This window comes from Streptomyces sp. NPDC094448 (assembly GCF_044763775.1).
Lineage (GTDB): Bacteria > Actinomycetota > Actinomycetes > Streptomycetales > Streptomycetaceae > Streptomyces.
Genome location: NZ_JBIWGU010000002.1, coordinates 57672 through 173014, shown reverse-complemented (window position 1 = coordinate 173014; position 115343 = coordinate 57672). Strand labels below are relative to the sequence as shown.

Genomic DNA, 115343 nt, shown 5'->3' with positions numbered 1-115343 from the left:
CGGCCTTGGCGCGGGTCTCCTCGAAGAGCGCGTCCGCCTCCTCGCGCTTGGACTGGGCGTCCTTCTGCGCGTCGGTACGGAGCTGGGTGGCATCGCCCTTCGCCTTCTCGACGATCCGGATGCCCTCCTCCTCCGCCTTCTCCTTGCGGTCGGCGGCGAACGACTCGGCGTCGTTGCGGACCTGCTGGGCGGCGGACTCGGCCAGCTCACGGTGCTGCTCGGCGGCGCGGCGCGCCTCCTCGCGCAGGTCCTTCGCCTCCTCCTCGGCGAGCCGGAGGATCTTCTCGACGCGTGCGCCGAGGCCGGCGTACGACGGCTCGGCGTCGCTGACCTGGGCCTGGGCGTTCTGCGTTTCGAGATGCAGCTCCTCGATGCGCTTTTCCAGAGAGGTGATCCGGGTCAGAGCACTATCACGGTCGGCGACGAGCTTGGTAATGCGGTCGTCCACCTGACCGCGGTCGTAACCACGCCGCACGAGCTCGAAGCCGAAGGGTGAGGATGTGTCGCTCATGGGGTTCCTGTCGAATGAGACCGGTGAGGTGATAGAGGGAATCCTAGGGGCCGAAGCGGTGTGTCATCGAGCGGATGCGGGTTTGATATAGAGAATGTGCAGTCTTTTGAGTGGCTAAGATCGTGAAGGCTTGCCACTCGAACGGGTAACACCCGCCGATGCGCCGGTCCTGACGGCCCCTCCGGAACCGCCGCTCCGCGGATCGCCCGAACCGCCGCCCGGCTTCGGGACCTTGTCCCCGGCGGCCGGCGCCTCGAACGTCTCCAGCGCCTCCAGGACATTCTGCACCCGGGAGATCTCCGCCTGGATGTCCTCGCGCCGACGCTGGATCACATCCAGATCCCGCTTGCCGTCCCCGATCAGCTTCCGCGCCTCCGACTCCGCTTCGGCCTTGACGGCCTCGCCTTCGCGGATCAGGGCCGCCTTCTTCTGCTCGGCCTCCTTGAGGAGACCCTCCGCCTTCTTCACGGCGGCGATCCGGACCCGGCTCGCCTCGGACGTCGCCTCCGACAGCAGCTCCTCCGCCTTCTGCGCCGATTCGTTGCGCTGCTCGGTGGCCGCCTTCACCAGATGGTCCACGCGCTCGCCGGCCACCTTCATCTGCTCGGCCGTCTCCCGGCGGGCCCGCTCGTGCAGCTCCTCGACCTCGGACTCGGCCCGGATCCGCAGCTCCTCCGCCCGGTCCCTTATGGCCGTCGAGTCCCGGCGGGCGCCCACCAGCAGCTCGTCCGCGTCCGCCCGAGCCCGCTCCACCAGCGAATTGCCCTCGACGGTCGCCTCGGTGACCAGCCGTTCGGCTTCCTTGCGGGCCGCGCCGACCATCGTGTCGGCCTGCTTCTCGGCCTCCAGAGCGGCGCGCAGCGCCTCCTCCTGGGCCTTGTTGACGAGCTGGTCGGCCTGTTCGGCCGCGTCCCGGCGGCGTTTGGCCGCCGCTTCGCGCGCCTCGTCGACCGTACGGTCCGCGGCCGCCCTGGCCTCGGACCGCCGCCGTTCCGCCGCCGCCTCCGCGTCCGATGTGACCTGCTGGGCCTCGGACCGGATCCGTTCGGCGGCCTGCTGTGCCGAGTTCACGGTCTCCGCGGCCTCGGCCCGCAGCCGCTCCGCGTCCCCGCGCGCCTCCGACAGCAGCTGGTCCGCCTGTGCCGCCGCGTCCGCACGCCGCTTGTCGGCCGTACGGCGGGCGTCGTCGAGAACCCCCTGCGCCTCGGCGCGGATCCGGTCGCCCTCCTCGGCGGCCTCGCCGACCAGCCGGTCGGCCTGCGCCGCCGCCTCCGAGCGGATCCGGTTCGCGTCGTCACGGGCGTCCGCACGGGTCCTCGCCGCGTCCTGCTCGGCCGCCGCCACCGTGTCCGACGCCTCGGTACGCATCCGCTGTGCGTACTCCGCGGAGTCCGTGCGCACCTTGTCCGATTCGGCGATCGCCTCGTTGACGGTCCGCTCGGCCAGCGCGTTCGCCGCCTCGGTCTCGGTCCGCGCCCGGTCCCGCAGCTGGGCCGCGTCCTCGGTGGCGCGCTCCAGCGCGGAGTGCGCGTCCGCCCGCAGCCGGTCGGACTCCTCCTGCGCCTCGGCCCGGGTCCGGCCCGCCGCGTGCTCGGCCGCCGACCGCAGTCCCGCGATCTCCTCCTCGGCCTGCTCGTGCAGCCCCGAGACCGATTCCCGTACCTGCTTGGCGGTCTGCTCGGCCGCGGCCACCGCCTCCGTGGCCCGCCGGTCGGCGTCCTCCGTCAGCGCCTGCGCCTCGGACTGTGCCTCCTCGACCCGCTTCCGGGCCGCCGCCAGCAGCTCCTCGCTCTGCTCCCGGGCCCGGTCCCGCTCCCGGTCCGCCTCGGCCCGCGCCGACTCCAGCGCCTCCTCGGCCGCCCGGCGGCGCCGTCCGGCCTCCTCCTGCGCGGCCGCCAGCTCCTCCTGGGCCTCGGCGCCCACCCGCTCGGCGGCGGCCGCCGCCTCGGCCCGCAGCCGGTCCGAGGTCTCCTGCGCCTCGGTCTTCAGCCGCTCCGCCTCGGCCGCCGCGTCCCCGCGCAGCCGTACCGCGATGTTCTCCGCCTCGGCCCGGGACGCCGAAGCGTCCACGGCGGCCTCGGTGCGCAGCCGGTCGGCCTCCGCCTCGGCCTGCTCCCGGAGGGTCCGGATCCGCTCCGCGGTCTCGGTACGGAGCCGGTCGGACTCCTCACCCGCCTCGCGCCGCAGCCGCTCGCCCTCGGTCCTGGCGTCCGCCAGCGCGGTCTCCGCGGCCCCGACCCGGGCCTCCGCCTCGGCCTGGAGCCGGGCCAGGGATTCGGCGGCCTCCTCCTGACGGGCCGCCATGGTCCGCTCGGCCTCTTCGCGGAGCGCGTCCGCGGCCTGCTCGGCCGCCGCGCGCGCCGCGTCCGCCTGCTCCTCGGTCTCCACCCGGAGGCGCTCCGCCTCGGTACGGGTGCGCTCCAGGGTCTCCTCGGCCTGCCGGCGCAGTGTCGTCGCCCGCTCGACGGCTTCGGTACGGACCCGGTCGCTCTCGGCGCCCGCACTCGTCCGCAGCTCGTCGGCGTCCGACCGGGCCTTCGTCAGCAGCTCCTCGGCGGTCGACGCCGCCTCTTCGATCTGCTGTACGGCCTCGCGGCGGGCCTCGCCCCTGATCCGCTCGCCCTCGGCGACGGCCTCCGAGCGGAGCTGCTCCGCCTCGCCGCGCAGCCGCCGGGCCTCCTCCTGCAGCTCGACCGTCCGGGCCCGGTACTCCTTGGTGTCGTCCTTGGCGGCGCCCTTGATGTGATCGGCCTGGTCGGCGGCCTCGCCGCGCAGCCGGTCCGCCTCGGTCTCGGCCTCGCGGCGGATCCGCTCGGCCTCCTCGGCCGCCTTGCGGGTGGTCTCCCGGGCATCCTCCGACGCCTTGGTGAGCACCTCGTCCGCGTCCCGGGCCGCCTTGGCGATGGCCGCCGCGGAATCCTCGGCGGCGATCGTCTTGGCCTTCTCCGCGGCCTCCGCGAGCTGCTTCTCGGCCGCCGAGCGGGCATCGGCGAGGACCTGCTCGGCCTCCGCCTTGACCGTCTCGGCCTCGCCGGTCGCCTCCGCGACCAGCCGGGCGATCTCCGCCTTCGCGGTACGGGTGCGCTGCTCGTTGACCGAATCCGCGGTGGTCTGCTGCCGGGCCGCCGCCTCCGACGCCTGGGCGACCAGCCGCTCCGCCTCGGCCCGTGCTTCGCGGAGCCGCTCGTCGGCCTCCTGGAGCTTCTGCTCCGACACCCGGGTCAGCTCCGCCGACTGCTGGCGGGCCAGCTCCGATTCGGCGGTGGCCCCGGAGCGCAGCCGCTCGGCGTGGCCGGTGGCCTCCTGTGCCTGGGTGGAGGCCGCGTTCAGCATCCGCTCGGCGTCCCGGCGGGCCCGGTGCAGCAGGGCCTCCGCCTCGCCGCGGGCCGACTCCGCCTCCGCGCCGACCCGGGAGCGGGCCTCGTCGGTGACGCGTTTCGCCTCGGCCCTGGCCTGCCCGACGGCCTGCTCGGCCTCGGCGCGCGACTCGTCGAGGAGCCGCCGCGCCTGGGACTCCGTACGGGCCCGGAGCTGCTCGGCCCAGGCCACGTTCTCGTTGACGTGCGCCTCGACGGTCTGCCGGCGCTCGGCCAGCTCCTGGTCCAGCCGCTGGCGCCGCTGATTGGCCTCGGCGTGCAGTTCGGCCTGGAGCCGGGCCTGCTGTTCGGCGTGCTCCTGGAGCAGCCGCTGGGCCTGGGCCCGGATGTCCCGCAGTTCGCGCTCGGCGTCGGAGCGCAACTGGTCGGCCTGCGCCTGGGCGTTCCGCAGCATCTGCTCGGCCTGGTAGCCGAGGTCGCCGTTGTCGTAGGCCGGACGGGTCGCGAGGGCTCGGCGCGCCTCATGGAGCTTGGCGCGCAACACCTCGACCTGGTAACCGAGGTCCTCGGCGTGCTGGACGGCCTTCTCCCGCTCGGTCTTCAGCCGCTCCATCTCGGCTTCGAACCGAGAGAGGAGGTCGTCGTCAGCTCGGTGGCTCTCCTGGCGTTCGTAGCCCCGCACTACGCGGTCCCATCCGTCCCCTGGTCGCAACTGATCCCGCACAAGCACCGCTCGCCCTGCGAACGGCCCCCCGGGGAATGGTGACAGAACAATATGAGAGGACGCGTGGCGGCCCCGACCCGGCCCCGGCCCGGAACCGCCCACTCTACCGGGCCGGGAATCCCGAAGGTCAGTGCTCCGAGGCAGAGGTGACGAGTTCGGTCAGAACGCCGTGGCAGTCCTTGGGGTGCAGGAAGGTGATCCGCGAGTCCATCGAACCGCGCCGCGGCTCGTCGTAGAGCACCCGTACCCCCTTCTCCCGGATCGCCGCCGAGTCCCCGTCGACATCGGCGGTGCCGAAGGCGATGTGGTGCACCCCCGGACCGTTCTTGGCCAGCCACTTCCCGACCGGGGAGTCCTCCCGGATCGGCTGGAGGAGCTGGAGGTAGGAGGCGCCGCCGTCGGAGGTCTCGTTGATCTTGAGCATGGCCTCGCGTACCCCCTGCTCCTCGTTGACCTCGGAGTGGAAGACCTCGAAGCCGTACGTGGACCGGTAGAACTCGACGGTCGCGTCCAGGTCGGTACAGGCGATCCCGATGTGGTCGATGCGCGTCAGCATGGGACCAGTGGAGCGTCCGGACCCCGGTTACGCAAGGTGCCCGCTGTCACACCGAGTGCACCGTGACCCGGGGGCGTACCGATCAGTACATTGAAGTAAACCCTCGTTCACTCCTCAGCGTCCGAGCTGGAAGGGGATCGTCACCCATGTCGTCTCTCGCTTCAGGAACGGCCCGCAGTAACGGAAACACCACGGTGATCGTCGCGGGCGCACGGACGCCCATGGGGCGGCTCCTCGGCTCGCTGAAGTCCTTCTCCGGGGCCGACCTCGGCGGTTTCGCGATCAAGGCCGCCCTCGACCGGGCGGGCATCGGCCCCGACCAGGTGCAGTACGTGATCATGGGCCAGGTGCTGGGGGCGGGGGCCGGGCAGATCCCCGCGCGCCAGGCCGCGGTCAAGGCGGGCATCCCGATGAACGTACCCGCGCTCACGGTCAACAAGGTCTGCCTCTCCGGTCTCGACGCCATCGCCCTCGCGGACCAGCTGATCCGCGCCGGGGAGTTCGACATCGTCGTCGCGGGCGGCCAGGAGTCCATGACCAACGCCCCCCATCTGCTGCCCAAGAGCCGCGAGGGCTTCAAATACGGCGCGGTCGGAATGCTGGACTCCATGGCCCACGACGGCCTCACCGACGCCTTCGAGAACATCGCCATGGGCGAGTCCACCGAGAAGCACAACACCCGGCTCGGTATCGGCCGCGCCGAGCAGGACGCCTTCGCCGCCGCCTCCCACCAGCGGGCCGCCGCGGCGCAGAAGAACGGCCTCTTCGACGCGGAGATCACCCCGGTCGAGATCCCGCAGCGCAAGGGCGACCCGGTCGTCTTCGCCGCGGACGAGGGCATCAGGGCCGAGACCACGGCGGAGAACCTCGCCCGGCTGCGGCCCGCGTTCGCCGCCGACGGCACCATCACCGCGGGCACCTCGTCGCAGATCTCCGACGGTGCCGCGGCCGTCGTCGTCATGAGCCGCGCCAAGGCCGAGGAGCTGGGCCTGGAGTGGCTCGCGGAGATCGGCGCGCACGGCAATGTCGCGGGACCCGACAACTCACTCCAGTCCCAGCCGTCCAACGCGATCGCCCACGCGGTCGCCAAGGAGGGCATCTCCGTCGCCGACCTGGACCTCATCGAGATCAACGAGGCCTTCGCCGCGGTCGCCGTGCAGTCCATGAAGGACCTCGGCGTGTCCCCGGAAAGGGTGAACGTCAACGGCGGCGCGATCGCGCTGGGCCACCCCATCGGCATGTCCGGCGCCCGGATCGCGCTCCACCTTGCGCTGGAGCTGCGCCGGCGCGGCGGCGGTACGGGCGCGGCCGCGCTCTGCGGCGGCGGCGGACAGGGCGACGCGCTGATCCTCCGTGTGCCGGGGAACGGGCCGGGGAACGGGTCCGGGAAGTAGTCCCCGGCACCCCCGGGCCGGGCCCGGGGGCGCCTCCGTCCCGGGCCGTCCGGACCGGGCCGCGGCGGCGCAACAGGCGGAAGCGGCACGGGCCGCGTGTGCGGTGAGGAGCAGAGGCATGGTGGACGTCCCCGAACTGGTCACCCGGGCACGGGAGGGGCAGCCGCGCGCCGTCGCGCGGCTGATCTCCCTGGTGGAGGGGGCGTCGCCGCAGCTCAGGGAGGTGATGGCGGCCCTGGCACCGCTCACCGGCCGGGCCTATGTGGTCGGACTGACCGGCTCGCCCGGCGTGGGGAAGTCCACCACCACGTCCGCCCTGGTCGGCGCCTACCGCCGGGCGGGGAGAAGGGTCGGGGTGCTCGCCGTCGACCCCTCGTCGCCGTTCTCCGGCGGTGCGCTCCTCGGCGACCGGGTAAGGATGTCGGACCATGCCTCCGACCCCGGGGTCTATATCCGCTCCATGGCCACCCGCGGCCATCTCGGCGGCCTGGCGTGGGCCGCGCCGCAGGCGGTACGCGTCCTCGACGCGGCGGGCTGCGACGTGATCCTGGTCGAGACGGTCGGCGTCGGCCAGTCCGAGGTCGAGATCGCCGCCCAGGCCGATACCTCGGTGGTTCTGCTGGCGCCCGGGATGGGCGACGGCATCCAGGCCGCGAAGGCGGGAATCCTGGAGATCGGCGATGTGTACGTGGTCAACAAGGCCGACCGCGAGGGTGCGGACGCCACCGCGCGCGAACTCAACCATATGCTCGGCCTCGGCGAGGCCAGGGCCCCCGGCGACTGGCGCCCGCCGATCGTGAAGACCGTGGCCGCCCGGGGCGAGGGCATCGACGAGATGGTCGAGGCGCTGGAGAAACACCGCGCCTGGACGGAGGAGCACGGCATCCTCGCGGAACGCCGGCTGCGGCGGGCGGCGGGAGAGGTGGAGACCATCGCCCTCACCGCCCTCCGCGAACGCATCGCGGGCCTCCACGGCGACCGTCTGGTCGGCACTCTGGCGGCCCGGGTGGTGGCGGGGGAGCTGGATGTGTACACGGCGGCGGACGAACTCCGCGCGAGCCTGACGGCACGGGATTAGGGGGGCGGTCACCCGCCCCCCTGAGAGCCCCGGTCAGTCGTTCCGGCCGGTGGTGGCCTCGGCCGTGGTGGCGTCGACGTCGACGTCGTACCACTTGCCGTCGTTGCCCTTGATGTCGATCTCCCAGCGGGCGTCGTCGAACTCGACGTCCGTGACCGTGCCCGGGTGCAGCTTCAGCGCCGCGGCCTGCGCCTGGGCGGACGTGGTCTTCGCGGCGGCGGCCGCCGCGGCGTCGTCCCGGTCGTCCTGCTTGTCGCGGTCGTCCCGGTCGCCGCGGTCGTCGCGGTCGTCGTCCTGCTCGTTCCGGTCGTCACCGGAGTCGTCGCGGTCGTCCCGGTCGTCGCCGGTCTCCACCCGCACGGATCCGTTCTGCGCATCGACCCGGACCTCGCGCTCCGTGCCGTCCGAGGTGCGGATGTCGATCTCCCAGTCGCCCTTCCCGTCGTCGTCGCGGTCGGCGGACTCCACCGTGCCCGGCACCTTCGCCAGCGCGGCGTCGCTCGCCTCGGTCAGGGTGACCTTCGCGGCGGGCGGGGTGCGGTCGTCGGAGGAACCGGTCGCGGCGAACGCGGTCAGGGTGCCGCCGGCCATCAGGGCGGCGACGGCGGTGGCGATGACGATCTTGCGCTTCATGAGTGGGGATTCCCGTCGTTGGGTCGTTAACCGGACGACCACCAATCTGGCCGGGTGACCCTGAACGCCGCCTGAAGCCACCTGAAGGCTTCTTCAGGTCGGGTTTGCGACCCTGAGGGCATGCGTCTGCTGATCGTGGAGGACGAGAAGCGCCTCGCGCTCTCCCTCGCCAAGGGACTGACCGCCGAGGGCTATGCCGTGGACGTGGTCCACGACGGTCTCGAAGGGCTCCACCGTGCCGCCGAGGGCGACTACGACCTGCTGCTCCTCGACATCATGCTGCCCGGGATGAACGGCTACCGGATCTGCGCCGCGCTGCGTGCCGCCGGGAACGACGTACCGATCCTGATGCTGACCGCGAAGGACGGCGAGTACGACGAGGCCGAGGGCCTCGACACCGGCGCCGACGACTATCTGACCAAGCCGTTCTCGTACGTTGTGCTGATCGCCCGGATCAAGGCGCTGCTGCGCCGCCGGGGCCGTGGTGCCGGGGCGTCCCCCACGCTCACCGTCGGCGATCTGCGGGTGGAGACCGCGGCCCGCCGGGTCTTCCGGGCGGAGCGGGAGGTCACCCTCACGGCGAAGGAGTTCGCCGTCCTGGAGCAGCTCGCGGTCCGCGCCGGTGAGGTCGTCAGCAAGGCGCAGATCCTGGAGCACGTCTGGGACTTCGCCTACGACGGCGACCCCAACATCATCGAGGTCTACATCAGCGCGCTCCGCCGGAAACTGGGCGCCGAGTGCATTCAGACCGTGCGCGGCGCGGGCTACCGTCTGGTGGCCGGGCGATGAGATCCGTACGGGCCAAGGCCGCGCTGGGTGCCACCGCCGTCGTCGCCGTCGCCTTGGTGGTCGCCGGGTTCTCGGTGCTGCTGGTGCTGCGGGCGTACCTGACCGACCAGGCCGAACTCCAGGCCGAGGTCACCGCCCGCGAGGTCGCCTCGCAGATCGCCCGGGAGGCCGGGGACGGGCCGATTTCGGTCACTTCCCCGGAGGACCGTCCGGTCCAGGTCGTCGACGAGGACGGGAAGACCGTCGCCGTCAGCAAGGACCTGGAGAAGATCTCCGGTACCGGCAGTACGGGGGTGAAGCCCGAGCCGCTGCCCACCGGCGAGGACGAGCCGGACGCGGACCGGGAGGACGACGATCCCGAGCGGGGCCAGGTGTCGGGGAAGGAGCCGCGGTTCAGCCGGGGCGAGGCGACCGTCGACGGAGAGACGGCCGAGTACCGCTTCGCGGCCGTGGAGGCGACCACCGGCGGCGGTCTGACCGTGACCGTCTACGCGGGTGCCCCGCTCGCCGTGGAGCAGCATGCCGTGGAGTCGGTACGGGAGGCGATGCTCGCCGGGCTGCCGGTGCTGATGGTGGTGGTCGGCGGGGTGACCTGGCTGGTGACCCGGCGGGCACTGAAGCCGGTCGAGGACATCCGGGCCGAGATGGCCGAGATCACCGCCTCCGAGGATCTGTCCCGGCGGGTGCCGGAGCCCGGCACCCGGGACGAGGTGGCCCGGCTGGCCCGGACCACCAACGAGACCCTCGCGGCGCTGGAGACGTCGGTGGAGCGGCAGCGCCGGTTCGTCGCGGACGCCTCGCACGAGCTGCGCAGCCCGATCGCCTCCCTGCGGACCCAGCTCGAAGTGGGTGAGGCCCATCCCGAGCTGCTGGACGTGCCGGGCGCGGTGGCCGACACCGTACGGCTCCAGCAGCTCGCGGCCGATCTGCTGCTGCTGGCCCGGCTGGACGCGGGGGAGCGGCCCGGCCGGGCGGTGGTGGATCTGTCGGCGCTGGTGCGCGAGCAGGTCTCGCAGCGGGGCGGCGCCGGGCGGGTGCCGGTCGCGGTGACCGCGGCGGACGGGGTGGAGGTGCTCGGCTCGGCCGGGCAGCTCGACCGGGTGCTGGGCAATCTGCTGGACAACGCGGAGCGGCACGCGGCGGGCGAGGTGACCGTGTCCGTGACACGGGAGGGCGGGGCCGCGGTGCTCGCGGTCGGCGACGACGGATCCGGGGTGCCGGACGCCGAACGGGAGCGGATCTTCGAGCGGTTCGTCCGGCTCGACGACGCCCGCACCCGGGACGAGGGCGGCGCCGGGCTGGGACTGGCCATCGCCCGGGATGTGGCGGAGCGGCACGGCGGGACGCTGACGGTGGGGGAGTCGCGGGCGGGCGGTGCGCTCTTCGTGCTGAGGCTGCCCGCGCAGTGAAGTGATACGGCTGTGCCGGGTGCCGGGTGCCGGGTGCCGGTGCGGTGGCCGCCGGGGGCGGAGTCAGGCCTTGCCGCGCCGGCCGCGCAGATGCTCGGCCACCGGGGTCAGGGACTCCCGCAGTCCGGCCAGGGCGTCCGGGGCCATCAGGTCGATGAAGTGCCGGCGCACGGACGCCACGTGGTGCGGTGCGACCCGCTGCATCGTCTCCATACCCGCGTCGGTGAGGACCGCGTACAGCCCGCGCCGGTCCGATTCGCAGTTCTCCCGGCGGACCAGTCCCGCGGTCTCCATCCGGGTGATCTGGTGGGAGAGCCGGCTCTTGGACTGCAGGGTCGCGGCGGCCAGGTCGCTCATCCGCATCCGCAGCTCCGGCGATTCGGAGAGATTGACCAGGATCTCGTAGTCGTTGTTCGTCAGCCCGAACGGCTGGAGGTCCTTCTCCAGCTGGTGCATCAGCAGCCGGCTGACGTCGAGATGCGTACGCCAGGTGAGCTGTTCGTCCTCGGTGAGCCAGCGGGTGGCCGTCTCAGTGTCGGTCTCCATACAGGGATTCTACCTAAAAAAGTTGAAAAGCGGACTATTTTGGGGATGTGTTCACGGAACCGCAGCGAACGCGCGATACACCCCTCACCGGGGCGCCCCCGCCGTATCCCGGCCGTACCGCACCGCCACGGTGACCACCCGTACGACTGCGCAGTGTACGCAGCACGAGAGGGGCGCGGACGTCCCGCGACGTACGCGCCCTTCCTGGCCGGGGCCGCTCAGAGGCCGAAACGGCGCTGGAGATCACCCAGCTGACCGGGCAGCCGGGGGGTCGAGCCGTGCTGCCCCTGGCCCCCGCCGGGCCCGCCCGGCACCCCCGCCTGCGCCGGAGGCGCCCCCGTCGCCGATTCCGGCAGCAGCGTCTCCGTCGACTGGAGCAGTACCGTCCCGGCACCCACGAACTCGAACTGGTGCTCCTCGCCCGACGCCCCGCCGATCCCGGTGAGCGCCCGCAGCCCGCCCATCACCCCCGTCATATAGCCGTGGTCGTAGTGGTGACAGGGCGACGGACAGTCGGCCCAGCCCACCAGCGCCTGGGGGTCGACCCGCAGCGGCGGCTCCATGAAGACCACCGGGCCGTTGGAGGCGGCCACGAACTTCCCCGTACCGATCAGGGTGAGGAAGCCCGGCACGATCGACTGCTTCAGTGCCAGCGACGGCTGGTACGCCAGCAGGTTCCCGGCCCGGATGGTCAGATTGCCGTCGTCCAGATCGAAGGAGTTGACGTCGAAGGCCCGGTCGGCCAGCAGCATCTTGCCGCTGCCCTCCGCCACCACCCAGTCCGCGGCGTGCAGCGGCGAGTGGAAGGAGGTCCGCAGCAGCCGGTCGAGCCGCCCGTGTCCGATGCCGTTGAAATCGATCCGCCCGTAATAGGCGATCATCTTCCCCTTCTGCAGGAACCACTGGCTCCCCTTCAGCTCCACACAGAAGGTGTACGGATTGACGTTGTCGTCGGCGGGGAGGGTGGTGGGGTCGTGCACCACGGGGCGGTCGCCGGAAACGGTCACAGCTTCTCCTCCGATGCCTGGACGAGCACCGCGCCCCGCCCGCTCAGCTCCAGCTGGAACGCCTCACCCGAACCGCGCCCCACCATGTCGCGCCAGCCCAGCGCGGTGGAGAGCTTGTTCTGAACATCGCCGTGGTGGGCCACATACGCCTGGGGGTCGACATGGACCGGGCGGCCCGGCACGATCGGCAGTTCGATCACCCCGCCGTGGGCCATCACCGCGACCGAGCCGTGGCCGCGGAGCGTGGTGGTGAACAGCCCCTGGCCGGTCACCTGGCCGCGGACCATGCCCATGACGCCGCCCTGGGCGCCGAGGAACACCGTGCCCTGCTCCAGGGTCCCGTCGAAGGCGAGCAGCCGGTCCGCCTCGACATAGAGGGTGTCGCCGGTCAGCTCCACCACCTGGATGTGGTGGCCGCCGTGCCCGAACATCACCGTCCCGCTGCCCTCGACCTTCATCAGCGGGGTGGCCTCGCCCGCCACCCGGCGGCCGATCATGCCGCCGATACCACCGCTGCCGCCGGTCGTGCTCGGGGTGAAGCCCACATCGCCGCGGTACGCGATCATGGCGCCGCGCTGGCTGTAGAGCCGCTGCCCGGGGACGACGGTCGCCTCGACCATCTTGGAGTTGATCTCGCGGAAAGCCACTACACGTCACCACCGATCGTGTTCCGCTCGCTGGGCTGCACATAGACCAGACCGTCGCCCTCGAAGCGGATCTGGAAGGCCTCGCCGCCGCCCTCGCCGACGAGGGTGCGGAAAGTGACGCCCGACTGGAAGTTCTGGCGCAGATCGCCCTGGTGGGCGACGTAGGCGCCGGGGTCGACGGAGAGGGGGTACTGCGGGGTGACCCGGAGGACCACCGCCGTGCCGTCCGACATGATCGCGGCCCGGCCGGTGCCCTCGACCGTGGTGGTGAAGAGCCCGTTGCCGCTCGCCCCGCCGCGCAGCCCGGTGAAACTGGTGCCGGTGCGCAGCCCGCCGTCCGCCGCGAGGAGGTTGCTCGACTCGACGTACAGCTTCTCGCCGTTCAGGGCGACCAGGCTTATCTCCGACGCCCGGTCGGCGAAGAAGCAGGTGCCCTCGCCCTTCACCTCCATCAGCGTCATCTGCTCGCCGGTGAGTCTGCGGGTCACCATGCCGCGGATGCCCTCACCGCCCCCGGACAGCTTCTTGAAGGCCATCCGGCCGTCGTACGCGACCATCGACCCGTTCTTCACTTTGACGGCGTCGCCGGCCAGATCGACCGCGAGCACTTTGCTCCCCTGGAGCCGGAAGGTTGCCACCAGGCGACGGTAACCGGCGCCGCCGGGCGGGCGACAGGCCCCTGGGAACGATGTCCGCCGCACCGACCCCTGCCCCGACCCCCACCCCGGACAAAGGCTTGGCAAAAGCGGCTGTCAGAATGGGGCCTGCGCTTGTGAGCGCGTTCACAAGATCGTCTCCCCGCAAAGGTGCACCCGTCGTGGACATCAAGACCGCCTCCGCCCTCCACCGCCTCCGGCTGATCTCGGCGCCCGAGGGCGCCTCCTTCGTCCTGCTGATCATCGCGTCGGTGCTCAAGCGCACGACGGACTTCAACGCGGTGCCCGCGCTCGGCATGATCCACGGCATTCTGTTCATCATCTACGTGCTGTTCTGGGCCGATGCCTGGAACCGGACCCGCTGGGACTTCAAGACCGCGGCGCTCTACTTCGTCCTGGCCGTCGTCCCGCTGGGCGGATTCGTCGCCGAGCGCAAGCTGAAGCGGTCGGCGGAGGACGCGGTGATCGCCTCCCGCGCCCGCCGCGAAGGAGTGGTCGACACCGTCTGAGACGGGCCGGTCCGGGCCGTCCGCCGCGTTCCGTACGCGGAGGGCGGCCCTTCCGCGCTTCCGGGCCCGGCCGTCCGGGGCCGCCGTTCGAAGGGCGAGACGGGACGGACGCGGCCCTGACCAGTCGGTAGGGTCGGGGCCGTGTCCAAGCCGCTCAGTCTCTCCTTCGACCCCATCGCCCGCGCCGACGAGCTGTGGCGGCAGCGCTGGGGCCCGGTGCCGTCCATGGCGGCGATCACGTCGATCATGCGGGCGCACCAGATCCTGCTCGCCGGGGTGGACGCCGTGGTCAAACCGTACGGACTGACCTTCGCCCGCTACGAGGCGCTGGTGCTGCTCACCTTCTCCAAGGCGGGCGAGCTGCCGATGTCCAAGATCGGCGAGCGGCTGATGGTCCACCCCACCTCCGTGACCAACACCGTGGACCGCCTGGTCGGATCCGGGCTGGTGGCCAAGCGCCCCAATCCGAACGACGGGCGCGGCACCCTCGCCTCCATCACCCCCAAGGGCCGGGAAGTCGTCGAGGCGGCGACCCGGGACCTGATGGCGATGGACTTCGGGCTCGGCGCGTACGACGCCGAGGAGTGCGCCGAGATCTTCGCGATGCTGCGCCCGCTGCGGGTGGCGGCCGAGGATTTCGACGAGGAGTGACGAGGGGTGGCGGCCGCGCGGTGGCCGGGGCTGGACACCCCGCCCGCAGGGTGGTATCCGCGCCCGGATAGGCTCGGCGCCATGAAACAAACCGTGCTGACCCGCTACCGGGTGATGGCGTACATCACCGCCGTCTGGCTGCTGGTGTTCACCGGCGCCATCGTGCTGAAGTACGGCTTCAGCACCGGCGACACCATGGTGATCTCGCAGATCCACGGCATTCTCTTCATCGTGTACGTGATCTTCGCCTTCGATCTGGGCTCCAAGGCGAAGTGGGGCTTCGGCAAGCTGCTCTGGGTCCTGGTGGTGGGCTGCATTCCGGTGGCGTCCTTCTTCGTCGAACCGAAGATCACCAGGGAGACCCGGGCGCTGATCGACGGCACGGCCCCGCAGCCCGTCGAGGCCTGAGGCCTCCGCCGCTTCCGCGGGGGCCGGATCACCCGGACGCCGCACGTTCCCTCCGTGCGGCGTCGCCTCATCGACATTTACTAGGACGTCCTAGTAAATTGGTGAGCATGGACGCTCACGCGATCGAGGAGGGCCGCCGGCGCTGGCAGGCCCGCTACGACAAGGCCCGCAAGCGCGACGCGGACTTCACCACGCTCTCCGGGGATCCGGTCGAGCCGGTCTACGGGCCCCGGCCCGGCGACGCCTACGAGGGTTTCGAGCGGATCGGCTGGCCCGGTGAGTACCCCTTCACCCGGGGGCTCCACCCGACCGGCTACCGCGGCCGGACCTGGACCATCCGCCAGTTCGCGGGCTTCGGCAACGCCGAGCAGACCAACGAGCGCTACCAGATGATCCTGGCGGCGGGCGGCGGCGGGCTCTCCGTGGCGTTCGACATGCCCACCCTGATGGGCCGGGACTCCGACGATCCGCGCTCCCTCGGCGAGGTCGGCCACTGCGGGGTCGCGATCGACTCGGCCGCCGATATGGAGGTCCTCTTCAAGGACATCCCGCTCGGTGAGGTGACGACGTCGATGACGATCAGCGGGCCCGCGGTCCCCGTCTTCTGCATGTACCTGGTCGCCGCAGAGCGTCAGGGCGTCGATCCCGCCGTACTGAACGGCACCCTCCAGACCGATATCTTCAAGGAGTACATCGCCCAGAAGGAGTGGCTCTTCCAGCCCGAGCCGCATCTGCGGCTGATCGGCGATCTGATGGAGCACTGCGCGGCGGGCATCCCCGCGTACAAGCCGCTCTCGGTCTCCGGCTACCACATCCGCGAGGCCGGGGCGACGGCCGCGCAGGAGCTGGCGTACACCCTCGCCGACGGCTTCGGCTATGTCGAGCTGGGGCTCAGCCGCGGCCTCGACGTGGACACGTTCGCACCCGGGCTCTCCTTCTTCTTCGACGCCCACCTCGACTTCTTCGAGGAGATCGCCAAATTCCGGGCGGCCCGGCGGATCTGGGCGCGCTGGCTGCGCGAGGTCTACGGTGCCCGGAGCGACAAGGCGCAGTGGCTGCGCTTCCACACCCAGACCGCGGGTGTCTCGCTGACCGCGCAGCAGCCGTACAACAACGTCGTACGGACCGCGGTCGAGGCGCTGTCGGCGGTCCTCGGCGGCACCCAGTCCCTGCACACCAACGCCCTCGACGAGACCCTCGCGCTGCCCAGCGCGCAGGCGGCGGAGATCGCCCTGCGCACCCAGCAGGTGCTGATGGAGGAGACCGGGGTCGCCAATGTCGCGGACCCGCTCGGCGGCTCCTGGTATGTGGAGCAGCTCACCGACCGTATCGAGGCCGACGCGGAGAAGATCTTCGAGCAGATCAGGGAGCGGGGCCGCCGGGCCCACCCCGAGGGGCGGCATCCGATCGGGCCGATGACCTCGGGCATCCTGCGGGGCATCGAGGACGGCTGGTTCACCGGGGAGATCGCGGAATCCGCCTTCCGCTACCAGCGGGCGCTGGAGAAGGGCGAGAAGCGGGTCGTCGGCGTCAATGTGCACCACGGTTCGGTCACCGGTGATCTGGAGATCCTGCGGGTCGGCCACGAGGTGGAGCGGGAGCAGGTACGGATCCTGGCCGACCGGCGGGCCGGGCGGGACGACGCCCGGGTGCGGTCCGCGATCGGGGCGATGCTGACCGCGGCCCGCGACGGATCGAACATGATCGGCCCGATGCTGGACGCGGTACGGGCGGAGGCGACGCTCGGCGAGATCTGCGACGCCCTGCGGGACGAATGGGGTACGTACACGGAGCCGCCGGGCTTCTGAGAGGCAGTACGGGCCCGGCCCCGGCCCCGTACCCGCAGTCGCAGGGCCGTACGGTACGGCCGCCCCGGGTCCGCTCCGGGCGGCCGCGGGCGCCCCCGACGGTCCGCGCACCGTGCATTTCGGGCCGTGCTTTTCACTTGCGCGGGCCGAGGGGGGAGGATGTACCCATGCAGCCTAGGAACATGTCCATGAGCGGTGTCGTCGACCTCGCCGCAGTGAAGGCGGCCGGTGAGGCCAAGGCCAAGGCGGAGCAGGCCCGTGCCGAGGCCGCACGTCAGGGCGGCGGCGGGGCCGTCGCCCCCTCCAGTCTGGTGATCGACGTCGACGAGGCGGGCTTCGAGCAGGAAGTCCTCCAGCGGTCGGCCGAGGTTCCGGTCGTCCTCGACTTCTGGGCCGAGTGGTGCCAGCCCTGCAAGCAGCTCGGCCCCCTCCTGGAGAAGCTGGCCCGGGAGTACAACGGCCGGTTCGTGCTCGCCAAGATCGACGTCGACGCCAACCAGCTGCTGATGCAGCAGTTCGGTATCCAGGGCATCCCGGCGGTCTTCGCCGTGGTCGCGGGCCAGGCGCTGCCGCTCTTCCAGGGCGCCGCCCCCGAACAGCAGATCCGGGCCACCCTGGACCAGCTGATCGAGGTGGCCGAGCAGCGCTTCGGTCTGACCGGTATCGCCGTCGACGCGGACCCCGAAGGTGCCCCCGCCGAGGAGCAGACCGCGCCGCCCGGCCCGTACGACGCCCTGCTGTCGGCGGCCGTCGACGCACTGGACGCGGGCGACTTCGCGGGCGCGGTGCAGGCCTACCGGAACGTCCTCTCGGACGACCCCGGCAATACGGAGGCCAAGCTCGGGCTCGCCCAGGCGGATCTGCTGGCCCGGGTGAAGGACCTCAACCCGCAGCGGGTGCGCGAGGAGGCCGCGGCCCGGCCCGAGGACGTCGCCGCCCAGGTCGCGGCGGCCGATCTGGACCTCGTCGGCGGCCATGTCGAGGACGCCTTCGGCCGGCTGGTCGAGACGGTCCGGCGGACCCGCGCCGAGGAGCGGGACGCGGCCCGGCTGCGGCTGCTGGAGCTGTTCGAAGTGGTCGGCACGGACGACCCCCGGGTCACGGCGGCGCGTTCGGCACTGGCGCGCGTGCTCTTCTGACGTACCGTCATAGTCCGTTGCGGGCCTGGGTGAACGGCGGCGGTGCGCGATCACGTACCGTCGCCGTTTTGGCAGCGCGGTGACAAAACGGCGCCCCGCTTTACTAAAACTTGGCAAAGGTGGCTCCTGTTACTCGCAGTAAAGCGGCTCTCGCCCTCCGCCCGGTTTTCTCCTTCTTTCGCCCGGTCCGGCGCCCGGGGCCGCCCCACCCTGTGTCGTCGCACAGCACGCTGAGGTGTCGTTGTGGCCATCGGTTCGTTACCAGTCGGTAACGACCCCCCTTGTGCCAAGGCGTGGAATGCACCACGATCGGCCACGCTCGGTCCACTACCGCACCGTGCCTCCGTGCCCGCGGTAGCTGGGTCCCCACCGGGCCGGCCGGCGGCGCGCCGGACGCGGACAGGGGGGTTCCCGTCGTACGGCGGGGCCTGTCCGACCCGAGGCCGCGCCCGATCCGTCGGACGCGGCAGCGGTTGTCGCTCGGGAGTGATCGCCGGTGGCCCGGACGCGGTACGCGTCCGGCGGCGCGGGCGCTCTCCTTCCCGAGGACGCAGCACTTCTCCCATCTCCGGACGGGCGTTCGGCGTCCGTGCCGGAGGTGGTACGTCCGAGAAGGAGGAACAGTCATGGAGTCTGTGGCTCGTGGCGGAACCAGATGGAAGCGGTTCGCCATAGTCATGGTGCCGAGTGTGGCCGCGACGGCCGCGATCGGTGTCGGCCTGGCACAGGGGGCGCTCGCGGCGTCCTTCGCGGTGTCGGGCCAGGAGTTCAAGGTCAGCGCAGGTTCCCTCGACGGTCAGGGGTTCGCCCAGTACGGCGGAGTCGTCGAAGGGTATGTGGAGCTGGAGGGGGACCGGAAGGTCAAGCGTCCGGTGATGATCTCCACCTTCAAGTCCGCGACCATCGAGGACATGTGCCAGTCGGTGGTGCTGGACCTCCCGGTGCTGGGGGCGTTCACCCTCCGGCTGGACGCGGGAGGCCCCGGCTCGTCGGTCACGGCCGCGAATCTCTATCTGGACGTGTCCGAGCTCAGGGCCGAGGTCGCCAAGTTCGGCAATATCGACATCGGTATCGCGGCCCGGCACACGGACGAGGGCGAGCCGGGGGGGAAGGGTCCTGCCGTCAAGGACAGCATCAGCCCCAACGGGTTCGCCCAGCAGGCCGATGAGGCGTATCTGACCAAGGTCAAGCAGAGGACGTGGTCCACCACGGCCGGCACCTTCACGCTCGGCGGTCTGAGCATGAATCTGAAGAAGGGATCCGGCAACGGCAACGAGTGCTTCACGGACTAGGGCGTCTCTTCCGGGTCGGGGCGGACCGGCACGATCCGGAAGAGAGGGCCCGGCGTCCGGGCGGGTGGTGACACCGGTGCGGCTGTGACCGCCCGCCGAACTCTCCACTCAGCAACACCAGTTCCAGGGAGCTGTTTTCCATGAGCGCCGACTCCATGGCCACCGGGCAGAACGAACACGTCCTCCGCATCCTCCTGCGGCGGTTCCGTAACTGGCGGTGGCAGCGGCCGTTCTGGGCGGGGCTGTTCACCATGCTCGGCGGCGTTCCGATCGCCTACTTCCCCTATGCGACCCTGAGCCTGGGGAACGTCACGCTCTCCATGTCGACCACGGCGGGGGCCGGATCCCTGATCATCGGCGTACTGCTGGTCACCCTGGGCTTCACCATGTGGTTCCACCACATCGTCAGGGTGTTCGCCGGAATCGCCGCGATCCTGCTGGCGCTGATCTCCATCCCCGTCGCCAACCTCGGCGGCTTCGGCATGGGTTTCCTGCTCGCGCTGGTGGGCGGCGCGCTCTCGGTCGCCTGGGCACCGGGCGAGCCCGTCCTCCCGGCGGCCGTCCCACCCCACGCCGCGGGGGAGGTTCCAGCACCCCCCGCCGTCTCCGTACCACCGCAGGCAGGCCCCCCGGTGCCGCCCGCGGGTCCGGCCGTCCCGGCCGAGCGGCCCGAGACCTCCCGGGAGGCCGTCGCCACCGAACCGGACGGCGGGAGGAACAGTGCAGGGTGATGCCGTACCGCCGGATCCGGCCGCGGCGGGCGGGGGACGCGGCAGGAGGGGCCCGCGGCACGCCGCTCCCCGCACATCACTGCTGAGCAAGCTCCAGCGGCCCGCCGGAAAGGCGATAGCCCTGGCCGCGATGCCGACCGCCGTGATCGTGGGCATGGGACTCACCCCGCGCCTCGCTCTCGCGGAGGGGAAGGACATACCGTTCGCCCCCGGCCCGTGCGTGACCCGCTCCGACGAGGCTCCGGCCGGGGAACCGCCTGCTCCTCAGCCGTCGGGGACCGCGAAACCCCCGGAGCGGACGGAGCCGGCCGACCCGCCTCCGTCCTCCCGGCCCCCGGCCCCGCGGCCCGATGAGACCGGTGAGTCCCGGGAGCCCGGACAGTCCGGGGAAGCCGGGGAAGCCGGGGAGAGCGACGACGCCCCGGAGCGGGAGACCTCGGAGGAGCACGGGGAGCCGGGCGAACTGCCGTCCGCACAGGAGGCGCAGGAGGCGCAGGAGGCGCACGAGGGGCGGCGGCCCAAGGCGCGTGAGCCCGCTGCCCCGGCGGCGGCACCGGGGACCGTGGGAGCGAGCCCCGCCGCGAGCCGCGGCCCCTGGGATCCGCTGGGCCTCGGCGACGCCCTCAAGGACCTCTTCGGCCTTCCGGGCGGGAAGAAGCCGCCTGCGACCGCACCGCCCGGCAAACCACCGGCCGGACGGCCGGGCACCACCCCGTCCGTACCTCCCTCGACGGCCGAACCGCCGGGGAAGCCGGGTACGTCGGAGAAGCCCGGCAAGCCGGGTGAGCCGGGGAACGGGCCGGGGGAGACCCCGCCGTCCACCGGTTCGGGAAAGCAGCCCGCGGCCCGGCCGGACGACGGCGCCGCGGACCGTACGAAGAAGGCGGTTGCGGACGCGGCCGCCCGGGCCGGGGCAGAGGTGACGGAGCTGGACGAGAGCGCCCAAGGCCTCGAACCCCGGAGGGACCAGGACATCCCCGAAGGCGCCAGACCGCGTATTCCGTGCGCCACCCCCGATCCGGAGGCGCTCGCCGCCGCGGAGGAGGAGCCGGGCATACCGGCGGTCCCCGACGATCCGTGGATCCTGAGGAGTTCGGTGCTCACCCTCAAGGGCCTCAAGTACCACGGCATCGTCGAGGTCCGCACCGGCGGCGGAGAGCTGAAGCCCGCCCTGAAGTTCACGGCGAAGGCCGTGGACATCGGGGACCTCCACCAGCTCGCGGTCGGCCCGCTGGGGCAGACCATGCACGTCAAGGCGCGCAGGGGGTCCGTCTCCACCATCACCGACGGCACGGTGACCATGTACACGGAGGAGCTGAAGGGCAACCTCTTCGGCATCTTCCCGGTGACCTTCAGCCCCCGGACGCCCCCGCCGCTGGATGTGCCGTACGCCGTCTTCACCGATGTGACGGTGAAACAGGCCGGGCAGTTCGGCGGCAGACTGACCGTTCCCGGTCTGCACAACTACCTCACGGACGGCCAGGCGTCCTGGTAGGCGGGGGAGATTCCGGCTCCCGGCTCCCGGTTTCCGGGGGAGCGGCCCGGAGCCGGATGCACCACGGGCAGGCCGTGGGCCGTTTCAGGTGCGGTCCACGGTCTGCCCGGTTCGGTGCGGGTGCGGCTCTTCTCAGGCCTTGGAGCCCAGGTGGTGCACCCGGACCATGTTCGTGGTGCCCGGGACACCGGGCGGCGAACCGGCCGTGATGATCATGATGTCGCCGGAGTTGTGGCGCTGGAGCTTCAGCAGCTCGGCGTCGACCAGATCGACCATCGCGTCGGTGTTGTCGACATGCGGCACCACGAACGACTCGATGCCCCAGCTCAGGGTGAGCTGGTTACGGGTCGACTCCTCGGTGGTGAAGGCGAGGATCGGCTGGCAGACCCGGTAGCGCGAGAGCCGGCGGGCGGTGTCGCCGGACTGGGTGAAGGCGACCAGGGCCTTGCCGTCCAGGAAGTCCGCGATCTCGCAGGCCGCGCGGGCGACGGAACCGCCCTGGGTACGGGGCTTCTTGCCGGGGACCAGCGGCTGGAGGCCCTTGGAGAGCAGTTCCTCCTCCGCCGCGACCACGATGCGGGACATCGTCTTCACGGTCTCCAGCGGATAGGCGCCCACCGAGGACTCCGCCGAGAGCATGACCGCGTCCGCGCCGTCGAGGATCGCGTTGGCGACGTCGGAGGCCTCCGCGCGGGTCGGACGGGAGTTGGTGATCATCGACTCCATCATCTGGGTCGCGACGATCACCGGCTTGGCGTTGCGGCGGCAGAGTTCGATCAGCCGCTTCTGGACCATCGGGACCTTTTCGAGCGGGTACTCGACGGCCAGGTCGCCGCGGGCCACCATCACACCGTCGAACGCCATCACGACGGCTTCCATGTTCTCGACGGCCTGCGGCTTCTCCACCTTGGCGATGACGGGGACCCGGCGGCCCACCTCGTCCATCACCTTGTGGACGTCCTTGACGTCCTCGGCGTCCCGGACGAAGGAGAGGGCGACCAGATCGCAGCCCATCCGCAGGGCGAAGCGCAGATCCTCGACGTCCTTCTCGGACAGGGCGGGGACGTTCACCGCGGCACCGGGGAGGTTGATGCCCTTGTGGTCGGAGATGACGCCGCCCTCGACGACGATCGTCTTCACCCGCTGCCCGTCGACCTCGACGACCCGCAGCTCGACGTTGCCGTCGTTGATGAGGACCTGGTCGCCCTTGGAGACGTCCCCGGGCAGGCCCTTGTAGGTGGTGCCGCAGATGGTCTTGTCACCGGGCACGTCCTCGGTGGTGATGGTGAACTCGTCACCGCGCACCAGCTCGACGGGACCGTCGGCGAAGGTCTCCAGACGGATCTTGGGGCCCTGCAGGTCGGCCAGTACGCCGATCGCCCGGCCCGTGTCCTCCTGCGCCTTGCGCAGCCGGTGGTACCGGCCCTCGTGATCGGCGTGGGACCCGTGGCTCATATTGAAGCGGGCCACGTTCATACCGGCCTCGATGAGCGCTTTCAACTGCTCGTACGAGTCGACGGCGGGGCCCAGTGTGCAGACGATTTTGGAACGGCGCATAAGGCGGATCCTATCGGTTTGTTTCGACTCGGAATATTCCGTCTGGTGGAAGATACAAATGGGCGGGTATTCGCTCAGTCGAGTGAATCCTCGGATACCAGCGCGAAGGCCTGCCGGGCGATCTCCAGCTCCTCGTCGGTCGGTACCACGGCCACCGCGACCCGGGCGTACGGCGGCGAGACGATCCGTGCATGCGGGGACCGCTCCTCGTTCAGCCCCGAGTCCAGCGCGAGCCCCAGCTCCTCCAGGCCCGCGACCGCGGCCGCCCGTACGGGAGCGGCGTTCTCGCCGACCCCCGCCGTGAACACCACGGCGTCCACCCGGCCGAGTACCGCGTAATACGCTCCGATGTACTTCTTCAGCCGGTGGATGTAGATGTCGAAGGCGAGCCGCGCCTGCTCGTCGCCCTCGCCGATCCGGCGGCGGATCTCCCGCATGTCGTTGTCGCCGCAGAGCCCCACCAGACCGCTCTTCTTGTTCAGCAGGGTGTCGATCTCGTCCGTGGACATGCCCGCCACCCGCCGCAGATGGAAGGTGACCGCCGGATCGATGTCGCCGGAGCGGGTGCCCATCACCAGGCCCTCCAGCGGGGTCAGGCCCATGGACGTGTCCACACAGCGGCCGCCCGCCACCGCCGAGGCCGAGGCGCCGTTGCCCAGGTGCAGCACGATGACATTGACGTCCTCGGGCGCCTTCCCCAGCAGCTTCGCCGTCTCGCGCGAGACGTACGCGTGGGAGGTGCCGTGGAAGCCGTAGCGGCGGATCCGGTGGGCGTCCGCCGTCTCCACGTCGATCGCGTACCGGGCCGCCGACTCCGGCATCGTGGTGTGGAAGGCGGTGTCGAAGACCGCGACCTGCGGCAGATCCGGGCGCAGGGCCTGCGCGGTCCGGATCCCGGTGATGTTCGCCGGGTTGTGCAGCGGCGCCACCGGCACCAGCCGTTCGATCTCCGCGAGCACCTCGTCGTCGACCACGGTCGGCTCGGAGAACCGCAGCCCGCCGTGGACCACCCGGTGCCCGATCGCGGCCAGCTCCGGCGAGTCCAGGCCGAGCCCGTCGGCCGCCAGCTCCTCCGCCACGGCCTGCAGCGCCGCCTCGTGGTCCGCGATCGGCCCGGTCCGCTCCCGCAGCCCGGCCCCGCCGTCCACCAGCGGGGTGTGTACCAGCCGGGACGTCCGCTCCCCGATCCGCTCCACCAGTCCGACCGCGAGCCGGGCGGCGTTCCGCATGTCGAGGAGCTGGTACTTCAGCGACGACGAGCCGGAGTTGAGGACGAGGATCCGGGTGGGGGCCGGGGGAGGGGACGTGGTCACGGTCGGTGCTTTCTGGTCGGGGAAGGGGTGGTGCGGGGATCAGGCGGGAGTGGCGGCGCTGTCGGCCGCCGGACGTACGGGACGGTCCGGCGCGGGCGCCGGCTGGGCCTGGATCGCGGTGATCGCCACCGTGTTCACGATGTCGCCGACCAGTGCGCCGCGGGACAGGTCGTTCACCGGCTTCCGCAGACCCTGGAGGACCGGGCCCACGGCCACCGCGCCCGCCGAGCGCTGGACGGCCTTGTAGGTGTTGTTGCCGGTGTTCAGATCCGGGAAGATCAGTACGGTGGCCCGGCCCGCGACCTCGGACTCCGGCAGCTTGGTCGCGGCGACGGACGGCTCCACGGCCGCGTCGTACTGGATCGGGCCTTCGATCCTCAGGTCCGGCCGGGACCGGCGGACCAGCTCGGTGGCCTCCCGTACCTTGTCGACGTCGGCGCCCGAACCCGAGGTGCCGGTCGAGTACGAGAGCATCGCGATCCGAGGTTCGACACCGAACCGGGCGGCGGTCGCCGCCGACTGGACGGCGATGTCCGCGAGCTGTTCGGCGTTCGGGTCCGGATTGACCGCGCAGTCGCCGTACACCAGCACCTTGTCGGCCAGGCACATGAAGAAGACCGAGGAGACGATCGCCGCGCCGCCCCCGGCGTCCGTCGGCCGGCGGGTCTTGATGATCTCGAAGGCGGGGCGGATGGTGGCGGCCGTGGAGTGCACCGAACCCGACACCATGCCGTCGGCCAGCCCCTCCTCGACCATCAGGGTGCCGAAGTAGTTGACGTCGGCGACGACGTCGTACGCCAGCTCCACCGAGACGCCCTTGTGGGCGCGCAGCTCCGCGTACCGCTCGGCGAAGGGCTGCCGCAGCTCGGAGGTGTTCGGGTCGATCAGCTGGACCGAGGAGAGGTCGATGCCCAGGTCGGCGGCCTTCTTCCGGATGACGTCCGGATCGCCGAGGAGGGTCAGATCGCAGACGTCGCGGCGGACCAGGACGTCGGCGGCGCGGAGCACCCGCTCCTCGGTGCCCTCCGGGAGCACCACCCGGCGGCGGTCCGCCCTGGCCTGCTCCAGCAGCTCGTGCTCGAACATCATCGGCGTCACCCGGCCGCTGCGGGCCACCGCGAGCCGGTCCAGCAGTCCGGCGCTGTCGACATGGCGTTCGAAGAGGCCGAGGGCGGTCTCCGCCTTGCGCGGGGTGGCGCCGCTGAGCTTGCCCTCCAGCTTGAACAGCTCGGCCGCGGTGGGGAAGCTGGTGGCGGCGACGGAGACCACGGGGGTGCCGGGGGCCAGCTTGGCCGCCAGGGTGAGGACCTCGTCGGTGGGCCGCTCGTCGAGGGTGAGCAGGACGCCCGCGATGGGCGGGGTGCCCGCGGAGTGCGCGGCCAGCGCGCCGACCACCAGATCGGCCCGGTCGCCGGGGGTGACCACCATGCAGCCGGGGGTCAGGGCGGTGAGGAAGTTCGGCAGGGTGGCGCCGCCGAAGACGAAGTCGAGGGCGTCGCGCGCGAGCCCGGAGTCGTCGCCCAGCAGCACCGTGCCGCGGAGGGCATGGGTGATCTGGGCGACCGTGGGCGCGGCGAGCGCGGGCTCGTCCGGGAGGACGTAGCAGGGGACGGGGAGGCGGGCCGCGAGCCGCTCGGCTATGGACTCGCGGTCGGCGGGCGCCACCCGGTTCACCGTCAGGGCGAGGATGTCGCAGCCCAGGGCCTCGTAGGCGCGGAAGGCGTTGCGGGCCTCGGCCCGTACCGATTCCGCGGTCTGGCCGCGGCCGCCGACGACGGGGATCACGGAGGCACCGAACTCGTTGGCGAGCCGGGCGTTCAGCGCCAGCTCGTCGGGGAGCTGGGTGGCGGCGAAGTCGGTGCCCAGCACCAGGACGACCTCGTACTCCCGGGCCACCCGGTGAAAGCGGTCGACGAGCCGGGAGACCAGCTCGTCGGTGCCCTGCTCGGCCTGGAGCGCGGAGGCCTCGTGGTAGTCGAGGCCGTAGACCGTCCCCGGGTCCTGGGTCAGCCGGTACCGGGCCCGGAGCAGTTCGAAGAGCCGGTCGGGGCCGTCGTGCACCAGCGGCCGGAAGACGCCCACCCGGTCCACCTGGCGGGTGAGGAGTTCCATGACCCCCAGCTCGACGACCTGCCGGCCGTCCCCGCGGTCGATTCCGGTCACGTACACGCTGCGCGTCACGTGTGCTCTCCTGTTCGCTTCGCTCTTCTTGAAGGCTCGGTTCGCCTGTACCTGCGTCGTACGACCCGTATCGCACGGCGTTCTGATCTTTTCTGCGCGGCCGCGGTACGACCGCACAGAAAAGCCGCCGAAGAGCGGCCTTTCCCTCTTGACGATACCTCTGTCGGTGCGCTAAGTGCCTGGCGGGTCGGGAGGGAGGGGAGGGCAGGGGGGTACGTGCCGCCGGCCCGGTGTGCGGCGGCCGTTCCCGGGCGGCCGAGCCCCCGGCCCACCCCCGACCCATGCCGGACTCCAGAAGCGGCAGCGGCGGTCTCCGCCGCGTGGAACAATTGATTTCCGGCTCAAACGTCCCATTGACGAGCAGGAGACACAGCGCGATGCGTATCGGAGTGCTCACCGCCGGAGGCGACTGCCCCGGACTGAACGCGGTCATCCGGTCGGTCGTGCACCGGGCCATCACCGGGCACGGCGACGAGGTCATCGGTTTCGAGGACGGCTTCAAGGGCCTGCTGGACGGGCACTACCGTCCCCTCGACCTCAACGCCGTCAGCGGCATCCTGGCCCGCGGCGGCACCATCCTCGGCTCGGCCCGGCTGGAGCGGGCCCGGCTGCGCGAGGCCGCCGAGAACTGCGGCGAGATCCAGCGGCGCTACGGGATCGACGTCCTCATCCCCATCGGCGGCGAGGGCACCCTCACCGCCTCCCGGATGCTCGCCGACGCCGGTATGCCCGTGGTGGGCGTCCCGAAGACCATCGACAACGACATCTCCGCCACCGACCGGACCTTCGGCTTCGACACCGCGGTGACCGTCGCCACCGAGGCCATCGACCGGCTGAAGACCACCGCCGAATCGCATCAGCGGGTGATGGTCGTCGAGGTCATGGGCCGGCACGCGGGCTGGATCGCCCTGGAGTCCGGGATGGCGGGCGGCGCCCACGGCATCTGCCTTCCGGAGCGGGCCTTCCAGGTCGAGGACCTGGTCAAGATGGTCGAGGAGCGGTTCGACCGGGGCAAGAAGTTCGCGGTCATCTGTGTGGCCGAGGGCGCGCATCCCGCCGAGGGCTCCATGGACTACCGCAAGGGCGAGATCGACCAGTTCGGCCATGAGCGTTTCCAGGGCATCGGCAACCGGCTGGCGGCCGAGCTGGAGCACCGGCTCGGCAAGGAGGCCAAGCCGGTGATCCTCGGACATGTCCAGCGCGGCGGTGTGCCGACGGCGTACGACCGGGTGCTCGCCACCCGCTTCGGCTGGCACGCCGTCGAGGCGGCGCACCGCGGCGACTTCGGCCGGATGACCTCGCTGCGCGGGACGGACATCGTCATGGCGCCGCTGGCGGACGCGGTGACGCAGCTCAAGAAGGTCCCGACGGGCCGGATGAACGAGGCGGAGTCCGTCTTCTGACCGTCCCCGCCCGAGCGCACCCCCCGACCGGGGCCCCTCACCCCTGAGGGCGCAGCCTCCCGGAGGGGGACACGAGTGGCCTTGGCCGATCCCCGTGCTTCGGCCCGGGCCACTCGTGTGCTCCCCCGTTCTTCCCCCGTGTTTCCCCCGATACGGTCCGCACCCACGGGCAGTGCCCTGCCCCGGGGAGCGGCCGGTGCCCCTGCTCTTCCGCGGCTCGTGCGGCCCCGGCAGGGGAGCGCACCGTCCGGGAGGTGTGCCGCCCTGTCCCACCGCTGTCCCGACGGGCCGGGGGGCCGGCCGGTTCTTCCCCGGGAGTGGGACTGCTTCCTCGCCGGCGCCCCGGGCACGGCCCGCGACGGCGATATCGTCGGCGCCTACGCCGCGCTGCTGAACCACCCGGACACCCCCGTCCGCGAGCGGGCGGCGTTCGACTGGTGCGACTGGGAGGACGCCGTCGTCTCCGGGGAGCCCGCCGCGCGGACCAGCCCCCGGCCGTACGGCGACCGGCCGTCGGCCGCCCGGCTCGCGCTGGTCCGCATCTGCGCGCACTACTTCAGCCACGGCGCCTGGCTGGAGGAGGGCGTCCTGCTGCGCGAGGCCCACCGGCTGGCCGGGATCCCGGGCGCGCTCACCCACGGGCGGCTCGACCTCAGCACCCCCCTCGACACCGCCTGGCAGCTCTCCCTGGCCTGGCCGGGCGCCGAGCTGACCGTCGTCGACGACGCGGGACATCTCGGCGGGGACACCACCCGCACCCAGCTGCTCCGCTCCCTCGACCGCTTCGCGGACGGCGGGGGGCTCAGCGCCCGCTGACCCAGCGGTACTGGAGTTCGGGGCGGCCGATCTGGCCGTACTGCGGGCTGCGGACCGCACGGTCCTGGGTGACGAGGTGTTCCAGATAGCGGCGGGCGGTGATCCGCGAGATACCGACCGCCGCACCCGCCTCCGCCGCCGTCAGACCCCCGGGACAGCCGCGCAGGGTCCGGGTCACCGCCTCCAGCGTCGGCCCGCTCAGCCCCTTCGGCAGGGCCCCGCCCTCCGGGGCGCGCAGGGTCGCCAGAGCCCGGTCGACCTCCTCCTGACCGCTGGCCTCGCCCACCGCCGCGCGGAACTCCGCGTACCGGCCCAGCCGGTCCCGCAGCGTCGCGAACGTGAACGGTTTGAGTACGTACTGCACCACCCCCAGCGATACGCCCTCCCGGACGATCGCCAGATCCCGCGCCGAGGTCACCGCGATCACGTCCGCGCCGTGCCCGGCGGCCCGCAGCGACCGGACCAGACCGAGGCCGTGCCCGTCGGGGAGGTAGAGGTCCAGCAGCAGCAGATCGACCCGGGTGCGCTCCAGCACCCGTACCGCCTCCGAACGGGAGTGGGCCACGCCCGCGACGGAGAAACCGGCGATCCGGCCCACGTACAGGGCGTGCGCGTCGGCGGCGACCGGGTCGTCCTCGACGACCAGGACGCCGATCGTCCGAGCGGTTCCGTCCGCGGTCATGGCTGCTGCACCTCCCCGGTGCCGTGGGGCAGCGGCGATCGTACGTCACGAACCCGCGCGGGCCCCCGGTACGGTCTCACGCGGGCACCGCCGCCGTCAGCGGCAGGCAGACGGTGAACTGCGCGCCGCCGTCCGGACCGGTGCCCAGTTCGATCGTGCCGCCCGCCCGGTGCACGGCCTGCCGGACCAGGGCGAGGCCGAGCCCGCGGCCCGAACCGCGGGTGGACCAGCCCCGGTGGAAGACGTCGGCCGCCCGGTCCGGATCGACCCCGGTGCCCGTGTCGTGGACCCGGATCAGCAGCTCGCCCCCACCGCCGGGCGGATCCTCCGCGCGGGCGGTGACCGTCACCCGGGCCCGGCCGGGCCGGGCCCCGGAGACCGCCGCCTCCGAGGCCGCCTCGACCGCGTTGTCGACGAGATTGCCGATGATCGTGACCAGATCGCGGGCCGGGAGCGACGGCGGCAGCACCCCGTCGTCGATCCGGCTGTCCTCGGCCAGCACCAGCTCCACCCCCCGCTCGTTGGCCTGGGACGCCTTGCCCAGCAGCAGCGCCGCGAGGACCGGCTCCCCGACCGCCCCCACCACCCGGTCGGTCAGCACCTGCGCCAGCTCCAGTTCGGCGGTGGCGAAGTCGACGGCCTCGTCGACCCGGCCCAGTTCGATCAGCGAGACCACGGTGTGCAGCCGGTTCGCCGCCTCGTGGGCCTGGGAGCGCAGGGCGTGGCTGAAGCCGCGCTCGGAGTCCAGCTCGCCGGAGAGCGCCTGGAGCTCGGTGTGGTCCCGCAGGGTCACCACCGTGCCCCGGCGCTCCCCGCCGACCACCGGCCGGGTGTTCACCACCACGACCCGGTCCGCGGTCAGATGCACCTCGTCGACCCGGGGCTCGGCGGCCAGCAGCGCGCCGGTCAGCGCGGGCGGCAGCCCCAGCTCGGCGACCGGCCGCCCCACGGAGTCGTCCCCGAGCCCGAGCAGCTCCCGGGCCCCGTCGTTGACCAGCGCGATCCGGCGCCGGCCGTCGAGCATCAGCAGCCCCTCGCGCACCGCGTGCAGCACCGCCTGGTGGTAGTCGTGCATCCGGCTCAGCTCGCCCGCGTTCATCCCGTGGGTGTGGCGGCGCAGCCGGGCGTTGATCACATAGGTGCCGAGGCCGCCGAGCGCCAGGGCGCCGCTCGCGGCCAGCAGCAGTCCCATGACCTGCTCCCGTACCTGCTCGCTGATCCGTTCGATGGTGATCCCCGCGCTGACCAGCGCGATCACCTTCCGCTCCGGGACGGACCCCGCCGGATCGCCGGGGGCGGCCGGATCGGCGGGGGCGAACACCGGGACGACGGTCCGGATGGACGAGCCGAGCACCCCCACGGTCGTCTCGCTGTGGACCTCGCCCCGCAGCGCCTGCGCCGTCTCGCCGAGGTAGCGGCGGCCGATCTCCCCGGGCTGGGGATGGGTCCAGCGGGTGCCGTCCGGCGCCATGATCGTGACAAAGGCGACACCCGCGTCGCGGCGGACCCGTTCCGCGTACGGCTGGAGGACCGCGGTCGGATCGGCGGAACGCGCGGCGGCGGCGACCGACGGCGAGTCCGCGACGGCCGCCGCGGTCGCGGTGGACTGGCGCCGGGCGGTCTCCTCGGCCTGGGAGCGGTCGATCACATAGGCGAAGAGGGCACCGCTCGCGACGATCACCGCGACCAGGACCACCTGCATCGCGAAGAGCTGGCCCGCCAGGCTGCGGGGGCGGGGTATGCGCATGGCACCAGTGTGCCTTCCGTTTCGCGGTGTTTAAGGGCCGGTGAACGATTCGGTCGTGAACGAAATGCACGTAACGGTGACCCGGGTCACAGCGTGATGGATATTCGCCGAAATCCATACGGGACATGGACCTGGCAATTTTTCTCCGAGGAGGACCCCGTGGCTGCGACAGCAGGCAGAAGGGACCGTACGCACTACCTGTACATCGCCGTGATCGTCGCGGTGGTGGCGGGTATCGCCGTGGGCTTCGCAGCCCCCGGGGTCGCGGTCGAACTCAAGCCCATCGGTACGGGCTTCGTGAACCTGATCAAAATGATGATCGCCCCGGTCATCTTCTGCACCATCGTGCTCGGCATCGGCTCGGTCCGGCAGGCCGCGAAGGTCGGCGCGGTCGGCGGGCTGGCGCTCGGCTACTTCGTGGTGATGTCCACGGTCGCGCTCGCCATCGGCCTGCTGGTCGGCAACTTCCTGGAGCCGGGCGCCGGCCTCTCCATCACCGAGGAGGCCAAGGCCGCGGGCGGCAAGGCGGCCGAGGGCGCGGGCGGCGAGTCGACCGTGGACTTCCTGCTCGGGATCATCCCCAAGACCCTGGTCTCCGCCTTCACCGAGGGCGAGGTCCTCCAGGCGCTCCTGGTGGCCCTGCTGGCCGGATTCGCGCTCCAGGCGATGGGCAGGGCGGGCGAGCCGGTGCTCCGCGGTATCGGCCATATCCAGCGGCTGGTCTTCCGCATCCTGGCGATGATCATGTGGGTGGCCCCGATCGGCGCCTTCGGCGCGATCGCCGCGGTCGTCGGCGAGACCGGGATGGACGCTCTGAAGTCCCTCGCGGTCATCATGATCGGCTTCTATGTCACCTGCGCTCTCTTCGTCTTCGTGATCCTCGGTGCGCTGCTGAAGCTGGTGTCCGGGATCAGCCTCTGGTCGCTGATGAAGTACCTGGGCCGGGAGTTCCTGCTGATCGTCTCCACCTCCTCCTCCGAGTCGGCGCTGCCGCGGCTGATCGCGAAGCTGGAGCACATGGGCGTCAGCAAGCCCGTGGTCGGCATCACCGTGCCCACCGGCTACTCCTTCAACCTCGACGGCACCGCCATCTATCTGACGATGGCCTCCCTGTTCATCGCCAACGCGATGGGCGACCCGCTGAGCGCCTCCGAGCAGATCTCCCTGCTGATCTTCATGATCATTGCCTCGAAGGGTGCCGCGGGCGTCACCGGCGCCGGGCTGGCGACCCTGGCGGGCGGCCTCCAGTCGCACAAGCCCGAGCTGGTGGACGGCGTCGGCCTGATCGTCGGCATCGACCGCTTTATGAGCGAGGCGCGGGCCCTGACCAACTTCGCGGGCAACGCGGTCGCGACGATCCTGGTCGGCACCTGGACCAAGGAGATCGACAAGGAGCGGGCGGCGGAGGTGCTCGCGGGCCGGATCCCGTTCGACGAGTCGACGCTGCTCGACGACGGCCACGGCGCGCCGCCCGGCGACGACGACGCTGCCGCCGTGCCGGAGGCCCGGCCGGAGAAGAACGTACCCGTGAAGGTCTGAGCCCCCTGTGACGGCCGGACCGCCGTGAGGGCGGTCCGGCCCCGGTGAGGTTCTGTCCTCCGTCCGCTCCGCAGCCCCGCGGCCCGTGCGTACTTCCCCGGCGCACGGGCCGCCCGGCATTTCCGGCGGGCTGTGGAACTTACCTTCAGGTGGGGTAACCCCACTTCAAAGTGCGTACTTGTGGCCCTTTCCGGCATGGAAAACGATGGTCGTATGCCAACCGGAACCACTGTTTCTTCAGCCGTTTCTTCCTCAGCTACGCCCACCGCCGTGTCCGTGTCCGTGATCGGCCTCGGCGCCATGGGCAGCGCCCTCGCCGGTGCCCTACTCGACGCCGGGCACTCCGTCACCGTCTGGAACCGCACCCCCGGAAAAGGCGGTGCGCTCGCCGCCCGCGGCGCCGTGGCCGCCGCGACCGCGGAGGAGGCCGTGACCGCGAGCGAACTGATCGTCGTCTGCCTCGTCGACTACGACGCCTCCGAGGCGGTCCTGACCCCGCTGGCGAAGGCCCTCTCCGGGCGGACGCTGGTCAATGTGACCGCCGATCTCCCCGAACGGGCCAGGGCCGCGGCCGCCTGGGCCGCGGAGCACGGCATCGCCTATCTGGACGGGGCCGTGATGGTGCCGACCGCGGTCGTCGGAACCCCCGCCGGACTGCTCTTCTACTCCGGCGACCGCACGGCCTTCGAACGGTACGAGCCCGTCCTGCGGGCCCTCGGCGGCCGGACCGTCCATATCGGCGACAGCCCGGACCGCGCGGCGGTGTTCGACGTGGCGCTGCTGGACGTCTTCTACGGCGCCATGGGCGCGATGATCCACGCCTTCGCGCTGGCCCGGGCGCACGGCGTTCCGGCGGCCGAGGTGGCGCCGTATATGACGAGCCTTGTCGACCTCCTCCCGGAGGCGCTGGCGGCGATGGCCGCGGATATCGACGCCCGCTCCTATCCGGCGCTCACCGCCGGGCTCGGGACGATGGCCGCTTCCGTCGACCACATCGTGCACGCCGGACGGGCCGCGGGCATCGACTCCGCCCAGATGGAGGGCGTCCAGCGGATGACGGACCGGGCCCGCGAGCTGGGGCACGCGGACTCGGGCTGGTCCGCGAACTACGAGGCCCTGACCAAGCCCCGTACCTGAGACCGGACTCCGCCGCCCTCAGCCGGTCAGTACCGCGCAGCCCCGCCGCTCCAGCTCCGCCACCAGCCCGTCCTGCGGGGCCAGGGCGTTCCAGCGCAGGTCCAGCTTCTCCAACGCGGGCAGGCCGAGCAACCACTCCGGGATCTCCCGCAGCCGGTTGGAGCGCAGGTCCAGCTCCCGCAGGCGGGGGAGGGCCGCGAGGCCGCGCGGGAGTTCGGTGAGGGCGTTCTCCCGCAGTTCGACGCGGCGCAGTTCGGTGAGTGCGGTGAACGAGTCCGGCAGGGCGGTCAGCGCATTGCCCCGCAGCCACAGTTCACGGAGGCCGCCCAGTCCGCCGAGGGAGCCGGGCAGGGCGGCCAGTCCGCAGTGCTGGGCCCGCAGTTCCCGCAGGGACGCCAGCCCGCCGAGCGCGCCGGGGAGCGTCCCGAGCGGGTTCTCGCCGATGTTGAGGTAGCGCAGGGCGGCCAGTTCGCCGAGGGAGGCGGGCAGGGCGGTGAGCCGGTTGTCGTGGAGATAGAGGAACCGGCTCAGCCCGGTCAGCCGGCCCAGCTCCTCCGGCAGGGCGGTCAGCGCGTTGTGGCCCAGGTCCAGCGTTCGCAGCCGCCGCAGCCCGCCGATCCGCGGGGACAGCTCCGTCAGCCCGTTGTCCGCGAGGATCAGGATCTCCGTCTCGGTGCGGTCCCAGACGGACTCCGGGACCCGGCCGAGCCCCGCCCGCCACAGATTCACCTCGTGTGTCGTCACGCCCCTGTTGTAGCCGATACCGCGCGGGCCGCGGCGACCGCCCCGGCCACGTCCTCCACCACCAGACCGTTGTTGATGTCCATGGCGGCCGCCGCGCCCGCCCCCACCGCGACGGGCACCTGGGCCCGGGCGTCGGTGACATTGCCGACGGCCCACACCCCGGCCACGGACGTCCGGCCCGGCCCCTCGGTGACCACCGCGCCGGTGGTCTCGTCCCGGGCACAGCCCAGCGGGGTCAGCAGCCCGTCCCGGGGCACCATCCGCGGGGCGGCGAAGACGGCGGTACGGGGCACGATCCGGCCGTCCGTCAGCTCCACGCCCCGCAGCGCCCCGTCCGCGACGGCCAGCCGCCTGACCGGTGTCTCCTCGACGCGCACCCCGCGGGCGGCCAGTTGCTCGCGCTGCTCCGCGTCCGGTTCGACACCATGGGCGAAGAGCACCACATCGCCGGACCACTGGCGGACCATCAGCGCCTGGTGCACCGAGCCGGGGCCGGTGCCGAGCACGCCCAGCGGTTCGTCCCGTACCTCGTATCCATGGCAGTACGGGCAGTGCAGCACATCCCGGCCCCAGCGCTCCCGGACCCCGGGCAGGCCGGGCAGTTCGTCCCGCAGCCCGGTCGCGACCAGCACCCGGCGGGCCGTCAGCACCGCGCCCCCGGCGAGCCGCAGCCCGAATCCATCCCCGTCCGCGGTGATCTCGTCCGCCGGGGTGTCGAAGAACTCAACCCCGTACCCGGCGGCTTCGGCCCGGCCCGCGGCCAGCAGCTCCGCCGGGGGCATCCCGTCCCGGGAGAGAAAGCCGTGCATCCGCGCGGCGGGGGCATTGCGCGGTTCACCGGAGTCCACCACCGCCACCCGGCGCCGGGACCTGCCCAGCAGCAGGGCCGCGCTCAGCCCGGCGGCTCCCGCGCCCACCACGACCACGTCGTATCCGGCGGCCGGGCCCGTGGATCCCGTGCCGTCGCCGCTTCCGTTTGTCGCGCCCACCGCGATCACCTCCGCCCACAGCGTCACCGCCGCGGAGGGACAGTGGCAAGTGTCTTTGCCGGTCCGGCAAAGGATCCGGCAGGGGGCGCCGGCCCCGGCGGACGGGCCCGGACATAAAAGAAACCCTCCGCCGAATTGACCGGCGAGGGCTTTGGCTGCGTATATTAGTGAATTGGCCTCCCATGGGAACGAACTGAATGCCGTTCATGGAGGCGCTGTTAAAACACGCTATCGCGGCGGGAGTGGAATTGTCAAGTACGGGGACCGGAAAAGCCGGAAAAAGCCGGGAAGAAATTCAGCGCGGAGAATTGCGCCGGGAGCAGGAGACCCTCGACCGGCTGCTCCTGCGCCTGGCCGAACTGCGCGCGGAGGCCGCGGCCGGCCTCCGTACCACCCTCGCCCTCCAGGGCACCCATCTCCAGGCCAGACTGGAGCGCGATGTCGCCGCCGGGGAGGGCGCCGACCGGCTCGCCGCCCTCGACGCGGTCGAATCCGGACTCTGCTTCGGCCGGATCGACCACCGCGACGGCACCAGCCGCCCCATCGGCCGGATCGGCATCCGCGACGGAGACCCCGAGCACACCCCGCTCCTGATCGACTGGCGCGCACCCGTCGCCCGCCCCTTCTACCTCGCCACCGGCCACGAGCCGATGGGCCTCACCCGCCGCCGCCACATCACCACCCAGGGCCCCACCGTCACCGATCTCCACGACGAGATCCTCGACCTCGACGACCCCACCCGCACCGGCTACGAGGACCATGACGCCGATGCCGTACTCCTGGCCGCCCTCGGCTCCGCCCGTACCGGCCGGATGGCCGACATCGTCCGCACCATCCAGGCCGAACAGGACCGGATCATCCGCGCCCCGCGCCGCGGTGTCCTGGTCGTCGAGGGCGGCCCCGGCACCGGCAAGACCGCCGTCGCCCTGCACCGCGCCGCCTACCTCCTCTACGCCGAGCGGGAGCAGCTGGCCCGCCGCGCCGTCCTGATCGTCGGGCCCAATCCGGCGTTCCTCGGCTATATCGGGGACGTCCTGCCCTCCCTCGGGGAGACCGGGGTGCTGCTGGCGAGCCTCGGGGAGCTGTTCCCCGGAGTCCGGGCCGACGGCACCGAATCCGTACGGTCCGCGGCCGTCAAGGGCCGGGTCGCCATGGCGGACGCGCTGGCGCGGGCCGTCCGCGACCGGCAGCTCCTCCCGGAGACCGTTCCGGCGCTCCCCGGACACCGCTCCGACCCCGCGGCGCTCGCCGACCCCGGCGACTACGAGGCGGAGAACACCCTTCCCGAGCCCGCCCTGCTCGTCGACCACGAACAGCACGGCACCCTCCGGCTGCACCGCGAGATGGCGTACGCCGCCCGGGACCGGGCCCGCGCCACCGGACTCCCGCACAACCTCGCCCGCCCCCACTTCGCCTACGCCGTCGTGGACGCCCTCACCGCGCAGGTCGCGGACCGGCTCGGCGCCGACCCCTACGGCGGGCCGAACCTCCTCGGCCCCGACGACCTCGCCCAGATCGGCAAGGAGATCGCCACCAGCGCCGACGTCCACCTCGCGATCGACGAACTCTGGCCGCCGCTGACCCCGCAGGAACTGGTCACCGGATTCCTCGCCGACCCCGGGCGCTACCTCCCCGAGGGCGACGCGGCGGCGATCCGCCGCACCGGCGGCCCGTGGACCCCCGCCGACGTTCCCCTGCTCGACGAGGCCGCCGAACTCCTCGGCGCCGACGACAGCGCCCGGCTCGCCGCCGAGGAGGCCGAGCGCCAGGAGCGGATCGCCTATGCGCGGGGCGTCCTCGAACTGTCGGCGGGTTCGGAGACGTACGAGTTCGAGGACGAGGAGTCCGAGGTGCTCGCCGCGCACGACATCGTCGACGCCGAGCGGATGGCCGAACGCCACGAGGAGGCCGACCACCGCACCGCGGCCGAACGGGCCGCCGCCGACCGCACCTGGGCCTTCGGCCATATCGTCGTCGACGAGGCGCAGGAGCTGTCCCCGATGGCCTGGCGGCTGCTGATGCGCCGCTGCCCGGCCCGTTCCATGACCCTGGTCGGGGATCCGGCGCAGACCGCCGACGAGTCCGGTGCCGGATCGTGGGCGCAGATCCTCCGGCCGTACGTCGGGGACCGCTGGACCCACACCCGGCTGGGCGTCAACTACCGGACACCCGCCGAGATCATGGCGCGGGCGGCCGCCGTCAGGCGGGCCGTGCACCCGGAGTTCGAGCCGCCGCGCTCGGTCCGCTCGACGGGCACCGAACCCTGGTGCGAACGGGTCGCGCCCGGCGCGCTGGCCGCGGCCGTCCTCGCGGCCGTACACCGGGAGACCCCCGACGAGGGCCGGCTCGCCGTGATCGCGCCCGCCGCGCTCCACCCGGGACTGTCCGCCCTGGCCGCCGGCGGCCTCGACCTCACCCGGCGGGTCGTCCTGCTCGCGCCGCGCGACGCCAAGGGCCTGGAGTTCGACGGGGTGATCGTCGTCGAACCGGCGGCCTTCGGCGACAGCGATCTGTACGTGGCGCTGACCCGGGCCACCCAGTGGCTCGGCATCGTCCACTCGGCGCCGCTGCCGCCCGGCCTCGGCGACGAGCCGGTACGGCAGGACAGGGCCTGACGGCCCGCGCCGGGGCGGATCCCGCCGCCCCGGCGCACCGCCTCAGGAGGTACGGACCGGCCGCAGCCAGACCGTCGCCAGCGGCGGCAGCGTCAGCAGCAGACTCGAACCCCTGCCGTGCGACGGCTCCGGCTCCGGCACCAGCGGGCCCCGCTCACCGTCGCCGCCCGCCACCGCTGCGCCATTGCGGATGTCCCCGCCGCCGTACCGCCCCTCGTCCGTGTTGAGCGCCTCCGACCAGGCCGGAACCCACTCCGGTACCCCGATCCGATAGCCCTCCCGCACCACCGGCGAGAAGTTGCTCACCGACACCAGCGGCTCCCTTCCGGCGTCGAAGCGGACGAAGGCCAGCACATTGTCCTCGGCCGCGTCGCAGTCGATCCAGGCGAAGCCCTCCGGCACGGTGTCCCGCTCCCACAGCGCGGGCGTCCGCCCGTACACCGTGTTCAGATCCCGCACCAGCAGCCGTACGCCCCGGTGGTCCGGCTCCGCCGCGTACGACGGGTCCAGCAGCCACCAGTCGGGCCCGTGCGCCTCCGACCACTCGGCGCCCTGGGCGAACTCCTGCCCCATGAAGAGGAGCTGCTTGCCCGGGTGCGCCCACATGAAACCGAGGTACGCCCGGTGGTTGGCGCGCTGCTGCCACCAGTCGCCGGGCATCTTGCCGACCAGGGCGCCCTTGCCGTGCACGACCTCGTCGTGGGAGACCGGCAGAACATAGTTCTCGGTGTACGCGTACACCATCGAGAACGTCATCTCGTGGTGGTGGAAGCGGCGGTGCACCGGCTCACGGGCCATGTACTCCAGTGAGTCGTGCATCCAGCCCATGTTCCACTTCAGCCCGAAACCGAGGCCGCCGTGTTCGGTGGCGCGGGTGACGCCGTCCCAGGCCGTGGACTCCTCGGCGATCGTCACCACACCGGGGCAGCGCCGGTAGACCGTGGCGTTCATCTCCTTCAGGAAGGCCACCGCGTCCAGATCCTCCCGGCCGCCGTGCTCGTTCGGCGTCCAGCGGCCCTCCTCGCGCGAGTAGTCGAGGTAGAGCATCGACGCCACCGCGTCCACCCGCAGTCCGTCGATATGGAACTCCTCGCACCAGTAGACCGCGTTGGCCACCAGGAAGTTCCGGACCTCCTTGCGCCCGTAGTCGAATTCGAGCGTCCCCCAGTCCGGGTGCGCGGCCCGGACCGGGTCCCCGTGCTCGTACAGCGGCCGTCCGTCGAATGCGGCCAGGGCCCATTCGTCGCGCGGGAAGTGCGCCGGCACCCAGTCCATGATCACGCCGATGCCCGCGCGGTGCAGCGCTTCGACCAGGAACCGGAAATCGTCCGGGCTGCCCATCCGGGAGGTCGGCGCGTAGAAGCCGGTGACCTGGTAGCCCCAGGAGCCGCCGAAGGGGTGCTCGGCCAGCGGCATCAGCTCCACATGGGTGAAGCCGAGGTCCTTCACATAGGAGGGGAGCTGCTCGGCGAGCTGCCGGTAGTTCAGTCCGGGCCGCCAGGAGGCGAGATGGACCTCGTAGACGGAGAACGGCGCCTCGTGGGCCGGACGGGCCGACCGCCGCTCCATCCAGTCGGCGTCGCCCCACTCGTGCCGGGAGACCGTGACCACGGAGGCGTTGGCGGGCGGTACCTCCGTATGCCGGGCCATCGGGTCGGCGCGCAGGGTGTGCGTCCCGTCCGGGCGCATGATCTCGAACTTGTACAGGGTGCCTTCACCGACGCCGGGCACGAACAGTTCCCACACGCCCGAGGCGCCCAGCGAGCGCATCGGGAAGCCGCCGCCGTCCCAGTGGTTGAAGCTGCCGGCGATTCGCACACCGCGCGCGTTCGGCGCCCAGAGCGTGAAACGGGTGCCGGTGACGCCCTGGTGGACCATCGGGTGTGCGCCGAGGGCCCGCCACAGCTGTTCGTGCCGGCCCTCGCCGATGAGGTGCAGGTCGAGTTCGCCGAGGGCGGGCAGCAGCCGGTACGGATCGTCCGTCTCGACCTCGTGCAGACCGCGCCCGTCGGGGCTGTCGTAGGTGATCAGCAGCCGGTAGTCGGGGACCGACCGGATCGGGAGCACCCCGGAGAACAGCCCGTCGCCGTGGTTGTGCAGTTCGGCCCGGAGGCCCTTGGCGAGCACGGTGACGGACCGGGCGTACGGGCGCAGGACGCGCACCTGGACGCCGTGGCGGCCGAGATGGGCGCCGAGGAGGGCGTGCGGATCGTGGTGGCCGCCGGAGAGGAGGCGCTGCCGGTCCGCTTCGGGGAGCGCGGGGGCGGTGCGCACGCCGTGCGCGGCGGAGCCGGGGCGGGGCGCGGACGGCGGGGCTGCCGCGGGCTTCTTCGGGGGCCGGGCGGCGCGCGCGGGCGCCGCGGGACGCTTCACCGTCCGGGGGGACGGCGTGGCGGGCGGTGCGGGCGAGGGCGTGCGGGGTGCGCCGGTGCCGGGGGATTCCTGGTACGGAGGGCGGGCGGCGGTCACGGAAGGAGCCTCCTTCGGGGCGTGGCTGAGGAAGGGCGAATGCTGCGTCGGGCGGTCTCGGACGGTCTGGGAGGGGGCGTCAGCCGGGGGCGGCCAGCCGGTCGATCGCCGCCATCGGGACGGGCAGCCAGTCGGGGCGGTGCCGGGCCTCGTACACCACCTCGTAGACGGCCTTGTCGGTCTCGTAGGCGCGCAGCAGCGCGGGCTCGGCGCGCGGATCGCGCCCCGACACCTCCGCGTAGCCCTCGCAGTAGGCGGCCCGGCAGCCGTCCGCCCAGGACGGGTTCCACGGGCGGTGGGTGCGGGCCGCGTAGTCGAAGGAGCGGAGCATTCCGGCGATATCGCGGACGGGCGGCTGGGGGGTGCGGCGTTCGGCGAGGGGCCGTGCGGGTTCGCCCTCGAAGTCGATGACGGACCAGTAGGCGCCGGAGCGCAGGGTCTGGCCGAGGTGGAGGTCGCCGTGGACGCGCTGGACGCGGTGCCCGGTGCCGGCCGTGGACCGGCCGAGGGCGGCGAGTGCGTCGAAGGCGGTGCGGAGCCGGGGCAGATAGGGCAGCAGGGCGGGGACCGCGAGCGCGGCCTCGTCGAGTCTGCTGCTCATTCCGGCGGCCAGCCGGGTGGTCAGCGCGGGCCCCAGGGTGACCGTGGGCAGTTCGGCGGCGAGCGCGGCGTGCACCTCGGCGGTGACCCGGCCCAGCGCCCTGGCCTCACCGGTGAACGGACGGCCCGCCGCCAGTGCTTCGAGCGCGAGCTGCCAGCCGTCGCGGGAGCCGCTGAGATAGGGCTGGAGGACTCCGAGGGTGTACGGGTGCGGGTCCGCCGACTCGTACCAGGCGACCGGCAGCGGCACCCGGTCGCAGCCCGCGCGGGCGAGGGCGAGCGGCAGTTCCAGATCGGGGTGCGGGCCGGGCTCGACCCGGCGCAGCACCTTGAGGATGTACGCATCGCCGTACACCAGGGAGGTGTTGGACTGTTCGGCGTCGAGGGGGCGGGCCGGGAGGCCGCCGGGGACGGCGGGTGCGCCGGCGGAGCGGGCGAAGCGGAGGGGGCCGTGGGGGCCCGGGGTCCGCAGCCGTTCCAGGAGGAGTTCGGTGAGCCGGGGGTCGCGCAGCCCCTCGTACACCGTGCGGCCCGCCAGCGGTCCGGTCGCCGGACGGCCGATCAGCGCCGGGGCGAGCCGCGGCGGCAGCGTCCGGCGGACGCCCAGCAGGAGTTGGTAGCAGTCCGCCGGGCGGCCGGGGCCGGTGGCCCCGGGTTCGTCCTGGTGGACGGCGACCAGCAGATGCAGCAGACCGGGCCCCTCGGCCCCGGGCCCGGTTCCGGCCACCGGCAGCAGTTCGGCCGCCGACACCAGGGAGAAGCCGGTGACCGGGCGCCCCTTCCCGGCGAACCAGCGCCGGTCCGGCAGCCAGGAGCGCAGCAGCGGGGCGAGGGAGGTGAGCAGCGGTGACGGACGGGCGACGGGGGTCCGGGTGGCAGCAGCCTCCGACATTGGCAACGTGCCCCTTCCCTCTGGTGAAACTCATGAGGTGTATGTCGCATATGGTGCATATGTCGCAAATATACGAATGCCCAGAGTGTTCCGGATCTTTGCGGCGACAGTCCGGCGGCGCGCGGAGCCGCTCCCGCTTTGGGGTGTCGCGGCCTCGGAGCCGCCGCCGTCCGGAAGGGTGTGCACGGGCTCCGGCGGCCGGGGTCCGGCGGCCGGGTTCCGCCGGGACGGGGCGAGCCCCCTGCGCCGGGGCGCCGGGGGCTCGGACCAGGGTTCTCCGTACCGTCAGACCGGGCCGGCTCCCACGGACGCGGCCGGCTCCGGCTCCGTCGACTGGTCCCGCCGCAGCCGGAACCAGTAGAAGCCGTGGCCCGCCAGCGTCAGCAGATACGGCCACTGGCCGATCGCCGGGAAGCGGACCTGGCCGATCAGCTCGACCGGCCGCCGTCCCGCGAACTCCCGCAGATCCAGCTCGGTCGGCTGGGCGAACCGGGAGAAGTTGTGCACGCAGAGCACCAGATCGTCCTGGTACTCCCGGGTGAAGGCGAGCACCGCCGGATTGGACGAGGCCAGTTCGGTGTACGAGCCGAGCCCGAACGCCGGGTTCTGCTTGCGGATCTCGATCATGCGCCGGGTCCAGTGGAGCAGTGACGAAGGGCTGCTCATCGCGGCTTCGACATTGGTGACCTGGAAGCCGTAGACCGGGTCCATGATGGTCGGCAGATAGAGCCGCCCCGGGTCGCTGGAGGAGAATCCCGCGTTCCGGTCGGGGGTCCACTGCATGGGGGTCCGGACGGCGTCCCGGTCCCCGAGCCAGATGTTGTCGCCCATGCCGATCTCGTCGCCGTAGTAGAGGATCGGCGAGCCCGGCAGGGACAGCAGCAGGGCGGTGAAGAGTTCGATCTGGTTGCGGTCGTTGTCCAGCAGTGGCGCGAGCCTGCGCCGGATGCCGATATTGGCCCGCATCCGCGGGTCCTTGGCGTACTCCGCGTACATGTAGTCGCGCTCTTCGTCCGTCACCATTTCGAGGGTCAGCTCGTCGTGGTTGCGCAGGAAGATGCCCCACTGGCAGCCGGACGGGATGGCCGGGGTCTTGGCGAGGATTTCCGAGACCGGATAGCGGGACTCGCGGCGCACCGCCATGAAGATCCGCGGCATCACCGGGAAGTGGAAGGCCATATGGCATTCGTCGCCGCCGGCCGCGTAGTCGCCGAAGTAGTCGACGACGTCCTCCGGCCACTGGTTGGCCTCGGCCAGCAGCACCGTGTCCGGGTAGTGGGCGTCGATCTCCTTGCGGACCCGCTTCAGGAACTCGTGGGTGGCCGGCAGGTTCTCGCAGTTGCTGCCGTCCGCCTGATAGAGGTACGGCACCGCGTCCAGCCGGAATCCGTCGATGCCCAGGTCCAGCCAGAACCGGAGGGCGGAGATGATCTCCTCCTGGACCGCCGGGTTCTCGTAGTTGAGATCCGGCTGGTGGGAGAAGAACCGGTGCCAGTAGTACTGGCGGCGGACCGGGTCGAAGGTCCAGTTCGACGATTCGGTGTCGACGAAGATGATCCGGGCGTCCGGGTACCGCTTGTCGTCGTCGGCCCAGACGTAGTAGTCGCCGTACGGTCCGTCCGGATCGGAGCGGGACTGCTGGAACCACTCGTGCTGATCACTGGTGTGGTTCATGACGAAATCGATGACGACCCGCATACCGCGCTGGTGGGCGGCGTCCGTGAACTCGACGAAATCGGCCAGATCGCCGAATTCGGGCAGTACGGAGGTGTAGTCGGCGACATCGTATCCGCCGTCCCGCAGCGGGGACTTGAAGAACGGCGGCAGCCAGAGGCAGTCCACGCCGAGCCACTGGAGGTAGTCGAGGCGTTCCGTCAGGCCCTTGAGGTCGCCGACGCCGTCCCCGTTGCTGTCCTGGAAGGAGCGGACGAGTACTTCGTAGAAGACGGCCCGCTTGAACCAGTCGGGGTCGCGGTCCTTCGCGGGGGTGTCCTCGAACAGGTCGTGGACGGGTTCGTTGACGGTCATGGTGTGGGTGACCCTCCGATCGGCGGGGACGGTCGCAGAGCCACGATGTGCGCGGGCGTGACGCCCGGCTCCAGGCGCACGAAGGCGGCTCTGCCCCAGTGATAGGTCTCACCGGTGAGCAGATCGCGCACCGGGGCGGTCTCGTGCCATGCGAAGCCGAGTCGCGGCATGTCCAACGAGACCGTCCCCTCCTGGGTGTGGTGGGGGTCGAGGTTCGCGACGACGAGCACGGTGTCCTGGCCCGATCGTTTCGAGTAGGCGATCACCGCGTCGTTGTCGGTGTCGTGGAAGTGGAGGTCCCGCAGCTGCTGGAGCGCCGGATGGCGGCGTCGGATCCGGTTCAGCGCGGTGATCAGGGGGGCGATCGTCCGGCCCTCACGGGCGGCGGACTCCCAGTCCCGGGGCCGGAGTTCGTACTTCTCCGACCGAAGGTACTCCTCGCTGCCCTCCCGCAGCGCGGTGTTCTCGCAGAGTTCGTACCCCGCGTACATCCCCCACGACGGCGAGAGCGTCGCGGCCAGCACCGCCCGTACCTCGAAGGCCGGCCGGCCGCCGCGCTGGAGCGTCTCGTGCAGGATGTCCGGGGTGTTCACGAAGAAGTTCGGGCGGAGCACCGCCGCGCTCTCCCCGGTCAGCTCGGTCAGATACTCCGTCAGCTCGCTTTTGGTGTTGCGCCAGGTGAAGTAGGTGTACGACTGCTGGAAGCCGACCGCGGCCAGCGTCCGCATCATCGCCGGGCGGGTGAACGCCTCCGCCAGGAAGATCACGTCCGGATCGGTGCCGTTGACCTCCGCGATCACCTGCTCCCAGAACACCACCGGCTTGGTGTGCGGATTGTCCACCCGGAAGATGCGCACCCCCCGCTCCGCCCAGAAGCGCAGGATCCGCACCGTCTCCCGGACCAGACCCCGCAGATCGGCGTCGAAGGCGACGGGGAAGATGTCCTGGTACTTCTTCGGCGGGTTCTCGGCGTACGCGACGGTGCCGTCGGCCCGGTGCCGGAACCACTCGGGGTGCTCGGTGACCCAGGGGTGGTCGGGCGAACACTGGAGCGCGAAGTCGAGGGCGATCTCCATCCGCAGCGCCTGCGCGGTCCGGACGAAGTGGTCGAAGTCGGCGAAGGTGCCGAGGTCGGGGTGGAGCGCGTCGTGCCCGCCGTCGGCCGAGCCGATCGCCCACGGCACACCGACGTCGTACGGCCCCGCGGTCAGGCTGTTGTCCGGGCCTTTGCGGTGGGTCGTCCCGATCGGGTGCACCGGCGGCAGGTACACCACGTCGAAGCCCATCGCGGCGATGGCGGGCAGCCGTTCGGCGGCGGTCCGGAAGGTGCCCGGGACCGGGGGCGCGCCGGGCGCGACCACGGCCCCCTCGGAGCGCGGGAACAGCTCGTACCAGGACCCGAAGAGCGCCCGGCGGCGCTCCACCAGCAGCGGCAACGGGCGGGAGATCGTGACGAGTTCCCGCAGCGGATGCCGGGCGAGGACGGCGGCCACCCCGGCACCGGCCGCGGCGGCCAGCCGGGCCCGGGGCCGCTTCGCGCTGTCCCGCAGTGCGTCCACCACCGCGAGCACGGCCTCCCGCCCGTCGTTCTTGGGCACGTCCCGCGCCGCCCGCTCGTACAGCCGGGCCCCCTCCTCCAGCACCAGCTCGGTGTCGATCCCGGCCGGGACCTTGATCCCGGCCTCCCGCAGCCAGCTCGCGACCGGATCGCCCCAGGCCTCCACGGCGTAGCTCCAGGACCCCTCGGAGTCCGGCACCACCACCGCGGTCCACCGGTCGCTCCCCGGCGCCGACTCCCGCATCGGCGTCCACGGCCCCGGCTGTCCGGCCGGATCGCGCAGCACCACATTGGCGGCGACGGCGTCGTGTCCCTCCCGGAACACGGTGGCCCGGATCTCGAAGGCCTCACCGACCACCGCCTTGGCGGGCCTGCGCCCGCAGTCGACGAGAGGACTGACGTCCAGAACGGGGATCCGACCGATCATGGGCTCACCTGTGGGGGCGGTACGGGCAGTACAGAGGCAGCACGCGGGCACGCCGTAGCGCTATGCGGCTTTTCATGAAAGTTGCCCCTATTTGTAACCGCTGGATTACCGAGACCCGCCCCGGGACGCGGACGGCCCGTACCGATGGGGGGCGCGTTCACCCGGGGGGCGCAACGCCCCGCCGACGGGCCCCTCCACCCGGCCCGGAACGGCGTCGAGCCCCGTACGGCACGGTGCCGTACGGGGCTCGGGAGCCTTCCCTGTCAGGACGGGAGCAGTTCCCAGCTCGGTTCCTTCGCCCCGGGGCGGAACGGCGCGGGGGCAGGGAAGAGGGTGTTATGCGTCATACGAGTGCTCCGATTCGGTCCACATCTGCCAGGGCTGGCGGGCCACCCACTCCTCGGCCCCGGCGGGTTTCACCGACAGAGCGGCGGACGACAGCCCCTCGTCGCCCGTCAGCAGCGAGGGGTCCGCGCCCGCCGCCATGTAGTGGTAGACACCGGAGACACCCGCCGCGGCCTCCGCCCCCAGCAGATGGGAAAGCCCCTGCTCGAACACCGCCGGCTCCAGGGGGACGTACCGCACCTCGCGGCCCAGTCCGCGGCCGAACTCCTCGGCCAGCTCCGGTCCGGTCAGCACGGCCGGTCCGCCGATGTCGAAGGCGCGGCCCGCGATCCCGTCGACCGTCAGGGCCGCGAACACCGCCTCGGCGAGATCGCGGTGGGAGAGCCACGCCACCCGCGCGTCCTCGGGCAGCGGATAGGCCAGCACGCCCTGCGTCATCAGCGCCGGACCGTTCCACGGGCTGAACAGATTGTCGAGATAGACCGGCGGCCGGACCACGACCAGTTCCACCCCGCTGCCCGACAGCCCCTCCCGGAACACCGTCTCCGACAGCCGGCGGGTCTCGAAGCCGACCACGTTCGTCGTCCGGTCCGGGATCCGGACGTTCGTGTTGAACACCAGCCGCCGCACCCCGGACTCCCGGGCCGCCCGCGCGATGTTCTGCGCGTACCGCAGGACCTTCTCCGCCTGGTAGACCAGCGGAAGCACCACCGCCGCATGGGTGGCGCCCTCGAACAGCTGCCGTACATCCTCGAAACGCCCCAGGTCACCCCCGCCGCAGGAGACGCCGGGCAGCTGCGGCCGCTCACCCTCCGGCCGGCGGCTGAGGGTACGGACCTGATGGCCCCGCTCCACGAGCAGCCGCGCGGTGGCGCCGCCCTGGAAGCCGGTCGCCCCCACGACAGCCACGCGCATCGGAATGTGATCGGACATATGTCTGAAGAGCCCTTCGATAAGGTTGAGGCCGCTGCCGGGTACCGCTCTTCCAGGCTCGCGGCGGCGGCTTCGGCCGATCAATTAACAAACCGGGTCGGAGGTTGAAGGATCGTCCAATGGACTCTGTTGACACTGCCCGGACCGAGGGCGACGACCTTCTGAGCGAGCTGATGCGGCCACTGCGGCTCACCGGCGTGTTCGACAGCCGGTGGAACCTCCGCGGCCCCTGGGCCATCGAGGGCGACGCCGAGGAGAGCTGTGCCGTCCTGCACTTCATCACCGAAGGCGACTGCTGGATCACCGGGGACGGGCGGACCTCCTTCCGGCTCCACGAGGGCGATCTCGCGGTCTTCCCGACCGGAACCGCGCACCGGCTCTCCGACCACCCCGACCGGCGCGGCGGGATCGCGCTCGGCAGCGTGCTGCCCGAGCGCGAACCGGGCACCTCCGGCGAGATCCGGATCGACGGCGAGGGCCCGGTGGCCAGGCTGCTCTGCGCCGGCCTCCACTACGACGCGTCCGCCGCCGGCGGGCTCTACCGGGCCCTGCCCTGGGCCCTGGTCCTCGACCGCTCCCAGGTCGACCAGGAGCCGCTGCTCCGGGACACGCTCCGGCTGCTCGCCACCACCGACCGCCCGGTCGGCCCCGGCGACCGGCTGGTCACCCTGCGCACCTTCGAAATGGCGCTGGTGCTGGCGCTCCGGCCGCTGCTGCGGGAACTCGCCGACAACCCCGCCACGCTGCCCCTGCTGCGGCATCCGGGGATCAGCAAGGCGATGGTGATCATCTCGACCCGGTTCGCGGAGCCCTGGACCATCGAGTCACTGGCCCGCGAGGTCGGCATGTCCCGCTCCGCCTTCACCGCCGCCTTCCGGGAACTGGTCGGGGAGGCACCCGCCCGCCATCTCACCGGACGGCGGATGCAGGAGGCCGCCCGGCTGCTGGGGGAGACGTCGCTGCCCCAGTCCGCGGTGCCGCACCGGGTCGGCTACCAGAGCGCCGTCGGCTTCCATCTGGCCTTCCGCAAATGGTTCGGTGTGACCCCCGGCGAATACCGGTCAGGCAACCGTCCGGCCGCCGCACGGTTGGCTGGTTCTTAATCACCACTGGACGCTCTCTCATTGCCCAGCCGTCCCGGACCGGGTGAGGCTCGGTGCGGACGGGGGATGTGTTCCGTTTGAGGAGAAACGTTGATCAGGTCTGGATCGCACTATCTCGATGCGCTGGACGACGGCCGGGAGATCTGGCTGGACGGCGAACGCGTCAAGGGCGTGTCCTCCCACCCCGCCTTCCGCGGCACCGCCGCATCCATCGCGGGCCTGTACGACCTGGCGCACGCCTCCGACCAGAGCCCGGTGCTCACCAGTGACGGGATCCACCGGGCGTACGCGGTCCCCCGCAGCCACGCCGATCTGGTGGCCCGCCGCCAGGCCTACAAGGTGTGGGCGGAGGCGAGCTACGGCTTCCTCGGCCGCACCCCCGACTACATGGCGAGCGGCGCGGCGGGGTTCGCGGCCCTGCCCCGGCTCTTCACGACGGACACCTTCGACGGGTCGGACAACGTTCTCGCGTACCACCGAAGACTGGCCGAGAACGATCTGTACTGCGCGTTCACCATCACCAACCCCCGCCCCCGGCCCGGCGGCGACGATCCCCTGGTCCGGGTCGTCGCCGAACGCGACGGGGGCGTCGTGGTGCGCGGCGCCAAGACCATCGGCTCCGGAGCGGTCTTCGCCGACGAGATCATCGTCGGCACCATCGAACCGCTCGCCCCGGACGACGTCGAACACGCCCTCTGCTTCTCCCTGCCCGTCGACACACCCGGACTGAAGCTGGTCTCGCGGACCTCGTACGAGGGCCGGGCCCGCAGCGTCTTCGACAATCCGCTCTCCTCGCGCTTCGACGAGAACGACGCGATGCTCGTCTGCGACGACGTGTTCGTGCCCTGGGAGCGGGTGCTGACCTACCGGAACACGGCGGCGACCGCCGCGATGTGGTGGGGTACCCCCGCCTACCTCAACTTCGTCCACCAGGCCGCCACCCGCTTCTGGACCAAACTGGAGTTCCTCACCGGGCTCGCGATCCTGCTCACCCGGGACAACGGCACCCATGGACTGCCCGCCGTCAACCAGTCCGTGGGACGGCTCCTCGGCATGGTCGCCCAGGCCAAGGCGTTCGTCCTGGCCGCCGAAGCCTCCTTCGAGGAGGTCGACGGCGGCTGCGGCGGAGTGGCCCCGGGCACCGAGATATCGTTCGCCCAGCGCATCATGGCCGGTGAGCTGTACCCGCGCGCCGTCCAGGAGATCAAGAGCCTGGCCGGCGGGGCGGTCATCCAGCTCCCGGCATCCGGCGACGACCTCCTCCACCCCGAACTCGGCCCCCTGATGAAGCCGTACCTGAACTCGCCGGAGAGCACCGCCGAGGACCGGGTGAAGCTGCTGAAACTGGTCTGGGACGCCCTCGGATCCGAATTCGCCTCCCGGCACGAACAGTACGAACGCTTCTACCACGGCGCCCCGCACATCTATCTGATGATGCAGCACGGCGCCGGCGGCGCGGAGGACTGCGAGCGGCTCGCCCGCGCCTGCCTCGACGGATACGACCTGACCGGCCCCGGCCGGGGGCCCGGGGTGAGCACGGCGGGAGGCGCCGGCGGCGGGATCCGCCGGTGACGCACGCGCCCTCGCCGGGCGGCCTCCCCGCGGAGCCGCCCGGCCCCGCGGGGACCGGCGACGCGCGCGATGACAGCGTTTTCCCCGCGGTACGCCTCCCCTCTGCCCCGTCTGCCGGGCTGCCCCGGCTTCCCGGGTTTCCCGGGCTGCGACCCTGCCCCGGCGCGGCAGGCGGCGCGCCGGCAGCCGTACGCGACACCGGCCCCGCGCCCGTTCGCGGCCCCCGGCCCGGCCGTCACCGGGCCTCGGGGGCCTCCGCCACGGCCGCCCCCCGCGCCGGGGGCGGCTCCGGCGCGCCGGTACGCAAGCACGGCGCCCGCCCGGCGCCCGTCCCCGGCACGGGGAGCGCGGTGCGGGCCGCGCTCCCGCCCGTACGACTGCGTACGACGGCCGCGGGTACCCAAGGTCCAGGGTCCGGCGAGCCGTCCCGCCCCGTCTCCGGACCGGGCCCCGCAGTCCGGCCCGCATCCGTCACCAGGGGCCCGACCAGCCCCGGGCACGGGCCCTTACCGGGGCCTGCCACCGGCCGCGCGGCCGGACAGGAGCGCCGCGGCACCCCGGAGTGAGGGGCGCACGGCAGGCGTGCGGGCGCGTACCGCGCCGGGCGGCGGGGGGCCGCCCCCGTACGACCGTCCATTTGACCCGCACTTTCTTTCCCGTCGCGATGTGTCCGAGGGGGGCCTCCGATGACCTTGCACGACCTCGTCGTACCCGGTTTCGCAGCACGCACCGAACCGTACTTCCGCATTCCCGAGATCCGGGCCGCCGATCCGCTCGGCGCCGATCCGTCCCTGGCCCGGCTCCCCGCGATGAACGCCGCCGCCGATGTCCCCGCGCTCGCCGCGGCCCTGCGCGCCCTGCTCCCCCAACCCGGGGACGTCGCCCGCTACGACGTCCCCCACGCCCTCGCCGCCATGCGCGACCTGGGCATGTTCCTCGGCTCCCTCAAACGCCACGGCACCGAGCCGGTCGCCGCCGTCCCCTATGTCCTGCCCGTACTCGAACGCCTCGGCCGGATCACGGACATGGTGCCGCGCGACACCGTCCACCACTACACCACCTGGAACCCGCCCGGCGAACGCCTGCGCACCTACACCGGACTGACCGCCGAAGCCCGGCTCCAGGACGCCGTCCGGATGGTGATACCCGGACTGGTCGCCGCCCTCGAACACTGTGCCGAACTGGCCGGGCTCGAACCGTACGACCCCGGATTCGCCACCGCCCTCGACCGGATCGCCGACTCCCTCGGCCCGATGGTCGAATCCATCGACTTCACCATCGCCCACGTCCCCCCGGTGGTCTTCGCCACCGATATCCGCCCCTACTTCGAGGAGATCGGCGTCGACGGCGTCGACTACCTCGGCCCGGCCGCCGCCCAGGTCCCCCTCTGGCTGGTGGACCTGACGCTCTGGCAGTGCGACCGGAGCGACCGCTCGTACGAGCAGTTCCTCGCCGAATCCGTCCGCTACACCCTCCCGGGGTGGCGCACCCACTACACGGCCCACCGCGGCGGGACCTCCGCCGTCTCCAAGTTCTCCGCCGCCGTCAGCTGGGAGACCGAGGCCGGCCGGCCCCCCGCCCATCTGGTGCGATCCGGTTACTCACTCGTACGGGTGCTGCGTATCCTCAAGGCGTTCCGGGCCCGTCACATCACCGTGGCGCGCAAGGCGTACGCGGAGGAAGTGCGGTTGTACGACAAGGGCAGCGGCGGCGCGCCCCTCGAACTGCTGCGCGCCGTACTCGACCTGACGCGCGACAACGAAACCTTCGTGCGCCGGGCCGTCGAACCGGCACGCGCCGGGGGACGGGCCCGAAACGAGGCATGCGGGCCCGGTGACGCGTGCGGGCCCGCCGCCGCGGGCTGCGCCTGCGGCGGGAGCGTCGGCCCCGGGAGACCCGGGGGAGACGACGGCCGGAGCGGCGGTGAGGGCCGCGACGGCAGCAGCCGGGGCGTCCGGCGGGCAGGGACCGGAGAGGCCGGGGAGACGGAACAATGACCCACTTCATGATCGCGGGCGGCGGTATCGCCGGGCTCACGGCGGCGCTCGCGCTCCACCGCGCCGGATTCACCGCGGTCACGGTCGTCGAGGCGGCCCGCGAACTGCGCGCGGTCGGCGCCGGGCTGAACATCATGCCGAACGCCGTACGCGAACTCGCCGAACTGGGGCTCATCGGCGAACTGTCGGCCCGCGGCCTCGCCACCCGTGAACTGCGCTACTACCACCGCAGCGGCGGACTGATCTCCACCGAGTCCCGCGGTCTCGCCGCCGGATACCGCTGGCCCCAGCTCTCCATCGGCCGCTGCGCCCTCCAGAGCGTCCTCGCCGACGCCGTACGGGAGCGGCTCGGCCCCGAGGCACTCGTCCCCGGCGTCCGGGTGGCCGCCGTGGAACAGCAGCCCCACGGCCGCCCCCGGGTACGCATCCAGCACCGGGACGGTGTCCACCGGGGCAGCGGCTCCCTCGAACCCGACGTCCTCATCGGCGCCGACGGGATCCGCTCCGCCGTGCGCGCCGGGCTCAACCCCGGCGAGGGCGAACCGCCGTGGAACGGCCAGCTGATCTGGCGCGGCGTCTCCCGGATACCCGCCGAACGGGCCGGAACGTTCATGTTCATCGCCGGTGACGACCGGCAGAAGGCCGTCGTCTACCCGATGGCCGCACCCGATCCGCAGGACGGAACGGTCCCGGTGAACTGGGCCCTCGCCATCCCCGCCGAGGTGGCCGCCGAATCGGCGCCCCGGGACGGGGCCGGGGCCGCCGCCGAGTCCCCGGGCGCCCACCGCGGCGACTGGGACCGCCGGATCCCCGTCGAACGGGTCGCCCACCACTACCGCGGCTGGGAGTTCGGCGGTGTCGATGTGGCGGACGTGGTGTCCGCGGCGGATGCGGCGTACGAGTACCCGATGGTCGACCGGGAGCCGCTGGAGCGCTGGTCCCACGGCCGTACCACCCTGATCGGCGACGCGGCCCACGCGATGTACCCGGCGGGCTCCAACGGTGCGACCCAGTCCGTCGTCGACGCCAGGGCGCTGGCCCAGGCGCTCTCCGTGCACCGCGACCCGACCGACGCGCTCGCCGCCTACGAGGCCCACCGCCGCCCCGCCATGACGGAGATCCAGCAGGCGAACCGGAGACACGGCCCCGAGGTCGTGATCGCCCTCGCCCATGAGCGGGCCCCCGGCGGCTTCACCGATATCGACGAGGTCATCCCGCCCGGGGAACGCGCGGAGATCGCGGCGCGGTACGCGGCGAAGGGCGCGTTCGACCCGGCGACGGTGAACCTCGGCTCCCCGTACGAACCGGGCCGCCCCCCGGCCCTGGACTGACGCCCGGCCCGTACCGTCCCGCCGACAGGACCCGCCCGGCCGGTGGCCGCGGACGACGGCGCGGCGAGCCGTCCGTACGGCAGCCCGGGGCCGACACCGGTCACCCCGCCCGCGGGGAGCAGGCCGTACGGCCAAGGGGCGGCGCCCGCCCCGCAGGCACGGCGGCAGGGTCTTGCCGGAGCCGGAGCCGGAGCCGGAGCCGGAGCCGGAGCCGGAGCCGGCCGGGGCCGCCGGGCCGGGGCCGCCGGGCCGACACCGGTCACGGCCCCCGGGGCCGGAGGGGCCCGCGCCGCAGGACGGGCGGCGGGCCTGGGCCGGAGCCCGGGGGGCCCGCGCCCGCCGGGGACGCTCACCCCGGTGCCCGCCCCCGCCCTCCGCAGGAGACCCGCGGCGCGCGGGGGAGCGCGGGCGTCCGCGGGGATGGGGGTCGCTCCTGCGAAGGTGGGAGCGTGAAGGCCATCCGTCGGTTCACCGTCCGACCCGTCCTGCCCGAAGCCCTGCGCCCGCTCAGCGACCTGGCGCGCAATCTCCGCTGGTCGTGGCATACCGAGACCCGTGATCTGTTCCAGGCCGTCGACCCCGACGGCTGGCGGGCCTGCGACGGAGACCCCGTCCAGCTCCTGGGGGCGGTACCGGCCGGGCGGCTCGCGGAGCTGGCCGCCGACCGGCGCTTCCTGCGCCGCCTCACCGCCGCCGCCGACGACCTCGACGACTATCTGCACGGCCGCCGCTGGTACCAGACCCACCCCCGGGCCGCCGAGTTCCCCGCCGCCGTCGCCTACTTCTCGCCCGAGTTCGGCGTCACCGCAGCCCTCCCGCAGTACTCCGGCGGTCTCGGCATCCTCGCCGGCGACCACCTCAAGGCCGCCAGCGACCTCGGCGCCCCCCTGATCGGCGTCGGCCTCCTCTACCGCCACGGCTACTTCCGCCAGTCGCTCTCCCGCGACGGCTGGCAGCAGGAGCACTACCCCCTCCTCGACCCCGACGAGCTGCCCGTCACCCTGCTGCGGGAGCCCGGCGGCAGCCCCGCGCAGATCTCCCTCGCCCTGCCCGCCGGACGCTCGCTGCGCGCCCATGTCTGGGTCGCCCGGGTCGGCCGCGTCCCCCTGCTGATGCTCGACTCCGACGTCGAGGAGAACGGGCCCGGCGAACGCGATGTCACCGACCGGCTGTACGGCGGCGGCAGCGAGCACCGGCTGCTCCAGGAGATGCTGCTCGGTATCGGCGGCGTCCGCGCGGTCCGTACGTACTGCCGGCTCACCGGCCACCCCGAGCCCGAGGTCTTCCACACCAACGAGGGCCACGCCGGCTTCCTCGGACTCGAACGCATCCGGGAGGCGGGCGAGGCCGGACTCGGCTTCGACGCCGCCATCGAAGCCGTCCGCGCGGGCACGGTCTTCACCACCCACACCCCCGTCCCCGCCGGGATCGACCGCTTCGACCGCGAACTCGTCGCCCGCCACCTCGGCGACCGCGGCGCCCTGCCCGGCGTCCCCGTCGACCGGATCCTCCGGCTCGGCACCGAGACCTACCCCGGCGGCGACCCCCAGGTCTTCAACATGGCCGTCATGGGACTGAGGCTCGCCCAGCGCGCCAACGGCGTGTCCACCCTCCACGGCGCCGTCAGCCGCGGGATGTTCGCCGGCCTGTGGCCCGGCTTCGACACCGAAGAGGTGCCCATCACCTCCGTCACCAACGGCGTCCACGCACCCACCTGGGTCGCCCCCGAGGTCTTCCGGCTCGGCGCCCGCCGGATCGGGGCCAGCCGCGCCGAGGACGCGCTCACCGTCGGCGGCTCCGAACTGTGGCACGCCGTCGAAGGCATCCCCGACGCCGAGATCTGGGAACTCCGCCGCGAACTGCGCGAACAGCTCGTGACGGAGGTACGGACCCGGCTCCGGGCCTCCTGGCGGCAGCGCGGCGCGGGCGCCGCCGAACTCGGCTGGGTCGACGGAGTCCTCGACCCCGACGTCCTCACCATCGGCTTCGCCCGCCGGGTCCCCTCGTACAAACGCCTCACCCTGATGCTCCGCGACCGCGACCGGCTGCGGTCCCTGCTGCTGCACCCCGAACGCCCCGTCCAGATCGTCGTCGCGGGCAAGGCCCACCCCGCCGACGACGGCGGCAAACGCCTCGTCCAGGAACTGGTGCGATTCGCGGACGACCCACGGGTCCGGCACCGGATCGCCTTCCTGCCCGACTACGGCATGGCCATGGCGCAGAAGCTCTACCCCGGCTGCGACGTCTGGCTGAACAACCCGCTGCGCCCGCTGGAGGCCTGCGGCACCAGCGGAATGAAGGCCGCGCTCAACGGCTGCCTCAACCTCTCCGTCCTCGACGGCTGGTGGGACGAGTGGTACGAGCCGGACTTCGGCTGGGCGATCCCCACGGCCGACGGCGACGGTACGTCCGCCGTGTCTGCTGTGTCTGCCATGGATGAGGACCGCCGGGACGATCTGGAGGCGGCCGCGCTCTACGAGCTGATCGAGAACCGGGTCGCGCCCCGCTTCTACGACCGGGGACCGGGCGGACTGCCCCATCACTGGGTCGGGATGGTCCGCCGCACCCTCGCCGTTCTCGGCCCGAAGGTCCTGGCCGGACGGATGGTCCGGGAGTACGTGGAGCGGCTGTACGCCCCCGCGGCCGGTGCCCACCGGGCCCTGGACGCGGCGACCGCGGGCGATCTCGCCGGCTGGAAGGCCCGGGTGCGGGGCGCCTGGCCGAAGGTGGCCGTCGACCATGTGGAGGCGGTGGAGCACGCCCCCGCCGGAACCGCCGAACTGGGCGTGGTGCTGGCCCTGCGGGTCCGGGTGGCGCTCGGGGATCTGACTCCGGACGAGGTGGAGGTGCAGGCGGTCGCCGGTCGCGTCGACGCGGACGACGCGATCACCGACGCCCGCCCCTATCCCCTGAAGCCCGCGGGCGGTCCGGATCTGGAGGGGCGGGTGGTGTACGAGGGGCCGCTGCCCCTGGACCGTACCGGCGCCTTCGGCTACACCATCCGGGTCCTGCCGTCCCATCCGCTGCTGGCGTCCCCGGCCGATCTCGGCCTGGTCGCCTGGCCGGGGGCGCGCTGACCCCCGGCCGGACGGGACTCGACGAATCCAACGAACTCGACGAACTCGACGATTTCAGCGATTTCGGCGAACTCGACGAACGCAACGGACCCAGCCCGGCGCTCAGGCGGGCAGCTCCGTGTCGACGACGAAGGAGATCTCGACGAGCTGGCCGGGGAAGGTCAGCTCGGTGACGCCCACGACCGTGCTGACCGGGCGGTGGCCGCCGAAGTAGGCGCGGTTGCCCGCCGTCCCCGCCTCGGCGTGCCGCTGCACACCCACGAGATACAGGGTCTGCGACACGATCTGGTTCCGGGTGGCGCCGTAGTGGGCGAGGATCCGGTCCGTCCGGGCGTAGGTCTCCCGGAGCTGGGCGGCGAAGTCGTCCGGGTGCAGGAGTTCGCCCGTATCGGCGAACGCGAGCTGCCCGGAGACATGGATCAGCGTGCCGGACCGGATCGCCTGGCTGTAGCCGAAGTCGCTCTCGGCGGGTATGCCGAGCTGGAAGGAGTCAAGGGCGGTCATAGGGTTCATTCCTTGCTGTCGCTCTCGTGTATCCGCTCTCTTGCGGTTACTCGGAAACCATAGGAGAGTCTGGACTGACCTGGAAGAACGCACTTTTTGGTGACGGAGGAACCTGATGGTGACCAAGGAAGAACTCCAGGGCCTGCCCGAGGACGCGGATCTGCGGCGCGCGGACTCCCTGGCCCGGGAGATCTTCTCGGACGTCGCCAACAAGTGGGCGCTCCTGATCGTCGAGGCGCTCGGCGACCGCACTCTGCGCTTCGGCGAGCTGCGGAACGAGGTCGAGGGCATCAGCCACAAGATGCTCACGCAGAACCTGCGCATGCTGGAGCGGAACGGCCTGGTCGACCGGAAGGTGTATCCGACCGTGCCGCCGCGGGTGGAGTACACCCTGACCGAGCCCGGCCGGGCCCTGCGCGGCACGGTCGACGGCATCTGCGACTGGACCCATCGCTATCTCGGCCGGATCGAGGAAGCGCGGCGCCGCGCGGACTCCTGACGGTCCCTCGGGGCCCCGCCGCCTGCTCAGGGGGAGGCGTCCCGGTCCTCCTCCCGGGGCACGTCCGTGACCAGGGTCTTGGAGGAGAGGCGGCCTTCCGTGAAGCAGAAGCGGTACGCGGGAGCGTCCCGGAGCAGGTCCGCCCGGTGGTAGCGGCAGTGGTCCGCGTCCGGTGGTTCCGGATCGGTCCCGGCCGGACGTCCGGGCAGCGCCTGTCCGGGCAGGCGCGCGGTGACCTCGGACTGGAGGTCGCCGATCCGGACCGCGTCGTAGACCGCGTGCGGAACGAGCGTCCGCATCCTCGTGTACTGGTCGAAGCCGGCCATCAGCAGCCCCAGTACCGCCGCCACCGCCGCCGGTACGAGCACGGCCTGCCGCAGCCCGCGCCGGACCCGCCGCCGGGCCCGGTCGAGTTCGCGGGCGGCGGTGGGGGCCGGCCCGGACGGGGCTGCGGTGTCGCGCAGCGGTGCCCCGTCGACGGGCAGGCGCGCGGTGACCGAGAAGCCGCCGTCCGGCGCGGGACCGTGCACGAGCGTGCCGCCCGCGAGCCGGACGCGTTCATGGAGTCCGACCAGCCCGGTGCCGCCGGATACGGGGCCCTGCGCCGGGCGGGTTGCGGGGCCGTTGGTGACGGTGACGCCGACCTCGCCGCCCCGGCGCACCACCCGTACCGTCACCTCCGCGCCGGGCGCGTGCCGGGCCGCGTTGGTGAGGGACTCCTGGACGACGCGGTGGACGGCCCGGTCGGTCATCTCCGGCAGCGGTGCGGCGCCGGGCGCCCCGGAGCCGGAGCCGGAGCCGGGGTCCGGGTCCGGACCGGGTCCGGAGTCAGGGCCGGCGGCCGTCGGGGAAGCGGCCGGGGCGGCCGGTTCGGCGAGGTGTACGGAGAGACCCGAGGCCCGGGCCCGCTCCACCACCGCACGTACCGTCTCGTCGCGCGGCGCCGTCGGCGCACCCTCCTCGCCGGTGCGCAGCACCCCGACGATGTCCCGCAGCCGGTCGGTCGCCCCGGCCGCCGCCAGCCTCAGCTCCCGGGCCGCGGCGCGCTGCGGTCCGCCCAGCTCCCGGTCGATCTCCAGGGCCGCCGCGCGCAGGGCGATCAGCGACAGTTCATGGCCGAGGGAGTCGTGCATGTCCCCGGCGATCCGGGACCGCTCCCGCAGCCGCTCCCGGTCCGCGACGGCCCGCTGTTCCCGCTCCAGCCGGTCCGCCAGGGTCCAGCCCGCCCGGACCAGGTCCGCGTACTGCCGTACCGAACGGCCCAGCAGCCACGGCACCACCACGGCCAGCAGGACCGCCGCCACCTGCATGAACCAGATCCACGGCTCGTCACCGGCGGCGAGGGTCAGCACCAGACCGAGAGCCGTGACGGCGGCGAAGAGGGCGAGCGCCGGACGGGCCCGGGGCGAGCGGCGGCCGGCCAGAAAGGCGAACACGACGAGCGCGGCACTGTACTGGGGGGTGATCAGCTGGGTGCTGTACAGGGCGCCGAGGCCGAGGGCCGTACCGAGCGCGGCCAGGGGGAACCGCCGTCCCGCGGCGACGGCGGCGCCGAGCAGGACGATTCCGGCGGCGGTGGCCCAGCCCGTACCCGCCCAGTCCGCGGTCCACGGCCGGACCCAGCTTCCGGCACCGCTTCGGCCTCCGTTGAGCAGGACGGGTGCGCTCACGGCCGCCCAGAGGGCGAGGCCGGGGGCGGTACGGCGGATTCGTTCGCGGCGCATGGCCCCACTCTGCCGCAGGGGAAGAAAGGGGGTGGGGGCCGGTGGGCTGCGGTGCTGTCGGTGCTGTTAGGGCCTCGGGCCCGGGTCGGCCGCCGTGTCCCTGGCCACGGCCTCCGCCTCGTACGCCAGAATCGCCAGCTCGACACGGTTCCGCAGCCCCAGCCGGGCCAGTACCGCGCTGACGTGCGCCTTCACCGTGCCCTCGACGATGTGCAGCCGTCCGGCGATCTCCGCGTTGGAGAGTCCGGCACCGACCAGGGCGACGACCTCGCCCTCCCGGCCGGTGAGCGGCGCCAGCCTGCGCCGGGCCTCCGTGGTACGGGACAGCCTGCCGCCCTCGAACCGGTCGATGACCCGCCGGGCCACGGCCGGGGAGAGGAAAGCGGCGCCGTCGGCCACCGCCCGTACCCCGCTCAGCAGTTCCCGGGGATCACCGGACTTCACCAGGAAGCCGCTCACTCCGGCCGCGAGCGCGCGGGCGATGTACTCGTCCTCGGAGAACGTGGTCAGCACGATCAGCCCCACCGAGGGCGCGGCCCGGCGCAGTTCCTCCGCCGCCCGCAGCCCGTCGGTGCCCGGCATCCGGATGTCGAGCAGCGCGACGTCCGGCCGGTGGCGCAGGGCCAGCTCGACGGCCTGCCGTCCGTCCCCGGCCTCCGCCACCACCTCGATACCGGGCTCGGTCGCGAGGATGGCCCGGACGCCCGCCCGGATCATGGCCTCGTCGTCGGCGAGCAGCACGCGCACCGGCGGCGTCCCGGGAGAGGGCCCGGCGGCGGCGGTGGCGGAGTCGGCGGGAGCGGTCACGGCTCCACCCTAAGGTCCCGGGTCCCCGGTCCAGGGGTCCCGGGCCACCGGCGGCCCGGAGGGTGCGCGCGGGACATGGGTGCGCCCGGGAGGGGGCGGCGTGCGGCTCCCCTCCCGGGCGCGGTTCGGACGGACGCCCGGGGCGTCAGAAGGTGAGCTTGACCCGGTTGATGTACCCGGTGTCCTGTGCGGCCCGGTCCTGGACCCGGAGCCCCCAGGCCCCGTTCGCGACCTCCGACGAGGCGTTGACGGTGAACGTCTCCTGGACGTTGTCCGCGGAGTCGCCGGAGTTGAAGGGCTTCAGGTTGTAGACCGTCCCGTCGGGGGCGACGAGATCCACGACCAGGTCACCGCGCCAGGTGTGGATGATGTCGACCTCGACCTGAAGGGCGGCCGGCGCGTTGCCGGTGACACCGGAGACGGTCACCGGGGAGGTGACGGCGGCGCCGTTGTCCGGGATCGCCACATCGGCCGCGTTCTCGAAGGACGGGCCGCCCGGGTTGCCGCCGCCGGGCCGGGCGCCGACGTTGATCCCGGCCCAGGCGTCGGTGACGGACTTCACCTCGGCACTCGCCGCCCCGTACAGCTCGGTCGCGACGGCGATGGTGCCCGTACGCGCCCCGGCGTAGTTGGTGGTGGAAGTGAATTTGGTGGTGAGCGCCTTGTACCAGATCAGTGCGGCCTTCTCGCGGCCGATGCCGGTCACGGGCAGCCCGTCGGAGGTGGGGGAGTCGTAGGCGACCCCGTTGACGGTCTTGGCCCCGCTGCCCTCGGAGAGCAGATAGAACCAGTGGTTCGCCGGTCCCGAGGAGTAGTGGACGTCGATGCTGCCGATACCGGAGTACCAGGCGTCCTTGGAGGAGCCGTCCCGGCTGGGCCGGTCCATGTACCGCAGCGGGGTCCCGTTGCCCCGGATGTCGATCTTCTCACCGACGAGGTAGTCGCCGGGGTCGTTCGGATTGGCCGCGTGGAATTCGACCGCGGCGGCGAAGATGTCCGAGGTGGCCTCGTTCAGACCGCCGGACTCACCGCTGTAGACGAGGCGGGCGGTGTTCGAGGTGACGCCGTGCGTCATCTCGTGGGCCGCGACGTCGATGGACGTCAGCGGCTTGGCGTTGCCGGCGCCGTCGCCGTACGTCATGCAGAAGCAGGAGTCCTGCCAGAAGGCGTTGACGTAGTTGTTGCCGTAGTGGACGCGGGAGGACGCGCCGACCCCGTCGCCGCGGATTCCGGAACGCCCGTGGACGTTCTTGTAGTAGTCCCAGGTGAGCCCGGCGCCGTAGGCGGCGTCCGCCGCGGCGGTCTCGGTGTCGGCCGCCTGTCCGTTGCCCCAGATGTCGTCCGGCCCGCTGAACAGGGTCCCGGTGCCGCTGGTGCCCCGGTTGAGGTTGGTGGTGCGGTGGCTGCCGCGTCCGGCGTCGGTGAGCTGGAAGCTGCTGCCGGACTGGACCGAGCCGACCGTCACCTGGCCGCTGTACTGGGTGTTGCCGGTCCCGGTGTGCACGGCCTGCCACCGGAAGAGTTCGGCGCCGGTACCGGCGTCGGTGACGACGTGCAGTTCGCTGGGCGTCCCGTCGTGCTGGAGTCCGCCGACCACCGTCTCGTACGCGAGCACCGGCTCGTTGCCCTGCGCCAGCCAGACGACCTTCCGGGGCGCCCGGGCCGCTTCGGCCTGCTTCCCGCCTTCGGCGGCGGCGGCGCCCAGGGCCCGGCTCTCGGCCGCGGCCGGGGTGATCCGGGCGGTGGTGCCGTCCAGACCGCTGAGCGCGGTGCGGGAGGCGCGCGCGACGGTCTCGGTGGCGCCCGACGGTGCTTCGCTGACGACGAGGTCGCCGCCGAGGACGGGGAGCCCGCGGTAGGTGCGCTCGTAGCGGGTGTGGGTGGTGCCGTCCCGGTCCTGTGCCACATCGCGGACCAGGAGCTTCTCGTCGGCCGTCAGCCCGAGTTGCTGCGCGGTGGCCGGAGTGTCCGCGGTGGCCGCCTTGACGAGGGCGGTGCGCTGGGCGGGGGAGAGGGCGCGGGGGAGCGCGCCGGGGTCGGCCTGGGCGGACGGGGCGCGGTCGGCGCCGGCGGGGGCGGCGGAGGCGGCGGCCTGGGCACCGGTCTGCAGACCGAGGGCGAGCAGGGCGGCGGTGGCGACGAGGGCGCCTGCCGCCGTGGTGCGACGGGGCTTGGGTCTCACGCGGACTCCTTCTGCGAGGGGGTACCGGGGGCGGCGGGGGCGCCGGCCGGGCAGAGCGACAGAGCGGCGGAGCGTGCTGGTACTGCTGGTGGTGCGGTATGTGCCGTACGTGCTGCACATGCCGTATGTGCCGTAGGTGGCGTACGTGCCGTACGGCGTGTGCTGTACGGCGTGTGCTGTACGGCGCGTGGTGCGGACCCACGGGTCCCGGCGCGCGCCGCCGGAACCCGTGGCCGTCTCCCGGGCACCGGCTTCCGGGCGGGGGCGGCAGTGTTCGTTCTCGTTCGTCTGGGTTCGTCTGAGTTCGTTCGAGTTCGTCTGCGTGTTCGGTAAACGGGTGTGCGGGAGGGTGGACCGGGGTGAAGAGTCGCAGGAGTGGCGGGATTCTGTCAGGAGCGCGTCAAGAAGTTGACCGGATTGCGTCCGTTCAACGAAGGGGGTCGTCCGCTGAGCGAACGCCGGGACGGCCGTTCGACGGCCCGTCATGGGCAGGTAAAGCCGGGGCAACGCGGGGGTATCCGCCCCGGGTCCCGACCACGGCCCGCGCCATGCCCCGGGTCCGTACCGGCCGGGCCCGGGAACGCCCCCACCGGCCGGGACTCCCCGCCCGGCCTTCGGGCGACGACCGCCACCGGCCGGGGCATCTGGCCGGTTTACGACCGCGCTACCGCCCCGCCACCGCGGTACGGCCCCACCCCCGGGACCGGCCCGCACGGCCGCGGCGCACCGCTCCGGACCCCCGCTACCCCGCTGCCCCCTCCCGCCCCAACGGCGACGGGTTCAGACCAGACTGTCCCGCCACGCCCGGTGCAGACCGGCGAACCGGCCCCCCGCCGCCGTGATCAGCTCGCCCGGTGCCCCGTCCTCCACGATCCGGCCGTGCTCCATCACCAGCACCCGGTCCGCGACCTCGACCGTGGACAGCCGGTGCGCGATGACCAGCGCCGTACGGCCGTGGAGCACCGTGTCCATGGCCCGCTGCACCGCCCGTTCGCCCGGTACGTCCAGCGAACTGGTGGCCTCGTCCAGGATCAGCACCGCGGGGTCGGCCAGCAGCGCGCGGGCGAAGGCGACCAGTTGGCGCTGGCCCGCCGAGATCCGCCCGCCGCGCTTGCGGACATCGGTGTCGTAGCCGTCGGGGAGCGCCGCGATGAAATCGTGCGCCCCGATCGCCTTCGCCGCCGCTTCGATCTCCGAACGGCTCGCGTCCGGGCGGCCCACGGCGATGTTCTCGGCGACCGTCCCCGAGAAGAGGAACGCCTCCTGGGTCACCATCACCACCCCGCGCCGCAGCTCCGCCGTCTCCAGCTCCCCCAAGGGCACCCCGTCGAGGAGCACCCGGCCCTCGGTGGGGTCGTAGAACCGGGCCAGCAGTCTGGCGACAGTGGACTTGCCCGCACCGGTCGAGCCGACCACCGCGACCGTCTGCCCGGCCGGAATCACCAGGTCGAGACGGGGGAGCACCTCCCCGCCGGTGCGGTAGGAGAACCGCACCCCGTCGAAGACGACCTCACGGCCCGGCCGCCCTGCGGTGCGCTGCGGCAGCGGCACAGGCTCCCGCGGCACCCGCACCGAAGGCTCCTGCGCCAGCAGCCCGGCGATCTTCTGCAGCGAGGCGGCGGCCGACTCGTACGAGTTCAGGAACATCCCGAGCCGGTCGATCGGGTCGTACAGCCGCCGCAGATACAGCGCGCACGCCGCCAGCACACCCAGCCCCAGCGTGCCGTCCGCGACCCGGTAGGCACCCCACAGCACCATGCCCGCGACCGCGGTGTTCGCCACCAGCCGGGACCCCATCACAAACAGCGCCAGCTCCAGCATCGCGTCGCCGTTGCTGCGGCGGTGCTCCGCGTTGAGCCGGGCGAACTCCTCGTCGTTCGCCCGCTCGCGGCGGAAGGCCCGGACCGGCCGGATGCCGTTCATCGTCTCGGTGAACTTCACGATGACCGCCGCCATCGCCGTCGACTTCCGGCTGTACACCACGGCGCAGCGCCGCCGGTAGAGCCGGATCAGCAGCGAGAGCGGGACGAAGGTGGCGATGGCGACAGCGCCGATGCCCAGGTCCAGCCAGAGCAGCAGGGCCGTGATGTAGACGAACGCCAGCAGGACGTCGATCAGTTCCTGGAGGCCCTCGTCCAGCAGCTCCCGCAGCGATTCCACGTCCGCCGTCGACCGGGAGATCAGCCGGCCCGAGGTGTACCGCTCGTGGAAGTCGACGCTGAGGGCCTGCGCGTGCCGGAAGATCCGGGCCCGCAGATCGAGCAGAACGTCCTGGCTGAGCCGGCTGATACCGGTGACGAAGAGGTACTGGAGCAGCCCGGCGCCGAACGCGGCCGACGCATAGCCCGCGGCGACCGCGATCAGCGGCCCGTAGTCGTGGTCGCGGACCGCCGGGACGCCCCGGTCGATCGCGTACGCGACCAGCAGCGGGCCCGCCTGCACCGCGGCCTGCTGGAGCAGCAGGAGGATCGCCACCAGGACCACGCGGCCGCGGTACGGGGAGAGCAGCGAGCGCAGCAGCGCCCGGGTCGCGCCCGCGGTGGCGGGAAGGTCGTCCCGGTCGAAGGGGTCGCCGCCGGGCGCGGCCGCCCCCGGCACGGTGAGCGGACCCCCGGCCTCCGGCGTACGCTCCGGCGCATGCTGCGGGGACGGTCCGCCGGATCCGGTCGGCTGGGTCATGGACGCGTTCCTTCCGGAGATTCCGCCTGCTCCGCCTGTTCCCCGGGGTCCGCAGGTTCTGCGAGTTCCGCGGGCTCCGCCTGTTCCACGGTCTTCCCGGCGTTCGTCCGCGGCGCCGGGAGCCGCTCCGTACCCGACATCAGCCAGGCGTACTCCGCACTCGTCCGCAGCAGTTCATGGTGGGTGCCGACGGCCGCGATCCGCCCGCCGGACAGCAGCGCCACCCGGTCGGCGAGCAGCACCGTCGACGGCCGGTGCGCCACGACCAGGGCGGTGGTGTCCTTCAGTACGTGCCGGAGCGCGGCCTCCACCCGGGCCTCCGTACGGACGTCGAGCGCGGACAGCGGATCGTCCAGGACGAGGAAGCGGGGGCGGGCCGCGACCGCGCGGGCCAGCGCCAGCCGCTGCCGCTGTCCGCCCGACAGGGTCAGCCCCTGCTCGCCGACCTGTGTGTCGGCACCGAGGGGAAGCGCCGGTACGAAATCGGCCTGGGCCACTCCGAGCGCCCGGTCCAGGGCCTCGGGGCCGGAACCGTCCGCGCCCATCAGGACGTTCTCCGCGACGGTCGCGGAGAAGAGCGTGGGCTCCTCGAAGGCGACCGACACCAGCGTCCGCAGCTCCGTGCGCGGTATCGCCGTGATGTCGACGCCGTCCAGGGTGATCCGTCCGGCGGTCACCTCGTGGAGCCGGGGCACCAGGGCGGTCAGGGCCGTCTTGCCGCTGCCGGTCGCGCCGACGAGGGCCATCGTCTCGCCGGGGCGGATCTGCAGATCGACGCCGTCGAGTACCGGAACGGCGGTCGGGGGCGCGTCCGGGAAGCGGAACGCCACCCCCTCGAACCGGATTCCGGAGCCCCCCGGCGCCGTACCCCCGCCCCCGCCCGGCGGCTCCCTGTCGCGTGACTCCGCGCCCGGCGTCTCCCTGTCCTGTGTCGCCGCGCCCAGCGGCACCCCGTCCCGTGTCTCCGCGCCCGGCGGCTCCCCGGCTCCGCCGTGGCCGGACTCCTCCGGCTCGTCCATCACCTCGAAGTACCGTTCCGTCGCGGTCGCCGCCTCCTGGCAGAGCGCCACCAGGAACCCCATCGACTCCACCGGCCAGCGCAGCGCCAGCGCCGTCGACAGGAACGCCACCAGCGTGCCCGCGGACAGCTCCCCGTCAGCCACCTGCACGGTGCCCAGCACCAGCGCCGCGCCGATCGCGGTCTCCGGGATGACGGTGATCACCGCCCAGATGACCGCCACCATCCGCGCCTTCAGCAGCTCCGTACCGCGGAGCAGCCCCGCCAGAGCGTGGAAGGAACGCTCCTGGCTGCGGTGGCGGCCGAAGCCCTTGATCACGCGGATGCCGAGGACGCTCTCCTCCATGACCGTCGCCAGATCCCCGGCCTGGTCCTGACCGCGCCGGGACGCGACGGAGTACCGGACCTCGAAGTAGGAGCAGATCACCACCAGCGGCACGATCGGCAGCATCAGGATCAGCCCCAGCGTCCACTGCTGCACCAGCAGGATCACCAGGCCGATCAGAATGGTCACCCCGTTGACCAGGAGGAAGGTCAGCGGGAACGAGAGGAAGATCCGGACCAGATTCAGATCACCGGTGCCCCGCGACAGCAACTGGCCCGACGGCCAGCGGTCGTGGAACGCCAGCGGCACCCGCTGGAGGTGCCGGAAGAGATCCGCCCGCATCGCCGCCTCCACCCCCGCCAGCGGTCGGGCCACCAGCCACCGGCGGAACCCGAAGAGCACCGCCTCCGCGACCCCGAGCAGCAGCAGCGCCAGCGCGCCCAGCCAGACCCCGCCGGGATCGCGGCCGGCGACCGGCCCGTCGACGATCCACTTCAGTACGAGGGGGATCACCAGGCTCAGACACGAAGCGACGATCGCCACACCGGCGGCGGTGAACAGCCGGGCGCGCACCGGCCGCACATACGGCCAGAGCCGCAGCAGCACCCGGACCACGGACCTTTTCCGCGCCGGGGGACCGTCCGGCGCGGTGGGGGGCGGGGGCTCCGCGGCCGCGCTCTCCTGGGGTGAAGGGTAAGTGGGCATCAGGACCGAGACTACGGTTCACCACTGACGCGTTCATCCGGTTTTCCGCCCGGGTTTCGGTACCCCGCCCGGGGCCGCGGTTCCCGGCCCACGTTTCCCCGGCGGGCCCGTGGTCGTTGGACCGGCGTGAGACACGTACTCAAGCGGACGGGCCGGGGCGCACTGATCGCCGTGGCACGGGTCGGACTGGCAGGACTGTTGGCGGGAATCTCCGGCTGTGCCCCGGGCGGGGGCGAGGGGGGCGACCCCGGGGTCGTACCACCGCAGCTGGTGTCGGGGGAGGTGATCCGGGTGACCCCCGAGGACGGCGCCCGGGGCGTCGACCCCAAGAGCCGGCTCGAAGTACGGCTCACCAGCGGCCGGCTGGAGCGCGTCACGGTCAACCGGATCGAGAACGAGGCCCCCACCGCCGTACGCGGCGCGATCTCCGAGGACGGGCTGCGCTGGCGGCCCGCCGAGGGCACCCGGCTCGGACTCGCCGCCAAGTACTCCGTCGACGTGGTCGCGCTCGACGGCCACGGCAGGCGCACCGCCCGCCACACCACCTTCACCACCAAGGTCCCCGAGAGCCGCTTCATCGGCTACTTCAAGCCGGAGCACCGCTCCACCGTCGGCACCGGGATGATCGTCTCCTTCGACTTCAACCGGAAGATCACCGACCGGGCCGCCGTCCGGCAGGCGATCCGGGTGACGTCCGACCCGCCGGTCGAGATCGTCGGGCACTGGTTCGGCGACCAGCGGCTGGACTTCCGGCCCGAGCAGTACTGGACGCCCGGCACCAAGGTCACGGTCGATATCGGGCTGCGGGACGTGGAAGCCGCCCCCGGTGCCTACGGCATCCAGGACAAGACCGTCGTCTTCACCGTCGGCCGCTCGCAGCTCTCCCTGGTCGACGCCGAGGCCAAGACGATGGAGGTACGGCAGGACGGCAGCCTGATCGCCACCCTGCCGATCACCGCCGGGGCGCCGGACGCGATGACGTACAACGGGAAGATGGTCGTGAGCGAGATGCACGACGTGACCCGGATGAACGGCGCGACCGTCGGGTTCACCGACTCCGACGGCAAGGGCGAGTACGACATCAAGGACGTGCCCCACGCCATGCGGCTCACCCGGACCGGCACCTTCCTGCACGGCAACTACTGGGCCTCGGCGGATATCTTCGGCACCGCCAACGTGAGCCACGGCTGTGTGGGGCTGCGCGATGTGAAGGGCGGCGGCGGGGACACCCCGGCGGGCTGGTTCTTTGACCGCACCCTGATCGGCGATGTGGTGGAGGTGGTCAACTCCCGCGACAAGACGGTCGCCCCCGACAACGGGCTGAGCGGCTGGAACATGACATGGGAGGAGTGGAAGAAGTAACCGGGCGCCGGGCCCCGGGCAGCCGGCGGCGTCGCCGGGCGCGTACGCGGTACCGCGGCACAGTCCGCTGCCGGGGCGGGACGCCGGACACGTACGCGGTACCGCAGCGCGGCGCGGTGCGGGCACGGGGCGCCGGGCGCGTACGCGGTACCGCGGCACGGTACGGCTGTGATTCAACGCACGGCCTGCCGCGCCGTCCCGCGCGGTTAGCCTCCTCGTATGAGCACTGTCTCCCTCGAAGTAGCCGGCGGCGTCGGTACGATCCGGCTGGACCGCCCCCCGATGAACGCGCTCGACATCGCCCTCCAGGACCGGCTGCGGGAGCTGGCCGAAGAGGCCGGGGAGCGCCCCGACGTCCGGGCCGTGATCCTGTACGGCGGTGAGAAGGTGTTCGCCGCCGGTGCGGACATCAAGGAGATGCTGGAGATCGACCATGCGGGCATGGTCGCCCGGTCGCGGGCGCTCCAGGACGCATTCACGGCGGTCGCCCGGATCCCCAAACCGGTGGTGGCGGCGGTGACCGGCTACGCCTTGGGCGGCGGGTGCGAGCTGGCCCTCTGCGCCGACTACCGGATCGCCGCCGACAACGCGAAGCTGGGCCAGCCCGAGATCCTCCTCGGGCTGATCCCCGGTGCCGGCGGCACCCAGCGGCTGTCCCGGCTGATCGGCCCCTCGCGGGCCAAGGACCTCATCTTCACGGGGCGTCAGGTGAAGGCGGCCGAGGCGCTGGAGATCGGCCTGGTGGACCGGGTCGTCCCCGCCGACGAGGTCTACGGGGCCGCCCATGCCTGGGCCGCCCGGCTCGCCAAGGGCCCGGCGCTGGCGCTGCGGGCGGCGAAGGAGTCCGTGGACGTGGGTCTGGAGGCGGATATCGACACCGGGCTCGCGGTCGAACGGAACTGGTTCGCCGGGCTGTTCGCCACGGAGGACAAGGAGCGAGGGATGCGCAGCTTTGTGGCGGAGGGCCCCGGGAAAGCGGTCTTCACCGGCACCGAGGACCTCTGACGGCTACCGGAGCATCCCGTACTGCACCTTGCCGTTCCCTTAAGGCCGCCTTACCTGCGCCTTAAGGCTGCGGCCTGTTCGGATCTCCCGGGGCGCATTGTTGACAAGGTGTCAACGCAGCTCAGGGTGGGCACGACTCGCCCCATGGGGCCACTGACATATGCCACCGCGGGCCCCCGGAATGTGCAGTTCCGGGGGCCCTATTCCGCTGGAAAGGCCACGGAATCCGCGCTCAGCAGCCATGATGGGGGCATGGCGGGCCTCGAAGGTGCGGAACAACCGCGGCAGCGTGACGGCGTGACCGCGATCCGTTGGATGACCGCCATCGAGGACGAGCAGGGCCTGAAGGCGCTGGAGCTGTTCGGTGACCCCTCGCTGGAGGAGGTGCGGCTCCCGTCCCGTCCCGAATCCGCGGCCACCGCCCGGCGGCTGACCCACTCCGTGATCGTCCGTCAGTGGACCCTCCCCGCCCAGACCGCCGAATCGGCCGTCCTCCTCGTCTCCGAACTGGTGGGGAACGCGGTCCGGCACACCGGCGCCCGGGTCTTCGGACTGCGGATGACGCGCCGGCCCGGCTGGATCCGGGTCGAGGTGCGCGATCCCTCGCGCGGACTGCCCTGTCTGCTGCCGGTCCAGCCGATGGATATCAGCGGGCGGGGGCTCTACCTGGTGGACAAGCTCTCCGACCGGTGGGGGGTGGACCTGCTGCCGCGCGGCAAGACGACCTGGTTCGAGATGAGGGTCCCGCAGCCCGGTTCGAGATGACGGCCGCCCGCGTGCGGGCGGCGCCCCGTCGCGGACCGGGGTCCGCGCGGGGAATCCGGTCCAAGGCCGTTGCGCCCCCGGATACCCCAGAAGCCCCCACGGATGCCGGTGTGCGGCGGGCGGGGGCTGCTGGGGAGCGCCGTGGACAGGGGGGTGGTTCCACGGCTGCTGATAACGACCGAGCTCGGGTCGGAGGAGGTCGTAACTCCGACTATGGCAGACCGTGAAACAACTCCCAAATGAGCGAATCGGTCATTACCTGCCAAACTGGGCGGTTCGCGCGAGGATCTCAGGTGAGATGGGGCACTCGCCTCGTAATCCTTGCGGAATCGCCCGTGTGGGGGCGTGTTTTTACGGTGCAATGATATTGCGCTCCACTCGCGAAACTACCTAAGTCGGTCTAATCGGTACTTTCGTAGCATTCTCTGCCTAACGTCCTCTACTGTGACCCCGATCGACCGCCGTCGTGCCCTGCGGGCCGCCGCCGGGGCCGCTGCCGCCGGTGCCCTCGCCACAAGCTGCGCCGACGGCGGCCGGGCCCCTGCCGCGCCCCCGCCGGCCCGCCCCGCCGCCACCGCACCGGCCGACGCGGCGGCCCGCCCCGCGGGGCAGCGGCCCGCCGCGCCCGCACCCCGCCGCCACCCCGGGCAGCCCGCCCAGATCAGCCACGGCCCCACCGGCCGGGACCGGGTCGCCCTCACCTTCCACGGCGCGGGCGACCCGGCCACCGCCCGAGCCGTCCTGGCCGAGGCCGAACGCGCCGGAGCCCGGATCACCGTCCTCGCCGTCGGGAGCTGGCTCGACCAGTACCCCGGGATGGCCCGCCGGATCCTCGACGGCGGACACGACCTCGGCAACCACACGATGAACCATGTCTCGGTCAATGAACTGCCCGAGGCCGAGGCCTATGCGGAGATCACCGGCTGCGCCGACCGGCTGCGCAGGCTCACCGGCTCCATCGGCACCTGGTTCCGGCCCTCACGGACCCGGACCGCGACCCCGCTCGTCGTCCGGCTCGCCGGGCGCGCCGGATATCCGCACGTCCTCTCCTACGACCTCGACTCCCTCGACGCCACCTCGCCCGGCGCCGCGGCCGTCACCCGTACGGTCGCCGGGCAGATCCACCGCGGATCGGTGGTCAGCCTCCACTTCGGCTATGCGGACACGGTCGCCGCACTGCCCGCCCTCCTCGACGACCTCCACCGCCGCGGACTGCGCGCGGTGACCACCACGGAGCTGCTGAGCTGATGCACCCTCCCCACCCCACCACGCCCGTCCGGCGCCGCCCCCGGCGGCCCGCCCGCCGCCCCCGGGTGCTGCTCGCCGCCGCCGCGCTCGCCCTGATCGCGGGCTGCGGTACCGAAACCGGCGCCTCCACCACCGCGGAGAAGACCGGCGCCGCCGCCGCGCGCAAACCGGCGAAGCCCGCGGTCCCCGCCGGACTGCCCGGGATGCCGCCGGTCCTCGACCCCAAGGACCTCTACGCGGCCGACCGGCCCAACAAGCTCTCGCCCGTCGTGAAGAACTTCCCCACCAAGGTGTACGTCCCCAACACCAACTCCAACACCGTCTCCGTGATCGACCCCACCACCTACCGGGTCGTCGAGACGATCCCGGTCGGTGTCCAGCCCCAGCACGTCGTGCCGTCCTGGGATCTGAAGACCCTCTGGGTCAACAACAACCGGGGGCACACCCTCACCCCCATCGACCCCGCCACCGGGAAAGCGGGCAAGGAGGTCGAGGTCCACGACCCGTACAACCTCTACTTCACACCCGACGGCAAGTACGCCGTCGTGATGGCCTCCATGGACCGGGAACTCGTCTTCCGCGATCCCCACACCATGGAGCGGAAGAAGACCACCCCCGTCACCTGCTACGGCGTCAACCACGCCGACTTCTCCGCCGACGGGCGCTACTTCATCGTCTCCTGCGAGTTCTCCGGAGAGCTTCTGAAGGTCGACACGGCCCGGATGGAGGTCGTCGGCCAGCAGAAACTCCCCCTCGACGGGGCGATGCCGCAGGATGTGAAGATCTCCCCGGACGGCAAGACCTTCTATATCGCCGACATGATGGCCCACGGCATCTGGGTCCTGGACGGCGAGAAGTTCACCAAGCCCACCCTGCTCCCCACCGGCGAGGGCGCCCACGGCCTCTACATCAGCCGGGACTCCAAGGAGATGTACATCCCCAACCGCGGCGAGGGCTCCGTCTCCGTCTTCGACTTCCCCAGCAACAAGCTGACCAAGAAGTGGTGGCTCCCCGACGGCGGCAGCCCCGATATGGGCGGAGTCTCCGCCGACGGCAAGGTCCTCTGGCTCTCCGGACGGTACGACTCCGAGGTCTACGCCATCGACACCGCCACCGGAAAACAACTGGCCCGCATCCCGGTCGGTGACGGCCCCCACGGGCTGGCGTTCTATCCGCAGCCGGGACGCTACTCCCTGGGCCACACCGGCGTCTTCCGCTGACCCCCCGCCCCCCTCCCCCTCCCCGCCCCGCCGCCGGCCCTCTGCCCTGCTTCCCCACACCCCCCACACCCCCACCCCCCCACGGGGTCCGCTCGTCGATCCGGACGGCCCGGACGGGCGAGCGGCCCCGCCCGCGCCGGGTCAAGGCGCCGGGTCAACCCGCCTACGGGTGGGTGACCTTGCCCCCTGCCGTACCGCCGGACCGGGATGGTGATCATCATGATGATCCCGTCCCGTCCGCGGCGCCGCGCCGCCGTGGTCGCCCTCGCCCTCTCCGCCGCGCTGCTCCCGGCCGCCGGTGCGGCCACCGCCGGCCCCGTCGCCCCCGCCCGGCCCGCCGCGGCCCCCGTGTCGGCCGCCGCGCCCGCCAACTCCTGTCCCGCGGTCGACGACCGCCTCTACGCCGCCGCCGACCGGCGCGTCGACATCAACCGCATCACCCCCGCTCCCTCCTGGCGCACCAACTGCCTTCAGCTCTACCGCACCGACGGACGCGGCCCCGAGATCGTCTTCGAGGAGGGTTTCCACCCCAAGGCGCCGCTGGACGGCCAGTACGACATCGAGAAGTACGTCCTCGTCAACCAGCCGTCCCCCTATGTCTCCACCAGCTACAACCACGACCTGTACAAGTCCTGGAAGAACGGGTGGAACTACTACATCGACGCACCGGGCGGGGTCGATGTGAACAAGACCATCGGCGACACCCATAAGTACGCCGACCAGGTCGAGGTGGCCTTCCCCGGCGGGGTGGCCCGGCAGTTCATCGTCGGGGTCTGCCCCGTCGACAAGGAGAAGAAGATCGAGATCATGAACGAGTGCCGGGACAACCCGCACTACGAGCCCTGGCGGGCCGGTTATCCGGCGGCGACCGTGGAGAAGGCGCCCGGCGGGACCGCCCCCGCCACCACCCAGCCGGCCCTGGTGTCCGTCCCCCAGGCGGTCCCCGCCCAGCGCCCTGTGCTCGTCCCCGCGGCCTGAGAGCCGCCTGCCTCCTTTCCCTGCTGAGGCTTCCGCGGTGCTCTTGTCCGGTCCTGCGCCTGCCGACGGTCCGCCGGACGTCCTGCGGCGCGGCCGGTCAGCCGGAAGAGCCGGAGGAGAAGAGGGCCTCCGAGCCCACGGCGGAGAACCCGGCCGACTGGAACGCCCGCACACTGCGGGCGTTCCCCGGGGCTATCTGCGCCCAGACCGCACGTCCCGGCACCAGCTGCCGCGCGGCCAGGGCCAGAGCGGAGCCGAGCCCCTTGCCTCCGGCCTCTTCGTCCACCTCGACCGCGCACTCCCAGCGGCCCGCCAGGCCCCGCCCCAGCAGCACGGTGCCGCCGTCGGCCGCCCAGGCCCGCACCCCGTCCCGGAACGTCCCGGCCCGGACCACCCGGGGGTGCGAGGGGTCGCCGATCTCCCGCAGCGGCAGTTCCGGTCTCCCGGGGAGCGCCGGAGCCACCGACATCATGTCGATCGTGCCCATCCGGCGGCCCGTACGCTCCAGCATCGCGGCCAGGAAATGCGGGTTCATCGCAGCCGCGAACGGGTCGGCCGGGGCCGCCGCGAGCTGCTTCCGCACCCACTCCGGGTCCTCGTCCGTGAAGACGACCGAATGCGCGGTGAAGGCCAGCACGCCCTCGTCCCGGGCGCGGGGCCTGCCGATGACGGCGGTCCGGCCGTCGGGCACGGGGAACCTGCCGTGCGCCGCGGCGTCGAGGAGCTGCCACAGTTCGTCGCTCATGGCCCCATGCTGCCCGACCGGTCGGCCCGCCCCTTGGAGTTGTCCACAGGGCCGCCCCGATAATCTGATCTCCGTCAACAGAGCACCGAGAAGGGGCGGAACACAGTGGCGGACATCGACGAGGCCCGCAAAGCGTTCGACCGGTACGACCTCGACGGCGACGGTCTGATCACCGCGGCCGAGTACAAGAGCGTGATGGCGCAGTTGGGTGACTTCAACGTCACCGAGACGGTCGCCGAGGCGGTCATCAAGTCGAAGGACGGCAACGGCGACGGCATGCTGACCTTCGACGAGTTCTGGGACTCCTTCAAGAAGGCCTGACCCGCACGGGAACCGGCCGCCCGCCCGCCGGGCCCGCGAGCGCGGGACCTCCCGGGCGGCCGGTTCCCGAAGCCGTACCCCCCCCGGTACGTGGCCGGACACCCCCGCCGGCCGCCGACACACCACCGACCCGCCGTCAGCAGGCCCCGAACGACCGGAAGACGCCCTTGCAGGGTCCGGGCGTTCGCCGCGACGGCATCCCGGCCCGGCCGGAAGCGCACGGATACGGGCTCCGCCTGCCACTCCTCGTGCCGCCGGGGACCGGTCGCCGCGAAGGCGCGCATGCCGTCGGCCGGCCGCAGCGCCGCCGCGTTCCAGGGGCACCGGCGGGAGCGGAAATCCACCGGCAGACCACCGATCCGGAGGGTGAAAGCGTCCTTCGGCTCGCGAGGGACGCGCCCGAGCCGGTCGAGGCCCAGCGGGCCAGACCGCACCCTCCCTCCCCGGCCGTCCGGACCGGCTCCTCCGGAAGCGGGATGCCCGCTCCGTCCCCGAACGCCTCCGGATGGGCGTCGAGCAGGTCCAGCGCGATCCGGTCGACAGACGGTGACCTTCCCCTGCTCCAAACGGCCTCCGCATGGCCGCGCCCGGCCCACTTCGGCGCCTTTCCCGGGAATCCTCCATGGCCCTCTCCGGAAATACCCCCTGGACTAGATACCCCCGGGGGGTATACATTGAGATCGTTGTCCCGCCGGGGACACCGCCGGAAGGCGCAGCACACCCAGGGAGATGTCATGACGAACCACTCCGGCCACGGCCAGACCGGCCACAGCGCCCACACCGGTCACGGCGACCACGGCGCCCATGGCAGCCACGCCGGTCACGCCGGTCATGGCGGTCACAGCGCCCACGCCGGCCACGGTGCCCACGCCGCGCACGGCGGAGCCCGCCCCGGCGGCCTCGCGGTCTCCGAAAGCGGCTACACCCTGGAGCTGGACACCGCGATCTTCACGGCCGGCGCTCAACCGGTCCGCTTCCGGGTGATCGGCCCGGACGGGCGGCCCGTGACCGAGTACACGCCCGAACACGAGAAGGAGCTGCACTTCATAGCCGTCCGCCGCGACACCGCCCACTTCCAGCACGTCCACCCGGTACGGGACGAGCAGGGCACCTGGAGCGTCGAACTGGCCCTGGAGCCCGGGGACTGGCGGTTCTTCGCCGATGTCCACCCGGTCGGCCACAGCGGATCCATCACGCTGGGCATCGACGCCTCGGTCGCCGGACAGTACGACCCGCAGCCGCTTCCCGAGGCCACCGGTACCGCGCTGATCGGTGAGTACAGCGTCGCGCTCGACGGCGAGCTTCTCCCGGGCGAGGCGAGCGAGCTGACCCTCACCGTCAGCCGGAACGGCAGCCCCGTCACCGACCTCCAGCCCTATCTCGCCGCGTACGGGCATCTCGTGGCGCTGAGGGCCGGAGACCTCGGCTACCTCCATGTCCACCCGGAGGGCGAACCCGGCGACGGCACCACCGCACCGGGACCCGGGATCACCTTCATGGCGGTCGCCCCCTCGGCCGGCACCTACCGCCTCTACCTGGACTTCCAGCACGAAGGCACCGTCCGGACCGCCGAATTCACGGTCCGTACCCCCGCACTTCGCCCCCAGGCGGCACCCCGAGCGGAATCCCGGACCGCACCCGAGCACCAGGGCCACCGCCACGGCGCCCACGCGCACCACTGACCGCAGGAACAGGAGCGTCATGCCCCGCCTGACCCGACTCACGCCCGATACGGCGGTCGGAGCCTCGCGCGACCTCCTCGCCGATCTGGCCTCCCGCCACGGACACCTCGGCGACATGGTCTCCACGATGGCGCATTCACCGGCCGTACTGGGCGGATATCTCCAGCTCAGCCGGGCCATGGGACGAGCCGAACTCGACCGCAGGATCAGCGAACGGATCTCCATGGCCGTCCAGGTCCGGCAGGGATGCGGACTCTGTCTCGACGCGCACGTCGAGGCCGCCCGCGCCCTGGGAGTGAGCGAGGAGGAGATCGCGCGAGCCTGCGCGGGCACCTCGGCCGATCCCGCGATCGCGGCGATCGTCTCCCTCGCCCTCCAGGTCCACCGCGAGCCGGCGTCGATCACCGGCGAACAGATCACCGCACTGCGGGAGTACGGCTACAGCGACCGTGCGATCGCCGATGTCGTCGGCGTCGTCGCGCTCAACGTCCTCACCGGCTCCTTCAATCTGCTCGCCGGACTCACCCCGGGGAGCGACACCGATGAGTAGAGACACCCCCGCCTGTATCCGCGGGGCACGGCCCCCGCCCCGGGACCGTGCCCCGCCGCACGGAGACGGAAGGAACCGTCATGAGTCTGTTCGCCATCCGCGACTACCGGCGCCTGTTCGGCGCCCAGGTCATCGCCCTCTTCGGCACCGGGCTGACCACCGTGGCCCTCGGGCTCCTCGCGTACGACCTCGCCGGCCCGAGCGCCGGAATGGTGCTCGGCACCGCACTGACCGTCAAAATGGTGATGTACGTGGTCATAGCCCCGCTGGCCGCCGCGTACGCCGACCGGCTCCCCAGGAGGACGTTCCTGGTCGCCCTCGACGTGGTCCGCGGCGCCGTGGTCCTGGCCCTGCCGTTCGTCACCGAGGTCTGGCACATCTACGTGTTGATCGGACTGCTCCAGTCCGCCTCCGCGGCGTTCACCCCGACGTTCCAGGCCGTCATCCCCGACATCGTCACCGACGAGTCCGACTACACGCGGGCCCTGTCCGCCTCCCAGGTGGCCTACACCATGGAGAGCCTGCTCAGCCCCGTACTGGCGGCCGTCGCCCTGTCGTTCATGAGCTTCAACTGGCTGTTCCTGGGCACCTCCGCCGGATTCCTCGTCTCCGCCGTCCTCGTCCTGGCGACGCGCATCCCGAACGCCCGCCCCGGCACCCACACCAAGGCCTGGGACAAGGCGGCCGCCGGCATCAGGACCTTCCTCGGGACACCGCGGCTGCGCGGCGTCATGGCCCTCAACCTCGTGGTCGCGGCGGCCGGGTCGATCGTCGTCGTCAACACCGTCAACTACGTCCGTGACGAACTGGGCGGATCCCAGTCGGACGTCGCCCGGATGCTCGCCGCCTCCGGCGCCGGAACCCTCCTGGCCGCCCTCGTCCTGCCCCGTGTACTCGACCGGATCAGCGCCCGCACCACCATGATGACCGGCGCCGGAGTCCTCGTCGGCGGTACCGCCGCCGCGGTGACACTCGTCGCGGCCGGCCTCGCCACCGGCACCGGTACGGCGATCGTCTGGGCCGTGATCGGCATCGGTATGGCCCTGATCGTCACCCCGACCGGCAAGGTCATCCGCGACTCCGTCGAACGGGACGGGATCCCCGCGGCGTTCGCGGCCCAGTTCTCCCTGTCCCACCTGGCCTGGCTGATCACCTACCCCGTCGCAGGCCGGCTGGGCACGACCGGAGGCTTCACCCTCACCTGGTCCGTCCTCGCGGTCCTGGCCGCGACGGGCACCGCCGGAGCGTTCTTCCTGTGGCCGCGCGGCGACGGACGGGCAGCCACGACCGGCCCGGCGGCCGCCGTCCGCTATACGCCCCGTACCGAACGGACCGAGCGGACCGAGCGGACCGAACGCGGCGACCGGTCCACCCTGTCCAAGGCGGCGTGAGGCACCGCACCCTGCGACCCCGCACCCTGCGAACCGCACCATACGAACACAGAAGGCCCTGAACAGCGCCGCGGGAGGCGTCGTTCAGGGCCTTTCGGCTTCGGCTGTCCCGCGCCGGCTATCCGGTGAACTGGGCCCGGGTCGGCGCGGGCACCGGCAGCGGACCGGCGGCCCGGGGCCGGAGGCCGTCGAAGATCATCGACAGATACCGCTGCCAGAGGCCGGGAGCCTCCTCGCTGATACTGAGGACCGCCTGGGAAGCGGCGCTGAGCAGCAGCACGATATCGAGACCGGTGATGTCGTCACGGATCGCCCCGGCCTCCTGGGCGCGGGTGACGAGGGTCTGGGCGATATCGGCGAGGCGTTCGCGGGAGGTGCGGACGGTGGCCTCGGACCGGGAGAGCGCGGCAGCGGCCTGACAGAAGGACCGGTCCCGGGCCTGGATCTCGGTTCCGACGGTCATGAACTCGAACAGCGCGGCCCCGGGGTCGTCGGCCCCCGACAGCCGCTCCCCGGCGGCGACCAGCTCTTCGAGGCGGTCGCTGAAGATCTCCGCCAGGAGCTGTTCCTTGGTGTCGAAGTGGCGGAAGACGGTTCCCTTGCCCACTCCGGCGCGCGTGGCGATGCGGGTGATCGACACGTCCATGCCGTTCTCGGCGAACTCGGCGGTCGCGGCGTCCATCAGCAGGCGTCGATTGCGTACGGCGTCGGCTCTTTGCATGGGCCCATCGTACATAACCGGACCGATCGGTCACATTCTCCACGCTAACCGGACCGCGCGGTCATGTTCTGTGCTACGGTTCAGAACATGACCGAGCGGTCCGGTTGTGATTCCGGATCGTACGGGCACCCCTACGCACTGTCAGCAAGAGAGGAAAAGTCATGGACGTCCGCGGCTACGAGACCGGACCCGTCAAGGCGGAGGCCGCCTTCACCTCCGACTTCCCCCTGGATGACCGCTACTCGACGCAGGACCTCGTCGACATGCTGGAGCGCGAGCGCCCCAACATGGACATCCGCCCCGGAATGCGGCACAAGTACACCCCGCTGCGCTTCGACCCGGCCACCGGTGTGAAGTACATCGGCGGCCGCTACCTCTTCGACACCTGGGAGAACGTCCTCGACTACAACCACTTCACCAACGAGGAGCTGTACCCCGAGCCGGGAGTGAAGTTCTGGTCGCGCTTCCCGGGTGTGGACAAGCACTACTGGAAGGTCACCGGCGCCCACGACTTCAAGCCGATGGCCACCTCGCACCACATCAACCGGTTCGAGCGGTACTCCTACACGGACGAGAATGTCGCGGAACTGCTCGCCGAGGTGTGGCCCGCGATCCGCGACGAGGCCGAGAAGCAGGGTCTGTCCAGCGTCTGGCTGATGTTCCAGCCGGAGGAGAAGCAGATCGGCATCCTCACCGTCGCCGAGAAGTCCGGCGACGCCGACCCGGCCGTCGCCGTCTCCAAGGGCCTGGAGTACCTGGAGCGGCTGGACGCCTTCGGCCGCTTCCTGCCCGGGCAGCTCGGAGCCGAGCAGCTCATGGACCGGACCAGCCTGATCGTCTCGTCCTGGCTGCCCGAGTCCCGGGCGCTCGGCGGTGCGCACTCGTCCTTCGACGTATCGCCGCCGCACCCGAAGCCGCAGATCTGATCGCAGCTCCCGCGGCAAGGCGGTGCGGGCGCCCGCCCGGAGCCCCCTCACGGCTCCGGGCGGGCACCCCGCACCCCGGCGAGAACCAGTGAAGAAACCACCGAAAGAAATCAGAAGAAGCCGAAAGAAACGGAAATGAACAGCTCCACCGGAACCCCGCTCTCCGTCCTGGACCTCGCCCCGATCCGCAACGACGGGACGGCCGCCGAGGCCCTCGCGAACACCGTCGCGCTGGCCCGCGCCACCGAGGCGTACGGCTACCGCCGCTTCTGGATCTCCGAGCACCACAACACCCCGGCCATGGCCTCCTCCGCGACGTCGATCATCATCGGCCAGGTCGCCGCGGCCACCGAGCGGATCAGCGTCGGCGCGGGCGGCGTCATGCTGCCCAACCACGCCCCGTACATCGTCGCCGAGCAGTTCGGCACCCTCGCCGCCTACCACCCGGGCCGGATCGACCTCGGTCTCGGCCGTGCCCCCGGCACCGACCCCTGGACCACCCGTGCCCTGCGGCGCGAGCACCGGAGCGGCGCCGACTTCCCGGAGCTGACCGCCGAACTCCGCGGCTACCTCGCCCCCGGCAGCGCCGAACGCAAGGTCCGCGCCATCCCCGGCGAGGGCTCCGGCGTGCCCGTCTTCATCCTGGGCTCCAGCACCTTCGGCGCCGCCCTCGCCGCCCGTGAGGGACTGCCGTTCGTCTTCGCCTCCCACTTCTCGCCGGACCAGCTCCTGCCCGCGCTGGAGCAGTACCGGGCCGGATTCCGCCCCTCGGCGGCCCTGGCGAAGCCGTATGCGATCGTCGCCGCCAACGCCGTCGTCGCCGATACCGAGCGCGAAGCGGTACGGATCTTCAGCTCGCTCCAGCAGAAGTTCCTCACCCACTTCCGCGGCGGCATGGAGTTCCGCCCGCCGGTGGACGATATCGACGCCCTCTGGTCGCCCCAGGAGGCACAGACGGTGAACGCCATGCTCGCCGAGTCGTACGTCGGCACTCCCGACACCGTCCGCCGCGGCCTTGAGGCCCTGGCCGGCCGCACCGGCGCCGACGAGCTGATGATCCTCGGCGAGGCATGGGACTTCGACGCCCGGCTGCGCTCGTACGAACTGCTCGCCGAGGCCTGGACCCTCTGAACCCACCACCGCCGCACCGCCGCAGTCTTACCGCCGGCTCATGAAAGGACACTCCCGTGCACGCGCCCGCCGCCCTCTTCGAGCCCACCCGGCTCGGTGACCTCACCCTGCCCAACCGCATGGTCATGGCCCCGATGAGCCGGGCCCGCGCGGAGGCCGACGGGACGCCGAGCGCGCTGATGGCGCACTACTACGCCCAGCGCGCCACGGCCGGGCTGATCGTCGCCGAGGGCACCCACCCGGCCGCGGCCGGAGCCATCGGCCCCGAAGCGCCCGGTCTGTTCACCGACGCCCACCAGGACGGCTGGGCACGAGTCGCGGACGGGGTCCACGCGGCGGGCGGTCGCGTCTTCCTCCAGCTCATGCACGCGGGCCGGTTGGCGCACCCGGACTTCCTGCCCGAGGGCGTCCGGCCGGTCGCCCCCTCGGCCGTGGCCGCCGGCACCCTCGTCCACACCCCCGGCGGCCGGGTGCCCGCCGTCACCCCTGACACCCTCACCGAGGACGCCATCGGGGAGCTGATCGACGACTTCGTCCACTCCGCCTGCCGGGCGGTGGCCGCGGGGCTCGACGGAGTCGAGATCCACGCCGCCAACGGCTATCTGCTCCACCAGTTCCTCGCGGAGAACGCCAATCTCCGCACCGACCGCTGGGGCGGCGACACCGAGGGCCGTATCCGGCTCACCGTCGCGATCACCCGTGCCGTGGCCGGCACCGTCGGCCCGCACCGGGTCGGCGTACGGATCTCCCCGTCCCACCCCTTCGGCGGCCTCGACGAGAGCGACCCGTACGGCACCTACACGGCCCTCGTCCGCGCACTCGCACCGCTGGGGACCGCCTATCTCCACCACGGCGAGACCGGTACGGAACTCGACCCGGCGATCCGGGAGCTGTGGCCCACGGCGCTCATGGTCACGCCCCTCCCGGCGGACCGGGAGAAGCCGGAGGCCGCCGCGGACTCCCTCGCCCGGGGCGCGGACCTGGTCTCCTTCGGCCGGGACTTCCTCGCCAACCCGGACCTGGTCACCCGCTGCCGTATCGGCGCAGGCCTCAACGAGGCGCGGCCGAAGGGCTTCTACGGCGGCGGGGAGGCGGGCTACACCGACTACCCCTCCCTGGACCCGGTGCACCCGGATCCGGTCACCCGCCCCTGAAGCCGACCACCCCCGGCCCCCCGCCCGGCCCGCGGCAACGGCACCCGGGTACGCAGGCCGACGGGCCGGTGCGCCGCACCGGCCCGTCGGGTGTTCCCGGTCCTTCCCGGGTACTTCTCATGCCTCTCGTATCAGTGGCGCCTTGCGCGCCGCCGCCGGGTGACGACGACCGCTGCCGCACCCGCGCCGAGCAGTACGGCGGCGAGGGCGAGGATGCCTGCGACACCGGCCGTACCGGTCTGGCCGAGAGAACCCTTCGGCGGACGTCCGGACGGTGCCGGGGCGTTGGGTGCTGTCGGCTGCGACGTGGGTGGTGCCGTTGACGCGGTCGGTGTCGGGGACGGGGAAGACGTCGCTGTCGGTGTCGGGGACGGTGATACCGGCTCCGGAATGTACACACCGGCGTCGATCGTGTGATCGACCCCGCCGGGCGTGGCCGGCGCGGTGACCGGGGCGTACCCGTTGCACAGCCGTCCGGTGGTCGGCGGGGTCACATTGGAATCGTGCACCCGGTCACCGGCGGCGCGCGGCAGAGTGAACCGCAGGTCGGCGGCGTCCGGCCGGCCCGGCACCTTGCTGGTGTCCGCCGTGCACACGTCGAACTGCACGGTGTACTCGGCGCCCGGGGTCAGCGTGTAGTCCGCGCCGACCCCGCCGAAGTAGTACTCGCCCGCGGCATCGGTCGTGGTCGTGGCGACCTTCTCGCCCTCGGCGTCCAGGAGGTTGATCGTCGCGTCCGGCAGCAGCACGTGCCCCGGATCCTGGAGGCCGTTGCGGTCGCCGTCGTACCAGACCACGTTGCCGATCTGGATCGGTGCGTTCGCCGCGGCGTACGCGATGTCACCGAGGCCGCCCGCCTTGCCGAACCCGTTCTGGTTCGGCCCGACGAATTCGTACGCGTTGTTGACCGGGTCGTTGCCGGGGCCGAGGCCGGTGGCGACGTTGTAGTAGCCGGTTCCGTTGGTGATGACCCGGCCGGTCGGGTCCATCTGGGTGCTGACGATCCACTGCTGCTGCGGGATGTAGGCGACCGACCCCAGCGCGGACTCCTGGTGCGGCCCCGGCTGGGTCGCGGAGCCGTCGTTCGGGAAGTAGTCACCCGGGAAGTACTCGACGACGCTGCCGGGCTGCACCCCGTCGAGTCTCGGATCCGTCGCATGGTCGGGACAGATCCCGGTGCCTTCCCAGTCGTAGCCGCCGGTGGGCTTGGCGCAGGCCATGTTGATGTCACCGCCGGACATACCGTGCTGCGGTGTGTCCCGGCCCGGCCTCGGGTCCAGCCCACCCCAGCTCACGACATCCATGAACCGGTCACGGAAGCCGAGGATCAGCGAACCGTCGCGGGCGAAGGCCATACTCGCCAGTGCCGGCTGCGGATTGATCATCGGACCGCCGGCGCTGAAGCTGTCCCAGTCCTCCAGATCGGTGTTCCACGGGTTCCAGTACCTGCCCTGTTCCTCGGGACGGCCGGTGAGCACACTCCCGCGCTCGAAGTCCAGCCGCTGGGACAGCACGGTGGTGAAGTCCTCGCCGTCGTACGCGGCGACGACGGCCTTCAGGTCCGCACGCTTCCCCGTGCTCTCCGCGCTGCACACACCCCCGACGTACAGCTTGCCGTCATGGGCGGCCACGCTGAACGGACGCCAGTCCCCGTCCGCGGCACAGCCGGGATCCGGGATCCGCACGGTCTTCTCGGGCGCCGAGGCGGTGGCCCCGGTCGCGTCGAAACCGACCAGGCTGCGGGTGAGCAGATTCACCGCCCACAGGGTCGAGCCGTCCTCCAACAGGGCCAGCCCGCCGATGCTCTCCTTGCCCGGCGCGTCGGTGAACCCGGCGTCCTTGATCAGATTGTTCGTGTCGTGCGGTGTCTCCGTGGCGCCCGGGACCGTCGCGAACAGCGTCGGGGCACGCCCGCCGTCGGCCGGCGTGATGTAGATCGCGTTACCGCCCTTGGGCCCGTACTCGGTGAACCGCCGGGCGAACGCCGACTGGAACAGCTGCTTGCGGTACCGGTCGTAGGCCAGTCCGTAGGTCGTACCCACCTGGTCCTGGGTATTGAGGACCTCCGGGCACGCCTCCTGCGCGGGACAGGTGCCCCGGGCGTCCGTCCCGAAGGCCACCAGTGCCCTGGTGTCCGTCCCGCCCGCACCACTCTGGATCGGTACGAAGTAGCGGGATTCGGGCAGTGTGTAGTCGGCCGGGTTCCAGACCCCGGTGGTCACCGAATCGTCCTTGCCGTCCGAGACGTCCACGAACGAGGTGAAGCTGTCGAAATGGTTCGGCGCGGTCGAAGCGGGCGCCGCCCGCAGATGGTCTCGGTAGGTCTCCGGGATGGTGACGTCGACCCGGTACCGGCCGCCGGTCAGTTCGCTCGACGGCGGTACGACGACTCTTCCGGTGACGTCCGTGACACCGGTGACCCGGTTGCCCGCGGGGTCGCTGACGACGACGACCATTCCCCGCTGAGGCACATCCATGGTCGCGTTGATCACGCCGGTGCCGAAGAAGTCCCGCAGTACCTCGACGGTCAGGGTGCCGTCAGGGGCCGCCGCTCCGGCCGGTCCGGCGCCGGTCAGGACCAGACCCGTGCCGCCCCCGGTCAGGAGCAGGCCGGACAGCCCCAGCCGCAGTAGTACACCTAATCGCATAGCGCTCCTTTACCTCGCCACAAGCACACGCAAATCCAACAACTCTCCCGTGCAGAGCCTACAGTTGACGCGACGTCATGTCCGGCGGCTGCGCAGTTTGACGGCGCCTCGGCGAGAGCTGTTACCATCGCGCCGCGTGCGGAGCCTATGGAGCAGCAGAGCGCGGGACGCCGAACCGCGGAGCGCCGGTGCGCGGAGCACCGGCACCAGGCGGCGTCTCCCGGGGCCCGAGGCGACGGCCCGGCCCCGCCGATGGTCACGATCGGCCCTGGCAGCGGCCGTCGCCGGCGGTATCGCGGCTGCCGCGACCGGAGCCTTCGTCCTCCTCGGTGACGACGGTGAACCCGCCACCCAGCGGGCGTTGACCACGGACGAGGTGGACCGGCTCGCGGTCACCCGGTTTCTCAACTACCGGGCGGGCGGCCGGGCGGTGACGATCACCGTGCCGAACGTCGCCGGCGGGCTGGTGATCACCGGATCCGTGGACTACCGCACCCACACGGGTTACGGAGTGGTGCGCGGGACCGGGCGGGACGCGTCCAGCGACGGGCTGATCCGCTGGACGGCCACCACCGTTCTCGTACGCCCCATGGCGAAACCCCCGGCAGCCGCACCGGCGTCGCCGCCCGCGTCCGGCTGGCACACCCGGCCGCTGCGGACGGCCGGTATGACCCTGGACAGCGCGCTGGCCATCGCGCTCGACCTCGGCAGCAACCGGCCGGACAACGCCGCGCTGCTGCCGCAGAACGGGGCCGCGTGGATCGGGCGGGAGCAGGTGCGCGGCCACCGTACGGACATCATGAAAGGGCCGCGCGTCGGCACCGGTACCCGCGGCGGCACCGGCACGGTTACGTCACCGGCCGTGCGCTACTGGATCGGATCGGACGGCACCATGCACCGGGTCGAGATCGGTATCGCCTCCGCGCCGCGGCCGGTGGTCCTCGATTTCGACGCCCGGAAGTACGTCCCCGTCAAGCCGCTGCCCGGAGCCGCCCCGACTCCGGAGCCGCCGCGCTCATGAGGTCCGCACCCGTGCGCCGTCGGCGAGCAGCGACGGCGACGGCAGTGCGATGCCCGCGACGGGCGGCAGCGCCGGAACGTCCGGTACGACGGTGGCGCGGGCCGTGCCGGCCCCCGGGAACTCCGGCTGGCGGCCGGGTTCGGCCACATCGGTGAAGGGGATCCCCGCGGGCGCCGCCGGACTCCGCCAACTGCCGGAGGGCGTGGGTGACGTGGCGGGAACCCGGCAGGACGCGATGGACGCGAGCCCCGCGGGTACCGTCGTACGAAGTCGGTTCCCCTCCAGGCAGTTGCCCTGTCCCCGGGTGGCGGTGGGGAAGGTCCAGCCGATGTCGATGCCGTTGGCGGTGAAGGTGTTGTCCGTGATCCGGTTGCGGTCCGCCGTCAGATCGGCGGTCGCGGTGATCACGAGTCCGGCGCTGGTGTTGCCGGTGACCCGGTTGCGGATGAACCGGTTGTCGCTGCCGCCGTCGACGCCGATGCCGATACCCCAGCCGCCGTCGGCCTGTTCGGGGGTCTGCCGCTGCTGGTTGTCCGCGATCAGATTGCCCGCGATGACGGCATCGCGCTGCGGGAGCAGCTTCTCCTGGTGGTCGGAGCTGGTGGTCAGTCCGACGCGGTTGCCGACCAGCCGGTTGCCGACCACGTACAGGTCGCCGCCGGCGTTGGTGTTCTCGTAGCCGACCGCGTTGAGTTCGGAGATATTGTCCCGCACCACGATCCGGCACGGCTTGCACTGGCCGACGTAGATCCCCGAGTCGGCCCCGCCCGAGGTGTAGGAGCGTTCGATGACACCGTTCTGCGCGGAGAACGCGTAGATGCCGTAGAGGCCGTTGCGGACCGCCGTCACATGGGACACCAGGAACGACTTCAGCAGGTTGACGGGTTCGTCGCCGGTGTCGTAGCCGCCGCTGCCCGGCAGCCCGGTGACCGCCGCCGCCGAACCGGTGACCAGCACCCCGTTGTGCGTGTTGTTCCGTACGGTCAGGTTCTCCACGGCCACCCCGGGCGCCGTGACGACCACACCGTTCGGCCGTCGCACCTGCCCGTCGATGACCACCCCGGCCCGGGATTCGCCCCGCAGCGTGATGCGCTCCGTGTTGATCCTTACCGACTCGCGATACACCCCCGGAGCCACCAGCACCAGATCACCGGGGCGGGCCAGGGACACCGCAGCCGAGATCGTCGGGGCATCGCCGGGCACCCGGATCGTCACCCGCGAACCGTCCGGCCGTTTGCCCTCGCCCGATGCGTCGTCGCCGCCGTTGCCGCAGCCGGTCACCAGCGCCAGGACGCCCAAGGCGGCCGCCGTCATGCGAAGAGCCAATCGAGACATGATCCCAGTCTGACACGGCGTCAACGCCGCCGCCGATGGATCGAACTCCCGGCCACCGCAGGGGGGTTGAGCGGCAGAAACGGACCGGTTGTGGCACTGTACCCCTCATGAATCGCGCCGATCAGCCCCCGTCGCGCCGCGCGTTCCTCGATATCACCGGCGCCACGGTGGCCACCGGTCTCCTCGCCGGGTGCTCGGGGGACTCCGCCCGGCCGGCCCCTTCTGCCTCGCCCGCGCCCACGCCCGCGCCCGCGCCCACGCCGGCGCCGGTCCCGGTGACGGGCCGGCACCAGGCGGGTGTGATCCATCCCGGCACGGCCCAGCCCCATCTGCTGGCCGTGGTCGCGGACCTCGGCGCCACGGTGGCGCCCGGCCCGCTGCTGGCCGAGATCGGCGAGGCGATCCGTACCCTCACCGCCGGATCCGACCCGCGGCTGCTGGGCCTGCCCCCGGGCGATCTGACCGTGACCATCGGCGTGGGTCCACGGCTGGTACGGACCGCCGGTACCGCACTGCCCGGGGCGGTCGAACTCCCGCGGTTCTCCCGCGAGCGCATCGCCCCGCCGGCGCGCGGCGGCGATCTGCTGATACAGATCTGCGCCGGCGACGCCCTGCTCCTCCCGGTTGCCGCCGCCGCACTCCTGGAGCAGGCAGGCGACCGCGTCCGGGAGCGGTGGCGGCAGTTCGGCCGCCGCGGATCGGAGGTGCCGGTGGCCGAGGGCCGCTCCGCGCCGCGCAATCTGCTCGGTTTCATCGACGGCATCGTGGGCCCGCACACCACCGCCGAGCAGGAACGCGACCTATGGCTGGCCGGACCCCCCGCGGTCGCCGGCGGCACCCTGGCCGTACTGCGGCGCATGGAACTCGACCTGACGCGGTTCGCCGCCCTGCCGGTCGCCGAACAGGAGGCGGTCTTCGGGCGGCGCCGGGCCAGTGGCGTACCCCTCTCCGGCGGCAGCCCCGCCTCCGCACCCGGACTCGGGGCCAAGACGCCCGACGGGCGCTACCTCGTCCCCGTGGACGCCCATGTACGCAGGGCGAATCCCACCGTGGTGGGCGTCGGCCATATGCTCCGCCGCTCGTACAGCATCGACCATCCCGCCCCCGGGCTGCTCTTCATCAGCTTCCAGAACGACCTGCGGACCTTCACGGCCACGCTCAGCCGCATGGACTCGTCCGACGCGCTGCTGGCCTTCACCACCACGACCGCGGGCGCGACCTTCCTGATCCTCCCCGGCTACGGCCCACGCCGCCCACTCGGTTCCTCGCTGTTCGGCTGACCCGGGCACCCTTCACCAGGCCCTGATGGGTGAGCCGGGCCGCCGATGGCAGAGGTGCTTCGGCAGCTTCTCGGTTTGCACCTCTGCTACGCGGCCTCAGTTCCGATGAGTCGCAGAAGCTGCGAAGGGTCGGTCAGGTCCCGGATCACATGATCCGCGCCCGCCTCGGCCAGATCCGCTGCCGAGGTGGTCCCGGAGGCGACGCCGATCACCCGGGCTCCGCCTTCACGTCCCGTACGGACGTCCTCCAGCGAGTCCCCGACGATGACGGTGCTGCTCCGGTCGAAGCTGTGCCCGTACACGGCCCCGGCCCGCTGCTGCGCAACACTCACCAGGGCCGGCCGATGCGGATCGTCCGACGCGTACCCGCCGACCGCCGGATCGACAAGGCCGATCAGTCCGAATGCCGAGAGCTTGATTTCCGCACTGGCCTGAAGGTTCCCGGTAACGACGGTCGGCAGAAGGCGGGGAGACTTCCGTACCGCGGTGAGCGAATCGACCGCACCGGGGAGCAGCAGCCCATCCTTGAGCATTCTTTCCCGGTGCCGCTCCAACTCCCCGGGCATGAGCCCGGTGATCCGCCGGGCGAATGAGTCCACCTGCTCTGCGGGGACACCGTTCACGGTGAGGAGTTCCTTCACCGCGACCGGCATGGTGACGCCCGTACCCTTTGCCGGAAGCCGCTCCGGGGCGCGTCCGACTACCTTCTCGAAGACGGTGCGGTAGACGAGCCGGTCGATATCGCCGACGTAGAGAAGAGTCCGGTCGATGTCCCACAGGACAAGAATCATGCCGCCGCACGTCCCTTCATGACGGATTCGCCGCGCTCCAGGAGGTCGCGTGCGGCAGGGCCAGGTGCTTCCGGCCGCGCTCCAGGTCGGAGATGAACGACTGGGTGAGGCCTGTCAGAGAGCGGACTGCCGTCTGAGAGAGTCCGGACCGCCTGCGCAGCAGCCCCAGTAACTCGCCGAAATCCCAGGCGGACAGGGCTCTGTGGACCTGTTCGCCACGCTCGCATACCACCGAACCCTGCCTACGGGATCAGCACTCGATGATGTTCACCGCGAGCCCGCCCCGGGCGGTCTCCTTGTACTTCACCGACATATCCGCACCCGTCTCCTTCATGGTCTTGATGACCTTGTCGAGGGAGACCAGATGGCTGCCGTCGCCGCGCATCGCCATCTTGGCCGCCGTGACCGCCTTCACCGCCGCCATGCCGTTCCGCTCGATGCACGGGATCTGCACCAGACCGCCCACCGGGTCGCAGGTCAGGCCCAGATTGTGCTCCATGCCGATCTCGGCCGCGTTCTCCACCTGGGCGGCGGTGCCGCCGAGGACCTCGGCGAGGGCGCCCGCGGCCATCGAGCAGGCCGAGCCGACCTCGCCCTGGCAGCCGACCTCGGCGCCGGAGATGGAGGCGTTCTCCTTGAAGAGCATGCCGATCGCGCCCGCCGCGAGCAGGAACCGTACGATGCCGTCCTCGTCGGCGCCGGGCACGAAGTTCATATAGTGGTGGAGGACCGCCGGGATGATGCCCGCCGCGCCGTTGGTGGGGGCCGTGACGACCCGGCCGCCTGCCGCGTTCTCCTCGTTGACGGCCATCGCGTAGAGGGTGATCCACTCCATGGCACGCGCCGCCGGATCGCCTTCGGCCCGGAGCTGGCGGGCCGTGTTCGCGGCCCGGCGGCGGACCTTCAGCCCGCCCGGCAGGATGCCCTCGCGGGACAGCCCGCGCGCCACACATGCCTGCATGACCTGCCAGATCTCCAGCAGCCCGGTACGGATCTCCTCCTCCGTACGCCATGCCTTCTCGTTCTCCAGCATCAGGGACGAGATGGACAGACCCGTCTCCCGGGCGAGCCGGAGCAGCTCGTCGCCGGTGCGGAAGGGGTACTTCAGCACGGTGTCGTCGAGCTTGATGCGGTCCTCGCCGACCGCGTCGTCGTCGACGACGAACCCGCCGCCGACCGAGTAGTACGTCTTCTCCAGAACCGTGCCGCCGTCGGCGTCGTACGCCCGGATCGTCATCCCGTTGGCGTGGTACGGCAGCGCCTTGCGCCGGTGCAGCACCAGATCCTCGTCGAAGTCGAAGGCGATCTCGTGGGCACCGAGCAGGGAGATCCGGCCGGACTCCCTGATGTGCGACACCTGCTCGTCGGCGGTCTCCACATCGACCGTGCGCGGGGAGTTCCCCTCCAGACCGAGCAGTACGGCCTTCGGGGTGCCGTGGCCGTGGCCGGTCGCGCCGAGGGAGCCGTACAGCTCCGCCCGTACCGCGGCGGTGTGGGCGAGCAGCCCCTCGTTCTTCAGCCGGCGGGCGAACATCCGCGCCGCCCGCATCGGGCCGACCGTGTGCGAGCTGGACGGGCCGATGCCTATCGAGAACAGATCGAAGACCGAGATGGCCACGTGAAACTCCTGAGGGTGGGGAGACGCCGTTGTCTGCCACGGTGCGGTGGTGCGGGTGGGGCAGGGGTGAGGCTCTGGGGAAGGGCGGTCGGAGGGTCCGGAGTGCGGCGGGGGCACCGGCTCACCTTTCAGTGTGCGCGATGCCCCCGATGTCCGTACGATCGTACAAAAGTACGAATACGGACTACTGCAGGCCGGGGTAGAGCGGGTGCTTGTCCGCCAGCGCCGTGACCCGGCCGCGCAGGGCCTCGGCGTCGTATCCGGGCTTCAGCGTCTCCGCGATGATGTCGGCGACCTCGCGGAAGTCGTCCGCCCCGAAACCGCGGGTGGCCAGGGCGGGCGTGCCGATCCGCAGACCCGAGGTGACCATCGGCGGCCGCGGGTCGTTCGGGATGGCGTTCCGGTTGACCGTGATGCCGACCTCGTGGAGCCGGTCCTCGGCCTGCTGTCCGTCCAGCTCCGAGTGGCGCAGGTCGACCAGGACCAGATGGACGTCGGTGCCGCCCGACAGCACGGAGACACCGTGCTCGGTGACATCCGCCTTCACCAGGCGCTCGGCCAGGATCTTGGCGCCCTCCAGGGTGCGCTGCTGGCGCTCCTTGAACTCCTCGGAGGCCGCGACCTTGAAGGAGACCGCCTTCGCGGCGACGACATGCTCCAGCGGGCCGCCCTGCTGACCGGGGAAGACCGCGGAGTTGATCTTCTTGGCCAGTTCGGCCGTGGAGAGGATCACGCCGCCGCGGGGGCCGCCCAGCGTCTTGTGCGTGGTCGTGGTCACGACATGGGCGTGCGGCACCGGGTTCGGGTGCAGCCCGGCCGCGACCAGACCCGCGAAGTGGGCCATGTCGACCATCAGATAGGCGCCGACCTCGTCCGCGATCCGGCGGAAGGCGGCGAAGTCGAGCTGCCGCGGATAGGCGGACCAGCCCGCGACGATCAGCTTGGGCCGGGATTCCTTGGCCAGCTTCTCGACCTCGGTCATATCCACCTGACCGGTGGCGTCGTCCACGTGGTACGCGACCACGTTGTAGAGCTTGCCCGAGAAGTTGATCTTCATGCCATGGGTGAGGTGCCCGCCGTGCGCGAGATTCAGACCCATGATCGTGTCACCGGGCTTCAGCAGGGCGAACATCGCCGCCGCGTTGGCCTGGGCGCCCGAGTGGGGCTGGACATTGGCATGCTCGGCGCCGAACAGCGCCTTGACCCGGTCGATGGCGATCTGCTCGACCACGTCGACGTGCTCGCAGCCGCCGTAGTAGCGGCGGCCGGGGTAGCCCTCGGCGTACTTGTTGGTGAGGACCGAACCCTGGGCCTCCATCACCGCGACCGGCGCGAAGTTCTCGGAGGCGATCATCTCCAGCGTGGACTGCTGGCGGTGGAGCTCGGCGTCGACGGCGGCGGCGACATCCGGGTCCAGCTCGTGGAGGGGGGTATTGAGAAGCGACATATCGGTAGGTATCCCTGTCGTCAGCTCTTGGTGAACTCGGCGTACTCGTCGGCGGAGAGCAGATCGTCCGGCTCTGCCGCCACGCGCACCTTGAACAGCCAGCCGCCCTCGAAGGGCGCGCTGTTCACCAGCGAGGGGTCGTCCACGACGTCCTGGTTGATCTCCGTGACCTCGCCCGTCACCGGGGAGTACAGGTCACTGACGGACTTCGTGGACTCCAGCTCGCCGCAGGACTCGCCCGCGGAGACCTGCGCGCCCACTTCGGGAAGCTGCGCGAACACGACGTCACCCAGTGCGTTGGCGGCGAACTCGGTGATCCCGACCGTCGACACGCCGTCCTCGGCGGCCGTCAGCCACTCGTGCTCCTTGCTGTAGCGAAGCTGCTGGGGGTTGCTCATGGGGTGAATTCTCCTGTACGCGGACGGTGCGGATGAACGGACCCGGACCGTGGCGACGTGCGTCTGGTCACGTACGGCGTCCGGGCGGCCATGGGGCAGGGAAAGAAAGGCCAGGCAGAAGGCGGGAAGGAAGGGAAAGCGGGCGCCGGGAGAGGGCTACTTCTGCCGGCGGTAGAAGGGGAGCGCCACGACCTCGTACGGCTCGTGCGCACCGCGGATGTCGACCCCGACCCCGGCGGTCCCCGGCGCGGCGTGCGCCGCGTCCACGTACGCCATGGCGATCGGCTTGCCGAGGGTGGGGGAGGGGGCGCCGGAAGTGACCTCGCCGATCACCGCGCCGTCCGCCACCACCGGATATCCGGCGCGCGGCACCCGGCGGCCCTCGGCGACCAGTCCGACGAGGGTACGCGGCGGGGCGCTCGCGGCCCGCTCGGCGGCGGCTTCCAGCGCCTTGCGCCCGACGAAGTCGCCCTCCTTCTCGAACTTGACCACCCGGCCGAGACCGGCGTCGAAGGGGGTGAGCGCGGTCGTCAGCTCGTGCCCGTACAGCGGCATTCCCGCCTCCAGGCGCAGCGTGTCCCGGCAGGACAGCCCGCAGGGCACCAGGCCCGCGTCCGCGCCCGCCTCGGTCAGTGCCCGCCACAGGCCCTCCGCGTGCTCCGGCGCCACGAAGAGTTCGAAACCGTCCTCGCCGGTGTAGCCGGTACGGGCGATCAGCGCCGGAACCCCGGCGACCGTGCCCGGGAGGCCCGCGTAGTACTTCAGCCCGTCGAGATCGGCGTCCGTGACGGACTTCAGGATTCCGGGGGCCTCGGGGCCCTGGACGGCGATCAGCGCATAGGCGTCGCGGTCGTCGCGCACCTCCGCGTCGAAGCCGGCCGCCCGCTCGGCCAGCGCGTCCAGCACGGTCTGCGCGTTGCCCGCGTTCGCGACGACCAGATACTCCGTGTCACCGGTCCGGTACACGATCAGATCGTCGAGGATGCCGCCGTCCTCCCGGCAGATCATCGTGTAGCGGGCGCGGCCGGGGCCGACCGTCGAGATGTTGCCGACCAGCGCATAGTCCAGCAGGGCCGCGGCCTGCGGGCCGGACACGGTGATCTCACCCATGTGGGAGAGGTCGAAGAGCCCGGCCCTGCTCCGCACGGCCTGGTGCTCCTCGCGCTCGCTGGCGTACCGCAGCGGCATGTCCCAGCCTGCGAAGTCGGTCATGGTCGCACCCAGGGAGCGGTGCAGGGCGTCGAGGGCGGTACGGCGGGGGGCAGTGCTCATGAACGGGTTCTCCCAGGCAGGACGGATTCCATGACGACGAGGACGTTCCTCCCCATCTGTCATCGGAACCTGAGAGGTTCGTCGCGACCCCGCGTACGGATGGACGTACGGACGGGAGGGCGCGACTTGCACCTTGGGTGGGGCCGGCGGATGCGGGCCCGCTTTTCAGATCTGCCTCATCGCACGCGGTACGGGGCCTGAGAGATTCAAGGGAGGAACTTGCTCCTTCGGCGCCCGGAGTCGTGCTCCGGGTCTCTCCCGCGCGGATTCGAACGGCCGGTATGCAGTTGGCGCGCACATCATTGCACGCAGAACGGGAAGTGCGGGAGCCCCTGCCCGGTTGTTCTCGGTACGGGGCGGACCGAGGACCCGGGAGGGTGCCCGGCCGGGACCGGCGCCGGGACCGGCGCCCGACGGTGGGGAACCGCGACGGGTGTGGCACCGGTCTTACCGGGGAAAACGCCGCTGTGCGGGGCGAAGGCGGGAGAAACGCACGACACGACTGGAGGAACGTGAGACGGATTCGAGGAGCAACACGGGAAATGCCGGAAAAATCGGTCGCATCTCATTACCATTTCTTTACGGTCCGTTGATGCTCCATGGGCATGTGTGTGGGTGACCCGACATGGGGGAGGAGGGTGTGATGACGTTGCAGCGCTCCAGCGCCTACGCCACGACCGCGGGGGTGCCCGCGCAGCCGGCAGCGCCCGTGCGGGAGCGGGTGGGCGCGCACGCGCCGCCGGTGCTGCGCGATCTCCGGGGCCGCGCGGGCCGCGGGCCGCGGGCGCTCTCGTTCGCGGCGGGTGACCTCGTGGTGGTCTCCGGGCTGCCCGGCAGCGGAAAGTCCACCCTGATCAGGAGGGCGGTCGCCGCTGCGGGAGCACGCCCGGCCGCCGGTCCGGGTTCCGGTTCGGGTTCCGATTCGGGTTCCGGTTCCGGTTCGGGTTCCGTCTCCCGGGGCGGACCGGACACTCCGGAGGGAGCCGATACCGGGGCCGCTCCCGGTCCGGATATCGCGGCGGAATCCGGTTCGGCCTGCGGAATCGACTCCCAGGACACCCGGGACCGCTGGGACGCGGCCGTGCCCCGCCTCCTTCCGTACGCCCTCTACCGCCCCTTCGTCCGCCTCGCCCACTACGCCGGCCTGCGCCGGGCGCTCAGGTCCGGGCGGTCCGTCGTGGTCCACGACTGCGGCACCCAGGCCTGGGTCCGCCGCTGGCTGGCCCGCGAGGCCCGCCGCAGAGGCACCGGACTCCATCTGATGCTCCTCGACGTCCCGCCCGAGGTGGCCCGCCAAGGCCAGCGGGAGCGGGGCCGCGGCGTGTCCGGATACGCCTTCGCCCGCCACCGGCGGGCCGCGGGCCGGCTGATCGCCGACGCCGAGGCGGGCCGGGCCCCGGCCGGCTGCGCCTCCGTGATCCTGCTGGACCGCCCCGCCGCGACCGCACTCGACCGGATCGGTTTCACTTCCGGCTGACCCGCCGGAAGCCCTCCGCCGCCGCCCGTACCCCGTTCCCGTTAGCACTAGAGTCGTCGGCACACCGAGCGGGGACCCGGGGGCCGGGGGAGAGGGCGAACAGGGATGAACGTGGCGGAGCAACCGGACTCGCGACCGTACGGAGGGGCGCCCGGCAGCCCGTACGCACCCTGGCCGGTGAACGAACTGGAGGAGACCCTCGCCGCCTCCCTGGGCGACCCGGGCGCGGGCCCCCGGGTCGTCGAGGTGCTCGGCCGCAGCCCCGTCTGGGTGCCGCTGCCCCACGGCGGCGGGCCGGAGAGCCGGGAACTCGACCTGCCCATGGTCGAGATCGACGGCGCGGCCCATGTCCCCGTCTTCAGCTCCGAGGAGCAGTACCGGGCCTGCGTCGGCGATCTGATGCCGTACACCGTCGCACCCGCCCGCGATTTCGCCCGCGGACTGCCGCCCCAGGTCGGCCTCGTGCTCAATCCGGACGGGACCGTCGGGGTGCCGCTGCCGCCCGCCGCCGTCGCCGAACTCTGCCGGGCCGGGCAGAGCCCGCCGGGCGGCCCGGCGAGCGGCGGCCGGGTCCGGCTCGCCGAACCCGACTGGCAGGACGATCCGGTGGACTTCCTGGCGGCCGCTTCGGAGGAGTTCGGGGCGGTGGGCGTGGTGGCCACCGCGCGCCGGGCCCTGGCGTCCGTCGAGGGCGACGACCCGGCGCTCTTCATCGGCGTCCAGCTCTTCCCCGCCGGAACCCCGGAGGCCGTACTCGACGCCCTGGGCCGGGCCCTGGGCCGCTGTGCCGTTCGCTGGCCGGTCAACATGGTCTTCCTGGACCTGACCGACGATCCGGTGGCCGACTGGTTCCGCACCTCGGTACGGCCGTTCTTCGAGGGCGAACTCCGTCTCCGCGGCGGCGCGGGGGCCCGTCCCTAGGCCATGTCGTCAAAATCCCGCCTGGCCCGCGACGCCCGGCACGCACACTCTCCCCCGGTGCCCTTCGGGCACGGGAGGTGCCCCCTGCGTTGTCGGGATTTCCCGAGTACGTCCAGTACGAGGGAAACCCACCGCCTTGCGATTGCACGCACCTGGGGGTCCCCCCAGCCGCAGGGCTGGGGGAGCCGCAGGCCCCGCCCTTCGGGCGGACGGCGCCATTTTGACGACACGACCTAGACCGCGGTCCGGGCGGCGGGAAGCCCCGCCGCACGGTCCGCGGGGAACCGGCCGACGGCTCCGCCGCATCACGGAGGACGCCACCAAACGAAGGGGCGCGCCGTAAGCTGGGAGCGGTCCGGGCCGCGGCCCGGGGGCACGGACGACCGTTGGGACAAGAGGGGCGGAACAGGGTGAGCGCGTCAGGCACGGCCGCGGCCGGGCAGATCGAGCACATGCTCCGCCAGGTGACGCCGGGGCGGTACGACGCGTACGAGGCGCTCCTCGCGGCCCTCGCCGATCCGGTCGGCGGCCGGATCTGGATGCTGCTGTGGAACGGCCGTCCCGGCACACCGGACGCCCAGTACGGCAATCTGGAGGTCGACGGCCACGGCTACGCGCCCGCCGTCACCTCCGCGCAGGAACTCTCCGCGTCGGGCTGGAGCCGTGCCCACGAGGTGGTCAGCGGGCTCGATATCGCCCGTGCCCTCTACCCCGACCGCTGGGGCATCTGGCTCAATCCGCATGCCCCCGGCGGCGGGGTCGGCATCCCCTGGACCGATCTGCGGCGGATCGCGACCGGGCTCGACCGGATGCCCGCGGGCCCGCTGCGGCTCTCCGAACCGGCGATCGACATCCCCCAGTTCTACGCCCTGCTGGCACGGAACGCCCAGCAGACCCCGGCCGTCCGCTCGCTGCGCCGCGTCTGGGTTCAGCCCGCGCTCGGCGCCCCCTATCTCGCTATCGGGCTGGACCTGTACGACACCAGCCGCCCGTCCGTGGACGCGGTACGGGCCATGATGCAGCAGTCCATCGCGGCGGTGCCCGACGGGCTGCCGGTGTCGACCGTCGCGCTCTCCGACGAGTACGACCCGGTGGGGATGTGGCTGCTGGCCCACGCCAGGCCGTTCTACGACCGCGAGGCCCAGGCGGCCCCCGGCGGCTACGGCTATCCGTCCGCCGCCGGCCGCTGACCCCGGGCCGGTCTTCCTCTCCCGTTCCGCCCGCCCCGTCCCGGCCGTTCCTCCGCCGACGCCGGGCTCCGGTTGGTTCCCGGACGGGTGGAGGCCGGCCGGAACCCCCCTTTTCCATGACGGTTCCGGCCATCCGACAGCCGGCCGGTACACCGTGACCGGCCGGTGGACGGCCGAATGTCGCGCATCTGTTCGGGGAGCGCCGGAGTACCCCGACCTGCCTAGGGTTTCCCCTCAAGATCAGGTTCATGGCAAGGAATCTGCGGATGCCATTCCCGGGGTGCCTTGGATTCGCAGGACATCAACTGTCCGATAATCGGAAACTGGCTCAACTGCCCCGGGTTGCAGGGGAGATGGCGCCCCGCTCAGCCGTCGATACCGTCCGGATAACGGATTCCCTCGCCATGCATCACGTTTGGGCAACCATTGGCCGGGAGGTCTGGCGAGTGATCGCGGCACCGTTGAAGACTCCCGCAGCAGGGGGACATTCGTCCCCGCGTGCCGCCGGGTCGAACGTACTTCTTGTACCAACTGCTCCACGTGCACCAGATGTTGTGAAAGAAGCCGCTACAGCGGCGGGTACGGGCCGGTCACCTCCGGCCGAGAGGGGTCCCCACCACGATGACGGCACCAATGCACGACACGAGCGCGGACGCGGAGAAGACCGCGCCCGCCGATGTCGCGGCGGCTGTAGTCAGGAAGTCTGTCGAAGGGCGGTCTCTGCGGCAGATCGCCTGGTCCCGGCTGAAGCGGGACAAGCTGGCGCTGGCAGGCGGCATCGTTGTCATCTTTCTCGTGCTCGTCGCGGTCTTCGCCCCGCTGATCGTCGATCTCTTCGGGCATCCGCCGAACAAGTTCCACCAGGACAAGCTGGACCCGCTGTTCAACACCCCGAAGGGCGACTTCGGCGGAATCAGCTCCGAGCATCTGCTGGGCGTCGAGCCCAACACCGGACGCGACGTCTTCAGCCGGGTGGTCTACGGGGCCCGGATCTCGCTGCTGGTGGCCTTCCTCGCCGCGGTCGTGGCCGTGTTCCTCGGCACCCTCTTCGGCATCGTCGCCGGCTACTTCGGCGGCTGGGTCGACGCGATCATCAGCCGGGTCATGGACATGCTGCTCTCCTTCCCGCAGCTGCTCTTCATCATCTCCCTGGTCGCGGTGTTGCCCAACGACCTGTTCGGACTCACCGGTTCCAGCGTCAGAATCGCCATCCTGGTCGCAGTGATCGGCTTCTTCGGCTGGCCCTACGTCGGGCGCATCGTGCGCGGCCAGACCCTCTCGCTGCGCGAGAAGGAGTACATCGAGGCCGCCCGCAGCCTGGGCGCGGGCCGCCGCTACGTCCTCTTCAAGGAACTGCTGCCCAACCTCGTGGCCCCGATCACCGTCTACGCGACGCTGATGATCCCGACCAACATCCTCACCGAGGCGGCCCTCAGCTTCCTCGGCGCCGGGGTCCGTCCGCCGACCGCGTCCTGGGGCCAGATGCTCTCCACCGCGGTCAAGACCTACGAGTCCGACCCGACCTTCATGGTGATCCCCGGACTGGCGATCTTCATCACGGTGCTGGCCTTCAACCTCTTCGGCGACGGCGTGCGGGACGCGCTCGACCCCAAGGGCACCCGGTGAGCACCCCCGGCGGCCCCGCCCGGCCGCCGCAGACAACAGAACGTGCCCCTGCCACACCTGTCAGGCGGCTCCCCGATGGTTTCCCGGCGTCGAGCAGGGACCGCGCTACTCCGGAGGTTGCAACAACCATGACTCCCCAACGTTCGTCGAGGCCCGGGCGTATCGCCGTGGCGGCCCTGGTCGTGGCCGCCCTCACGGCCACCGCGGCGTGTGGTGGCGGTGGCGACGACGACAAGGCAGGCGGCAAGGGCGCCGGCTTCAACGCCGGTGCCAAGGGCATCGCGAACCCGTCCACCAAGACGGGCGGCACCCTGAAGTTCATCGGCAAGCAGGACCTGGACTCGGCCGACCCGACCCGCCAGTACTACGGCATGGCCTGGGACTTCTCCCGCTTCTACTCGCGCCAGCTCGTCAGCTACGCCACCAAGCCGGGCGCCGCCGGTGCCGAACTGGTGCCGGACCTGGCCGCCGGGAAGGCCGTCATCACCAACGGCGGCAAGACCTACACGTACAAGCTCCGGGACGGGATCACCTGGGAGGACGGCACCCCGATCACGTCCAAGGACATCAAGTACGGCATCCAGCGCGTCTGGGCGACGGACGTCCTGCCGGGCGGCCCCGCCTACCTGCGCCAGGTCCTCGACCCGGCCGGGACCTACAAGGGCCCGTACAAGGACACCACCCCGGACAAGCTCGGTCTGAAGGCCATCCAGACGCCCGACGACAAGACCATCGTCTTCAACCTGCCCAAGGCCAACGGCGACTTCGAGCAGATGCTCGCCATGCCGGCCGGCTCCCCGGTGAAGCAGTCGAAGGACAACGGCGCGCAGTACCAGCTGAAGCCGTTCTCCTCGGGCCCGTACAAGTTCGAGAAGTACGAGCCGAAGAAGAGCATCAGCCTGGTCCGCAACGACAAGTGGAACAAGGCCTCCGACCCGATCCGCCCGGCCCTGCCGGACAAGATCACGGTCACCATCAACTCGAATATCGAGGCCATCGACGAGCTGCTCATCAAGGGCGAGTACGACGTCGACCTGAACGCCACGGGCATGGGCCAGGCCGGCCGTACCAAGGCGCTCAAGGAGCACAAGGACAACGTCGACAACATGACGACGAGCTTCGTCCGCTACGTCGACATCGTCAGCACCCTGGCGCCCTTCAACAACATCGAGTGCCGCAAGGCGGTCATCTACGCGACCGACTTCGCCTCGATCCAGCAGGTCCGCGGCGGCCCGCAGGCCGGTGGTGACATCGCCCCCAACATGCTGCCGAAGGACGTCAAGGGCGCCGACGACTACGACCCGTTCGGCGTGCTGGCGCGCAAGGGCAAGCCGGACACCGCCAAGGCCAAGGCAGCCCTGAAGGCCTGTGGCAAGCCGGAGGGCTTCTCCACCAACATCAGCGCCCGCAGCAACAACCCGGGTGAGGTCCAGGCCGCCGAGGCCCTCCAGGAGTCGCTGTCCGCGGTCGGCATCAAGACCCAGGTCGACCCGATCGACGGCGCCGAGTCGTCGAGCATCACCGGCTCGCCGGCGGTCGTCAAGCAGCGCAACCTCGGTCTGATCATGACCGGCTGGGGTCCGGACTTCCCGACCGGCCAGGGCTTCTCGCAGCCGATCATCGACGGTCGCTTCATCGCGGACAACGCGAACTACAACATGTCGCAGACGAACGACCCGAAGATCAACAAGTTCTTCGACGACGCGCTGCTGGAGACCGACCCCAACAAGGCCGGTGAGATCTACAAGCAGATGAACCACGCCGTCGCGGACCTCGCCGTCCAGATGCCGCTGGTGTACGAGAAGAACATCACCTGGCGCAGCTCGCGGCTGACCAACGCCTACTCCACCGCGGCGTACAGCGGTCGCTACGACTACGTCACCCTCGGCGTCGTCAAGTAGTCCACCGCACCCGAGGATCCCGGTGGTGACCCGCAGCCCCACGGCGCGGGTCACCACCGGCACCACCCCACCATCGCCCAACCCGCCAGTCCCGAAGGGCAGGTGATGGCCTCGGGCGGGGGGGGGGGGGGGGGGGGGCCCCCCCCCCCCCCCCCCCCCCCCCCCCCGCCGCCGGGCCGCGCACAGTGCTTGCTTACGTCATCCGGCGATTGTTCGCCGTCGCCATGATGCTGTTGGTCGTGACCCTGACGACCTTCGTCATCTTCTTCGTGCTCCCCAAGTGGGCCGGTTCCGATCCGGCGTATCTCTTCGCCGGGAAGCAGGCCGACCCCGCCGCGATCGAGGGCATCCGGAAGAAGCTGGGCCTCGCCGATCCGGTGCTGGTGCAGTTCTGGAACTTCGTCCAGGGCATCTTCGCCGGCCGGGAGTACGCCAACGGCACCGATGTCACCAAGTGCCCTGCCCCCTGCTTCGGCTACTCCTTCCGTACCGAACAGGCCGTATGGCCGCAGCTCACCGAGGCGATCCCGGTCACCCTGTCGCTCGCGGGCGGTGCCTGTCTGCTCTGGGTCGTCGGCGGTGTCGCCGCCGGTGTGGTCTCCGCGCTGCGCCGCGGCACCCTCTGGGACCGGGCCGCGATGACGGTCGCCCTGGCCGGCGTCTCGCTCCCCATCTACTTCACCGGTCTGATCTCGCTGGCCGTCTTCAGCTGGCAGCTGGACTGGGTCAGCGGGGAGTACGAGGCCCTGGCGGACGATCCCGCCCAGTGGTTCCAGAGCCTCATCCTGCCGTGGATCACCCTGGCCTTCCTGTACGCCGCGATGTACGCCCGGCTCACCCGCGCCACCATGCTGGAGATCATGGGCGAGGACTACATCCGGACCGCCCGCGCCAAGGGACTGACCGAGCGGGTCGTCATCGGACGGCACGCCATGCGCTCCACCTGGACCCCCGTCCTCACCCTGCTCGGGCTCGACCTGGGTGCTCTGCTCGGTGGCGCGGTGCTCACCGAGTCCACGTACAACCTGCCCGGTCTCGGCAAGCTCGCCATCGAGTCGATCAGCTCCAAGGACCTTCCGCTGATCCTCGGCGTCACCCTCTTCGCCGCCCTGTTCATCTGTGTCGCGAACCTCGTCGTGGACATGCTGTACGCCGTCGTCGACCCGCGAGTGAGGATCGGATGACCGAGTCGAAGAAGTCCGCGGCCGCCGAAGCCCCGGCCGCCGAAGCCCCGGCCACCGCGCCCGGTGAGGTGGCCCCCGCGGGAGCCCCCGCGCCCACCGCGTTCCTGGAGGTCCGGGATCTGCGCGTGCACTTCCCCACCGACGACGGCCTGGTCAAGTCCGTCGACGGGCTGAGCTTCCGGCTGGAGAAGGGCAAGACCCTCGGGATCGTCGGCGAGTCCGGCTCCGGAAAGTCCGTCACCTCGCTGGGGATCATGGGTCTGCACACCGCGGGCCAGCACGGCCGCGGCAAGGCCCGGATATCCGGCGAGATCTGGCTGGACGGCAAGGAACTGCTGAGCAGCGACCCGGACGAGGTCCGCAAGCTCCGCGGCCGGCAGATGGCGATGATCTTCCAGGATCCGCTGTCCGCGCTCCACCCGTACTACACCATCGGCCGGCAGATCGTGGAGGCCTACCGGGTCCACCACGACGTCGACAAGAAGACCGCCAGGACCCGGGCGATCGACATGCTCGACCGGGTCGGCATCCCCCAGCCCGACAAGCGGGTCGACAGCTATCCGCACGAGTTCTCCGGCGGGATGCGTCAGCGCGCGATGATCGCGATGTCGCTGGTCAACAACCCCGAGCTGCTGATCGCCGACGAGCCGACGACCGCGCTCGACGTGACCGTGCAGGCGCAGATCCTCGACCTGATGCGCGATCTCCAGAAGGAGTTCGGGTCCGCGGTCGTCATCATCACCCACGACCTCGGCGTCGTCGCCGAACTCGCGGACGACATCCTGGTGATGTACGGCGGACGCTGTGTCGAACGCGGACCGGCCGAGCAGGTCTTCTACGAGCCGCAGCACCCCTACACCTGGGGACTGCTGGGCTCCATGCCGAGGATCGACCGGGACCAGACCGAGCGGCTCATCCCGGTCAAGGGCTCCCCGCCCAGCCTGATCAACATCCCCGACGGCTGTGCCTTCAACCCGCGGTGCCCGTACGCCGACGTACCCAAGGACAATGTGACGCGCACCGTCCGCCCCGAACTCCAGGAGGTGGGCGGACGGCACTTCTCCGCCTGCCACATGTCCAAGGAGGAGCGGACGCGGATCTGGACCGAAGAGATTGCGCCCAAGCTGTGAGTGACAACGTGAAGATTCCCCGGCAGGCCGACCGGACCGGAGCGGACGACCGGCCCGAGGCGCTGCTCCGGGTCGAGGGCCTGGTCAAGCACTTCCCGATCCGCAAGGGGCTGCTGCGGCGGCAGACCGGGGCCGTCCAGGCGGTCGACGGACTCTCCTTCGACGTCCGTCCCGGCGAGACCCTGGGCGTCGTCGGCGAGTCCGGCTGCGGAAAGTCGACCATGGGCCGGCTGATCACGAGGCTGCTGGAGCCGACCGGCGGGCATATCGAGTTCCAGGGGCACGACATCACGCACCTCGGGGTCGCGGGCATGCGTCCGCTGCGCCGGGACGTCCAGATGATCTTCCAGGACCCGTATTCGTCGCTGAACCCCCGGCACACCATCGGCACCATCGTCTCGGCGCCGTTCCGGCTCCAGGGGATCGAGCCCGAGGGCGGGGTCAAGAAGGAGGTCCAGCGGCTGTTGGGGCTCGTGGGGCTCAACCCGGAGCACTACAACCGCTATCCGCACGAGTTCTCCGGCGGCCAGCGCCAGCGCATCGGCATCGCCAGGGCCCTGGCCCTGAAGCCGAAGCTGGTGGTCGCGGACGAGCCGGTCTCGGCGCTGGACGTGTCGATCCAGGCCCAGGTGGTCAACCTCCTGGACGACCTCCAGGAAGAGCTGGGCCTCACCTATGTGATCATCGCCCACGACCTTTCGGTGATCCGCCATGTCTCGGACCGGATCGCGGTGATGTACCTGGGCAAGATCGTCGAGCTGGCGGACCGCAAGTCGCTCTACGAGTCGCCGATGCATCCGTACACCAAGGCGCTGCTGTCGGCCGTGCCGGTGCCGGACCCGCGGCGGCGGGGGGTCAAGAGCGACCGGATCCTGCTCAAGGGCGACGTTCCCTCGCCGATCGCGCCCCCGCCGGGCTGCCGCTTCCACACCCGCTGCTGGAAGGCGACGGAGCTGTGCCGGACGCAGGAGCCGCCGCTGGTCGAACTGCGCCCCGGGCAGCAGGTCGCCTGCCACCACCCGGAGAACGCGGACGACGCCGATCAGCCGGCCCCCGGCGACCGGCTCCTGATATCGGCGCGGGAGGCGGTCGAGATCGTCAGCACGGTGCCGAAGGCGGCCGAGGACAACGGCCCGGAGACCGGAACCGGAACGGACCCCGAGGCCGGAGCCGCGGCGGGCGGGTCCCCGGCCGGGACTGCGGCCGGGACTGCGGAGGAGACCGCCGGCGGGACGGCCGCAGCCGACGGTCCGGAGGACACCGGGAAGTAGTCCGCGGCAGCGGAACCGAGCGGGCGCCGGACGAGGCGGCACAATCGTCCGGTGCTCCAAGAACTGTTCACGCCCTCCGTCCAGCATGCGCTCGACCTCGCCGGAATCTTCGTCTTCGCGATCTCCGGCGCCCTGCTCGCCGTCCGCAAGAACTTCGACGTCTTCGGTATGGCGGTACTCGCCGAGGTCACCGCGCTGGGCGGGGGGCTGCTGCGTGATCTGATCATCGGGGCCGTTCCCCCCGCCGCCTTCACCGACCTCGGGTACTTTCTGATGCCGCTGGTCGCCACGGTCCTCGTCTTCTTCCTCCATCCGGTCGTGGAACGCATCCAGGCCGGGGTCAATGTCTTCGACGCCGCCGGACTCGGTCTGTTCTGTGTCACCGGCACCACCAAGGCGTACGAATACGGGCTGGGCCTCACTTCCTCCGCCGTCCTGGGCGTGGCGACCGCGGCGGGCGGCGGCGTCCTGCGGGACGTCCTCGCGAACGAGGCGCCGTCGCTGCTGCGCTGGGACCGCGATCTCTACGCGGTGCCCGCGATCGTGGGCGCCGCGATGGTCGCGCTCTTCATCCGCTTCGACAGCCTGAACGCCTTCACCAGCTCGCTGGCCGCGCTGACCGCCTTCGCCATCCGGCTGCTGGCGATGCGCTTCCACTGGCGGGCCCCGCGCGCCTGGAACCGCCGCTCCACCGCGACGGAGGAGGTCTGAACCGCCCCCCATTCCGATCGAACAAAAGCTACCGCTTAGTATTTGCTTGCGGTACGGTGCGGCCATGGCACAGGCAGCACAGGCAGCGATAGGCAACAGCGAATTCGACCGCGACACCGCGGTGGCCCTGCGGGAACCCGGTGTCTACGACGCCCTCCTCTCGCCGGGCTGGACGATCCTGCACGCCGTCAACGGCGGCTATCTGCTGGGGCTGCTCGGCCGCGCCCTCGGCGACGCCCTGCCCCACTCCGATCCCTTCACCCTCTCCGCCCATTTCGTCAGCGCCTCCACCCCCGGACCCGCGGTGATCCGGACCCAGACCGTCCGCACCGGCGGCACGCTCTCCACCGGGCAGGCATCCCTCTGCCAGAAGGACGAGGACGGCCGGGAGGTCGAACGGATCCGGGTGCTCGCCACCTACGGCGATCTCTCCGGTCTGACCGGGGACGTCCGCACCTCCGCCACCCCGCCGGTCCTCCCGCCCCGTGAGCAGTGCGTCGGCCCCGCGGACGCCCCGGGCCTCGACCTCTCCCGGACCTGGGCGATCCTGGGCCGCCTCGATATCAGGCTGGACCCGGCCACCGTCGGCTGGGCGCTCGGGGACCCCTCCGGCAAGGGAGAGGTGCGCGGCTGGTTCTCCCTCGCCGACGGCCGGGACCCGGACCCCCTCTCCGTGCTCGCCACGGTGGACTTCTTCCCGCCCACCTCCTTCGATCTGGGGCTCCCCGGCTGGACCCCGACCGTCGAACTCACCGCCCATATCCGCTGCCGCCCCGCCCCCGGCCCGCTGCGGGTCGCGATCGCCACCCGCAATCTGGCCGGCGGCTTCCTGGAGGAGGACGCCGAGGTCTGGGACAGCGCGGACCGGCTGGTGGCCCAGTCCCGCCAACTGGCGAAAGCGCCCCGCTGAGCCGCCCCCCGGGGCCGGGAGCCGCCGTCGGACCGGCCGGGACCGCCCCGAGCCGGGCGCCGTTCCCTGCCCCGCGCCGACCGCCGTTTCCCGGCCCGGGGGGCCGTGCCGCCCCGCATACCCCCACGCGCCGCAGATGCACCCCCTTCCGTCCTCGTAGAATCGGGCCACCATGGCCTACCTCGACCACGCCGCGACCACTCCGATGCTGCCGGAAGCCATCGAGGCGATGACTGCCCAGCTCAGCGCGTTCGGCAATGCGTCCGCGCTCCACGCCGCCGGGCGACGGGCCCGCCGTACCGTCGAGGAGGCCCGGGAGGCCCTCGCCGACGCCCTGGGCGGCCGCCCCAGCGAGGTGGTGTTCACCTCGGGCGGGACCGAGGCGGACAACCTCGCCGTCAAGGGCCTCTACTGGCAGCGGCGCGACGCCGACCCCGCCAGGACCCGCATTCTCGCGAGCCCCGTCGAGCACCACGCCGTTCTCGACGCCGTCGACTGGCTGGGCGAACACGAGGGCGCCACCGTCGAGTACCTGCCCGTCGACGCCTACGGGCGGGTCCACCCCGAGGCCCTGCGCGCGGCCGTCGAGCGCAACCCCGACGACATCGCCCTGACGACCGTCATGTGGGCCAACAACGAGATCGGCACCGTGATGCCGGTCGCCGGACTCGCCGCCGTGGCTCATGAGTACGGCATCCCGATGCACTCGGACGCGGTCCAGGCCTTCGGCCAGCTCGATATGAGCTTCGCCGAATCCGGACTCGCGGCCATGACGGTCTCCGGCCACAAGATCGGCGGCCCCTACGGCATCGGCGCGCTTCTGCTGGGCCGTGACTACGCCCCGGTCCCCGTACTGCACGGGGGCGGCCAGGAGCGGCACGTACGCTCCGGGACACTGGACGTTCCCGCCATCGCCTCCTTCGCGGTGGCCGGACGGCTGGCCGCCGAACGCCGTGAGGAGTTCGCGCGACAGATCGGCTCCCTTCGGGACCAGCTCGTCCGGGCCGTACTCGACGCGGTACCGGACGCGGTCCTCGGTGGCGACCCCGAGGACCGGCTCCCGGCCAATGCGCATTTCTCCTTTCCCGGTTGCGAGGGCGACTCGCTGCTGCTGCTCCTGGACGCACAGGGCATCGAGTGCTCCACGGGATCGGCCTGCACCGCCGGGGTTGCCCAGCCCAGCCATGTCCTCCTCGCCACCGGCACCGACCCCGACCTGGCGCGAGGGACCCTTCGCTTCACCCTCGGCCGCACCTCCACCACGGCGGATGTGGAGGCACTCGCGAAGGCGATCGGGCCGGCGGTCGACCGGGCCCGTACGGCGGGTCTGAGCTGAGCATCCCCCGCACCACGGCCGTTCAGTACCAATTGGCGACCACACGCCACGACACGGCGACCCCACGCCACAACCGGAACAGGAACCCCCGCCCCCGCTGACGCCGCACCTGTGCTCGGCGGCCCCGCGAGGGTCCGGGCCCAGGACACGCACGTCCGACCCTGGGCGGCCGAACTCCGACCCGGTGTCCGAAGCCGGACCCGGACCCGGACCCCAACCCGAAGCCGGACCCCAACCCGAAGCCGGACCCGAATCAGACGGTCCCACCCGGACCGGACGGCTCCCCCCGGTGGCCGGGCCCGGACCGGGCGGGGCCCGGCCGCCGCGCGGCGGCCCGGAACAGGCCGTCCGGCCCCCGCCCGGACACCCCGGCGGAGGCCGTACCGACTACTTCCCGGCCTCGGCAGCCAGCTGCTCCCGGGCCCCGGGCAGCGCCGCACGCACCAGCTTCAGATAGCGCTCCCAGTCCCAGTGCGGCCCCGGGTCGGTGTGATCCGTCCCCGGCACCTCCACATGCCCGATGATGTGCTCACGGTCCACAGGCAGCCCGTACCGGACGCAGATCCCCGCCGTCAGCTTCGCCGACGCCGCGTACATCTCGTCCGTGAAGTCCTGCGGCCGGTCGACGAAGCCCTCGTGCTCGATGCCGACACTGCGCTCGTTGAAGGAACGATTTCCCGCATGGAAGGCCACGTCCAGCTCGCGGATCATCTGGGCCACCTTCCCGTCCTTGCCCACCACGTAGTGCGTCGCGGCGCCGTGACCGGGATTCTTGAAGACCCGCAGGGCCGTCGGGAAGCTCCCCTGCACCACATGGATGATCACGCGGTCGATGCGGTAGTCGTCGGGCCGGTCCGCGAGCCGCCAGTTGGCCCGCGCCGCGGCGGTCCACTGCGCGCCCGCGTGATCCAACTCACCTTCCTTGCGCGGTTTGGTCATCCCCGGCATCCGCCACCACAACCGGGCCAGCGAGTCGTGTGCCAGTACTCCGCCGCCGACCAGCACGGCCGCGCCGCCGAGCAGCAGCCCCCGCCGCCCGATCCGGCGGCCCCCGCCGTCCCGGCCGTCGGCACCGCCCCCGCCTTCCCCGCGGGCGCGGCGGCCCTCCGTACGGCGGCGGCGGCGGCGGCCACGCCCGGCCGTCCGGCCCCCGCCGTCACCACGCCGCCCGTCCGCCGCACCCGCCGATGCTGCTGCGGCCGCTGAGGCCTCGGCGCCCCCGGGGGACGATCCACTGCCGCGGCCCGCGCCGTCGTGACCACCGTCACTGCCGGGGCGTCCGTTCTCGGGCTCTGCTTCGCTCTCCATGTCTCCTACGACGCATACTCGCGAGCTCTCGTTTCACGAGGACCGTACCCTGGTAGGGCTATGACTCAGACGACTCCTCAGCGCCCCCTCCGGGTGCTCGCCGCGATGTCGGGGGGCGTGGACTCCGCCGTCGCCGCCGCCCGTGCCGTCGAAGCAGGTCACGACGTGACCGGCGTGCATCTCGCGCTCTCCGCGAATCCGCAGTCCTTCCGCACCGGCGCCCGTGGCTGCTGCACCATCGAGGACTCGCGCGACGCCCGCCGTGCCGCCGATGTGATCGGTATCCCCTTCTACGTCTGGGATCTCGCCGAACGTTTCCGAGAGGACGTCGTCGAGGACTTCATCGCGGAGTACGAGGCGGGCCGCACCCCCAATCCGTGTCTGCGCTGCAACGAGAAGATCAAGTTCGCCGCGCTGCTCGACAAGGCGCTGGCCCTCGGCTTCGACGCGGTGTGCACCGGTCACTACGCCACCGTCGTCACCGACGCGGACGGCCGCCGCGAGCTGCACCGCGCCAGCGATATGGCCAAGGACCAGTCGTACGTCCTCGGTGTGCTCGACGAGCGCCAGCTCGCCCATGCGCTCTTCCCGCTGGGCGATACCCTCACCACCAAGGACGAGATCCGCGCCGAGGCCGAGCGCCGCGGTCTGGCCGTGGCGAAGAAGCCGGACAGCCACGACATCTGCTTTATCGCCGACGGCGACACCCAGGGGTTCCTCGCCGACCGTCTGGGCCGGGCGGAGGGCGATATCGTCGACGAGTCCGGCGCCAGGCTGGGCACCCACGACGGTGCTTTCGGCTTCACCATCGGCCAGCGCAAGGGGCTGCGCATCGGGCATCCGGCGCCCGACGGCAAGCCGCGGTACGTCCTCGATATCTCACCGGTCGACAACACCGTCACCGTCGGCCCCGCGGAGGCGCTGGATGTGACGGAGCTGACCGCGATCCGCCCGCGCTGGTGCGGTACGGCCCCCGAGGGCCAGGGCGAGTACACGGCCCAGTTGCGCGCCCACGGCGGCGAGACCCCGGTGACGGCCGTGGCGGTCGACGGTGAGCTGCGGGTTGTCTTCACCGAGCCGGTCCGGGGTGTCGCCCCCGGGCAGGCGATCGTGCTGTACGACGGCACTCGCGTGGTCGGCTCGGCCACGATCTCCGCCACCCGCCGGGCCTCCGCCGCTGCCGCAGCCGCCACCGCCGGCTGAGGAGCCGCGGCGCCGGGCGGCTGCGCCCGTCGGCCGGGCACCGGGGGAGACCCGCTGCCCGGCCGGGCCCGGTCTCAGGGCGCGAAGAACGTCTCCAGGACGGGTGCGAGCACATAGGGCGACACCTCGTCCGTCTGCCCCGTCAGCGTCCGGTGGCGGCCCCGCGGGAGCGCCTCGGCCACCAGCTTCGCCGCCTCGCGCACCGGCCCGGGACTCGCCCCGCCGTCCGCGACCATCACCCGTACCGGCACCTGCTGCAACAGGTGGTGCGGCACCGAGCCGTCGCCCGTGACCGCGTCGTCGTACGGCAGGGTGTGCGCCACCGCCTCCAGCCCGGACCACACGGGAGAGCTGCGCATCCGCGCCACGAGCTGGTCCGGTGTCCCGGTCCTGCGGAGGTGGAGTGCCAGCGCGGCCCCCGCCTGCCCCCGGGCCACCAGCTCCCGGGTACGGGCCACATGCGCGCCCGGCGCACACCCGGGTCGTACCGCCGGGTCGTACGGCGGCTGGTACACCGACAGATGAGCCACGGGTACGCCCGCGGCCGCCGCCCGCAGCGCCAGCGCGCCCCCCGACGCCGTACCGTGCACCCGGGCCCTGCCGCCCGCCGCTTCGATCACGGCGGCCAGATCTTCGATCTCCCGCTCCACGGCGTATCCCGCGCGGTCTTCGCTGCCGCCCCGCCCGCGCCGGTCGTAGGTGAGGACGGTGAAGCGCGCCGCCAGCAGTTCGGCCAGCGGCGCATCGCTCGCCGCGGTGGCCAGGGCGCCGCCCACCAGTACCAGCGGGGGGCCGTCGCCGCGCCGCTCGTACGCCAGGAGTGTCCCGTCCGCCGACCGCGCCCGTTCGAGCGTCCGGATCGTCTTGTCCATGCGAGTGCTGACCGGGCGGCGGCGCCCGACTCATCGCTGCGCGGGAAGTTTTTCCGCGCCTTCTTCGACGAGCCCCTACCGGTGCCCGGTATCAGGGCATTTGCCGGTTGGCGGGCCTGTCGATCGGGGTGCTCCGGGAGCGGGGGGAGGGCCGCGCCGGGGCGTCCCGTACCGTGACGCCATGAGAATCTGCGTCTTCCTCTCCGCGGCCGATCTCGACGAGCGGTACACCCGTCCGGCGCGCGAGTTCGCCGAACTGCTCGGCAAGGGGGGCCACACCCTGGTCTGGGGCGGCTCCGAGAGCGGACTGATGAAGGTCGTCGCCGACGGTGTCCAGGAGACGGGCGGGCGGCTTGTCGGGGTCTCGGTCGACTTCCTGGCCGCCACCGCGCGGGCCGGTGCCGATGAGATGGTGATCGCCCGGGACCTGGCCGAGCGGAAGGCGCTGCTGCTGGCGAAGGCCGACGCCGTGGTGGTCATGGTGGGCGGTACCGGAACCCTCGACGAGGCGACGGAGATCCTGGAGCTGAAGAAGCACGGCCGTCAGAACAAGCCGGTGGTGCTGCTGAATACCGCGGGTTTCTACGACGGGCTGAAGACCCAGTTCCACCGCATGGAGTCGGAAGGGTTCCTGCCGGTGCCCCTGGCCGATCTGGTGTTCTTCGCCGAGGAGCCGGTCTCCGCGCTCGCGTACCTGGAAGAGGCACTCGGCCGCTGACGAGCGGGCGTAAGGCGGCGGCCGCCACGACGCGCCTACGGAACCGATCGCCCCACCCGGCGTACGAACCCGGCTGTCACCCCCCGGCGTACGAACCCGGCCGTCACCCCCCGGCGTACGGAAGCAGCCGCTGCGCCCGGCGTACAGAACCGGCCGCCTGCGGCAGGGGTACGGAACCGGGCCCGCGCGCCGGACCTACGGGACCGGCCGCCGGGTCGGGCAGAGGCACGGAACCGCTCCGGCAGGCAGCCGCACGGGCCCGCACCGGTGCCGGTGGCCGGGCCCGTCGGCGGAGTGCGAGCATGACCGCATGACCACGCACCTGATCACCGGGGCCGGCTCGGGCATCGGCGCCGCCGTCGCCCAGCGGCTCCACGACCGCGGCGACGAACTCGTCCTGCTGGCCCGCGACGCCGGGCGCGCCCGCGAGATCGCGTCCCGTTACCCCGGCGCACGCGCCCTTGTGGCCGATCTCTCCGATCCCGACCGCATCTCCTGGGCGCTGTCGCACCAGGAGGTGCCGGACCGCATCGACACCCTGCTGCACATCGCGGGCGTCGTCGACCTCGGCCCGGTCGGCGAACTCACCCCCAAGGCCTGGCACCACCAGCTCAACACCAATCTGATCGCCCCGGCCGAACTGACCCGGCACTTCCTGCCGCAACTGCGCGTCACCCAGGGGCACGTCGTCTTCGTGAACTCCGGCGCCGGGCTCACCGCGCACGCCGAGTGGGGCGCGTACGCCGCCTCCAAGCACGGACTGAAGGCCCTCGCCGACTCGCTGCGCGCCGAGGAGCACGGCAACGGCGTCCGGGTGACCTCCGTCTACCCCGGCCGCACCAGCAGCCCCATGCAGGCGAAGGTCCACTCCCAGGAGGGGCGGGAGTACGACCCCGACCGCTGGATCGCCCCGGAATCGGTGGCCACCACGGTCCTGACCGCGATCGACCTGCCCCGGGACGCCGAGATCAACGACCTGACCGTCCGTCCCGGCCGCTGAACCACCGCCCCGGCCCGTCCCGGCCGCTCACCCCCGGCCCCGGCCCGCCCCCGCCCGTCCCCGCCCGTCCCGGCGCAGGTCCGGGGCGGGCCCGTCCCGCGCGGGCACGTACCCTTCCGGGGTGAGTGAGAAGAGTTCCGGAGTCAGCGACAAGAGCGCGTTCCCCCGGGGCGCCGCCACCGGAGTGGGATCCCTGCCCGGCGGCGACGCCCGCGAGGCGGCGAAGACCGTCACCGGGTCCTTCGAGGACTTCCCCCATCTGCCCGAGCTGCCCGCCCGCGGCCCCGGCGCCGACATGATCGGCCGGACCCTCGGGCTGCTCGTCGAGATGTACGCCCATGTCGAACCCAGCGGCTGGCGGGTCGGCGACCGCCCCGGCCGGGACACCCGGCGGGCCCGCTCCTGGCTGGGCGAGGACCTCGACGCCCTGGAGGAGTTCACCCAGGAGTACGAGGGGACGCTCAAGGTGCAGGCCGTCGGCCCCTGGACGCTCGCCGCCGCGCTGGAGCTGCGCAATGGCGAGTCCGCGCTCGGCGACCCCGGTGCCTGCCGCGATATCACCGGCTCACTGGCGGAAGGGCTCCGGGCGCATCTGGCGGAGGTGCGCCGCCGGATCCCGGGCGCCCGGGTCGTGCTCCAGCTCGACGAACCCTCCCTCACCGCCGTACTGCGCGGCCGGGTCCGTACCGCCAGCGGCTACCGCACCCACCGGGCCGTGGACCGGCAGCTCGTGGAGGCCGGTCTGCGCGAGGTGATCGGGGACGAGACCGTCCTGGTCCACTCCTGCGCCCCGGACGTCCCCGTCGCCCTGCTGCGCCGGGCCGGTGCCGCGGGTATCTCCCTCGACTTCGGGCTCCTCACCGAGCGTGACGAGGAGGCGATCGGTGAAGCGGTGGAAGGCGGTACGACACTCTTCGCGGGCGTCGTGCCCTCCACCGACACCGGATTGTCGGACCCGGCAGGTAGCGTCATGGGTGTCAGGACGCTGTGGCGCAGGTTGGGGCTGAATCCGGGGACGCTGAGCGATTCCGTGGTCATCACCCCGACCTGTGGTCTGGCGGGTGCCTCACAGGCGTACGCCCGGACCGCTCTCGCCCACTGCGTCCGGGCAGCGCGTTCGCTCGCGGACCACCCTGAGTGACGGATCGGGGGTGCCGGGGGCGGCCGCGCGCAGCGTGACGGGTGACCGGCCAGAGCCGGCGAATCGGGAGGACACGACGGTGACGGGCATCGAGCGGACGCAGCAGCCCGCGGACGGCGGCGCAGAGGACGCCTCGCGGGAGGGTACGGCCCTGGCGGAGGTGCAGGAGGGCGCCGGCCTGCCCGCGCAGGCGCGCGAGGAGCACGCGCGGCTCGCCGGGGAGATCGACGAGCACCGCTTCCGGTACTACGTGAAGGACCAGCCCGTCGTCAGCGACGGGGAGTTCGACGCACTGATGCGGTCCCTGGAGGCGCTGGAGGAGCGGTATCCGGCGCTGCGGACCCCCGACTCGCCGACCCAGAAGGTGGCCGGCGCCTATGAGACGGACCTGGCGAAGGTCGAACACCGGGAGCGGATGCTCTCCCTCGACAACGCCTTCGACGAGGAGGAGCTGGCGGCCTGGGCCGAGCGGATCGCCCGTGACGCCGGCACCCCCGACTTCCACTTCCTCTGCGAACTGAAGGTCGACGGGCTCGCCGTCAACCTGACGTACGAGAAGGGGAAGCTGGTCCGCGCGGCGACCCGCGGCGACGGCCGCGTCGGCGAGGACATCACGCCCAATATCCGCACCATCGCCGATATCCCCGAGCGGCTCAGCGGGGACCGGGTCCCCGAGCTGGTGGAGATCCGCGGCGAGGTCTACTTCCCGATGGACGCCTTCGAGGAGCTGAACGCCCGCCGGGTCGCCGCCGGGGAGCAGCCGTACGCCAACCCCCGCAACTCCGCCTCCGGTTCGCTGCGGCAGAAGGACCCCCGGGTCACCGCGACCCTGCCGCTGCACATGGTGGTCCACGGCATCGGCGCCCGGGACGGCTTCACCATCGACTGCCTCTCCCACGCCTACGAACTGCTGCACGAATGGGGCCTGCCGACCGCCCGCCACAACAAGGTCGTCGACTCCCTCGACGGCGTCCGCGAGTTCATCGCGCACTACGGCAAGAACCGCCACTCCATGGAGCACGAGATCGACGGCGTCGTCGTCAAGCTCGACGAGATCCCGCTCCAGGGGCGGCTGGGCTCCACCTCGCGCGCGCCCCGCTGGGCCATCGCCTGGAAGTATCCGCCGGAGGAGGTCAACACCAAGCTCGTCAACATCCGCGTCGGAGTGGGCCGCACCGGGCGGGTCACGCCCTACGCCCAGGTCGAACCGGTGAAGGTGGCCGGGTCCGAGGTCGAGTTCGCCACCCTCCACAACCAGGACGTGGTGCGGGCCAAGGGCGTCCTCATCGGCGATACGGTCGTGCTGCGCAAGGCCGGTGACGTCATCCCGGAGATCCTCGGCCCGGTCGCCGACCTCCGGGACGGCTCGGAGCGGGAGTTCGTGATGCCCGCCGAATGCCCCGAGTGCGGTACGGCGCTGCGCCCCATGAAGGAGGGCGATGTCGATCTGCGCTGTCCCAACGCCCGTTCCTGCCCGGCCCAGCTGCGGGAGCGGCTGTTCTACCTCGCGGGCCGCAAGGCCCTCGACATCGACCACTTCGGCTATGTGACGGCCGCTGCCCTCACCAGACCCCTGGAACCGGCCGAGCCGCCGCTGAAGGACGAGGGCGATCTGTTCGGCCTCGGGGTCGAGCAGC

The 115343-nt window shown here is 72.0% G+C and carries 90 protein-coding genes, 2 pseudogenes and 1 riboswitch (2 of these 93 cut by a window edge); of the genes and pseudogenes, 54 read left to right on the top strand and 38 right to left on the bottom strand.

All coding sequences use genetic code 11. The annotated features are described in order from the left end of the window. The 3 genes from ACIQ9E_RS04235 to mce form a co-directional block, all read right to left on the bottom strand. Positions 1-511, bottom strand: partial view of a hypothetical protein gene (locus ACIQ9E_RS04235; protein WP_006346569.1) — the 5' portion only. It extends 428 nt beyond the left edge of the window; 511 of the gene's 939 nt are visible here — the first part of the coding sequence; the start codon lies at positions 509-511; the stop codon falls past the left edge of the window. Between the two features lie 114 nt (positions 512-625). Next, positions 626-4510, bottom strand: coding sequence for a polarized growth protein Scy (gene scy / locus ACIQ9E_RS04230; protein WP_403701714.1), 3885 nt, complete (start codon positions 4508-4510; stop codon positions 626-628). Between the two features lie 169 nt (positions 4511-4679). Next, the gene (gene mce / locus ACIQ9E_RS04225; RefSeq protein ID WP_403701711.1) at positions 4680-5108 is read right to left on the bottom strand and encodes a methylmalonyl-CoA epimerase; all 429 of its coding nucleotides are present in this window, start codon (positions 5106-5108) and stop codon (positions 4680-4682) included. Positions 5109-5302: 194 nt separating this feature from the next. On the opposite strand from mce, the gene ACIQ9E_RS04220 reads away from it, so the two are divergent. Continuing rightward, complete coding sequence (locus tag ACIQ9E_RS04220) at positions 5303-6502, top strand: acetyl-CoA C-acetyltransferase (protein WP_403702879.1); 1200 nt, start codon at positions 5303-5305, stop codon at positions 6500-6502. A gap of 118 nt (positions 6503-6620) precedes the next feature. Then, positions 6621-7580, top strand: a complete 960-nt coding sequence (gene meaB, locus ACIQ9E_RS04215) for a methylmalonyl Co-A mutase-associated GTPase MeaB (protein ID WP_403701710.1) — start codon at positions 6621-6623, stop codon at positions 7578-7580. Positions 7581-7613: 33 nt separating this feature from the next. Here meaB and ACIQ9E_RS04210 read toward each other — a convergent pair whose 3' ends face one another. Further along, positions 7614-8213 carry a PepSY domain-containing protein gene (locus tag ACIQ9E_RS04210; RefSeq protein ID WP_403701706.1) on the bottom strand — a complete coding sequence of 200 codons (600 nt, stop codon included), beginning with the start codon at positions 8211-8213 and terminating at the stop codon, positions 7614-7616. A gap of 120 nt (positions 8214-8333) precedes the next feature. Here ACIQ9E_RS04210 and ACIQ9E_RS04205 point away from each other — a divergent pair, with 120 nt between their 5' ends. Together ACIQ9E_RS04205 and ACIQ9E_RS04200 are read left to right on the top strand one after the other, a co-directional pair. Then, entirely contained in the window at positions 8334-9002 is a 669-nt protein-coding gene (locus ACIQ9E_RS04205) for a response regulator transcription factor (protein ID WP_366255196.1), read from the top strand. Further along, positions 8999-10411 carry a sensor histidine kinase gene (locus tag ACIQ9E_RS04200; RefSeq protein WP_403701702.1) on the top strand — a complete coding sequence of 471 codons (1413 nt, stop codon included), beginning with the start codon at positions 8999-9001 and terminating at the stop codon, positions 10409-10411. Before ACIQ9E_RS04205 ends, ACIQ9E_RS04200 begins: the two co-directional genes overlap by 4 nt. 63 nt (positions 10412-10474) lie before the next feature. Here ACIQ9E_RS04200 and ACIQ9E_RS04195 read toward each other — a convergent pair whose 3' ends face one another. The 4 genes from ACIQ9E_RS04195 to ACIQ9E_RS04180 all read right to left on the bottom strand — a co-directional run bounded on the left by ACIQ9E_RS04195 (position 10475) and on the right by ACIQ9E_RS04180 (position 13249). Beyond that, entirely contained in the window at positions 10475-10957 is a 483-nt protein-coding gene (locus ACIQ9E_RS04195) for a MarR family winged helix-turn-helix transcriptional regulator (RefSeq protein WP_403701699.1), read from the bottom strand. 218 nt (positions 10958-11175) lie between these two features. Further along, a complete protein-coding gene (locus ACIQ9E_RS04190; RefSeq protein ID WP_403701697.1) occupies positions 11176-11964 on the bottom strand; it encodes an AIM24 family protein in 789 nt (262 codons plus the stop codon). Next, a complete protein-coding gene (locus ACIQ9E_RS04185; protein ID WP_403701694.1) occupies positions 11961-12611 on the bottom strand; it encodes an AIM24 family protein in 651 nt (216 codons plus the stop codon). Before ACIQ9E_RS04185 ends, ACIQ9E_RS04190 begins: the two co-directional genes overlap by 4 nt. Beyond that, complete coding sequence (locus ACIQ9E_RS04180; protein ID WP_403701692.1) at positions 12611-13249, bottom strand: AIM24 family protein; 639 nt, start codon at positions 13247-13249, stop codon at positions 12611-12613. The genes ACIQ9E_RS04185 and ACIQ9E_RS04180 overlap by 1 nt, the downstream gene beginning before the upstream one ends. Before the next feature lie 179 nt (positions 13250-13428). On the opposite strand from ACIQ9E_RS04180, the gene ACIQ9E_RS04175 reads away from it, so the two are divergent. From ACIQ9E_RS04175 to ACIQ9E_RS04140, 8 genes are all read left to right on the top strand, one after another. Continuing rightward, complete coding sequence (locus tag ACIQ9E_RS04175; RefSeq protein WP_403701690.1) at positions 13429-13776, top strand: DUF3817 domain-containing protein; 348 nt, start codon at positions 13429-13431, stop codon at positions 13774-13776. A 141-nt stretch (positions 13777-13917) separates the two neighbouring features. Next, entirely contained in the window at positions 13918-14427 is a 510-nt protein-coding gene (locus ACIQ9E_RS04170; RefSeq protein WP_403701687.1) for a MarR family winged helix-turn-helix transcriptional regulator, read from the top strand. Between the two features lie 81 nt (positions 14428-14508). Next, the gene (locus ACIQ9E_RS04165) at positions 14509-14835 is read left to right on the top strand and encodes a DUF3817 domain-containing protein (RefSeq protein WP_403701684.1); all 327 of its coding nucleotides are present in this window, start codon (positions 14509-14511) and stop codon (positions 14833-14835) included. Positions 14836-14942: 107 nt separating this feature from the next. Beyond that, positions 14943-16643, top strand: a complete 1701-nt coding sequence (locus tag ACIQ9E_RS04160; protein WP_403701681.1) for a methylmalonyl-CoA mutase — start codon at positions 14943-14945, stop codon at positions 16641-16643. Positions 16644-16810: 167 nt separating this feature from the next. Then, entirely contained in the window at positions 16811-17782 is a 972-nt protein-coding gene (locus ACIQ9E_RS04155; protein WP_403701678.1) for a tetratricopeptide repeat protein, read from the top strand. Positions 17783-18408: 626 nt separating this feature from the next. Continuing rightward, the gene (locus tag ACIQ9E_RS04150; RefSeq protein WP_403701674.1) at positions 18409-19074 is read left to right on the top strand and encodes a DUF6230 family protein; all 666 of its coding nucleotides are present in this window, start codon (positions 18409-18411) and stop codon (positions 19072-19074) included. 140 nt (positions 19075-19214) lie between these two features. Next, positions 19215-19805, top strand: a complete 591-nt coding sequence (locus ACIQ9E_RS04145) for a DUF6114 domain-containing protein (RefSeq protein ID WP_403701671.1) — start codon at positions 19215-19217, stop codon at positions 19803-19805. Next, positions 19795-21300 (top strand): hypothetical protein, encoded by a 1506-nt coding sequence (locus tag ACIQ9E_RS04140; RefSeq protein ID WP_403701668.1) that lies wholly within the window; start codon positions 19795-19797, stop codon positions 21298-21300. Before ACIQ9E_RS04145 ends, ACIQ9E_RS04140 begins: the two co-directional genes overlap by 11 nt. Positions 21301-21432: 132 nt before the next feature. Here the strand turns inward: ACIQ9E_RS04140 and pyk are convergent, their stop codons facing one another. The 3 genes from pyk to pta all read right to left on the bottom strand — a co-directional run bounded on the left by pyk (position 21433) and on the right by pta (position 26351). Further along, on the bottom strand, positions 21433-22857 hold the full coding sequence (pyk, locus tag ACIQ9E_RS04135; RefSeq protein WP_403701665.1) for a pyruvate kinase: 1425 nt from the start codon (positions 22855-22857) through the stop codon (positions 21433-21435). Positions 22858-22931: 74 nt separating this feature from the next. Next, entirely contained in the window at positions 22932-24170 is a 1239-nt protein-coding gene (locus ACIQ9E_RS04130) for an acetate kinase (RefSeq protein WP_403701662.1), read from the bottom strand. A gap of 39 nt (positions 24171-24209) precedes the next feature. Then, complete coding sequence (gene pta / locus ACIQ9E_RS04125) at positions 24210-26351, bottom strand: phosphate acetyltransferase (RefSeq protein WP_403701659.1); 2142 nt, start codon at positions 26349-26351, stop codon at positions 24210-24212. Between the two features lie 377 nt (positions 26352-26728). Here pta and ACIQ9E_RS04120 point away from each other — a divergent pair, with 377 nt between their 5' ends. Together ACIQ9E_RS04120 and ACIQ9E_RS04115 are read left to right on the top strand one after the other, a co-directional pair. Continuing rightward, entirely contained in the window at positions 26729-27754 is a 1026-nt protein-coding gene (locus ACIQ9E_RS04120) for an ATP-dependent 6-phosphofructokinase (protein WP_403701656.1), read from the top strand. Between the two features lie 289 nt (positions 27755-28043). Continuing rightward, positions 28044-28570: pseudogene (locus ACIQ9E_RS04115) on the top strand (prolyl aminopeptidase); the annotation flags it as partial. Here the strand turns inward: ACIQ9E_RS04115 and ACIQ9E_RS04110 are convergent. Together ACIQ9E_RS04110 and ACIQ9E_RS04105 are read right to left on the bottom strand one after the other, a co-directional pair. Beyond that, positions 28557-29252: a response regulator gene (locus ACIQ9E_RS04110; RefSeq protein WP_403701653.1), complete on the bottom strand. Its 696-nt coding sequence runs from the start codon at positions 29250-29252 to the stop codon at positions 28557-28559. The pseudogene ACIQ9E_RS04115 and the gene ACIQ9E_RS04110 overlap by 14 nt on opposite strands. Before the next feature lie 76 nt (positions 29253-29328). Further along, positions 29329-30999, bottom strand: coding sequence for an ATP-binding protein (locus ACIQ9E_RS04105; RefSeq protein WP_403701650.1), 1671 nt, complete (start codon positions 30997-30999; stop codon positions 29329-29331). Between the two features lie 159 nt (positions 31000-31158). Between ACIQ9E_RS04105 and ACIQ9E_RS04100 the strand changes: the two genes are divergently transcribed. Then, a complete protein-coding gene (locus ACIQ9E_RS04100; protein WP_403701647.1) occupies positions 31159-32538 on the top strand; it encodes a cation:dicarboxylate symporter family transporter in 1380 nt (459 codons plus the stop codon). A 270-nt stretch (positions 32539-32808) separates the two neighbouring features. Next, a complete protein-coding gene (locus ACIQ9E_RS04095; protein WP_403701644.1) occupies positions 32809-33675 on the top strand; it encodes an NAD(P)-dependent oxidoreductase in 867 nt (288 codons plus the stop codon). A gap of 18 nt (positions 33676-33693) precedes the next feature. On the opposite strand, the gene ACIQ9E_RS04090 is transcribed toward ACIQ9E_RS04095, so the two are convergent. Beyond that, positions 33694-34404 (bottom strand): leucine-rich repeat domain-containing protein, encoded by a 711-nt coding sequence (locus ACIQ9E_RS04090; RefSeq protein WP_403702876.1) that lies wholly within the window; start codon positions 34402-34404, stop codon positions 33694-33696. 11 nt (positions 34405-34415) lie between these two features. Then, complete coding sequence (locus ACIQ9E_RS04085) at positions 34416-35408, bottom strand: NAD(P)/FAD-dependent oxidoreductase (protein WP_403701641.1); 993 nt, start codon at positions 35406-35408, stop codon at positions 34416-34418. Between the two features lie 308 nt (positions 35409-35716). Between ACIQ9E_RS04085 and ACIQ9E_RS04080 the strand changes: the two genes are divergently transcribed. Beyond that, positions 35717-38023: a HelD family protein gene (locus ACIQ9E_RS04080; RefSeq protein ID WP_403701639.1), complete on the top strand. Its 2307-nt coding sequence runs from the start codon at positions 35717-35719 to the stop codon at positions 38021-38023. Between the two features lie 42 nt (positions 38024-38065). Here the strand turns inward: ACIQ9E_RS04080 and glgB are convergent, their stop codons facing one another. From glgB to ACIQ9E_RS04055, 5 genes are all read right to left on the bottom strand, one after another. Further along, positions 38066-40492, bottom strand: coding sequence for a 1,4-alpha-glucan branching enzyme (gene glgB, locus ACIQ9E_RS04075; RefSeq protein WP_403701637.1), 2427 nt, complete (start codon positions 40490-40492; stop codon positions 38066-38068). 79 nt (positions 40493-40571) lie between these two features. Then, the gene (locus ACIQ9E_RS04070; protein ID WP_403701635.1) at positions 40572-41984 is read right to left on the bottom strand and encodes a maltokinase; all 1413 of its coding nucleotides are present in this window, start codon (positions 41982-41984) and stop codon (positions 40572-40574) included. 285 nt (positions 41985-42269) lie between these two features. Continuing rightward, positions 42270-44012, bottom strand: coding sequence for a maltose alpha-D-glucosyltransferase (treS, locus tag ACIQ9E_RS04065; protein WP_403701632.1), 1743 nt, complete (start codon positions 44010-44012; stop codon positions 42270-42272). Next, the gene (locus ACIQ9E_RS04060; protein ID WP_403701630.1) at positions 44009-45997 is read right to left on the bottom strand and encodes an alpha-1,4-glucan--maltose-1-phosphate maltosyltransferase; all 1989 of its coding nucleotides are present in this window, start codon (positions 45995-45997) and stop codon (positions 44009-44011) included. Before ACIQ9E_RS04060 ends, treS begins: the two co-directional genes overlap by 4 nt. A gap of 336 nt (positions 45998-46333) precedes the next feature. Next, positions 46334-47275 carry an SDR family oxidoreductase gene (locus ACIQ9E_RS04055; RefSeq protein ID WP_403701628.1) on the bottom strand — a complete coding sequence of 314 codons (942 nt, stop codon included), beginning with the start codon at positions 47273-47275 and terminating at the stop codon, positions 46334-46336. A 119-nt stretch (positions 47276-47394) separates the two neighbouring features. Between ACIQ9E_RS04055 and ACIQ9E_RS04050 the strand changes: the two genes are divergently transcribed. The 5 genes from ACIQ9E_RS04050 to glgP all read left to right on the top strand — a co-directional run bounded on the left by ACIQ9E_RS04050 (position 47395) and on the right by glgP (position 56355). After that, positions 47395-48378, top strand: coding sequence for an AraC family transcriptional regulator (locus ACIQ9E_RS04050; protein ID WP_403701624.1), 984 nt, complete (start codon positions 47395-47397; stop codon positions 48376-48378). Between the two features lie 90 nt (positions 48379-48468). After that, positions 48469-49950, top strand: coding sequence for a 4-hydroxyphenylacetate 3-hydroxylase family protein (locus ACIQ9E_RS04045; RefSeq protein WP_403701621.1), 1482 nt, complete (start codon positions 48469-48471; stop codon positions 49948-49950). Between the two features lie 686 nt (positions 49951-50636). After that, positions 50637-51947, top strand: coding sequence for a monodechloroaminopyrrolnitrin synthase PrnB family protein (locus ACIQ9E_RS04040; protein WP_403701618.1), 1311 nt, complete (start codon positions 50637-50639; stop codon positions 51945-51947). Beyond that, entirely contained in the window at positions 51944-53278 is a 1335-nt protein-coding gene (locus tag ACIQ9E_RS04035) for an FAD-dependent monooxygenase (protein ID WP_403701615.1), read from the top strand. The genes ACIQ9E_RS04040 and ACIQ9E_RS04035 overlap by 4 nt, the downstream gene beginning before the upstream one ends. 449 nt (positions 53279-53727) lie before the next feature. Then, the gene (glgP, locus tag ACIQ9E_RS04030) at positions 53728-56355 is read left to right on the top strand and encodes an alpha-glucan family phosphorylase (RefSeq protein ID WP_403701612.1); all 2628 of its coding nucleotides are present in this window, start codon (positions 53728-53730) and stop codon (positions 56353-56355) included. Between the two features lie 102 nt (positions 56356-56457). Here the strand turns inward: glgP and ACIQ9E_RS04025 are convergent, their stop codons facing one another. Next, entirely contained in the window at positions 56458-56859 is a 402-nt protein-coding gene (locus tag ACIQ9E_RS04025) for a RidA family protein (RefSeq protein WP_403701609.1), read from the bottom strand. A gap of 115 nt (positions 56860-56974) precedes the next feature. Here ACIQ9E_RS04025 and ACIQ9E_RS04020 point away from each other — a divergent pair, with 115 nt between their 5' ends. Next, the gene (locus tag ACIQ9E_RS04020) at positions 56975-57358 is read left to right on the top strand and encodes a winged helix-turn-helix transcriptional regulator (RefSeq protein WP_403701606.1); all 384 of its coding nucleotides are present in this window, start codon (positions 56975-56977) and stop codon (positions 57356-57358) included. 26 nt (positions 57359-57384) lie between these two features. Here ACIQ9E_RS04020 and ACIQ9E_RS04015 read toward each other — a convergent pair whose 3' ends face one another. The 5 genes from ACIQ9E_RS04015 to ACIQ9E_RS03995 all read right to left on the bottom strand — a co-directional run bounded on the left by ACIQ9E_RS04015 (position 57385) and on the right by ACIQ9E_RS03995 (position 66798). Beyond that, complete coding sequence (locus ACIQ9E_RS04015) at positions 57385-59082, bottom strand: sensor histidine kinase (protein WP_403701603.1); 1698 nt, start codon at positions 59080-59082, stop codon at positions 57385-57387. Between the two features lie 66 nt (positions 59083-59148). Then, on the bottom strand, positions 59149-59889 hold the full coding sequence (locus ACIQ9E_RS04010; protein ID WP_403701600.1) for a response regulator: 741 nt from the start codon (positions 59887-59889) through the stop codon (positions 59149-59151). Between the two features lie 145 nt (positions 59890-60034). Beyond that, a complete protein-coding gene (locus ACIQ9E_RS04005) occupies positions 60035-62071 on the bottom strand; it encodes a M4 family metallopeptidase (RefSeq protein ID WP_403701596.1) in 2037 nt (678 codons plus the stop codon). Between the two features lie 780 nt (positions 62072-62851). Further along, positions 62852-64750, bottom strand: a complete 1899-nt coding sequence (locus tag ACIQ9E_RS04000; RefSeq protein WP_403701593.1) for an ABC transporter ATP-binding protein — start codon at positions 64748-64750, stop codon at positions 62852-62854. Next, the gene (locus tag ACIQ9E_RS03995) at positions 64747-66798 is read right to left on the bottom strand and encodes an ABC transporter ATP-binding protein (RefSeq protein WP_403701590.1); all 2052 of its coding nucleotides are present in this window, start codon (positions 66796-66798) and stop codon (positions 64747-64749) included. Before ACIQ9E_RS03995 ends, ACIQ9E_RS04000 begins: the two co-directional genes overlap by 4 nt. A 126-nt stretch (positions 66799-66924) precedes the next feature. On the opposite strand from ACIQ9E_RS03995, the gene ACIQ9E_RS03990 reads away from it, so the two are divergent. From ACIQ9E_RS03990 to ACIQ9E_RS03965, 6 genes and pseudogenes are all read left to right on the top strand, one after another. Beyond that, positions 66925-68160, top strand: a complete 1236-nt coding sequence (locus tag ACIQ9E_RS03990) for an Ig-like domain-containing protein (protein ID WP_403701587.1) — start codon at positions 66925-66927, stop codon at positions 68158-68160. A 219-nt stretch (positions 68161-68379) separates the two neighbouring features. Then, entirely contained in the window at positions 68380-69165 is a 786-nt protein-coding gene (locus ACIQ9E_RS03985) for an enoyl-CoA hydratase/isomerase family protein (protein ID WP_403701583.1), read from the top strand. A gap of 252 nt (positions 69166-69417) precedes the next feature. Continuing rightward, positions 69418-69930 (top strand): ATP-binding protein, encoded by a 513-nt coding sequence (locus ACIQ9E_RS03980; RefSeq protein WP_403701580.1) that lies wholly within the window; start codon positions 69418-69420, stop codon positions 69928-69930. A 444-nt stretch (positions 69931-70374) separates the two neighbouring features. Next, on the top strand, positions 70375-71178 hold the full coding sequence (locus ACIQ9E_RS03975) for a polysaccharide deacetylase family protein (protein ID WP_403701577.1): 804 nt from the start codon (positions 70375-70377) through the stop codon (positions 71176-71178). Next, a complete protein-coding gene (locus tag ACIQ9E_RS03970) occupies positions 71178-72398 on the top strand; it encodes a YncE family protein (protein ID WP_403701574.1) in 1221 nt (406 codons plus the stop codon). The genes ACIQ9E_RS03975 and ACIQ9E_RS03970 overlap by 1 nt, the downstream gene beginning before the upstream one ends. Positions 72399-72620: 222 nt before the next feature. Continuing rightward, a pseudogene (locus ACIQ9E_RS03965) lies at positions 72621-73244 on the top strand (ADP-ribosyltransferase); the annotation flags it as partial. A gap of 229 nt (positions 73245-73473) precedes the next feature. Here ACIQ9E_RS03965 and ACIQ9E_RS03960 read toward each other — a convergent pair. Further along, positions 73474-74121 (bottom strand): GNAT family N-acetyltransferase, encoded by a 648-nt coding sequence (locus tag ACIQ9E_RS03960; RefSeq protein WP_403701570.1) that lies wholly within the window; start codon positions 74119-74121, stop codon positions 73474-73476. Between the two features lie 105 nt (positions 74122-74226). Here ACIQ9E_RS03960 and ACIQ9E_RS03955 point away from each other — a divergent pair, with 105 nt between their 5' ends. The 4 genes from ACIQ9E_RS03955 to ACIQ9E_RS03940 all read left to right on the top strand — a co-directional run bounded on the left by ACIQ9E_RS03955 (position 74227) and on the right by ACIQ9E_RS03940 (position 78065). Beyond that, positions 74227-74442 carry an EF-hand domain-containing protein gene (locus ACIQ9E_RS03955; protein ID WP_006346511.1) on the top strand — a complete coding sequence of 72 codons (216 nt, stop codon included), beginning with the start codon at positions 74227-74229 and terminating at the stop codon, positions 74440-74442. 734 nt (positions 74443-75176) lie between these two features. Then, a complete protein-coding gene (locus ACIQ9E_RS03950) occupies positions 75177-76124 on the top strand; it encodes a hypothetical protein (protein ID WP_403701567.1) in 948 nt (315 codons plus the stop codon). A 19-nt stretch (positions 76125-76143) separates the two neighbouring features. Further along, positions 76144-76674, top strand: a complete 531-nt coding sequence (locus ACIQ9E_RS03945) for a carboxymuconolactone decarboxylase family protein (protein ID WP_403701564.1) — start codon at positions 76144-76146, stop codon at positions 76672-76674. 80 nt (positions 76675-76754) lie between these two features. Next, the gene (locus ACIQ9E_RS03940; RefSeq protein ID WP_403701562.1) at positions 76755-78065 is read left to right on the top strand and encodes an MFS transporter; all 1311 of its coding nucleotides are present in this window, start codon (positions 76755-76757) and stop codon (positions 78063-78065) included. A gap of 118 nt (positions 78066-78183) precedes the next feature. Here the strand turns inward: ACIQ9E_RS03940 and ACIQ9E_RS03935 are convergent, their stop codons facing one another. Further along, the gene (locus ACIQ9E_RS03935; protein ID WP_403701560.1) at positions 78184-78786 is read right to left on the bottom strand and encodes a TetR/AcrR family transcriptional regulator; all 603 of its coding nucleotides are present in this window, start codon (positions 78784-78786) and stop codon (positions 78184-78186) included. A gap of 161 nt (positions 78787-78947) precedes the next feature. Here ACIQ9E_RS03935 and ACIQ9E_RS03930 point away from each other — a divergent pair, with 161 nt between their 5' ends. The 3 genes from ACIQ9E_RS03930 to ACIQ9E_RS03920 all read left to right on the top strand — a co-directional run bounded on the left by ACIQ9E_RS03930 (position 78948) and on the right by ACIQ9E_RS03920 (position 81997). Next, entirely contained in the window at positions 78948-79712 is a 765-nt protein-coding gene (locus ACIQ9E_RS03930; RefSeq protein ID WP_403701558.1) for a hypothetical protein, read from the top strand. Positions 79713-79847: 135 nt separating this feature from the next. Then, entirely contained in the window at positions 79848-80843 is a 996-nt protein-coding gene (locus tag ACIQ9E_RS03925; RefSeq protein ID WP_403701555.1) for an LLM class flavin-dependent oxidoreductase, read from the top strand. Positions 80844-80899: 56 nt separating this feature from the next. After that, positions 80900-81997, top strand: a complete 1098-nt coding sequence (locus tag ACIQ9E_RS03920) for an alkene reductase (protein ID WP_403701552.1) — start codon at positions 80900-80902, stop codon at positions 81995-81997. 131 nt (positions 81998-82128) lie between these two features. Here the strand turns inward: ACIQ9E_RS03920 and ACIQ9E_RS03915 are convergent, their stop codons facing one another. After that, positions 82129-84645, bottom strand: a complete 2517-nt coding sequence (locus ACIQ9E_RS03915) for an SdrD B-like domain-containing protein (RefSeq protein ID WP_403701549.1) — start codon at positions 84643-84645, stop codon at positions 82129-82131. Between the two features lie 292 nt (positions 84646-84937). Here ACIQ9E_RS03915 and ACIQ9E_RS03910 point away from each other — a divergent pair, with 292 nt between their 5' ends. Continuing rightward, entirely contained in the window at positions 84938-85666 is a 729-nt protein-coding gene (locus tag ACIQ9E_RS03910) for a hypothetical protein (protein WP_403702874.1), read from the top strand. On the opposite strand, the gene ACIQ9E_RS03905 is transcribed toward ACIQ9E_RS03910, so the two are convergent. Further along, complete coding sequence (locus ACIQ9E_RS03905) at positions 85661-87001, bottom strand: right-handed parallel beta-helix repeat-containing protein (protein ID WP_403701546.1); 1341 nt, start codon at positions 86999-87001, stop codon at positions 85661-85663. The two genes, ACIQ9E_RS03910 and ACIQ9E_RS03905, sit on opposite strands and share 6 nt — an antisense overlap. 107 nt (positions 87002-87108) lie before the next feature. Here ACIQ9E_RS03905 and ACIQ9E_RS03900 point away from each other — a divergent pair, with 107 nt between their 5' ends. After that, positions 87109-88281, top strand: coding sequence for a Dyp-type peroxidase (locus ACIQ9E_RS03900; protein WP_403701543.1), 1173 nt, complete (start codon positions 87109-87111; stop codon positions 88279-88281). An 86-nt stretch (positions 88282-88367) separates the two neighbouring features. Here ACIQ9E_RS03900 and ACIQ9E_RS03895 read toward each other — a convergent pair whose 3' ends face one another. From ACIQ9E_RS03895 to gcvT, 6 genes are all read right to left on the bottom strand, one after another. Next, positions 88368-89072 carry an HAD family hydrolase gene (locus ACIQ9E_RS03895; protein WP_403701540.1) on the bottom strand — a complete coding sequence of 235 codons (705 nt, stop codon included), beginning with the start codon at positions 89070-89072 and terminating at the stop codon, positions 88368-88370. A 16-nt stretch (positions 89073-89088) separates the two neighbouring features. Then, entirely contained in the window at positions 89089-89304 is a 216-nt protein-coding gene (locus tag ACIQ9E_RS03890; protein WP_403701537.1) for a helix-turn-helix domain-containing protein, read from the bottom strand. A gap of 18 nt (positions 89305-89322) precedes the next feature. Continuing rightward, positions 89323-90690: an L-serine ammonia-lyase gene (locus ACIQ9E_RS03885; protein WP_403701534.1), complete on the bottom strand. Its 1368-nt coding sequence runs from the start codon at positions 90688-90690 to the stop codon at positions 89323-89325. 184 nt (positions 90691-90874) lie between these two features. Then, the gene (gene glyA, locus ACIQ9E_RS03880; protein WP_403701531.1) at positions 90875-92137 is read right to left on the bottom strand and encodes a serine hydroxymethyltransferase; all 1263 of its coding nucleotides are present in this window, start codon (positions 92135-92137) and stop codon (positions 90875-90877) included. 20 nt (positions 92138-92157) lie between these two features. Then, on the bottom strand, positions 92158-92535 hold the full coding sequence (gene gcvH, locus ACIQ9E_RS03875; protein WP_403701528.1) for a glycine cleavage system protein GcvH: 378 nt from the start codon (positions 92533-92535) through the stop codon (positions 92158-92160). 156 nt (positions 92536-92691) lie between these two features. Then, the gene (gene gcvT / locus ACIQ9E_RS03870; protein WP_403701525.1) at positions 92692-93807 is read right to left on the bottom strand and encodes a glycine cleavage system aminomethyltransferase GcvT; all 1116 of its coding nucleotides are present in this window, start codon (positions 93805-93807) and stop codon (positions 92692-92694) included. 176 nt (positions 93808-93983) lie between these two features. Then, positions 93984-94078: riboswitch (glycine riboswitch) on the bottom strand. Positions 94079-94450: 372 nt separating this feature from the next. On the opposite strand from gcvT, the gene ACIQ9E_RS03865 reads away from it, so the two are divergent. The 11 genes from ACIQ9E_RS03865 to ACIQ9E_RS03815 all read left to right on the top strand — a co-directional run bounded on the left by ACIQ9E_RS03865 (position 94451) and on the right by ACIQ9E_RS03815 (position 107464). Further along, positions 94451-95284, top strand: a complete 834-nt coding sequence (locus ACIQ9E_RS03865; RefSeq protein ID WP_403701522.1) for an ATP-binding protein — start codon at positions 94451-94453, stop codon at positions 95282-95284. 105 nt (positions 95285-95389) lie between these two features. Then, positions 95390-96205, top strand: coding sequence for an enhanced serine sensitivity protein SseB (locus ACIQ9E_RS03860; protein ID WP_403701519.1), 816 nt, complete (start codon positions 95390-95392; stop codon positions 96203-96205). Between the two features lie 410 nt (positions 96206-96615). Then, positions 96616-97395: an enhanced serine sensitivity protein SseB C-terminal domain-containing protein gene (locus ACIQ9E_RS03855; protein WP_403701516.1), complete on the top strand. Its 780-nt coding sequence runs from the start codon at positions 96616-96618 to the stop codon at positions 97393-97395. Positions 97396-98016: 621 nt separating this feature from the next. Beyond that, positions 98017-99021: an ABC transporter permease gene (locus ACIQ9E_RS03850; RefSeq protein WP_403701514.1), complete on the top strand. Its 1005-nt coding sequence runs from the start codon at positions 98017-98019 to the stop codon at positions 99019-99021. Positions 99022-99149: 128 nt separating this feature from the next. Further along, positions 99150-100922 (top strand): ABC transporter substrate-binding protein, encoded by a 1773-nt coding sequence (locus tag ACIQ9E_RS03845; RefSeq protein WP_403701511.1) that lies wholly within the window; start codon positions 99150-99152, stop codon positions 100920-100922. 209 nt (positions 100923-101131) lie between these two features. Then, positions 101132-102106, top strand: a complete 975-nt coding sequence (locus ACIQ9E_RS03840) for an ABC transporter permease (protein WP_006346423.1) — start codon at positions 101132-101134, stop codon at positions 102104-102106. Beyond that, complete coding sequence (locus tag ACIQ9E_RS03835) at positions 102103-103236, top strand: ABC transporter ATP-binding protein (RefSeq protein WP_403701508.1); 1134 nt, start codon at positions 102103-102105, stop codon at positions 103234-103236. Before ACIQ9E_RS03840 ends, ACIQ9E_RS03835 begins: the two co-directional genes overlap by 4 nt. Then, entirely contained in the window at positions 103233-104507 is a 1275-nt protein-coding gene (locus ACIQ9E_RS03830; protein WP_403701505.1) for an ABC transporter ATP-binding protein, read from the top strand. Before ACIQ9E_RS03835 ends, ACIQ9E_RS03830 begins: the two co-directional genes overlap by 4 nt. 51 nt (positions 104508-104558) lie before the next feature. Continuing rightward, complete coding sequence (locus tag ACIQ9E_RS03825) at positions 104559-105218, top strand: trimeric intracellular cation channel family protein (RefSeq protein WP_403701502.1); 660 nt, start codon at positions 104559-104561, stop codon at positions 105216-105218. Between the two features lie 64 nt (positions 105219-105282). Further along, positions 105283-106128 carry a thioesterase family protein gene (locus ACIQ9E_RS03820; RefSeq protein WP_403701499.1) on the top strand — a complete coding sequence of 282 codons (846 nt, stop codon included), beginning with the start codon at positions 105283-105285 and terminating at the stop codon, positions 106126-106128. A gap of 172 nt (positions 106129-106300) precedes the next feature. After that, positions 106301-107464, top strand: a complete 1164-nt coding sequence (locus ACIQ9E_RS03815; RefSeq protein WP_403701496.1) for a cysteine desulfurase family protein — start codon at positions 106301-106303, stop codon at positions 107462-107464. 387 nt (positions 107465-107851) lie between these two features. On the opposite strand, the gene ACIQ9E_RS03810 is transcribed toward ACIQ9E_RS03815, so the two are convergent. After that, a complete protein-coding gene (locus ACIQ9E_RS03810; RefSeq protein ID WP_403702871.1) occupies positions 107852-108505 on the bottom strand; it encodes an N-acetylmuramoyl-L-alanine amidase in 654 nt (217 codons plus the stop codon). Between the two features lie 327 nt (positions 108506-108832). Here ACIQ9E_RS03810 and mnmA point away from each other — a divergent pair, with 327 nt between their 5' ends. After that, positions 108833-109975, top strand: a complete 1143-nt coding sequence (mnmA, locus tag ACIQ9E_RS03805) for a tRNA 2-thiouridine(34) synthase MnmA (protein WP_403701493.1) — start codon at positions 108833-108835, stop codon at positions 109973-109975. A gap of 74 nt (positions 109976-110049) precedes the next feature. Here mnmA and ACIQ9E_RS03800 read toward each other — a convergent pair whose 3' ends face one another. Further along, positions 110050-110847, bottom strand: a complete 798-nt coding sequence (locus ACIQ9E_RS03800) for an alpha/beta fold hydrolase (RefSeq protein ID WP_403701490.1) — start codon at positions 110845-110847, stop codon at positions 110050-110052. Between the two features lie 181 nt (positions 110848-111028). On the opposite strand from ACIQ9E_RS03800, the gene ACIQ9E_RS03795 reads away from it, so the two are divergent. From ACIQ9E_RS03795 to ligA, 4 genes are all read left to right on the top strand, one after another. Continuing rightward, on the top strand, positions 111029-111565 hold the full coding sequence (locus ACIQ9E_RS03795) for a TIGR00730 family Rossman fold protein (RefSeq protein ID WP_403701488.1): 537 nt from the start codon (positions 111029-111031) through the stop codon (positions 111563-111565). A 310-nt stretch (positions 111566-111875) separates the two neighbouring features. Then, a complete protein-coding gene (locus ACIQ9E_RS03790) occupies positions 111876-112565 on the top strand; it encodes an SDR family oxidoreductase (RefSeq protein WP_403701485.1) in 690 nt (229 codons plus the stop codon). A 121-nt stretch (positions 112566-112686) separates the two neighbouring features. Further along, complete coding sequence (locus tag ACIQ9E_RS03785; protein WP_403701482.1) at positions 112687-113706, top strand: methionine synthase; 1020 nt, start codon at positions 112687-112689, stop codon at positions 113704-113706. Between the two features lie 151 nt (positions 113707-113857). After that, positions 113858-115343 carry the 5' portion of an NAD-dependent DNA ligase LigA gene (gene ligA / locus ACIQ9E_RS03780; protein ID WP_403702868.1) on the top strand. It continues 701 nt past the right edge of the window, so the window shows 1486 of its 2187 coding nt (coding positions 1-1486); the start codon lies at positions 113858-113860; its stop codon lies off the right edge, out of view.

Bases quoted from the DNA above. Each gene is read 5' to 3' on its own strand.
- ACIQ9E_RS04050 (WP_403701624.1), top strand. From the start codon at position 47,395: ATGGACTCTGTTGACACTGCCCGGACCGAGGGCGACGACCTTCTGAGC.
- ACIQ9E_RS03925 (WP_403701555.1), top strand. From the start codon at position 79,848: ATGAACAGCTCCACCGGAACCCCGCTCTCCGTCCTGGACCTCGCCCCG.
- glyA (WP_403701531.1), bottom strand. From the start codon at position 92,137: ATGTCGCTTCTCAATACCCCCCTCCACGAGCTGGACCCGGATGTCGCC.
- gcvH (WP_403701528.1), bottom strand. From the start codon at position 92,535: ATGAGCAACCCCCAGCAGCTTCGCTACAGCAAGGAGCACGAGTGGCTG.
- ACIQ9E_RS03860 (WP_403701519.1), top strand. From the start codon at position 95,390: ATGAACGTGGCGGAGCAACCGGACTCGCGACCGTACGGAGGGGCGCCC.
- ACIQ9E_RS04160 (WP_403701681.1), top strand. From the start codon at position 14,943: ATGGACGCTCACGCGATCGAGGAGGGCCGCCGGCGCTGGCAGGCCCGC.
- ACIQ9E_RS03995 (WP_403701590.1), bottom strand. From the start codon at position 66,798: ATGCCCACTTACCCTTCACCCCAGGAGAGCGCGGCCGCGGAGCCCCCG.
- ACIQ9E_RS04060 (WP_403701630.1), bottom strand. From the start codon at position 45,997: ATGATCGGTCGGATCCCCGTTCTGGACGTCAGTCCTCTCGTCGACTGC.
- mce (WP_403701711.1), bottom strand. From the start codon at position 5,108: ATGCTGACGCGCATCGACCACATCGGGATCGCCTGTACCGACCTGGAC.
- ACIQ9E_RS03865 (WP_403701522.1), top strand. From the start codon at position 94,451: ATGACGTTGCAGCGCTCCAGCGCCTACGCCACGACCGCGGGGGTGCCC.
- ACIQ9E_RS04020 (WP_403701606.1), top strand. From the start codon at position 56,975: ATGGTGACCAAGGAAGAACTCCAGGGCCTGCCCGAGGACGCGGATCTG.
- gcvT (WP_403701525.1), bottom strand. From the start codon at position 93,807: ATGAGCACTGCCCCCCGCCGTACCGCCCTCGACGCCCTGCACCGCTCC.
- meaB (WP_403701710.1), top strand. From the start codon at position 6,621: ATGGTGGACGTCCCCGAACTGGTCACCCGGGCACGGGAGGGGCAGCCG.
- ACIQ9E_RS03900 (WP_403701543.1), top strand. From the start codon at position 87,109: ATGAATCGCGCCGATCAGCCCCCGTCGCGCCGCGCGTTCCTCGATATC.
- ACIQ9E_RS04155 (WP_403701678.1), top strand. From the start codon at position 16,811: ATGCAGCCTAGGAACATGTCCATGAGCGGTGTCGTCGACCTCGCCGCA.
- ACIQ9E_RS03950 (WP_403701567.1), top strand. From the start codon at position 75,177: ATGACGAACCACTCCGGCCACGGCCAGACCGGCCACAGCGCCCACACC.
- ACIQ9E_RS03845 (WP_403701511.1), top strand. From the start codon at position 99,150: ATGACTCCCCAACGTTCGTCGAGGCCCGGGCGTATCGCCGTGGCGGCC.
- ACIQ9E_RS04025 (WP_403701609.1), bottom strand. From the start codon at position 56,859: ATGACCGCCCTTGACTCCTTCCAGCTCGGCATACCCGCCGAGAGCGAC.
- ACIQ9E_RS03930 (WP_403701558.1), top strand. From the start codon at position 78,948: ATGGACGTCCGCGGCTACGAGACCGGACCCGTCAAGGCGGAGGCCGCC.
- ACIQ9E_RS04055 (WP_403701628.1), bottom strand. From the start codon at position 47,275: ATGTCCGATCACATTCCGATGCGCGTGGCTGTCGTGGGGGCGACCGGC.
- ACIQ9E_RS04210 (WP_403701706.1), bottom strand. From the start codon at position 8,213: ATGAAGCGCAAGATCGTCATCGCCACCGCCGTCGCCGCCCTGATGGCC.
- ACIQ9E_RS04195 (WP_403701699.1), bottom strand. From the start codon at position 10,957: ATGGAGACCGACACTGAGACGGCCACCCGCTGGCTCACCGAGGACGAA.
- ACIQ9E_RS03850 (WP_403701514.1), top strand. From the start codon at position 98,017: ATGACGGCACCAATGCACGACACGAGCGCGGACGCGGAGAAGACCGCG.
- ACIQ9E_RS04150 (WP_403701674.1), top strand. From the start codon at position 18,409: ATGGAGTCTGTGGCTCGTGGCGGAACCAGATGGAAGCGGTTCGCCATA.
- ACIQ9E_RS03915 (WP_403701549.1), bottom strand. From the start codon at position 84,645: ATGCGATTAGGTGTACTACTGCGGCTGGGGCTGTCCGGCCTGCTCCTG.
- ACIQ9E_RS03980 (WP_403701580.1), top strand. From the start codon at position 69,418: ATGGCGGGCCTCGAAGGTGCGGAACAACCGCGGCAGCGTGACGGCGTG.
- ACIQ9E_RS03935 (WP_403701560.1), bottom strand. From the start codon at position 78,786: ATGCAAAGAGCCGACGCCGTACGCAATCGACGCCTGCTGATGGACGCC.
- ACIQ9E_RS03960 (WP_403701570.1), bottom strand. From the start codon at position 74,121: ATGAGCGACGAACTGTGGCAGCTCCTCGACGCCGCGGCGCACGGCAGG.
- ACIQ9E_RS04205 (WP_366255196.1), top strand. From the start codon at position 8,334: ATGCGTCTGCTGATCGTGGAGGACGAGAAGCGCCTCGCGCTCTCCCTC.
- ACIQ9E_RS04200 (WP_403701702.1), top strand. From the start codon at position 8,999: ATGAGATCCGTACGGGCCAAGGCCGCGCTGGGTGCCACCGCCGTCGTC.
- ACIQ9E_RS03795 (WP_403701488.1), top strand. From the start codon at position 111,029: ATGAGAATCTGCGTCTTCCTCTCCGCGGCCGATCTCGACGAGCGGTAC.
- pyk (WP_403701665.1), bottom strand. From the start codon at position 22,857: ATGCGCCGTTCCAAAATCGTCTGCACACTGGGCCCCGCCGTCGACTCG.
- ACIQ9E_RS03905 (WP_403701546.1), bottom strand. From the start codon at position 87,001: ATGTCTCGATTGGCTCTTCGCATGACGGCGGCCGCCTTGGGCGTCCTG.
- ACIQ9E_RS03985 (WP_403701583.1), top strand. From the start codon at position 68,380: ATGAGCACTGTCTCCCTCGAAGTAGCCGGCGGCGTCGGTACGATCCGG.
- ACIQ9E_RS04105 (WP_403701650.1), bottom strand. From the start codon at position 30,999: ATGCGCATACCCCGCCCCCGCAGCCTGGCGGGCCAGCTCTTCGCGATG.
- ACIQ9E_RS04070 (WP_403701635.1), bottom strand. From the start codon at position 41,984: ATGTCGGAGGCTGCTGCCACCCGGACCCCCGTCGCCCGTCCGTCACCG.
- ACIQ9E_RS04000 (WP_403701593.1), bottom strand. From the start codon at position 64,750: ATGACCCAGCCGACCGGATCCGGCGGACCGTCCCCGCAGCATGCGCCG.
- ACIQ9E_RS03940 (WP_403701562.1), top strand. From the start codon at position 76,755: ATGAGTCTGTTCGCCATCCGCGACTACCGGCGCCTGTTCGGCGCCCAG.
- ACIQ9E_RS04110 (WP_403701653.1), bottom strand. From the start codon at position 29,252: ATGACCGCGGACGGAACCGCTCGGACGATCGGCGTCCTGGTCGTCGAG.
- ACIQ9E_RS03945 (WP_403701564.1), top strand. From the start codon at position 76,144: ATGCCCCGCCTGACCCGACTCACGCCCGATACGGCGGTCGGAGCCTCG.
- ACIQ9E_RS04035 (WP_403701615.1), top strand. From the start codon at position 51,944: ATGACCCACTTCATGATCGCGGGCGGCGGTATCGCCGGGCTCACGGCG.
- ACIQ9E_RS03790 (WP_403701485.1), top strand. From the start codon at position 111,876: ATGACCACGCACCTGATCACCGGGGCCGGCTCGGGCATCGGCGCCGCC.
- treS (WP_403701632.1), bottom strand. From the start codon at position 44,012: ATGACCGTCAACGAACCCGTCCACGACCTGTTCGAGGACACCCCCGCG.
- ACIQ9E_RS03970 (WP_403701574.1), top strand. From the start codon at position 71,178: ATGCACCCTCCCCACCCCACCACGCCCGTCCGGCGCCGCCCCCGGCGG.
- ACIQ9E_RS03835 (WP_403701508.1), top strand. From the start codon at position 102,103: ATGACCGAGTCGAAGAAGTCCGCGGCCGCCGAAGCCCCGGCCGCCGAA.
- ACIQ9E_RS04165 (WP_403701684.1), top strand. From the start codon at position 14,509: ATGAAACAAACCGTGCTGACCCGCTACCGGGTGATGGCGTACATCACC.
- ACIQ9E_RS04015 (WP_403701603.1), bottom strand. From the start codon at position 59,082: ATGCGCCGCGAACGAATCCGCCGTACCGCCCCCGGCCTCGCCCTCTGG.
- ACIQ9E_RS03815 (WP_403701496.1), top strand. From the start codon at position 106,301: ATGGCCTACCTCGACCACGCCGCGACCACTCCGATGCTGCCGGAAGCC.
- ACIQ9E_RS03800 (WP_403701490.1), bottom strand. From the start codon at position 110,847: ATGGACAAGACGATCCGGACGCTCGAACGGGCGCGGTCGGCGGACGGG.
- ACIQ9E_RS04145 (WP_403701671.1), top strand. From the start codon at position 19,215: ATGAGCGCCGACTCCATGGCCACCGGGCAGAACGAACACGTCCTCCGC.
- ACIQ9E_RS03820 (WP_403701499.1), top strand. From the start codon at position 105,283: ATGGCACAGGCAGCACAGGCAGCGATAGGCAACAGCGAATTCGACCGC.
- ACIQ9E_RS04040 (WP_403701618.1), top strand. From the start codon at position 50,637: ATGACCTTGCACGACCTCGTCGTACCCGGTTTCGCAGCACGCACCGAA.
- mnmA (WP_403701493.1), top strand. From the start codon at position 108,833: ATGACTCAGACGACTCCTCAGCGCCCCCTCCGGGTGCTCGCCGCGATG.
- ACIQ9E_RS03895 (WP_403701540.1), bottom strand. From the start codon at position 89,072: ATGATTCTTGTCCTGTGGGACATCGACCGGACTCTTCTCTACGTCGGC.
- ACIQ9E_RS04120 (WP_403701656.1), top strand. From the start codon at position 26,729: ATGCGTATCGGAGTGCTCACCGCCGGAGGCGACTGCCCCGGACTGAAC.